The organism is Pseudonocardia phyllosphaerae (genome assembly GCF_046546475.1).
Lineage (GTDB): Bacteria > Actinomycetota > Actinomycetes > Mycobacteriales > Pseudonocardiaceae > Pseudonocardia > Pseudonocardia phyllosphaerae.
The window spans coordinates 226,517-338,968 of the sequence record NZ_JBKGXS010000001.1; the positions used below are offsets into that span (position 1 = coordinate 226,517).

Sequence of the window (112,452 nt, forward strand, 5' to 3'; positions counted from 1 at the left end):
GAACAGCTTCGGGTAGCGGACCAGCATGTTCCCGGTGAGCAGGCCGCCGTTGCTGCCGCCCTGCACCCCCAGGTGCGGCGGCGAGGTGATCCCCCGGTCGATCAGGTCGCGGGCGACGGCGGCCATGTCCTCGTAGGCGCGCGGCCGGTTCTCCCGCAGCGCGGCCCGGTGCCAGCGCGGCCCGTACTCACCGCCGCCGCGGATGTTGGCCACCACGTGGACCCCGCCGCGGGCCAGCCAGGAACGCCCGATCGACCCGGAGTAGCCGGGGGTCAGCGCGATCTCGAAGCCGCCGTAGCCGTAGAGCAGGGTCGGGGCGGTGCCGTCGAAGGGCAGGTCCTTCGGCCGGACCAGGAAGTACGGGACGCGGGTGCCGTCGTCGCTGGTGGCGAAGTGCTGCTCGATGACGTCGGCGGAGGAGTCGAAGAAGCCGGGCGAGCGCTTGAGCACCTCCGGCTGGGAGCCGATCGTGGCGATCGCCAGGGTCGACGGCGTCAGGTAGTCGGTGACGGTGAGCCACACGTCGTCGCAGGTGTCGGTGTCGACGGCGCCGACCCCGATGCTGCCGAACTCCGGCGCCCCGGTGAACGGCGACCGGTCCCAGCCCTGCTCACCGGGGGTGAGCACGGTCAGCTCGCCGACGACGTCGCGCAGCACGTTGAGCACGAGGTGGTGCTGTGTCCACGTCCAGCCCTGCAGCGACGCGGACTCGTCCGGCGCGAACAGCACCTCCCAGTCCGGGGAGCCGGCCATCACGTCGTCGAACCGGGCCACGAGCAGCGACCCGGCGGTGAACCCGTCCCAGTCCTCGCGCAGCTCCAGCAGCAGCCAGTCCCGCTCGACGTCGGTGATCGCGGACTCGGGGACCGGCACCCGGTGCAGCCCGGTGCCGTCGAGCAGGTACAGCTCGTCGGAGTAGAAGCCGATCGCGCGGCGGACGAAGTCGCGCTCGTAGCCGGGCGTCGGGTCGTGGAACGCCGAGATCGACAGGTCCTCGTCACGGCCCTCGTAGACGACCTCCGCGGACTCCAGCGGGGTGCCGCGCCGCCAGCGGCGCGCGATCCGCGGGTAGCCCGACGTCGTCATCGAGCCCTCGCCGAGGTCGGTCGCGACGAACACGGTGTCCCGGTCGATCCAGCTCATGCCGCCCTTGGCCTCGGGCCGGAAGAAGCCGCCCTCGACGAAGCTGCGGCTGGGGACGTCGAACTCGCGGGTGACGTCGGCGTCGGCTCCGCCGCGGGACAGGTCGACCAGCGCACGGTCCAGGTCGGGGCGCAGGAAGCGGGCGCCGTGCCAGACCCAGTTCTCGCCCTCGGCCTCGTTGAGCGCGTCGAGGTCGAGCAGGATCTCCCACTCGGGGTTCTCGGTGCGGTAGGACTCCGGGGTGGTGCGCCGCCACAGCCCGCGCGGGTTCCGCTCGTCGGTCCAGTAGTTGTAGTACCAGCCGCCGCGCTCGGTGACCCACGGGATGCGGGCGTCGGAGTCGAGCACCTCGCGGATCCCGGACTCCAGCTCGCCGAACAGCGCGGGCCCGGTGAGGCGGGCCATGGTGCGGGCGTTGCGCTGCTCCACCCACTCCAGGGCCTCGGTGCCGGTGACGTCCTCGAGCCAGGCGTGGGGATCGGTGCTCATGCCCCGATCATCTATCAGATCGGCCCGACGGTGGGGTGGACACGGGGTCAGGCGAACGGCGCGATCCGGACCCCGGCGCGGGTCAGCTCCTCGTGCACCCTGCGGCCCATCGCGACGGCGCCCGGCGAGTCCCCGTGCAGGCAGGCGGACTCGGCGCGCACCGCCACCTCGGTGCCGTCGACGGCGCGCACGGTGCCGGTCTCCAGCATCCGGACCAGCCGCTGCGCGGCCTCCCCGGCGTCGTCGAGCAGGGCACCGGGCTCGCGGCGCGGCACCAGCGCGCCCTCGGCGGTGTAGCCGCGGTCGACGAAGAACTCCGGCACCGCCCGCAGCCCCGCAGCCTCGGCCGCGGCCAGCAGCTCCGAGCCGGGCAGTCCCAGCACCGGCAGCTCCGGGTCGTAGGCGCGGACGGCCTCGGCGACGGCGCGGGCCTGCGCGGTGTGCGTGCGGGTGGCGTTGTAGAGCGCACCGTGCGGCTTCACGTACCGCACCCGGACCCCGGCGACGCGGCACAGCGCCTCCAGCGCCCCGATCTGGTAGAGCACGTCGTCGGTGAGCGCGGACGGCTCGACGTCGAGGAACCGGCGCCCGAACCCGCGCAGGTCCGGGTACGACACCTGCGCCCCGACGACGACCCCGGCCGTCGCCGCCGCGGCGGTCGTCGTCCGCAGCGTGGACGGGTCCCCGGCGTGGAAGCCGCACGCCACGTTGGCCGAGCTGACCAGGCCGAGCATGGCGCCGTCGTCACCGAGGGTCCACTGGCCGTAGGACTCGCCCAGGTCGGCGTTGAGGTCGATGGAGGTCACGCCGCCATGATCCGGGGCAGGTCGCCCGCGCGCACCAGGACCGCGGCGCGGTGCCCGGCGCGGACCCGTTCCAGCGGCCGGACGCCGTCGGGCAGGGGGACCGAACGGCCCGGCCCGACGGCGACGACCACCGCGTCCGGGGCGAGCACCGCGGCGACGCCGGTGAGGAACGCGGCCTCGGGCCCGGTGCCGGGGTCGCTGCCGGATCCGTCCGCGGCCCAGCCGGTCTGCCGCCCGTGCGGCAGGTCGGCCAGCACGACGTCCGGGGTGTGCTCACCGAGCGCGGCCGCTGTCGCGGCGGGGTCGAGCGCGTCGGCAGGGCTCACCGACCAGGCCGGGCGGCTCGCCGGGCGCAGTGCCCGCACCGCGGCCGCGGCCTCGGCGTAGGACGGCTTGGCGTGCTCCCGCGCGCGGGCGTCGAGCTCGTCGGCGCGGGCGTCGAGCCCGCCCGGGCCGAGCAGCCCGAGGTTGCGCCGGGCCAGGTCCAGCGGGCCCGGGTCGGCGTCGGTCCCGGCCAGCGCGGTGACGCCCGGGCACCGCAGCCCGAGCACCGCCAGCGTCGCGCCCGCGCCGCAGCACGGGTCCCAGACCGTCACCGGCCGGGTTCCCAGCCGCTCGCGGGCCCGGCCGAACAGCTCGACGGTCAGCCGGACCGGCAGCGTCGGGCGGCCGGGCGCGGAGACCAGGGCCGCGTCGAGCGCGGCGTGCCCGGTGGCGGTGGCGTGGCGGTACTGCACGCGTGGAGTGTGCCCGGCGACACTGCACGCGAGGAGTGTGCCCGCGGCTATCGCGTCCGGCGGTGCAGCCACAGCAGCGTCGCGCCGATCAGCAGCACCACGACGACCACCACCGTGGTCAGCCGCGGGCCTGCGGTCCCGGCCAGGTAGCTCAGCGGCAGCCCGGCCAGCGCGACGATCAGCACCCACGCCACGACCCGCCGTGACCTGGTGGACCGCGAGGGCCGGTGCGTGTCCGTGTCCTCGTCCATGTCCGAAACGTACCGTTCCCGTCGGGTGCCCGGCCGCCCGGCCGGGCACCCGCGTACCGCTCAGCCGGTGTTCTTCATGCCCGCCGCGATGCCGTTGATCGTCAGCAGCAGGGCGCGCTCCAGGTCCGGCGAGGCGTCCTCCCCGGCCGCGCGGCGCTGCGCCAGCAGCTCCACCTGCAGGTGGTGCAGCGGCTCCAGGTAGCCGTTGCGCACCGCCAACGTGTTGCGCAGCACCGGATGCCGGGCCAGCAGCTGGGACTCCCCGGTCACCGCGAGCAGCTCCGAGCGGGTCAGCTCGTGCTCGGCGCGGATCTTCTCGAACAGGTGCTGCTGCTCGGGCTCGACGAGCGTCGCGACGTAGTTGGACGCTATCCGCAGATCGGTCTTCGCCAGCGTCATCTCGACGTTGCCGATCAGGTTCCGGAAGAACGCCCACTGCCGCATCTCGGCCAGCACGTCGCCGTAGCCGGCCTCGCGGGCCGCCTTCAGACCCGAGCCCAGGCCGTACCAGCCGGGGACGACCATCCGGGTCTGCGTCCAGCCGAACACCCACGGGATCGCCCGCAGGTCGTCCAGCGTCGGGGTGCCCTGCCCGGGCCGCTTGGACGGCCGCGAGCCGACGTTGAGCCTGCCCAGCTCCTCGACCGGGGTGGCCGCGGTGAAGAAGATCGGCAGGTCCGGGTCGTCGACCAGCTCGCGGTAGGTGGCGGTGGCCGCGTCGGCGACGACGTTCATCGCCTCGTCCCAGCGTTCCAGCACGTCGGCAGGCCAGCGCGAGGCCTGGTGCAGCAGCGTCGCGTCCAGCATCGACGCCAGCAGGATCTCGAGGTTGTCGTAGGCCAGGCTGGGCAGCGAGTACTTGTCGGAGATGACCTCGCCCTGCTCGGTGAGCTTCATCGTCGCGTCCACCGACCCGAACGGGGCCGACGCGATCGCCTCACCGGCGGGGCCGCCGCCGCGCCCGACCGAGCCGCCCCGGCCGTGGAACAGCCGCAGCCGCACCCCGTGCTCGGCGGCCACGTCGCGCAGCAGCCGCTGGGCGCGGTGGATCTGCCACTGCGACGCGGTGATCCCCGCTCCCTTGTTGGAGTCGGAGTAGCCCAGCATGATCTCCTGCAGGTCACCGCGGTTGCGGACCTGCTGCCGGTAGCCCGGGTCGGACAGCAGCCCGTCGAGCAGCTCACCGGCCTTGGACAGCTCCTCGACGGTCTCGAACAGCGGCACCAGGTCCACCGACGAGCGCGGGTTCTCCTCGCCGATCTCGACCATGTAGGACTCGCGGGCCAGCACGGCGACGGCGAGGATGTCGTCGACGTCCTGGGCCATCGACACGATGTAGGTCTGCGCGACCTCCGGCCCGAACTCGTGCTGGACGGCGTGCAGGGTGTCGAAGATGTCGAGCACCGGCTGGGCGGCGTCGGGCAGGCCGTAGTGCCGCCGGACCAGCGGGCGGCGGCTGCGCAGCTCCGCGGACAGCAGCTCGCGGCGCTCCTCGCGGGACAGCTCGGCGTAGGGCCGGTCCAGCTCGCCCAGCGCGTCGTAGATCGCGCCCAGGCAGTCGTGGTGCTTCTGCGAGTGCTCCCGGATGTCCAGCTCGACCAGGTGCAGGCCCAGTGCGCGGGCCGAGCGCAGCGTGCGGGCCAGGGTGCCGCCTGCGATCCGGGCGCCGTGGTGCCCGCGCAGCGACCGGTCGACGACCAGCAGGTCGTCGAGGTAGCCCTGCGCGCCCAGGTAGTCGACGCCGGGCTCGTGCGGGGTGCCCGCGGCGATCCGGGCGCGGGTGTTGGCCAGCCGGGCCGCGACGTAGGACAGTTTGAGCCGGTAGGGCTCGTGCGCGTTGAGCCGGATGAACCGGTCGTGCACCGCGGGCAGCAGGCGCCGGTCGCGGGCCAGCGAGCCGCGCAGCTCCTCCGACACCCCCATCACCCGGGTGGACACCGACAGCTCGAACACCAGCTGATCGACGAGCTTCTCCTGGATCCGGATGGCCCGGTCGGCGTTGAGCTCCAGGACCTCGCGGGTGACGGCGGGGGTGACGTTCGGGTTGCCGTCCCGGTCGCCGCCGACCCAGGAGCCGAGCACCAGCGGGCGGGCGTCGGCGGGGACGTCCAGCCCGGCGTCGGCGGCCTCGCGGGCGAACTCGCCGAGCAGGTCGGGGACGGTGCGCTCGCCGAGCCGGGCGGCGAACCAGGCGATGTTGCGGGCCTCGTCGATCACCATCGGCTTGCCGGGGCGGATGTCGTCGGTCTGCCAGAGCAGGTCGACCAGCGCGGCGACCTCCTCGTCGGGGGCGTCGCGGTCCAGGGCGTCGACGACGCGGCGCAGGATGCCCAGCACCGACTGGCGCGTCGACTCGGTCGGGTGCGCGGTGAACACCGGGCGCAGCTCGGCCCGGGACAGCACGTCGGCGACCTCGTCCGGGTCGGCCTCCTCGGCGAGGCGGCGCAGCACGGTGCGCAGCGGCCGCGCGTCCGACGGGCGCAGCGCCCGTAGCTCCCGGGAGCGGTGCAGCTGCTCGGCGACGTTCGCGAGCTGGAAGTACTGGGAGAACGCGCGGGCCAGCAGCACCGCGGTGCCGGTGTCGACGCCGTCGAGCAGGGCCGCGACGGCGTCCGGGCCCGCCTCGCCGCGCGCGGAGTCCCGCGCGGCCTGGCGCACCTGCTCGACGAGCTCCAGGACCTCGGGCCCGGCCTCGTCGGCCAGGGTCCGGCCGAGCATCGTCGACAGGCGCCGGATGTCGGCCCGCAGCGCCTTCTGCTCGGCCTCGCTGACCACCCCGGAGTGCGCGGTGAGGGAGTCGGGGGCGAGCTCGGAGCCGGAGGAGTCCCGGCTGGCGGGCGTGGACGCGTCGGTACCTGTCGCGATGTCGGTCATGGGCGCTCCGATCCGTGGTGCGGGCGTGCGGAACCGCTCGCGTCGTTGCGGAACGGGGCCCCGGCATCGTCTCCCGGCCACGGCCCGGATGCCATTCCTGACCTGCAGTCGTAACCCCGGGGCAACACCCCGGAGTCGATCTCTGCGCGGGTCAGGCCGGGGCGGAGTCGAGATCGGTCCCGAGCAGCTCGGCGAGCGCGTCCAGGGCCGTCTCGCCGTCGGCGTCGTCGGAGGAGGTCAGGACGACCTCCTCGCCGCAGCGCACCCCCAGGCCGAGCACCGACAGGATCGACGCCGCGTCGACCGGCCCGCGGTCGTCGCCGGGCGCGGCGATGGTGACCGGTGCGGGCTGCTTCCTGGCCGCGGTGCAGAACAGGTTGGCGGGCCGGGCGTGCAGCCCGACCGACGATCCGACCTTCACACGGCGCTCGGCCATGTCGGTCTCCTCTCGGACGTGACCTCGGGTGCGGCGGTGCGGGCGGAGGACTTGAGTGCGACGACCAGCGCCGCCGACACGAGCGTCCCGGCGACGACGGCGAGCAGGAACCGCACCGGGTGTCCCACCAGCCAGATGACGAAGATCCCGCCGTGCGGGGCGGGCAGGGTGGCGCCGGCGCCCATCGACAGCGCCCCGGCGACGGCGGAGCCGGCCATCAGCGACGGGATCACCCGCAGCGGGTCGGCGGCGGCGAACGGGATCGCGCCCTCGGTGATGAACGAGGCGCCCATCAGCCAGGCGGCGCGGCCGTGCTCGCGCTCGGCCTCGCTGAACAGCCGCCGCCGCACGACGGTGCACAGCGCCAGCGCCAGCGGCGGCGTCATCCCGGCGGCCATCACCGCGGCCATGACCATCGGGGCGAGCGCGGAGGTGGTGGTGGACAGCCCGGCGACGGCGAAGGCGTAGGCGGCCTTGTTGACCGGCCCGCCGACGTCGAAGGCCATCATCAGGCCGAGCAGCGCCCCGAGCAGGACGGCGTTGGTGTCCGACAGCCCGGACAGCCCCGAGGTGAGCAACGCGGTCGCCGTCGCCAGCGGCGGCCCGACCAGCACGAACATGACCACGCCGGTGACGGCGGTGCCGATCAGCGGCAGCAGGAGCACCGGCATCACCCGGGCCAGCGACGGCGGTGGGCGCGGCAGCGTCAGCAACCGGACGACGGCACCGGCCAGCAGCCCGGCGACCAGGCCGCCGAGGAACCCGGCCTGGGTCTGCACCGCGATCGCCCCGCCGACGACGCCCGGGGCGAGCGCGGGGCGGTCGGCGATCGCGTAGGCGACGAACCCGGCCAGCACCGGCACGAGCAGGGTGAACGAGACCGAGCCGATCTGGAACGCCAGCGCGCCCCAGGAGGCGAGCGCGCCAGGGTCGAACCGGACCTCGGCGAGCCCGGGGGCGACGATCGCGGGGGCGGCCGCGACGTCGCGTCCGCCGATCGCGTAGCCGAGGGCCTTGAGCAGCCCGCCTGCGGCGACGAACGGGATGACGTAGGAGACGCCGGTCATCAGCCAGCCGCGCAGCTTCGTCGCGGGGCCGGGCCCGATGACGGACGGGGCGCTCCGCGTGCGGTCCGCCGGGTCCTGCTCCCCGCCCGCGGACGCGCCGGCGGCCTCCACGGCCTGCTCCACCAGCGCGGGCGCACCGCCGACGGCCTTGCGGACCCCCACCTCGACGACCGGCAGGTGCGCGAAGCGCGCCCGGTTCCGGACCTCGACGTCGGCGGCGAGGATGACCGCGTCGGCCTCGGCGAGCTGGTCGTCGGTGAGCGGCGTCGACCCGGCCGAGCCCTGGGTCTCGACCGCGATCTCGTGACCCGCCTCCGCGGCGGCCACCTCCAGGGCCTCGGCGGCCATGTAGGTGTGCGCGATGCCCGTGGGGCACGCGGTCACGGCCACGAGCTTCACCCCGCGACCTCCCCCTGGATGAACTCGGCGACGGCGGCGGGGTCGGTGGCGTTGCGCAGCTCGTCGGTGAACGAGCGGCGGACCAGGCGGCGGGCCAGCGAGGCCAGCACCGTCATGTGGTCGGAGTCGCCCTCCACCGGAGCGGCGATCATGAAGATCAGGTTGGCCGGGCCGTCCTCGGCGCCGAAGTAGACGCCGGTGCTGCTGCGCCCGAACGCGAGGCTGGGCTCGGTGACGGCCTCGGAACGGCAGTGCGGGATCCCGATGCCGCCCTCCAGCCCGGTCGGCATCTGCGCCTCGCGCGCCTCGATGTCGGCCAGGAACCGGTCGAGGTCGGTGATCCGGCCCGCGTCCACGAGCCGCTTCGCCAGTGCGGCCACGGCCGTCTCGCGGTCGGTGGAGGGCACGTCGAGGTCGACCAGATCGGCGGTGATCAGAGCGGTCATGCGGCATCTCCTGTCAGGGCCAGGGTGACGTCCGGCGTCGGTGCCAGGTCGACGTCGTCCGTTCGGATGTCGGCCGGACCCGGCATGGCGGAGCCGGGCAGGCGGCAGGCGGCGGCGCCGTAGGCGACCGCCTGCCGGAGGGCGTCCGGGCCCTCCCCGCCCGCGGCCAGGAACCCGGCCAGGGCGGAGTCGCCGGCTCCCACCGTGCTGCGAACCGTAACGGGCCGCGTGCGCGCGTGGTACTCGCCGGACCGGTCGACCAGCACCGCACCGCCCGCGCCCAGTGTGATCAGCACCGCACCGGTCCCGCGGGCCCGCAGCTCGCGGGCGGCGACGAGCACGTCGCCGATGCTGCGCAGCGGCCGGCCGGCGAGCTCGGCGAGCTCGGACAGGTTGGGCTTGACCAGGTCGGGTGCGGCGCCGACGGCCCGGTGCAGCGGCATGCCCGCGGTGTCGACGGCGATCAGTAGCCCGGGCCGCCTGCACCGCCGGACCAGGGCCGCGTGGAACCCGTCGCCGACGCCGCCGGGCAGCGACCCGGAGCACACCAGACGGTCCGCGCCGGCCGCGAGCGCCTCGGCCCGCGCGGCCAGCGCCTCGGCCTCGTCCGCGGACAGCACCGGCCCGCTCTCGTTGATCTTCGTGGTGACGCCGTCCGGCTCGACGAGCGACAGGTTCATCCGGATCGACCCGGCGATCGGCACGGTCTCCGGGACGGTGCCGGTGCGGGCGAGCAGCGCGGTCAGCCGGGCGCCCGCGGCGCCGCCTGCGGGCAGCAGCGCGACGGCGTGGTGCCCGGCCGCGGCGAGGGCGCGGGCGACGTTGACACCCTTCCCGCCCGGGTCGCTGCGCACGCCCTCGGCGCGCAGCACCGCGCCGCGGACCAGGCGGGGCAGCTCCGCGGTGCGGTCCAGGCTGGGGTTCGGGGTGACGGTCAGGAACACCGGGCCGGCCGGTGGCGCGGCCCCGGTCATCAGGCCCGCACCACGGTCGTGCCCGCGGCCTCCAGCGCGGTCGCGTCGGCCGGGTCCAGGCCGGTGTCGGTGACCAGGACGTCCACCTCGGACAGCGTGCCGAACCGGACGAACTGGTCGGCGCCGAACTTCCCGGCGTCGGCGACGACGACGGCGCGCCGGGACGCCCGCAGCATCGCCCGCTTGGTGGCACCCTCGTCCGGGTCGGGAGTGGTGAGCCCGCGGGCGGGGGAGAAGCCGTTGGTGCCCAGGAACGCGACGTCGACGCTGAGCCCGGCCAGCGTGCCGGTGGCCCAGTCGTCGACGGTGGCCAGTGTCGTGCCGCGGACCCGCCCGCCGAGCAGTCGCAGGTGGATGTTCGGCCGCCCGGCCAGCGACGACGCGATCGGCAGCGAGTTGGTGACGACGGTGAAGTCGCGTTCGCGGGGCAGTGCAGCGGCCAGCCGGGCGGTGGTGGTGCCTGCGTCGAGCAGGACGGTCGCGGCGGTGCCGATCTCGGCGACGGCGGCCTTCGCGATCCGCTCCTTCTCCGCGCCCGCCTGGGTGTCGCGCTGCCCGACGCCGGGTTCGAAGTTGAGCAGGTCCGACGGGATGGCGCCGCCGTGCACCCGGCGGACCAGGCTCTGCCGCTCGAGGACGCCGAGGTCGCGGCGAATGGTCTCGGGGGTCACGTCGAGCTCGTCGGCGACGGCGGCGACGTCCACCCGGCCGCGGTCGCGGGTGCGGTCGAGCAGCCACTGCTGGCGCTCCGCTGCGTACATACCGTGTTCGCCCCGCTTCCGCCTGTTTCAGCGCTTGCTTGAGTCCGAGTATGTGGGTTCTACTGTGTTTGTCAACGGGTCACGCCGCGGTACCCCTGGAGCCACCCCATGCCCGTAGAGAGCACCGACCGGACGTACCTCGCGAGCCTGCGCGGGATCCCCGCCAGCCCGGGGCGCGCCGGCGGCCGGGTCGTGCGCGTCGCCGAGCCGCCGCCCGAGCCGGCGCCGGGGCCCGCGCCGCTCGACGCGGCCATCGAGGCCGCGCGGATCGCGCCCGCCGTCGAGCTGGTGGTCGCGCGGCTGACCGCGCGTGCGGAGGTCGCGACCGGGGAGGCGAAGGAGGTCCTCGAGGCGACGGTGACCATGGCCGGGGACCCGGCGCTGCAGGACAGGGCCCAGCAGCTCGTCGTCGACCGCGGGGCGCCCGCGGCGCGGGCGGTCTGGCAGGCGGCCAACCAGTTCGCCGAGATCCTGTCCTCGATGGGCGGCTACATGGCCGAGCGCGCCCGCGACGTGCACGACGTGCGGGACCGGATCGTCGCCGAGCTGCTCGGGATGCCGGCGCCGGGCGTCGCGGACCTCGACGAGCCCGCCGTGCTGGTCGCGGCCGACCTGGCGCCCGCCGACACCGCGGGGCTGCGGCCGGGCGTCGCGCTCGCGCTGGTCACCGAACAGGGCGGGCCCACCAGCCACACCGCGATCCTGGCCCGCTCGCTGGGGATACCGGCCGTCGTCGGGTGCTCCGGGGCGCGGGCGCTGGCCGACGGCTCCGCGGTCGTCGTCGACGGAGGCAGCGGCGCGGTCGACCAGGTCGCCTCGCTCGACGAGGCCTCGGCGGTGCGCGCCGCGGCCGCGGACACCGCCGAGTGGGACGGCACGGGCCGGACCGCCGACGGCCACCCGGTCCCGCTGCTGGCCAACATCGGCGACGGTGACGGTGCGGCCGACGCGGCGGCCGCGGGCGCCGAGGGCGTGGGCCTGTTCCGTACCGAGCTGGCGTTCCTGTCCGCGACCGAGGAACCGGCACCGTCGCGTCAGCGCGCGGTCTACGACGCCGTGCTCGGCGCGTTCACCGGGCGTCCGGTCACCGCCCGCACCCTCGACGCGGGCGCGGACAAGCCGCTGCCGTTCCTGTCCTACGACGGCGAGCCCAACCCGGCCCTGGGCGTGCGCGGCCTGCGGATCGCCCGGCTGGCCGGGGGTCAGGCCGTCCTGGACCGCCAGCTCGCGGCGCTGGCCGCGGCGGCCGCGGACACCGGCGTCGACCTCGGGGTGATGGCGCCGATGGTGGCCACCGCCGAGGAGGCCCGCTGGTTCGCCGAGCGCTGCCGTTCCTACGGCATCGCGAAGGCCGGCGTGATGATCGAGATCCCGGCGGCGGTGCTGGCCGCGGACGCCGTGCTGGCCGAGGTCGACTTCGTCTCGGTCGGCACGAACGACCTGGCTCAGTACCTGTTCGCCGCGGACCGCCAGTCCGGGCCGGTCGCGGCGCTCAACGACCCGTGGCAGCCCGCGCTGCTGCGGCTGATCGGGATGCTCGGCGAGGCCTCGGTCCGCACCGGGACCCCGGTCGGGGTGTGCGGCGAGGCCGCGGCGGACCCGGAGCTGGCTCCGGTGCTGGTCGGGCTGGGGGCGGCGAGCCTGTCGATGGGCCCGACGGCGCTGCGCGCGGTCGGGGCCCGGCTGGCCACGCTCACCCTGGAGCAGTGCCGCGAGCGGGCCCGGGCGGCCCTGGCCGCGGGCACCGCCGGCGCGGCCCGCCGCGCCGTCGCCGAACTCTGAGCGAGGTCCCGGCGCGGCGCGGCGGGCCCACAGGCGCGGTCAGGACTTCAGGAAGTCCAGCAGCGCGCGGTTGAACTCCTCGGGGTGCGTGGCGTTGAACCCGTGCGGGCCGCCCTCGACCAGCACGACCTGCGAGCCCTCGATGAGCTCGTGCGAGCGCTTGCCGGACACCTCGAACGGCACGATCGAGTCGGCGTCGCCGTGCAGCACCAGGGTCGGGACGCCCGCCTCGGAGACCTTCGCGACGTCGTCGCGGAAGTCGGTGCGGCCGAAGGCGGTGATGCAGTCCAGCGTGCCCTTCGGCGAGGCGAACTCCGCGATCGTGCGGTGGTAGCGCAGGTTCGCCTCGCTGACCAGCGGCTCCGCGGCGGCGGTGAAGAAGTTCGTCACGAACCCCTCGAGGAACGCCGGCCGGTCGCCGGTCACGCCGCTCCGGAACTGCTCGATGGTGGCGTCGTCGAGGCCGCCGTCGGGGTTGTCGCCGGACTTGTAGAGGTACGGCGGCACCGCGCCGGCCAGCACGGCCTTCGCGACGCGGTCGGTGCCGTGCTTCGCGATGTAGCGCACGACCTCGCCGCCGCCCATCGAGAAGCCGACGAGGGTGGCGTCGCGCAGGTCGAGGTGCACGAGCAGGGCGTGCAGGTCGTCGGCGAACGTGTCGTAGTCGTAGTCGTCCCACGGCTGGGAGGACTGCCCGAAGCCGCGGCGGTCGTAGGTGACGACGCGGTGCCCGGCCTCGACCAGCGCGGGGACCTGCGCCTCCCAGGAACGGCCGGACAGCGGCCAGCCGTGGATCAGGACGACCGGGTCGCCGGATCCCTGGTCGGTGTAGTGCAGCTCGACCGGGGTGCCGTGCTCGGTGCCGATGCTGACCTGGGGCATGGGGGTTTCTCCTTCGCCGGATCGGTTGTGCACGACCCGGCTACCCCCGGCGCGGTATCGCTATGCGCGGGCCACCTGCGGGGTGAGCACGCGCTCGAGCACCTCGCGCACCGTCGGGTCCTCGACCGTGTAGTAGACGAACGTGCCCTCGCGGCGGTTCTCCACCAGCCCGGACAGCCGCAGCTTCGACAGGTGCTGGCTCACGGTCGTGGGGCTCGCGCCGACGAGCTCGCCCAGGCAGGCCACCGACGACTCCCCCTGGAGCAGCGCCCAGAGGATCTTGATCCGGGTGGGGTCGGACAGCATGCGCAGCGCGTCCGCCGCGCGGCGGACGTCCTCGTCGGCCGGCATCGAGAAGCCGGGCAGTGACTCGTGCACCCCGCCAGTCTACGACATCTGCTCGCCTGCGCGGATGTTCCTCCGGCTCAGTGCGTTACCTGTCACATACGTACCTTCGTGAATACGAAGGTACTGTGTAACGCATGCGTTCCGCTCTCTCGTTGCCGGAGGTCCGCTGGGCCGGTGCCGCGCTGCTGGCGTTCCTCGCCGCGCTCGGGGCCGGGCTCGCGGGCGCGCCGGGCGCCGTCGTGATCGGCCTGTACCTGCTCTGCTACGTCCTCGGCGGGTGGGAGCCCGCGCTGGAGGGGCTGCGTGCGCTGCGCGATCGCACCCTCGACGTCGACCTGCTGATGATCGTCGCTGCGGTCGCGGCGGCGGCGATCGGCCAGTGGTTCGACGGCGGACTGCTCATCGTCATCTTCGCGACCTCCGGTGCGCTCGAGGCCGTGATGACCGCCCGCACCCGGGCCAGCATCTCCGCGCTGCTCGATCTCGCCCCGGAGACCGCCACCGTGCTCGACGGGGACGGGATCGAACGCCGCATCCGCGCCGCGGACCTGGTGGCCGGGCAGACCGTGCTGGTCCGCCCCGGTGAGGGGATCCCCGGCGACGGCCGGGTCGTCGACGGCGTGTCCGAGGTCGACACCGCCGGGCTCACCGGCGAGCCGGTGCCGGTCCGGCGCGTCGCCGGGGACCAGGTGCTGGCCGGGACCGTCAACGGCAGCGGGGTGCTCACCGTGGCCGTGGAGCGGGACGCGGCCGACACCGTCGTCGCGGGGGTCGCGGCGCAGGTCGAGCGGGCCGCGGAGACCACCGCGCACCGGCAGCTGTTCATCGAGAAGGTCGAGCAGCGCTACTCGGTGGTGGTCGTCGCCGGAACCCTGCTGCTGCTCGGGATCCCGCTGGCCCTGGGCGCTCCGTTCCAGGAGACGCTGCTGCGCGCGATCGTGTTCATGATCGTCGCGTCGCCGTGTGCGGTCGTGCTGGCGACGATGCCGCCGCTGCTCGCCGCGGTCGCCGCGGCCGGGCGGCGGGGGACGCTGCTCAAGGACGTCACGGTGCTCGAGGCGCTCGCCGAGGTCGACACGGTGGTGCTGGACAAGACCGGCACGCTCACCACCGGGCGGCCCGGGGTGGCCGTGGTCGTCCCGCTCGGGATGCGGTCCCGCGAGGAGGTCCTCGCCCTGGCCGCGGCGGCCGAGGCGGGCAGCGAGCACGTGCTCGGCCGGGCCGTGCGCGACCACGCCCGCGAGCACGGCATCGTCGTGCCCGCGGCGCGGGACTTCGCGGCCGTCCCCGGCGAGGGCGTGCGCGCCCGGGTGGGCGACGAGCAGGTCGCCGTCGGGCGGCCTGCCCTGCTCACCACACCGGACCCGGTCGTCGACGACCACGTCCGGGCCCTGGAGGACGACGGGCGCACCGCTGTCGTCGTGCTGGCCGACGACGTGCCGGTGGCCGTGCTCGGGCTGTCCGACGAGCCGCGTGCCGGGGCCGCCGACGCGGTCGGTGCGCTGACCGGCGTCGTCGGGTCGGCGCCGGAGGTCCTCACCGGTGACGCCGAGCGCCCCGCCCGTGTGCTCGCCGACCGGCTCGGCCTGGCCGTGCCGCGCTCCGGGCTGCTGCCCGCCGACAAGCTGGACGTGGTCCGCGGCCGGCAGGCGGCCGGGCGCCGCGTGCTGGCCGCGGGCGACGGCGTCAACGACGCCCCGCTGCTGGCCGGGGCCGACGTCGGGCTGGCCGTCGCCGACGGTGCGGGCGCGCTGACCCTGGAGGCCGCCGACGGCGTCCTGACCCGGGACCCGCTGGGATCGCTCGCCCCGACCGTGGCGCTGGCGAAGCGGGCCCGGCGGATCGCGCGGGCGAATCTGGCGTTCGCCGCCGCGGTGATCGTCGCGCTGGTGACCTGGGACCTGGTGGCTACGTTGCCGCTGGTCCTGGGCGTGGCCGGGCACGAGCTGTCGACGGTGCTGGTCTGCCTGAACGGGCTGCGGCTGCTGGCCGCCGGGCGCGAGCGGGCCGGTGCTCAGCCGGCGTCGAGCGCGGCCACCGCCATCCGCCGCAGCACCGAGACCCGCGAGTCGGCGCCGGCCCCGGACGGCGCCGGGGCGTACGGGGTGGAGTTGAGCAGCCCGAACACCCCGTGGACGACGGTGCGCGCCACTTCCGGCGCGACGTCGGGGTGCACCCGGCGCAGCGTGTCCACCCACAGCTCGGCGTAGGTGCGCTGCAGCCGGCGGACGGTGTGCCGGGCCTCCGCGGGCAGGTTGGCCAGATCCCGGTCCTGGACGACGATCAGCTCGGGCTCCCGCGTCGCGAACTCCACGTGGAAGTCGACGAGATCGCCCAGGGCGCCGCGGGGGTCGGTGTGCGTGACGCGCTCCCGGCCCCCGGCCAGCAGCCGCTCGCTGATGTCGATGAGCAGCTCGGAGAGCAGCGCCTCCTTGCCGGGGAAGTGCCGGTAGAGCGCGGGCCCGCTGACGCCGACGGCGGCGCCGAGCTCGGCGATGCTCACCCCGTGGAACCCGTGCTGCGCGAACAGCTGCGCGGCCACCGCGAGGATCTGCTCGCGGCGGCTCGGGGCCGGGCTCCCGGCGGTGCTCGCGACGGCGACCATCCACCGATGCTACCAACGAGTAGTTAATGGACGTTCACTCCGGAACGGCCGCGGTGGTGTGGTGCTGCCTGTCGTCTCAGCCCCGGCACAGGTCGTGGCCGATATCCTCGCAGGCGTGAGGCCCCTGGTACACCGCCTGCGCGACCGGCTCGGCGTCCGCGCGACGTCGGCGCTGGCCGCGGCCGTCGCGATCGCGGTGGTCCTCGCGGCCGCGGGTGTGGGACTGGTCTACGGCCTCGAACGCGTGCTGATGAACAGCGTCGAGCAGACCGCCCGGGCCAGCACCGAACAGCTCGGCACCCGGATCGAGGCGAACTTCTCCGGCACCGGCGACCCGAAGAAGAATGCGATCGAGGCGACCGGCAAGCGCACCGACATCACCCAGGTCGTCACCGCCTACAGCGACGAGACCGGGGCCCCGGACGACGTCGTCGGCTCCCGCGGCGCCCAGCAGGACGTCCAGATCATCGGCTCCTCGGACCCGCTCGGCGACCAGCCGCGGATGGTGCCGTGGCTGCTGGCGCCGGACGAGAGCCGCACCGAGCTCGGGGTGCCGGTGAAGCTGACCGACGGCCGCGTCTTCCAGGGCCTGGTCTTCGGTGAGGGCTTCCGCGCCGACGGCCGCCCGATCACCGTCTACGCCGCGATGGAGACCAGCTCGGTCACCGCGGCCGTCGACACGGTGAAGTGGCTGCTCATCGGCGGTATCCCGCTGCTGGTCCTGATCACCGGCTACTTCACGTTCCTGTTCGCAGGCGGCGCGCTGCGCCCGGTCGAGCGGATGCGCGCCCGGGTCGCCGGGATGGGCGAGCGGGACCTGTCGCAGCGGGTGCCCGAGCCGGCGTCGCACGACGAGGTCGGCCGCCTGGCCCGCACCATGAACCAGATGCTGGCCCGGATCGAGGAGTCCCAGCTGACCCAGCGGCGCTTCGTCGCCGACGCCAGCCACGAGCTGCGCAGCCCGCTGGCCACGGTCTCCACCGGCCTGGAGCTGCTCGGCGCGGGCATGACGAAGGACTCCGCGGACGGAGCGACGGTGGCGACCCTGCGCGGCGAGACCGCGCGGCTCACCACGCTGGTCGAGGACCTGCTGTTCCTGGCCCGCGCCGACGAGCGCGGCGTCGCCCCGAGCCGCGAGGAGGTCGACCTCGACGAGATCGTCGACGCCGAGCGCGGCCGTCCGGCGGGCGGCTCGGCGGTGACCGTCACGGTGCGCTCGGAGCCGGTGCGCGTCGTCGGGGACCGCAACCAGCTGGTCCGGGTGGTGCGCAACCTCGTCGACAACGCCCGGCGGCACGCGTCGAGCACGGTGGCGGTGTCGCTGTACGCGTCGCACGGCGGCGCGGTGATCGACGTCGACGACGACGGCGCCGGCGTCCCCGAGTCCGACCGGCAGCGGGTCTTCGAGCGCTTCGTTCGGCTCGACGAGTCCCGCGCCCGCGGCGACGGCGGGTCCGGCCTCGGCCTGTCGATCGTCTCCGAGCTGGTGGCCGCGCACGGCGGGACCGTCGTCGCGCTGGAGTCACCCGAGCTGGGCGGGGCCCGGTTCCGGGTGACGATCCCCGCTGCCGGTACTGCCGGGGCCGACGAGGCGGGCGACGGCGACGCCGGTGCGCCGGAGGGGCCGGGTTCCGCGGACCCCGCCGAGGGGACCGGCACGGACGCCCCCGGTGCCTCGGCCGTCCCGGCGGGCGGTGCTGCGCGGCAGCGTCCCGAGCCCCCGCCGCCGTGGCGCCGTGCCCCGCAGCCGGCCGGCAGCCCCTACGACGACTACGCCACCCGTCCGATGCCGCGCTACGCCGACGAGCAGTCCGGCGGCCGGGGCACCGGGCAGGGCGCGGAGCCGGGCCCAGCTCAGGGCGCCGACCAGGGCGGCAGCTCGGGCGCCCGTCCCGCCGCCCCGGCCCGCGGCCGCCGCCGTGCCGGAGCGCACCGCAGCCGCGGCAACGGTTCCGGCAATAGCACCGGCGGCGGCACCGACAGCAACACCGACAGCAACGGCGAGGTCGGTGGCGCGGCGGGCCGGAGCCCGAGGAGCGGGGAGAACGCCGGTCAGGACGGCGGCGTCGTCGCCGGCTCCGACATCCGGTAGCCGACCCCGCGCAGCGTCTCGATGCTCCGCGTCCCGAACGGGGTGTCGATCTTGCGCCGCAGGTAGCCGACGTAGACCTCGACGACGTTGACCTCGCCGTCGTAGTGGGCGTCCCAGACCGAGCGGAGGATGTCGGTCTTGGTCACGACCTGCCCGGTGTGCAGCATCAGGTGCTCCAGCACCCCGAACTCGCGCGGGGTCAGCGGGATCTCGGTCTCGCCGCGGTGCACCCGGTGCGTCGACGGGTCCAGCGTCAGGTCCCCCACCCGCAGCACCGTCGGCGCGGGCTCCCCGGCGCGGCGCAGCAGCGCGCGCAGCCGGGCCTGCAGCACGACGAACGAGAACGGCTTGGTGAGGTAGTCGTCGGCGCCGAGGTCGAACGCGTCGGCCTCGTCGTACTCGCCGTCCTTCGCGGTCAGCATCAGCACCGGCGTCCAGACGCCCTGGCCGCGCAGGTGCTCGAGGATCCGGTAACCGGACAGGCCGGGCAGCATGATGTCCAGGACGATCACGTCGTGCGAGCCGGTCAGGGCGGCGTCGAGCCCGGAGTTGCCGTCGTGCGCGACCTCGACCTCGTGTCCCTCGGTGGCCAGCCCGCGCCGGACGAGCTCGGCGAGCGGTTTCTCGTCCTCCACCAGTAGCAGCCGCACGGTTCTCCACCGTAGAGGAGCACGGGGGGTTGCCTGCACGCAGCGGTGCGCCCCGGTCGCGAACCACGCCTGGACAGCCCCTGTTAACGACCGCTAACCTGTTAACGACCGTTAACGGGAGGTCGGACATGGTGGTCCCCGAAGCCGCACCGAGACTCGGTACCGCGGTGGATCCGTCGAGCGAGCAGTTCGCCGCGAACGCGGCCGCGCACCGCGACCTGGTCGCGGACCTGAACGCGAACCTGGCTCGGGCGAGGCTCGGCGGTCCCGAGCGCTCCCGGGCGCGGCACGTCGAGCGGGGCAAGCTCCTCCCGCGCGATCGGGTGGACGCACTGGTCGACCCGTCGTCGCCGTTCCTCGAGCTGTCCCCGATGGCCGCGCACGGCATGTACGACGACCAGGCCCCCGGCGCCGGGATGATCACCGGTGTCGGCCGGGTGGGCGGCCGCGAGGTCGTGATCGTCGCCAACGACGCGACGGTCAAGGGCGGCACGTACTTCCCGGTCACGGTGAAGAAGCACCTCCGCGCCCAGGAGGTCGCGAGCGAGAACCGGCTGCCCTGCATCTACCTGGTCGACTCCGGCGGCGCGTACCTGCCCGAGCAGGACAGCGTGTTCCCCGACCGCGAGCACTTCGGCCGGATCTTCTTCAACCAGGCGCAGATGTCCGGCCGCGGCATCCCGCAGATCGCCGCGGTCCTCGGCTCGTGCACCGCAGGCGGCGCCTACGTCCCCGCGATGAGCGACGAGGCCGTCATCGTGAAGAACCAGGGAACGATCTTCCTGGGCGGCCCGCCGCTGGTGAAGGCCGCGACCGGGGAGGTCGTCACCGCCGAGGAGCTGGGCGGCGGGGACCTGCACGCGAAGACCTCCGGGGTCACCGACCACCTCGCCGCCGACGACGCCGACGCCCTGCAGAAGGTGCGGGCGATCGTCGGCACCCTCGGCCCGCGCGATCCCCGCCCGTGGGACGTGGCACCCACCGAGCCGCCCGCCGTCGACCCCGGCGAGCTCTACGGCGCGGTGCCGGTCGACTCGAAGATCCCCTACGACGTCCGCGAGGTCATCGCCCGGATCGTCGACGGCTCCCGGTTCGCCGAGTTCAAGTCCGAGTACGGCACCACGCTGGTCACCGGGTTCGCACACATCCACGGCCACCCGGTCGGGATCGTCGCGAACAACGGGATCCTGTTCTCCGAGTCCGCGGTCAAGGGCGCGCACTTCGTCGAGCTGTGCGACCAGCGCGGCATCCCGCTGGTGTTCCTGCAGAACATCTCCGGGTTCATGGTCGGTCGCGACTACGAGGCCGGCGGCATCGCCAAGAACGGCGCCAAGATGGTCACCGCGGTGGCCTCCACCCGGGTGCCGAAGCTGACCGTCGTCATCGGCGGGTCGTTCGGCGCCGGGAACTACGCCATGTGCGGGCGCGCGTACTCGCCCCGGTTCCTGTTCATGTGGCCGAACGCGCGGATCTCGGTGATGGGCGGCGAGCAGGCCGCCACCGTGCTCGGCACCGTCGGCTCCGGCGCCGACCCGGACGAGATCCGGGCGAAGTACGACGCCGAGGGCCACCCGTACTACTCGACCGCCCGGCTGTGGGACGACGGCGTGATCGACCCCGCCGACACCCGCACCGTGCTCGGCCTGTCCCTGTCCGTCGCCGCCAACGCGCCCGTGGCCGACCCGGCCCTCGGCGTCTTCCGGATGTGAGCCCGATGCCCGCGATCCCGATGTCCGTCCCGGCTCCCGCCGGCACGCGTACCCCCGCCCGGCACGTCCCGGCCCGGCCCACCGCGGGGGACTCGATCCGTACCGCGATGGGCTCCTGGTGCTGGTCGCGCCCCACCGCGCGGGCCCGCACCACCGGCGCGCCGGCAGTGCCCACTCCGGTGCAGGTCCCGGCGGTGAGGCGCTGATGTTCGACACCGTCCTGGTCGCGAACCGCGGCGAGATCGCCGTCCGGGTCATCCGGACGCTGCGCGAGCTGGGGATCCGCTCGGTCGCCGTGTATTCCGACGCCGATGCGGGCGCCCCGCACGTCCGCGCCGCCGACGAGGCCGTCCGGATCGGTCCGGCCGCGGCCGCCGAGTCCTACCTGTCGATCGACGCCGTGCTCGCCGCCGCCCGGGCCACCGGCGCGCAGGCGATCCACCCCGGTTACGGCTTCCTGTCCGAGAACACCGCGTTCGCCGCGGCCTGCGAGGACGCGGGGATCGCGTTCGTCGGGCCGCCCTCATCGGCGATCGACGCGATGGGCGACAAGATCCGTGCCAAGCAGACCGTCGCGAAGGCCGGGGTCCCGGTCGTCCCCGGCTCCGACGGCGCCGGGCTCTCCGACGAGGAGCTCACCGCGGTCGTCACCGAGATCGGCTACCCGGTGCTGCTCAAGCCCTCGGCGGGTGGCGGCGGCAAGGGCATGCGCGAGGTGCACGACGCCTCCGGGCTGGCCGACGCCATCGCCGGTGCCCGCCGCGAGGCCCGCGGCTCGTTCGGCGACGACACCCTGCTCGTCGAGCGGCTGGTCACCACGCCCCGGCACATCGAGATCCAGGTGATGGCCGACCGGCACGGGAACGTGGTGCACCTCGGCGAGCGCGAGTGCTCGCTGCAGCGCCGCCACCAGAAGATCATCGAGGAGGCGCCGTCGGCGCTGCTCACCCCCGAGCAGCGCGAGCGGATGGGCGCCTCGGCCTGCGAGGCCGCCCGCGCCTGCGGCTACACCGGCGCGGGCACCGTCGAGTTCATCGTCTCCGCCGACCGGCCCGACGAGTTCTTCTTCATGGAGATGAACACCCGGCTGCAGGTGGAGCACCCGGTGACCGAGGAGGTCACCGGCCTCGACCTGGTCGCGCTGCAGCTGCGGGCCGCGGCCGGGGAGCCGCTGCCGATCACCCAGGACGACGTCGTCCTGCGCGGGCACGCCGTCGAGGCCCGGGTCTACGCCGAGGCCACCGGGGTCTCCGACGGGGCCCTCACCTTCCTGCCCTCCGGCGGCACGGTGCTGGCCTGGACGCCGGCGCCGGGCGTGCGCACCGACGCCGGGATCGAGACCGGCTCGGTCGTCGGCTCCGACTACGACCCGATGCTGGCCAAGGTGATCGCGCACGGCGCCACCCGGGACGAGGCGATCCGCAGGCTCGACGCCGCGCTGCGGCAGACGACGCTGCTCGGGCTCGACTCCAACATCGGGTTCCTGCGCGCCCTGCTCGCCGACGACGACGTCCGCGCCGGCGACATGGACACCGGCCTGATCGGCCGCCGCGGCGCCGCACTGGCACCGGACGGTGTCCCCGGCGACGTGCTGGGCGCCGTGGCCGGGCAGGCGCTGCTGCGCCTGGAGCCGACCGGCGAGATCGTCGACCCGTTCGACGTCCCCGGCGGCTGGCGGGTCGGCGAGCCCGCCTGGACCGTGCGCAGGCTGGTCGCGAGCGGCGCCGACGCCACCGAGATCCGGGTCCGCGGCCGCGCCGCCGGGTTCGACCTCGCGGTCCCGGACGCCGCGACCGAGCGGGCCGAGGGTGCCGAACCGGCGACCGCGGTGGCCGGTGGCGCGACGGTGCGGTGCCGCACCGCCGCCGTCGCACCGGGGGTCGTCGAGCACACCCACGACGGCCGCACCCGCCGCTACGCGGTCGCCCAGGGCGCCGACGACGTCCTCTGGGTCGGGCGTGACGGGCTGGCCTGGGGCGTGCGCGAGCAGGAGCCCCTCGAGGCCGCGCGTACCGCGGCCGAGGGCGGCGGACCGGTCGTCTCGCCGATGCCCGGCACCGTCACCGTCGTCGAGGTCGCCGAGGGCGACACCGTCGACGCAGGTCAGAAGCTCGTCGTCGTCGAGGCGATGAAGATGGAGCACGTGCTCACCGCCCCCGTCGCGGGGACGGTGCGCGAGCTGAAGGCACGAGCGGGAGGCACCGTCGCCAAGGACGCCGTGCTGCTCGTGGTCGAGGAGGAGACGGCATGACCAGCGTGCAGGCACCCGAGCAGAGCACCTCCGCCGAGGAGTACGAACAGCTCCGCGCCTCGGTCGAGGAGTTCGCGCGCCGGGAGGTCGCCCCGGTCATCGGCGACCTCTACATCCGCGAGGAGTTCCCCTACGACATCGTCGCCAAGATGGGCGGGATGGGCCTGTTCGGCCTGCCCGTCTCCGAGGAGTACGGCGGCATGGGCGGCGACTACTACGCCCTCTGCCTGGCCCTGGAGGAGCTCGCCCGGGTCGACTCGTCGGTCGCGATCACCGTCGAGGCCGGCGTCGGCCTCGGCGCCATGCCGATATACCGCTTCGGCACCGACGAGCAGAAGGCCCGCTGGCTTCCCGACCTCGCCGCGGGCACCAGGCTCGGCGCGTTCGGGCTGACCGAGCCCGGCGGCGGCTCCGACGCAGGCGCCACCCGCACCACCGCCCGACTCGACGGCGACGAGTGGGTGATCAACGGGTCGAAGTGCTTCATCACCAACTCCGGCACCGACATCACCTCGGTCGTTACCGTCACCGCCGTGACCGGAGAGAAGCCCGGCGGCGGCAAGGAGATCTCGGCGATCCTCGTCCCGGCCGGGACGCCCGGGTTCACCGTGGGCGGCAAGTACTCCAAGGTCGGCTGGAACTGCAGCGACACCCGCGAGCTGTTCTTCGACGACGTCCGCGTCCCCGCGGAGAACCTGCTCGGCGAGCGCGGCCGCGGCTACGCCCAGTTCCTGTCCATCCTCGACGAGGGCCGGGTCGCGATCGCGGCGCTGTCGGTGGGGCTGGCACAGGGCTGCGTCGACGAGGCCGTCCGCTACGCGGGCGAGCGCGAGGCGTTCGGCCACACCATCGGCTCCTACCAGGCGATCCAGTTCAAGGTCGCCGAGATGGAGGCCCGCGCGCACACCGCCCGGCTGGCCTGGCAGCACGCCGCCCGGCTGCTCGTCGAGGGGCGCCCGTTCAAGAAGGAGGCGGCGATCGCCAAGCTCGTCGCGTCGGACGCCGCGATGGACAACGCCCGCGACGCCACCCAGGTCTTCGGTGGCTACGGCTTCATGAACGAGTACCCGGTCGGCCGCTTCTACCGCGACGCGAAGATCCTCGAGATCGGCGAGGGAACCTCCGAGGTGCAGAAGATGCTGATCGCGCGGGATCTCGGGCTGAAGTAGCACCGCGAGCCGCAGCAGTACCCGGCCGAGGTGGTTCGGTGGCCGAACGACATTCCCGCCGTTCGCGTGACGACCACGATGCGGCGGGCCGTGGCGGGCGGGCGTAGACCTGTACTCATGGGTAACGAGATCAACCACCAGGTCCGGCTCGCCGCACGTCCGGCCGGGACGCCCGCGCCGGAGGTCTGGCAGCACGTCACCGGGCCGGTGCCCGAGCCCGGCCCGGGCCGGTTCATCGTCCGGGTCAGCCACCTGTCGCTCGACCCGGCGATGCGCGGGTGGATCAACGAGGGCGGCTCCTACGCCCCGCCGGTCGAGCTGGGCTCGGTCATGCGCGCGCTCGGGCTCGGGCGGGTCGTCGCCTCCGAGCACCCGGACTACGCCGTCGGCGACACCGTCACCGGCTTCGTCGGGGTGCAGGACTACGTCGAGACCGACGGCACCGGCCTGCGGAAGGTCACCCCGGCCGAGGGGGTTCCGACCGAGCGCTACCTGGCGCTGCTCGGCATGACCGGTCTGACCGCCTACTTCGGCCTGTTCGACGTCGGCGCCGTCGCCGAGGGCGACACCGTCGTGGTGTCCGGGGCGGCCGGCGCGGTCGGTTCGGTCGTCGGGCAGCTCGCGCGGATCGCCGGGGCCCGGGTGATCGGCATCGCAGGCGGCCCGGAGAAGACCGGCTGGGTCACCGGCGAGCTCGGCTTCGACGCCGCGATCGACTACCGCTCCGAGGACGTCTCCGCCCGGCTCGCCGAGCTCGCGCCCGACGGCGTGAACGTCTACTTCGACAACGTCGGCGGCGAGATCCTCGAGGCCGTGCTCGACCGGCTGGCGATGCACGCGCGGATCGTGCTCTGCGGCGCGATCAGCCAGTACAACGCCGAGGGCGGCATGGCGGGCCCGCGCAACTACATGAACCTGCTGGTGTACCGCTCGCGGATGGAGGGCTTCCTGGTCGGCGACTACGCCGCGCGCTGGGGCGAGGCCGTCGAGAAGCTCGCCGGCTGGCTGGCCGAGGGCAGGCTCCACAGCCGCGAGGACGTCGTCGACGGGACGGTGGACGACTTCCCGGAGACCTTCCTGCGGCTGTTCCGCGGGGAGAACACCGGCAAGCTGGTGCTGCGGCTGCGCTCGGAGTGAACGGCGCGGAGTGACGCGGGGTGAACGGCTCGGAGTGAACGGCGCGGAGTGAACCCCGCCCCGGCGGGTCACGCTAGGGTCGGTCGTGCCGGTGCGTGTGTGATCGAGGGGGAGACGTCGTGGCGACCTGGGACGACCTGAAGTCCTACGTGGTGGTGCGGTACGAGATCGTGCGGCAGAGCGCCGACGAGCTCCGGTTCCGGCTCCCGACCACCGAGGACCGGACCCAGCTCGTCGTCGTGCGGCGCACCGCGGAGACCGAGGGCGCCGCCGTCACCGACGCCGCCGCCGAGGTCGCCGACCCCGACCAGGTGTGGGTGCAGATCGAGTCCCCGGTCGCCCGCCTCGGCGAGGTCGACCTGGGCCGCGCTCTGCAGCTCGTCGCGCCGTCGGTCATCGGCGGGCTCGCCGCCGAGGAGGGCGTCCTGGTGTTCCGGCACGCGATCCCGCTCGGCTCCGTCGCGCTCGACGGCTTCGAGTTCCCTTTCCGCGAGGTCGTGCACCTGGCCGACGAGCTGGAGCGCGAGCTGACCGGGCGCGACGAGAACTGAGCGCCCCGCCGGGATTCCACCCGGTGGTGGCCGGGGGTGCGCCACCGGCCGGCCCGCCCGGACGGGGATGATGTCCGGCGTGACGCATCCGGTCCGTTCGGTGTTCCTGCTCGCTGCCGTGCTCGCCGCGACCGCGACGGGCTGTGCGCCGGTGGCCGAGCCGGCCGCGCCCGACGCGGCGGAGTGTGCCCCCGGCGCCCTGCCGACCCTGGCTCCGGGCACGCTGACGCTCGGTACCGACCAGCCCGTCTACCCGCCCTGGTTCCAGGGCGACGACCCGGCGAACGGCAAGGGCTTCGAGTCCGCCGTCGGCTACGCCGTCGCCCAGGAGCTGGGGTACCCGCGGGAGAAGGTCGCCTGGAAGCGGGTCACCTTCAACGCCGCCATCCAGCCCGGGCCCAAGCCCTACGACCTGGACCTCAACGAGTTCTCGATCACCGACGAGCGTCGTCGTGCCGTCGACTTCTCCAGCCCGTACTACGACGTGCAGCAGGCCGTCGTCACGATGAAGACCTCCCCGCTCGCCGGTACGCGGTCCCTGGCCGAGGTCAAGGACGCGAAGCTCGGTGCCCAGATCGGGACGACCAGCCTCGACCAGCTCAACGCCACGGTCGCCCCGACCACGCCGGCCGCGGTCTTCAACACCAACGACGACGCCAAGCTGGCGCTGGCCAACGGGCAGATCGCCGGGCTCGTCGTCGACCTGCCGACGGCCTTCCAGATCACCGGCGGCGACCTGCCCGGGTCGACGATCGTCGGGCAGCTGCCCGCGTCGGGGAACCCCGAGCAGTTCGGCGCCGTGCTGGACAAGGACAGCCCGCTCACCGCGTGCGTGTCCGGGGCGGTCGACCGGCTCCGCGCGTCGGGACGGCTCACCGAGCTCGAGCGCACCTGGATCCAGTCCGCCGGGGCAGCCCCCGAGCTGCGATGAGTGCCCCCGTCGCCCCGGCCGGGCCGCCACCGAGCCCGCTCGCCCGGGAACGGGCCGCCTACCACCGGTCCCGGTCCCGCCGGTCCACGATCATCGCGCTGGTCTCGACGGTGGTGTTCGCGGCGCTGCTGGTCGGCGCGGTCGTCGGCTCGCCCGGCTGGCCGCGGGTCCGCGAGACGTTCCTCGACCCGGACATCGCCCGCGAGTCGCTGCCCGCGGTGCTGTCCGGGTTGTGGCTCAACGTGCGGGTGCTCGTCGTCGCCGAGATCGGGGTGCTGGTGCTCGGCCTGCTGGTGGCGGTGCTGCGGACCCTGCGCGGCCCGGTGTTCTTCCCGCTCCGCGCGCTGGCGACCGGGTGGGTGGACCTGTTCCGCGGCGTCCCGCTGCTGGTCGCGCTGTACCTGATCGGTTTCGGGCTGCCCGCGCTGCGGCTGCAGGGGATCCCCACCGACGCCGCGGTCCTCGGCACGATCACCCTGATCGTCGTCTACTCCGCCTACGTCGCCGAGGTGTTCCGGGCCGGGATCGAGTCGGTGCACCCCTCGCAGCGGGCCGCCGCCACCTCGCTGGGGCTGTCGTACCGGCAGTCGCTGCGGCTCGTGGTGCTCCCGCAGGCGGTGCGCAACGTGCTCCCGCCGCTGCTCAACGACTTCGTGGCCCTCCAGAAGGACGTCGGCCTGATCTCGGTCCTGGGTGCGGTCGACGCGATCCGGGCCGCCCAGATCGAGCAGGCCAGGGCCTTCAACTTCACCCCGTACGTCGTGGCCGCGCTGCTGTTCGTGCTGCTCGCGATCCCGACCGGCCGGATCGCCGACGCCGTGGCCCGCCGCGCCGGCCGCGCCCGGAGCGCGTCGTGACCCCGGTGCTCGAGGTGTCCGGGCTGGTCAAGCGCTACGGCGACCGCGCCGTGCTCGGCGGGGTGGACCTGACCGTCGACGAGCACGAGGTCGTGACGCTCATCGGGGCGTCCGGGTCGGGCAAGTCGACCCTGCTGCGCTGCGTGGACCTGCTGGAGGAGATCGACGACGGCCGCATCCTGCTCGACGGCACCGACGTCTCCGACCCGCGTGCCGACGCGGCCGCCGCCCGGAAGCGGATGGGCGTGGTCTTCCAGGCCTACAACCTGTTCCCGCACATGACGGCGCGCCGGAACGTCGCGCTCGCCCCGCGGGTGGTGCACGGGGTCGGCGCCGCCGAGGCCGACGCCCGCGCCGAGGAGCTCCTCGGCCGCGTGGGGCTGGACGGGTTTGCCGACGCCTACCCCGACCGCATGTCGGGCGGGCAGCAGCAGCGCGTCGCGATCGCCCGCGCGCTCGCGGTCCGGCCGCGGCTGCTGCTGCTCGACGAGATCACCTCCGCGCTGGACCCGGAGCTGGTCGGCGAGGTGCTGGAGATCGTCCGGGAGCTCGCCCGCGACGGCGTCACGATCCTGATGGCCACCCACGAGATGGGCTTCGCCCGCTCGGTCGCCGACCGCGTCTGCTTCCTCGACGGCGGAGTCGTCCGCGAGGAGGGACCGCCGTCGCAGGTGCTGGGAGACCCGGCCGACGAGCGCACCCGGCGGTTCCTCGCCCGGATCATCGCCGCAGGCCGGCTCGGCTGAGCGGCAGCGACCGGGGTCACATCCACCACGCGCTTGACCTGAACCCGGGTTCAGGTCCGAGGGTGGGCGCATGACCGAGTACACGCTTCCGGACCTGCCCTACGACTACGGCGCACTCGCCCCGCACATCGCGCCGGAGATCATGGAGCTGCACCACGACAAGCACCACGCGACCTACGTCAACGGGCTGAACTCGACGATCGACAAGCTCGCCGAGGCCCGCGAGAAGGACGACTTCGGCGCCGTCGTCGGGCTCGAGAAGACCCTGGCGTTCAACCTGGGCGGGCACGTCAACCACTCCGCGTTCTGGCGGAACCTGTCCCCGGACGGCGGCGACAAGCCCACCGGCGACCTGGCCGCGGCGATCGACGAGGACTTCGGCTCGTTCGACGCGTTCCGCAACCACTTCACCGCCGCGGCGACCACCATCCAGGGATCCGGCTGGGCGATCCTCGGCTACGACTCCCTCGGCCGGCGGCTGCTGGTCCACCAGCTCTACGACCAGCAGGCCCAGCTGCCCGCCGGGCAGACGCCGATCGTGCTGCTGGACATGTGGGAGCACGCCTTCTACCTGCAGTACCGCAACGTGAAGCCGGACTACGTGAAGGCCTGGTGGAACGTCGTCAACTGGGCCGACGCCGCCGAGCGCTTCGCCGCAGCTCGGGGCTGACGTGCCGCTCGCGCACTCCCCGGCACCGGCGCTCGCCGACGCGCTGCGGGCGGCCTTCCGCGTGCACGCGGCCGGGGTCGCCGTGCTCACCGCCCGTGGCCCGGGCGGCCCGGTCGGGATGACGGCGTCGTCGGTGGCCTCGGTGGGGACCGATCCACCCGCGCTGTCGTTCTCCGCCGCCGGGGACTCCCGGTTCGCCGCGGCCCTGCGGGACGGTGCACCCGTCGTCGTGCACCTGCTCGACACCGCCGACACCGCACTGGCGGCGTCGTTCGCCGCACCCGGCGCCGACCGGTTCGCCGACGTCCGGTGGGCCGAGCTGCCCGGCGGCACCCCCTGGCTGCCCGAGGTCGGGACGGCGCTGCGCTGTGCGGTGCTGTCGGTGACCACGGTGGGTGCATCGGTGCTGGTCGCCGCGCAGGTCGCCGAGGTGCTCGGGCTGCGCCGGCGCGGTGCGCCGCTGGTGTGGGCCGACCGCGCGTTCCGGACCGTCGCCGACCTGCCCGGCTGACTACCGCAGTGGCTGCGGGCTCAGGTCCAGCGCCTGGTCGACGACGGTGCGCAGGCGGGCGAGCAGCTCGTCGGCCTCGCTCCAGGTGACCGCGCCGTCGGCCACGCCCCGGCGCAGCTCCTCGGCGATCGAACGGGCGAGCCCACCGGCCCAGACATGACGGGGATCCGTACTCCGCATGAACGGATTCTGCCCCAACCACCGCCCATTGTTCACCCCGGGTGGTTGAACTACTCACCGAGAGTAGGCGATACCGGGGCCGGAACCGGCGAAGGCAGCGGGCGCGCGTTGCTCCACCGGGGTGATGGCCCCGCTCAGGCCGGGTAGCCGGTGGCGCCGGTCACCGACCCGATGGGGCGCAGTTCGGTCACCGTCGGGTGGCCGGCGGCGAGCAGCGCGACGTCGGTGCCGGGCAGCGCCTCGTCGTGCACCTCGGACACCACGGTGCGCAGGCCACCGGGCCGGACACCGTCCGGGCCGCGCTCGGGCGCCCGGTGGCTCATCCGGACCCGGGCCGCGCCCGTCGCGCACAGGACGGCCTCGCGCAGCGGCGGCAGCTCCGCCGGGGCGACGTCGGGGACGTTCACCGTCCACGGCGTCCCGGCGGGGCGGCCACGCAGCCGCTCCAGCAGCTCCGGCAACAGCGCCGTGACGGTCTCCCAGTGCGGGTGCTCGGGCACCGCGACCCCGCAGGCCAGCGAGAACGCGATCCCGGACACCCCGAGCACAGCTCCGGTCAGTACCGCACCGACGGTGCCCGAGTGCAGCACCTGCCCGCCGGTGTTGGCGCCGATGTTGATCCCGGACAGCACGACGTCGGGTTCGCGGGCGAGCCAGCCGCGTGCGGCCGCGTGCACGATGAACGCGGGGTCCCCGGCGACGGAGAAGGCCGGGATGCCGTCGAGGGCGTCGATGTCGTCGTGCTCGACGACCGCGGTGCGGCCCTGCTCGGTGACCGAGCGCACCGAGCCACCCGCACCGCTCGCGTCGTCCGCCGGGGCCGCGACGATCACCTCGTAGCCTGCGTCGCGCGCGCCACGGGCCAGCGGATACAGGCCCGGCGAGCCGATGCCGTCGTCGTTGGTGATCAGGGCGAGGGGCACGCCGCCAGCCTAGGTTCCGCACCGCCCCGATCGACGCGCTCCCCGGACGTGGTGAACGATGCGGAGCGGCAGTGTTGATCGATTCGGGAGGCGCACGCGTGACGGTCTCGGAGTACAGCGGTATCCGTCCGGAGGATCTGCGGATCGAGACCCTCGGGTCGGCCAGGATCACCTCACCGCTGGCCCCGCTGCTCGACGCGCGCCGCACCACCGAGCACTACGTCGACTCCGACGACCGGGTTCTGCTCGACGACACCGCGGCCGGTGTCGCCGCCCGCGGCGGCTCGCTCGACGACCTGCCCGGCTTCGAGCCGTGCGGCCCGCGCCGGGAGATCTACTTCGACCCGTCGAAGACCCGCGCGGGCATCGTGACCTGCGGCGGGCTGTGCCCCGGGCTCAACGACGTCGTCGCCGGGCTGGTCCACACGCTCACCTACCACTACGGCGTCCGGCGGATCGTCGGCTTCCAGAACGGCTACCGCGGCTTCGTCTCCGCCTACGGCCACGACGTCGTCGACCTGACCCCGGAGACCGTGCGCGACATCCCGGTCGACGGCGGCACGTTCCTCGGTACCTCGCGCGGCCACCAGGACCCCGAGGAGATCGTCGACTGCCTGGAGCAGATGCACCTCGGCGTGCTGTTCGTGATCGGCGGCGACGGCACCCTGCGCGGCGCGATGGAGATCGCCCGCGTGGTGCGCGACCGCGGGCTGCGGATCGCGGTCGTCGGGATCCCGAAGACGATCGACAACGACATCCCGTTCATCGACCAGTCCTTCGGCTTCCAGACGGCGTTCTCGCAGGCCAGCGAGGCGATCCGGTCGGTGACGGTGGAGGCCAAGTCCACCCCGGGCGGGGTCGGCCTGGTCAAGCTGATGGGACGGCACTCCGGCTTCATCGCCTGCTACGCCTCGCTGGTGCGCTCCGACGCCGACGCGGTGCTCATCCCGGAGGTGCCGTTCGAGCTCGACGGGGAGACCGGCCTGCTGCACCACCTGCAACGGCGGGTGGAACAACGCGGGCACGCGGTCGTCGTCGTGGCGGAGGGGGCCGGTCAGGAGCGGCTGGAGGCCGCAGGCGGCACCGACGCGTCCGGCAACGCCAAGCTCGCCGACGTCGGCCCGTGGCTCAAGGAACGGATCGGGGAGTCGTTCTCCGGGGCGGGCCTGGAGACCACGGTGCGCTACGTCGACCCGAGCTACCTGATCCGCAGCGTCCCGGCGAACCCCTACGACAGCGTCTACACCGTGCGGCTGGCCCAGGCTGCGGTGCACGCGGCGATGTCCGGGCGGACCGCGATGGTCGTCGGCCGCGTCCGGCGCCGGTTCGTGCACATCCCGATGGACCTGGCCGTCAGCAGGCGCAACCAGGTCGACCCGCACGGGGACCTGTGGATGGCGGTGCTGGAGTCGACCGGGCAGCCGTGGCGGTTCGGGGAGGACTCCGGCGCGCCGACCCGGGCGCCGCACACCTGATCGTCCGGATGCACGACCGGACGGCGTGATCCGGCGTGGTCGTCGGGGGTCACCAATAGGCTGGTCGTCGTTCATCTGTTCGGCGCCCGGGGGACTTGCATGGCACACACTTCCGTTGAGCCCGTGCACGTCCCGAACGGCTACCCGACCGCCTCGATCTTCATCGACGAAAGTGGTTCCCGGGCGTCGGGGAACAACTTCTTCGTCCTCGCTGCGGTCAAAGTGCGCCGGCCCGGAGCTCTTGCCCGCGAACTGCTCGACATCCGCCAGAAGTGCGGGTTCGGGGGCGAGTTCAAGTTCGCGGAGATCACTCGCAGCTCGCTCCCGTTCTACGGCGAGATCGTTCGTGCGCTGCACGAATCCGACGCCACGATCGCCGCATGCGTCGTGTCGGGGACGGTGTGCGATCCGTTCCGGGGACGGGACGACCAGTGGCGGGTACACGCCGAGATCACGAGCCAGCTGCTCGTGGGGTGCATCAACCGGCGGGAGCTGGTCGGCGTCCACCTCGACGGTCTGTCCACACCGGTCGGTGAGTCGCTGGAGGATACCGTTCGGACGCTGACCAACACCAGGCTGCACAGTACGTCGGTCGTCAGTGCGGTGGCACTGGATTCCCGGACCAACGACATTCTCCAGGTCGCCGACATGGTTGCCGGCGCGATCCGGCACGAACGGATGCTGGCGACGGCCCCGCGGCCGACGCGGTCGAACAAGGGCCGGGCGGCGCAGATGCTCGCCGTGGCCTTCGACCGTCCGGGTCTGTCGGACGGCCGCGACTCCCGTCTGAACATCGACACCTATCGAGGACGGACACGAGGACGACCGGGGCAGACGGAGGATGTACACGATCGTGGCCGGGACGGTTGAGAAGAGAGCAACGACAGCCGTACTCTCGATGGCGACGTGGCTTGAGCCTCAGGCTCACTGCTGCGCCTCCCGGTTTGAGCCTCAGGCTCACTGCCGGGATCACCTGCGGGGCGGACGACGCCTCGCGAAACTGACCCTGTCGGCGCTCCCCGGATTCGTCCGTGGAGCGCCGGCTCGTCTCTGCCGTGTCAGTTCAGGTGCGCCCGGTGCTTCCGGGCCTCGACCCGCACCTCGTCGAGCACCTCGGCGCCGGAGCGCGAGCCGCGGCCCGGGCCGTCGGCCCAGGTCTCCATCAGCCGGGCCGCCTCGTCCCAGCGGGCCTGGGCGGCCAGGACGTCGCCCAGCTCCCGGACCAGCTCGGGGCCCCGGTGGCGCAGCCCGAGCCGCATCCGCAGCACCCACTCGAGGTTGGCGTGGTCCTTGGCCCGGCCGTAGGACGCGCGCAGGTTCTCCAGCATCCGGGCCAGGATCTGCCGGGTCGAGACCCGCGGCAGCAGCTCCGGGCCGAACGCGACGTCCGGGCCGGAGCCGGTCGTCGCCCGGAAGAGCTTCTCGCATCCGCGCAGGTCCAGGCGGCGGCCGCCGTCGAACGCGTCGAGATGGCGCTGCGTGCCGGGCACCCGCAGCAGGAAGTGCCCGGGCATCCCGACGCCCTCGAGGTCCACCCCGGCGCGGCGGCCGACCTCGATGGCCAGCACCGACAGCGAGATCGGAATGCCGGTGCGGCGCTCCAGGACGTCGGGCAGGAACGAGTTGCGCGGGTCGCCGTAGTTCTCGGTCGCGCCGTGGAACCCGCCCTCGACGAACAGCCGGTTCACCAGCGAGTCGACGCCGGTGATGCCATCGGCGAGCTCGTCGAGCGCGGCGCGGGCGCGGACGGCGTCGGCCGCGGCGGTCTCCGGGTCCGGGGCGGCACCGGCGGCGACGGCCAGCGCCGCCTCGTCCAGCTCGGGCTCGGGGCCGGTCACCAGCCGCAGGAACCGGTTGACCGGGTCGGGGGAGGGCCGGGTCACGGCGGAGCCATCGTCACCCGCACGACGGTGCCCTGCACCGAGCCGGGGTCGTCGTCGGCGGTCCAGACCTGCAGGACGTCGGTCAGCTCCGAGGCCAGCCACAGGCCGCGCCCGCGCGGCCCGGACAGCGACGGCACGTCGAGGCCGGGGTAGACCAGCCGGCACGGGTCCGCGTCGGCCATCTCGGCGACGAACCCGGCCTCGGCCCGCCACAGCCGCAGCGTCGGAGATCCCGAGCCGTGCTCGATCCCGTTGCTGACCAGCTCGTTCACCGCCAGCACCAGATCCTCGACACGGCCGGGGCCCAGCCCGGACAGCATCGCCTCGTACTCCACGGCACGGCGCATCGTGGCCAGCCCGCCCAGCTCCACCGGCAGGGTCAGCAGCGGCGCACCGAGCCGGTCGGGCGGCGGCTGCGGGTGCTCGCGCAGCAGCTCGTGGTCGGGGCGGCGCCCGGAGCTCGGGACCGGCCTGCCGTCGACGAGCAGCTCGTCGTGCAGCGCGCACGCCTCCTCGCGGGTGGTGGTGCGATCGGGGAAACAGCAGAGCAGGTTCACCGGCAGGTCCTGCAGCACCCGGCCCAGTGCCAGGTCGAGGCGCGTCCAGTACGACGGTCCGGCGTGCGGGAGCTCGATCATCTGCCCGACCGTGCAGACGCCCGTGGCGCCGGCGGCCAGCGCGTCGCGGACGGCACGGCCCCAGCGTCCGGCGACGGTGAACGGCGGCGCGGAGTGCACCTGCTCCGGGGCCCAGTAGCGGACCTCCGCGTCCCGGCCGAGCGCACGCTCCAGCTCCACCCGGCACCGCTGCTCGACGGCGACGATGGCGTGGCGGCCCTCGTCCAGCGCCGTGCCGACCTGCGCGCGCAGGACGTCGGCCTGGTGCTCGGGGTCCCGGTAGGGGACCGCCCGGTGGACCAGGTCCTCGGGGCTCTCGACGGCTGTGCTCATCGACTTCGTGATGGGGGCTCGGGGACGGGGAAGGCGGTGGTCACGGCGATGCGACACGCCGCGCTGACACGACGACCATAACCAAGGCTCCGGAATCGTGCGGTCCGGGGCGGGCCGGTTCCGGTGTGGCCCGGACGACGCCGGTCGTCGGCGTGCGTTCGGCGCCGGGTGTGACAGGGTCGGGTGACCGGCCGATCATGGGCCGGTCACCTGCACCGGCGTCCGAGGCGGGAGCGCACCGGACGCGCTGCACCCACCGACTGGACGGAGTGACCGGATGCGCGTCTTCAACGGGGTCGACGAGCTGCGAGCGGCGAAGGGCACCGAGCTCGGTGTCTCCGACTGGCTGACCGTCGACCAGCAACGGATCGACGGCTTCGCCGACGCCACCGACGACCACCAGTGGATCCACGTCGACCCGGAGAAGGCCGCGGACGGGCCGTTCGGCGGGACCATCGCGCACGGCTTCCTCACGCTGTCGCTGCTGCCGAAGCTGGTCCAGGGCGTCTACCGGGTCGACGGCGTGAAGATGGGCGTGAACTACGGGCTCAACAAGGTCCGGTTCACCAGCCCGCTGCCCGTCGGCAGCCGGGTGCGCGGCAAGGTCGACCTCGTCGACGTCACCGACGTCAGCGGCGGGGTGCAGCTGACGCTGGCCGTCACCGTCGAGGTCGAGGGCTCGGACAAGCCCGCGGTCGTCGCCGAGTGGCTCACCCGGCAGTACGTGTGACCGGGCCGAGCAGCAGCGGAGGGAGCCCCATGCGTGACGCGGTGATCTGCGAGCCGCTGCGGACCCCGGTCGGCGGGTTCGGCGGCGGGCTGCGCGACGTGCCGGCCCACACCCTGGCGTCGACGGTGATCGCGGCGCTGATGGAGCGGACCGGGCTCGACCCGGCCGCCGTCGACGACGTCGTCCTCGGCCACTGCTACCCGACGATGGAGGCCCCCGCGATCGGCCGGGTCGCCGCGCTGGACGCGGGCCTGCCGGTGACCGCGACCGGCGTCCAGGTCGACCGCCGCTGCGGGTCGGGCCTGCAGGCGGTGCTCTACGCGGCCATGCAGGTCACGTCCGGGGCGTCGGAGGTCGTGCTGGCCGGAGGCGCCGAGTCGATGTCCGGCGCGTCGTTCTACTCCACCGGGATGCGGTGGGGGGTGAAGGGTGGCGGCGTCACGCTGAACGACTCGCTCGCCCGCGGCCGGGTGACCGCGGGCGGGAAGAACTTCCCGGTGCCGGGCGGGATGCTGGAGACGGCGGAGAACCTGCGCCGGGAGTACTCGATCCCGCGCGAGGAGCAGGACGCGCTGGCCGTGCGCTCGCACCACCGCGCCGCGGCCGCGCAGGAGGCAGGCCGGTTCGCCGACGAGCTGGTCCCGGTGACCGTCCCGGGCCGCAAGGGCGACACGGTCGTCGACACCGACGAGCACGTCCGGCCCGACTCCTCGGCGGAGAAGCTCGCCGGGCTGCGCCCGATCCTGGGCCGCGACGACCCCGGGGCCACCGTGACCGCGGGCAACGCCTCCGGGCAGAACGACGGCGCCGCGGTCTGCGTGGTGACCAGCCCGGAGCGGGCCGCGGAGCTGGGCCTGCGCCCGCTGGTGCGGCTGGTGTCCTGGGGCCTGGGCGGCGTGCCACCGGCGACGATGGGCATCGGCCCGGTCCCGGCGACGGCGAAGGCCCTGGACACGGCCGGGCTCACCCTGGCCGACATCGGCCTGATCGAGCTGAACGAGGCGTTCGCGGCGCAGGTGCTGGCCTGCACCCGGGAGTGGAAGCTGACCGACGCCGACCTCGAGCGGGTGAACGTCAACGGGTCGGGGATCTCGCTGGGGCACCCGGTCGGTGCGACCGGCGCCCGGATCCTGGCCACGCTGGCGCGGGAGATGCAGCGCCGCGAGGTCCGCTACGGCCTGGAGACGATGTGCATCGGCGGCGGGCAGGGCCTCGCCGCGGTGTTCGAACGCGTGACCTGACCGGCGCGGACGGGTGGGTGCCGGTACGCCGGCACCCACCCCTGCACGGTCGGGGCGAGCTCAGTGCTCGTCGTAGTAGCCCTCGTCCTGGGCGCGCTGGTAGGACGCCTTGATCTCGCGCTCGGCGTCGGCGCGGCCGACCCAGGTGGCGCCCTCGACGCTCTTGCCCGGCTCGAGGGTCTTGTAGATCTCGAAGAAGTGCTGGATCTCCGCCCGGTCGAACTCGGCCAGGTGGTGGATGTCGCGCAGGTGCTCCTGGCGCGGGTCGCTCGACGGCACGCACAGCACCTTGTCGTCGCCGCCTGCCTCGTCCTTCATCCGGAACATGCCGATCGCGCGGGCACGGATCACACACCCGGGGAAGGTCGGCTCCTGGACCAGGACCAGGGCGTCCAGCGGGTCCCCGTCCTCGCCGAGGGTCTCGTCGATGAACCCGTAGTCGGCGGGGTACTGGGTGGCCGTGAAGAGGGTCCGGTCGAGCCGGATCCGGCCCGTCTTGTGGTCGACCTCGTACTTGTTACGGCCGCCCTTGGGAATCTCGATGGTGACGTCGAAGTCCACTGTTCGTTGCTCCTTCGGGAGGGTCGCGGTCCACCGGGCCGGTCCCGGTCCGAGGTCGGACCGCCCGCTCCGGCGGTGTCGGTGCTGCCCCTAGTGTGGAGGACCGGGGGTGTGACGGCGCAGGCCGGTGACCTTCCCGGGGCCGGAGTGTGTGCCGCGTCGCACCTCCACCCGGACAGGTCGGCAGGTGGGAGCCCCCATCGGGCCGTGCCCGGGAGCACCGACGAGCAGGAGGCGCAGTGGGTCGCAGGCATCGCCGGTCGGACCGCAGCACCCGGCGGATCGCCGTCGTGGCGGTCGTCGTCGCCGCGCTGGCGTCGCTGTTCGGGGCGGTCGCGCTGGCCGGGCCGGGCTCGCCGGGCCGGTTCGGGCTGGGGCCCGCCGCGGCCACCTATCCGCCGGTCCCGGTGCCGTCGTTGCAGCCGCTGACGCCGACCGCGCCCGTGCCGACCGCGGCCGGGCTGAGCCGGACGCTGTCGCCGCTGCTGTCCAAGCCGGGGCTCGGGGACGTCACCGGCGTCGTCATGGACTCGGCGTCGCCGCGCACCGCGCCGCCGCTGTGGGAGCGGAACGGCTCCCAGCCGATGCTCCCGGCGTCGACGACGAAGCTGCTCACCGCCGCGTCGGTGCTGCTCACCCTGAACCCGAGCGACCGGATCCTCACCCGGGTCGTGCCCGGCCCGACGCCGGACTCGGTGGTGCTGATCGGCAGCGGCGACCCCTCGCTCACCGCGCAGCACGCCCCGCAGACCGGGCTCTACCCCGAGCCCGCCCGGATCGACGCCCTCGCCGACCAGGTCCGCAAGGCGGTGAAGCAGCCGGTGCGGACGGTCTTCACCGACACCAGCGCCTGGAGCGGTCCGCCGGAGGCCGCAGGCTGGGACAGCACCAACACCACCGACGGCACCGTCCCGACGATGACCCCGCTGATGCTCGACGGCGGCCGGATCGACCCGAACGACCAGGAGGGACAGCGTTCGCCGGACCCGGCGGGCGCCGCGGGCAAGGCGCTGGCCACCGCACTGGGCGCGAGCGACGTGCAGGAGGGGAAGGCGGCGAAGAACGCGCCGACCCTCGGCGAGGTCTCGTCCCCGCCGGTCGCGAGCCTGATCGAGTACATGCTGACGGCGTCGGACAACGTCACCGCCGAGGCGCTGGCCCGCCAGGTCGCCATCAGCCGCGAGGGCACCCCGACCTTCGACGGCGCCGCGAAGGCGGTCACCGAGTCGCTGGTCCAGGCCGGCTACGACGTCCGCGGGCTGTCCCTGCACGACGGCTCCGGCCTGTCCCGGGACAACCGCATCCCCGCCCGGCTGCTGGGCTCCGTGCTGGCCTCGGCGGCGGCGCAGTCGGCCAGCCCGACCGACGTCCAGTACCTGCGCCCGATCCTCACCGGGCTGCCCGTCGCCGGCGGCAGCGGCACGCTGCTCGACCGGTTCACCGGCGGCAGCTCCGTCGCCGGGCGCGGGGTCGTGCGGGCGAAGACGGGCACGCTGTCCGGGGCATCCGGGCTGGCCGGGGTCACCACCGACGTCGACGGCAGGCTGCTGGTGTTCGCGCTGATGTCCAACGGCACCTCGCCCACCGAGGCCCGTCCGGAGCTGGACGCCGTCGCCGCGTCGCTGAGCCGCTGCGGCTGCCGCGGCTGAGCCCGTTCCCGGCGTCCTCGCCGCGCCGCGCGCGACCCCCGGCCGCGGGTAGCGTGGCCGCATGCAGCCCGACGCGACCGGCCCTGTCAGCCCGAGCGCGCGCGGCAGCGTGTCCGCGCCGCCACGGTCCGGCGGGCGGACCGACCGCGGCCTGCCGGTGAACTGGACCCTCGCCGCCGCCACCGCCGCCCGGCTGGTGCCCGCCGGACCGCGGACCAGCCCGGCCGAGGCGAACGAGCTGGTGGAGCGGCTGCGGGTCGACTCCGCGGCCGCCGAGGGCCACGTCCGGGACGTCACCGGGATGGGGCACGGGCTGCCGCTGCTGCCCGCCGACGTCGTCGACCGGCCGGCCTGGGCCCGTGCCGCCGTCATGGGCATGGACGCGCTGACCTCCGACGCCGAGCTGCCCGCCACCCCGCGTGTGATGCGGGCGGTCACCGAGACCGGGGCCGGGGTGCAGCTGGGTGCGCTGCTGGCCTACATGGGTGGTCGCGTGCTCGGCCAGTACGACCCGTTCGGCGGGGCCGACGGCGCCGGGCGGCTCATGCTCGTGGCGCCGAACGTGCACGCCGCCCGCGCCGCCCTCGACGTCGACGGGCCGCAGTTCGGTCTGTGGGTGTGCCTGCACGAGGCCACCCACCGGCTGCAGTTCACCGCGGTGCCGTGGCTGCGGGACTTCTTCGCCGACCAGGTCACCCGGCTGCTGTCGCTGCAGGAGCCCGACACCGCCAAGCTCGGCAGGCTGCCCGAGGCGATCCGCGCGCTGCGTGCCGAGTCCGGGGACAAGCGCGACGTGCTGGCCCTGGTGGAGCTGCTGCAGGGCCCCGAGCAGCGGCAGGTGCTGGACCGGCTGCTCGCGCTGTCGACGCTGCTGGAGGGACACGCCGACCACGTCATGGACGCGGCCGGGCCCGCGGTGGTGCCGGACGTCGCGACGATCCGGGCGCGCTTCACCGAGCGCCGGCGCGGTGGCGGGTTCCTCGACCGGCTGCTGCGCACCCTGCTCGGGGTCGAGGCGAAGATGCGCCAGTACGCCGTCGGCGCCGCGTTCTGCCGGGAGGTCGACGCCGCCGTCGGGATGGCGGGGCTGAATCGCGTCTGGGAGTCCCCGGAGACCCTGCCGACCCGCGCCGAGCTCGCGACGCCCGCGGACTGGCTGCGCCGGGTCGGCTGAGCCGCGCATGGGTTCGTCCGCGGACGCGCGCCGGCGGGTCGAGCGGGCGGTGCGGGACGCGCTGGCCGCGGCCGGCGGCGGCGTCCCGGTCGTCGGCTGCTCCGGCGGCGCCGACTCCACCGCGCTGGTGCTCGCCGTGCGCGCGGTGACCGAGGGCCCGGTGCACGCCGCGATCGTCGACCACGGGCTGCAGGACGGTTCCGCGGAACGCTCCGCGGAGCTGGCCGACCGGCTCGGGAGCCGGGGGATCACCGCGGCGGTGCACCCGGTCGTCGTCGACGGCGGGGGTGGGGTCGAGGCGGCCGCCCGCCGCGCCCGCTACGCCGCGCTGGCCGCCGCGCGTCCCGGCCCCGCGTCGCCGGTGCTGCTCGGCCACACCCTCGACGACCAGGCCGAGACGGTGCTGCTCGGCCTCGGCCGCGGCTCCGGGGCCCGCTCGCTGGCGGGGATGCGCACCTGGTCGGCGCCGTGGCTGCGCCCGCTGCTGGGGCTGCGCCGGGCCGACACCGTCGCGGCCTGCGCCGAGGCCGGTGTCGCGACCTGGGACGACCCGCACAACCACGACCCGCGTTTCGTCCGGGCCCGGCTGCGCGCCGAGGCCCTCCCGCTGCTCGACGACGTCCTCGGCGGCGGCGTCCCGGCCGCCCTGGCCCGCACCGCCGCCCAGCTCCGCGACGACGACGACGCGTTGTCGGCCTGGGCCGCGCAGGTGCTCGCAGCAGCGCAGTGCGCCGGCCCCGGCACCGACGGTCACGACGACTACCCGGACCAGGTGACGGGCGGGGGTGATTCCGGTTACTGCGAGGTATCCCCGGGGTGCTCCGGGACCGCGCCGGACGGCCTCGGCCGGGCCCCCGGGCAGCAGACCGGGACCGCGCTGGAGGTGGCCCCGCTGGCGGACGTCCCGGCCGCCGTACGACGCCGGGTCCTGCGGGAATGGCTCACCGGGCTCGGTGCGCGGGGGCTCACCGACGAGCGGCTGCGGGCCTGCGACGACCTCGTCGGCGCCTGGCGCGGGCAGGGCGGGCCCGCCCTGGGCGGCGGGTTGGAGCTGACCCGGGCCCGTGGCAGGCTCACGGTGCGCCGTCGCACGTGGGGGCGCGACCAGCAGTGACGGCCGGACCATGGGGGCGGAGAGCGCGTGTACGACGGGGACATCTCGTCGGTGCTGATCACCGAGGAGCAGGTGCGGGAGAAGACCGCGGAGCTGGCGCGTGAGGTCGCGAAGGACTACGCGGACGTCGTCTCGCCCGGCGGGGGCTCGGACCTGCTGCTGATCGGCGTGCTGAAGGGCGCGGTCATGTTCATGACCGACTTCGCCCGCGCGCTGCCGGTGCCGGCCCAGCTCGAGTTCATGGCCGTCAGCTCGTACGGGTCGTCGACGTCGTCGTCGGGTGTGGTGCGGATCCTCAAGGACCTCGACCGCGACATCGCGGGCCGCCACGTCCTGATCGTCGAGGACATCATCGACTCCGGCCTGACGCTGAACTGGCTGCGCGGCAACCTGCAGAGCCGCGACCCGGCGTCGCTGGAGGTCGCGACGCTGCTGCGCAAGCCGGATGCGATCAAGGTCGACGTCCCGGTGCGCTACGTCGGGTTCGACATCCCGAACGAGTTCGTCGTCGGCTACGGCCTGGACTACGCCGAGCGCTACCGCGACCTGCCCTACATCGGCACCCTGGACCCGAAGGTCTACGCCTGACAGGTCTACGCCTGATAGGGCCCCGCCGGACCCGGTCGCTGTGTGCTCAGCGCAGGGCCGGGCCCGCCGACGGGGTGGCCAGGGTGCGCGGGTCGACCCCCCGCGGCGTCGTCGTGAACCCGGAGCCCCGGGCCAGGGTCAGCCCGGCCGGGCCGTCGGTGCGCTGCGCGTAGGCGACGGCCTTTGCCAGGTCGGAGTACTCGATGCTGGTCCGGCCGTCGGTCGTGGTCAGGCTGGACAGGATCCCGAGGGCACGCCCGCTCGCGTCGAGCAGCGGGCCGCCGGACTCCCCGGCGACGCCCTTGCGCAGCGTGGACACCTCGTGGCCCCAGCCGCCGCCGACCTCGTCGGAGACGGTGCCCGCGCGCGGGGCCACCGTGCGGACGCCGCGGGCGCCGGGCGGGTTCGCCAGGCCGTAGACCTGGGCGCCGGTGGCGAGCGCGCCCGGGTGCACCCCGGTCGGCCCGCCGAAGAACGGCACGGCCGCCCCGGCCGACGACGCGGCCCCCTTCGGCAGCTCGACCAGCGCGAAGTCGTTGTAGGCGCAGGTGTCGGCGTTGCGCTCGTGCCGGTGCTGCATGGTGTTCCAGGAGCTCCAGGCGAGCTTGCCGGTGACGGCGCGGCCGCGGCCGTGCACGAGCACCGGCGTGCCGAGCGGGGCGGTGGCGGAGGTGCAGCCGTCGATCTCGTCCTCGTCGCCGGTGCCCGCGCAGTGCGCGGCCTGGCCGAGGTAGGTCTTCCCGCCCGCGGTGAACACGAAGCCCGCGGTGCACAGCCCCGCACCGGAGGTCTCGGTGACCGTGCCGGGACCGATCGCACCCGGTCCTGCGGCGACGGCGGGCGCCGCGGCCGGCGCGGGCGAGGCCGCAGGTGCGGGAGCCGTCGCAGCGGGCAGTGCAGCGGGCACTGCTGCGGGCGATGCAGCCGGGGCTGCAGGCGCCACGGCGGGCAGTGCTGCCGGAGATGCCACGGCGGGCAGTGCTGCCGGAGACGCAGCGGGGAGTGCTGCGGCAGGCAGGGCCTGGGTGGTCGCGGCGGCGCCGACGGCGACGGTCGGTGCGGGGGTCGCGGCGGGATGCTGCGGTGTGGTGAGCACGGCGACGCCCGCCGACGCGGCCAGCCCGAGGGCCAGCAGTGCCGCCCTCCGGCGGGGACCGGACCCCACGCGACCCACCATGCGATCCGCCTCTCCCCGACTGCCTACGGATCGATCGGGTGCGCACCGTGCGCGATGCGGCACCGACCGTGTGTGCCCGTAGTTCTCCCACACCGCCCGGAAGCAGTGTGCGGCGGGACACCCGCCTGCGGGAACCCGGCAGGTCGATGAGACGTTGTGCGGTCTGGTGGCCCGGCGTGGCCACCGCCAGGTGGTCCGCCCGGCACGGAATTCCCTGCGTGGGGCTATCCTGGCGGGTCAGGGCCGACCGGCGGAGCAAGGCATCCGTGCACAGCACCGGTCGTCGACTCCGCCGTGAACCACTCTCGGGAAGGTGAAGGCCGCGCAGGCCGACGTTGCATGGACCGCAAGCGACTGCTCCGCAACCCGCTGATCTGGATCCTCGTCGCGCTCCTGGTCTATCTCGGGTTCAGCTCGCTGTTCGACGACACCAACGGGTACGTCGAGAAGCCGACGTCGGTCGCGCTCACCCAGATCCGGGAGGGCAACGTCGCCGGAGCCCTGATCGAGGACCGCGAACAGCAGCTGAAGCTGACCCTGGCACGGCCGATCGACGGCAACGTGACCCAGATCATCACCCAGTACCCGGCGCAGATCTCCGGACAGATCTTCGACGAGCTGGGCAAGGTCCAGGGGATCGGCCAGTACGACACGGTCGTCCACCAGGACTCGTTCCTGTCCACGCTGCTGATCACGATGATCCCGCTCGCGCTGGTGCTCATCGTGCTGTTCTGGTTCCTGAACAACGCCCAGGGCGGCGGGAACCGGGTGATGAGCTTCGGCAAGTCCAAGGCGAAACAGCTCACCAAGGACATGCCGAAGACCACGTTCGCCGATGTGGCCGGGGCCGACGAGGCCGTCGAAGAGCTGTACGAGATCAAGGACTTCCTGCAGAACCCGAGCCGCTACCAGGCCCTCGGCGCGAAGATCCCCAAGGGCGTGCTGCTCTACGGCCCGCCCGGTACCGGTAAAACGCTGCTGGCCCGCGCGGTCGCCGGCGAGGCCGGGGTGCCGTTCTACTCGATCTCCGGATCGGACTTCGTCGAGATGTTCGTCGGTGTCGGCGCCTCCCGGGTCCGCGACCTGTTCGAGCAGGCCAAGCAGAACGCGCCCTGCATCATCTTCGTCGACGAGATCGACGCGGTCGGCCGCCAGCGCGGCGCAGGCCTCGGCGGCGGGCACGACGAGCGCGAGCAGACCCTGAACCAGCTGCTCGTCGAGATGGACGGCTTCGACGCCCGCGGCGGGATCATCCTGATCGCCGCGACGAACCGCCCGGACATCCTCGACCCGGCGCTGCTGCGCCCGGGCCGGTTCGACCGTCAGATCCCGGTCGCCGCCCCGGACCTCGCCGGCCGCCGCGCGATCCTCGCCGTCCACGCCAAGGACAAGCCGTTCGCCGCCGACGTCGACTTCGAGGCCCTGGCCAAGCGCACCGTCGGCATGTCCGGCGCGGACCTGGCGAACGTCGTCAACGAGGCGGCGCTGCTGACCGCCCGCGAGGGCGCCACCCAGATCACCGGTGCGGCGCTGGAGGAGTCGGTCGACCGCGTCGTCGGCGGCCCGCGGCGGAAGTCGAAGATCGTCTCCGACCAGGAGAAGAAGCTCACCGCCTACCACGAGGGCGGGCACGCGCTGGCCGCGTGGGCGATGCCGGACCTCGAGCCGGTCTACAAGCTCACGATCCTGCCGCGCGGGCGCACCGGCGGGCACGCGCTCGTCGTCCCGGAGGACGACAAGGGCCTCATGACCCGCGCCGAGATGATCGCCCGGCTGGTGTTCGCAATGGGCGGGCGCTCGGCCGAGGAGCTGGTGTTCCACGAGCCGACGACCGGTGCGTCGTCCGACATCGACCAGGCCACGAAGATCGCCCGCGCGATGGTCACCGAGTACGGCATGAGCGCCAAGCTGGGCGCCGTCCGCTACGGCCGCGAGCAGGGTGATCCGTTCCTCGGTCGCTCGATGGGCAACCAGGCGGACTACTCGCTCGAGGTCGCCCACGAGATCGACGAGGAGGTGCGCAAGCTGATCGAGGCCGCGCACACCGAGGCGTGGGAGATCCTCAACACCTACCGCGACGTGCTCGACGACCTGGTCCGCGAGCTCCTGGACAAGGAGACGCTGAACCGCCGCGACCTGGAGCGCATCTTCGGGTCGGTGGAGAAGCGGCCGCGGATCACCGCGTTCAACGACTTCGGTGAGCGCACGCCTTCGGACAAGCCGCCGATCAAGACGCGGGCCGAGCTGGCCCGCGAGCGCGGCGAGCTCCCTCCCGCCGAGGAGGACCGCACCCCGGCGCCGGTCGGCTCCGGAGCGACCAACGGCCACGGTGAGTCCGCTGGACTGCCCGGCTCGTCGCCGTTCCCGGCGGGCGGGTCGGCACCGGCGCGCCCGGACGCCCCGAACGACGGCGGCTACGGCAACGACGGAAGCCACGGCACGAACGGCAGCCACGGCACGAACGGCCACTCCGGCAACGGGAACGGCTCCGGGAACGGCTCCGGGAACGGCACGGGCAACGGGGCCGGGACGGGCTACGGCAGCGGTGCCTCGGGTGCCGGTGCACGTCCGGCAGGCCCGCCGCAGGGCGGGCAGCAGGATCCGTCCGGGCCGCAGGCCCCCGCGGGCCGGCAGCCCGGCCCCGGTGGCTACCCGCCGCCCCCGGCCGTTCAGCCGAACTACGGGGCACCGGCGGACTGGCGTCCGGCGACCACCCCGCACGGCCAGACCTGGCCGCCGGCCAACTGGGCAGGCGACCAGCACGGCGGGCGTCCTGACGGCGGGCAGCACCGCCAGGAGGACCGGGGCCGGACGGACCCGGACGCGCGCAACGACGACCCGCGGGGCACGAACCCGGAGGCGGGACACCCGGAGGCAGGACACTGAGCACGACGACCGACGGCACCCCCACCAACGGTCAGGTGACCGACGGCAGGCCCGCCCCGGTGCGCTCGTCCGCGGTGGCGGCCGGGGTGACCCAGGCCGTGCCGGACGGGGTCGACCTCGACCGGGCCGAGCGGGCGGTGCGGGAGCTGCTGCTCGCGGTCGGGGAGAACCCGGACCGTGAGGGCCTCAAGGAGACCCCGGCCCGCGTCGCGCGCGCCTACGGCGAGATCTTCGCCGGGCTGTTCGTGAACCCGGACTCGGTGCTGGAAAAGACGTTCGACGAGGGCCACGGCGAGCTCGTCCTGGTCAAGGACATCCCGATGTTCTCGACCTGCGAGCACCACCTGGTGCCCTTCCACGGCGTCGCGCACGTCGGCTACATCCCGGCGGTCGACGGCCAGGTCACCGGCCTGTCCAAGATCGCCCGCGTGGTCGACCTGTACGCGAAGCGCCCGCAGGTGCAGGAGCGGCTCACCGCCCAGATCGCCGACGCGCTGGTGCGCAAGCTGAACCCGCGCGCGGTGATCGTCGTGCTGGAGGCCGAGCACCTCTGCATGGCGATGCGCGGCGTCCGCAAGCCGGGCTCGCGCACCACCACCTCGGCCGTGCGCGGACTGTTCAAGAGCTCGGCCTCCTCCCGCGCGGAGGCACTGTCCCTGATCAGGGGGGCCTGACCGTGGTCGCCCCCGGTGGCGCGCTGCCCGAGCTGGGCCGGTGCGCCGTGATGGGCATCCTCAACGTCACCCCGGACTCGTTCTCCGACGGCGGCCGCTACGTCGACCGCTCGCACGCCGTCGCGCACGGCGTCGCGATGCGCGACTCCGGCGCCGACCTCGTCGACGTCGGCGGGGAGTCGACCCGGCCCGGCGCGGCCCGGGTCGATGCGGCCACCGAGGCCGGGCGCGTCGTCCCGGTCGTGCGGGAACTGACCGCCGAGGGCGTGCGGGTCAGCGTCGACACCACCCGCTCCGAGGTCGCCGCCGCCTGCGTCGACGCCGGCGCGGTGCTGGTCAACGACGTCTCCGGCGGTCTCGCGGACCCGCGGATGGCCGCGGTCGTCGCCGAGACCCGGGTGCCGTGGGTGCTCATGCACTGGCGCGGGCACAGCGACACCATGCAGCGCCTCGCCGGCTACGAGGACGTCATCGGCGAGGTCCGCTCCGAGCTCGTCGCCCGGGTCGACCACGCGGTGATGGCGGGCGTCGACCCGGAGCGGATCCTGCTGGACCCGGGCCTGGGCTTCGCCAAGACCGCCGCGCACAACTGGGCGCTGCTGCGCCGGCTCGACGTGTTCCTCGGGCTGGGGTTCCCGGTGCTGGTCGGGGCGTCGCGCAAGCGGTTCCTCGGTGACCTGCTCGCCGCCGCCGACGGCACCCCGCGCCCGCCTGCCGGCCGCGACGGTGCCACCGCCGCGATCAGTGCGCTCGCGGCGAACGCGGGTGCCTGGGGCGTGCGGGTGCACGACGTCGACTCGACCTTCGACGCCGTCGCCGTCAGCGCCGCGATCCGGCTCGGCGCGACCCGGGCCCGCTCGACCGGGGAGCGTGACGCGTGAGCGCCCCGGCCGCCGACCGGATCGAGCTGCGCGGGCTCCGCGTGTTCGGCCGGCACGGCGTGTTCGACCACGAGAAGCGCGACGGGCAGGAGTTCGTCGTCGACCTGACGGTGCACGCGGACCTGTCCGCGGCCGCCGCGTCCGACGACCTGGCCGACACCCTGCACTACGGCGAGCTGGCCGAGCTGGCCGCGGGGATCGTCGGCGGCCCGTCCCGGGACCTGATCGAGTCCGTGGCCGGGGCCGTCGCCGACGCCGTCCTGGCCCACGACACCCGCATCGGCGAGGTCGAGGTGACCCTGCACAAGCCGTCCGCGCCCATCCCGCTCACCTTCGACGACGTCGCGGTCGTGCTCCGCCGGAGCCGGTCGTGACCCGCGCCGTGCTGTCGCTGGGCTCCAACCTCGGTGACCGGATCGGGCACCTGCGCTCGGTCGTCGCGGATCTCGGGCCTGCCCTGGTCGCCGCGTCCCCGGTGGTCGAGACCGCGCCGTGGGGCGTCACCGACCAGCCCGACTTCCTCAACGCCGTCGTGGTCGCCGAGGACCCCGCGCTCGACGCGTGGGGCTGGCTGCGCCGCGGGCAGCGCCTCGAGGACGCCTCCGGGCGGGTCCGGGAGCAGCGCTGGGGGCCGCGCACGCTCGACGTCGACGTCGTCCAGGTGACCGGCGACGACGGCGGCCCCGTCGTGTCCACCGACCCGGAGCTGCTGCTCCCGCACCCCGGGACCCCCGAGCGCGGCACCGTGCTGCTGCCGTGGCTGCTCGCCGAGCCGGACGCGGTGCTGGCCGGGCACGGCCCGGTCGCGGACCTGCTCGAGGCCCTCGGGCCCGGTGGCGTCGCCGGCGTCACCCGGCGTGACGACCTGACCCTTCGGCCGGAGGAGGCCGCATGAGCGCCCCCGGACCACACGGACCACACGGCCCCGGATCGCGCGGCCCCGGTGGCGACGGGCCGGAGGGCCCGCAGGACCCGCGCCCGACGGTGAAGCCGACCGGCTACCGCGACCTCGTCGGGATCTTCGTCGTCGTCGCGCTGCTCGGGAACATCGTCGTCCGGCTGATCCACACCTACGGGACGATGCCCGGCATCCCCACCGCGGCCGGGATCATCGTCGGGCTGCTGGGCCTGGCCGAGCTGGCGGGCGGGTTCGTGCTGCGCCGCAGGCTCGACGGCTCCGGTCCACGGGTCCCGGCGCTGGTCGCGGCCCGCGCGGTGCTGCTGGCGAAGGCGTCGTCGGTGGGCGGGGCGGTCATCGGCGGGCTGTGGACGGCCGTGCTCGCCTACACCCTGCCCCGGGCCGGGGAGGTGCTCGCCGCGGCGGCCGACAGCATCGCGGCCGGGATCGGGCTGGTCTGCGCGCTGCTGCTCGTCGGCGGCGGGCTGTGGCTGGAGTACTGCTGCCGCGCCCCGGACGACCGCGACGACGATCCGCCGCCGGTGGCCTGAGCACGTCCGGTGACCGACCCCGCCCGCCCGATGCGGGCCGGGGACGGGCGCTCTAGGCTCGACGGCCATGTCGATGCCCACGCTCGGCCGCCCCTACGTGCCGGGACCGGCTCCGGCGTCGGCGCCCTCGGCCAAACGGCGCGGCGTGCTGCTGCCGGTCGTCGGCCTGGTGCTGCTGGCACTGCTCGCGGTGATCACGATCGGTGTGGTGCAGCGGGCCGTCGGTACCGCCGGGGTCGTGACGGGCACGCTCGGCGCGCTGCTCCCGGTTGTGCCGGTGGTGGCCGCGTTCCTGTGGGTGGACCAGTGGGAGCCCGAGCCGCCTGCGCTGCTGATGGGCGCGTTCCTGTGGGGTGCCGGGTTCGCGGCGCTGGTCGCGTTGTGGCTCAACACCAGCGCGTCCGGGGTGCTGGACGCCGCGGCAGGCGCGGGTGCGGGTGAGCTGTTCGCCCCGGTCGTCGTCGCGCCGTTCGTGGAGGAGTTCGCGAAGGGCCTGTTCGTCGTCGGGCTGCTGGTGTTCCGCCGCCGCGAGTTCGACGGGGTGATCGACGGCATCGTCTACGCCGGCATCACCGCGGCCGGGTTCGCCTTCACCGAGAACATCCTCTACCTGGGCCGGGCGGTCTCCGACCCGCAGACCTCCGGGGTGCTCGCGACGTTGTTCGTGCGCGGGGTCGCCTCGCCGTTCGCGCACCCGCTGTTCACCTGCATGATCGGCCTCGCGGCGGGGCTCGGCGTGGGGTCGCGCGGCGTCGCACGACGGGTGCTGCTGCTGGTCGGCGGCTACCTCGCCGCCGTCGTGCTGCACGGGCTGTGGAACGGCGCCTCGGTGCTGGCCGCGGAGCCCGGCTCGTTCTTCCAGGTGTACTTCTTCGTGATGCTTCCGGTGTTCGTCGGGCTGGTGATGCTGGTGGTGTTCGCCCGGCGGCGCGAGGCGCGGATCGTCGCGGCGCAGCTGCCCGGATTCGCCTCGGCCGGCTGGATCGCGCCGAGCGAGGTGGCGCTGCTGGCCCGGCTGTCGCGGCGCAAGGGCTGGCGGACGCTGGTCCGCCGCCGTTCCGGACGCACCGCAGCCCGGGCCGTCGCCGACTACCAGGCTGCGGTCACCGAGATGGCGTTCATGCGGAACCGGATCGCCCGCGGGGCGGTACGCGACAGCGCCCGTGCCGCGCACGACGAGAAGCTCCGCGCCCTGCTCGACGCCCGTGCCCGCGCCATCGGCCGTCCGGACTCGGCGGCGTCGCTGACGGCGGCGTGGCGTGTCCAGCCGCCGCCGGGCTGGCAGCCCCCGCCGCCGCCCGCCGCGGACGGCAGCTTCTCGGGCACGTTCCGGCGTCCGGCCGACCTGGGTGGTCCGGCCGCGGGCGACTCCCCGGGTGCGGTCTCCGGGGCGATGCCGCCCGGGCCCGCGATGCCGGGCTCCGCGACCCCCGGCGGGCGCCGGTCGGGCGAGGTCCGGATGGACGGTGGCCCGATGCCCGGCGGCGCGTGGGACACGGCGAAGCCCGCCGGCCCGGTCCCCGGTGGCGGGCCGGCGCCGGCCCACCCGCGTCCCGGTGCGACGGGAGCGTCCGGGCCCGGCCCGGTGGGCGGCCGCGGCCAGGCGGGCGGGACGTCCGGCCCCGCCGGTCGTGCGCCGTGGCCGGGGGCCGCGGAGGGGCGGCCCGGCGTTCCGCCGCAGCAGCCCGGTCCCGGTGCTGCGCAGCAGCCGGGCGCCGGCGGTCAGCAGCAGCCCGGACCCGGTGTCCCGCCGCAGGCCGGCAGCGGTGTGCCGCCGCAGCCGACGCCCGGCCGCGGCACCCCGGCGACCCCGCCCCCGGGAACACCGCCCCCGGGGACGCCGGTCCCCGGAACACCGATGCCCGGGACCGGTATCCCGCAGCAGGGCCGCCGTACCCCTGCGCCCGTGGACCCGGAGACGACCCAGCAGGTCCGCCGCCCGCAGGACCCAGCCGCGCAGGACCCGGACGACGAGCCCCCGGGCCGCCACCGCCGCCCGCCCCGGACCTGACCGCGACGACCTACCGCGACCTGACCGCGACCTGACCGCGCAGCCCGCCACGTCGAGGACGGGGCGGTGAAGACGGTCACCGGTGTGCCGGGGCCCGGTCTTCGCCCCCTATCCTCGCCGTCGGCACCCGGCCACCGACGGCCGTGTGCGCCCGTCGAATGACCCGACCGGTACCCCTGACGGACCGGAGCGGGAGGAAACGGACCGACCTGTGAACGATTCCGGCCGCCCCGCGCGGCTCGCCGTCGGCGTCGTCTCGGCCGGACGCGTCGGTGCGGTGCTCGGCGCCGCGCTCGCCCGCGCCGGCCACCACGTCGTCGCCGCGTCCGGGGTCTCCCGGGCCTCCGTGCGCCGCGCCGCGGAGCTGCTGCCCGGCGTCCCGCTGCTCCCTCCCGACGAGGTGTGCCGCCGCGCGGACCTCGTCGTCCTCTCCGTCCCCGACGACGTCCTGCCCGGCCTGGTCCGCGGCCTCGCCGCCGCGGGCGCCTTCCGGCCCGGCCAGATGGTCGCCCACACCGCGGGCGCGCTCGGCGTCGCGGTGCTCGACCCCGCCGCCGAGCAGGGGGTCCTGCCGCTCGCGCTGCACCCGGCGATGACCTTCACCGGCCGCTCCGAGGACGTCGAGCGGCTCGCGTCCTGCTGCATCGCGGTCACCGCGCCGGGCACGCCCGACGAGGAGGACCCGACGGCGGACCCGCGCGACGCGGTCGGCTGGAGCGTCGCCGAGGCGCTCGTCCTGGAGACCGGAGCGGAGCCGGTGCGCGTCCGCGAGGAGGTCCGCCCGCTCTACCACGCGGCGCTGGCACACGGCGCCAACCACCTGATGACGCTGGTCGGCGACTGTCTCCAGCTGCTGGAGTCGGCAGGCATCGCCCACGCCGACCGGCTCGCCGCCCCGCTGCTGTCCGCGGCGCTGGACAACGCGCTGCGCCACGGCGACCGTGCCCTGACCGGTCCGGTCGCCCGCGGCGACGCCGGCACCGTCGGCACCCACCTGCGCCGCATCACCGAGGCCGACCCCGGCGTGGCCGCGGCCTACCGGGCGCTCGCGTCCCGCACCGCACGCCGTGCCGCCGACGCCGGCCTGCTCGACGACGACGCCCGCCGCGACATCGACACGACCTTGGAGGACGAGTGAACCCCGGCTCGACCCGCAACGGCTACCGGCCCGGTGCCCTCACCGTGCACGCCGACCCGGCGACGCTGACCCCGGTCACCCGCGCACTGCGCGGCGCCGGCCGCAAGATCGTGCTGATCCCGACGATGGGCGCCCTGCACGAGGGCCACCGCGAGCTGATCCGGCACGCGAAGCGGCTGCCCGGCACCGTCGTCCCCGTCGTGTCGATCTTCGTGAACCCGCTGCAGTTCGGTGCGGGCGAGGATCTCGAGCGCTACCCGCGGCGGCTGGAGGCCGACCTGCAGGTGTGCCGTGAGGAGGGCGTCGAGCTGGTCTTCACCCCGCAGGTCGAGCACATGTACCCGGCCGGCTCGGAGACCCGCGTCGCCGCCGGCGCGCTCGGCGACGACCTGGAGGGCGCGGTCCGCAAGGGCCACTTCGACGGCGTGCTGACCGTCGTCGCGAAGCTGTTCCACATCGTCGGCCCGGACGTCGCGATGTTCGGCCAGAAGGACTACCAGCAGCTGGTCCTGGTCAAGCGCATGGTGCGCGACCTGAACTTCGGGCTCGACGTCGTCGGCGTCCCGACCGTGCGCGAGGACGGTGGCCTGGCGCTGTCCTCGCGCAACGCCTACCTCGACGACGCCCAGCGCGAGAAGGCCCTCGCGATCGCCCGCGCCCTGCTGGCCGGCGCCGCGGTGTCCGCCCGCGGCGAGGAGGCCGTGCTCGCCGCGGCCCGCGCCGAGCTGGACGCCGAGCCGGGCGTCGACGTCGACTACCTGGAGCTGCGCGACGCCGAGCTGGGCCCGGCCCCGGACTCCGGCGACGCCCGGCTGCTCGTCGCGGCGCGGGTCGGCTCCACCCGGCTGATCGACAACATCGCGGTCGCGCTGTAGCCGATGCTGCTCTGCATCGACGTGGGCAACACCCACGTCTCGCTCGGGCTGTACCCGGAGCCCGACCCGGGAACCGACCCGTCGTCGCTGGACCCGGTGCCGCAGCGCCGCTGGCGGCTGCGCACCGACACCAGCGCCACCGCCGACGAGCTGGACCTGACCGTGTCCGGGATGCTCGGCGCGCACTTCCCCGAGGTCACCGCGGTCGCCGCGCTGTCGACCGTGCCCGGGCCGTCGCGGGAGCTGCGCACGCTGCTGGCCCGTTGGTCGGACCGGATGCGCACGCTCGTCGTCGGGCCGGGGGTGCGGACCGGGGTGCCGCTGCTGGTGGACCAGCCGCGCGAGGTCGGCGCCGACCGCGTCGTCAACTCCCTGGCCGCCCACCACCTGTTCGGCACGGCCGCGATCTGCGTGGACCTCGGGACCTGCACCAACGTCGACGTCGTCACCGCGAAGGGCGAGTTCCTCGGCGGGGCGCTGGCGCCGGGGATCGACGTCGCGATGCAGGCGCTGGCCGAGCGGGCGTCGTCGCTGCGGCCGGTGGACCTGCTCGAACCCCGCTCGGTGATCGGCCGGACGACCGTCGAGGCCGTCCAGGCCGGCGTGCTCTACGGCGCCGCGGGCCAGGTCGACGGCCTGGTCCGCCGGATCCTCGCCGAGCTCGGGCCCGACGCCGGGCCGGTCGCCGTCGTCGTCACCGGCGGGCTCGCCGAGCTCGTGCACGGCCGCGCCGACACCGTCACCGACCACGTGCCGGACCTGACCCTGCACGGCCTGCGGCTGACCCATCTGCGCCACCACCGGCGGTGAGCGCTCAGGCCCGCACGGCCCGCCACACGATGGTGCGCATCGGCAGGTCGAAGGTCCCCGAGGCCGTCTGTGGGCAGCTGTCCAGGAACTCCCGGACCCGGTCGAGCACGGCCTCGCGGTCGGCGGGGGCGCTGGTCAGCGCCCAGGAATGGGTGCGCTGGTCGTCGAGGAACGCGTCGGTCGTCGTCGGGCGGGACCAGGTGACCCGCTCGGTGGCCGCTCCGATGAACCATGGCTCGTCGGGCAGGTCCGGGTCCTCGCCACCACCCGCAGGGTTGTCCGCCGGGGCCTGCAGCCCGGTGCGGATCTCGTCGACCCGGGCGACCCAGCCGACGTCGCCGTCGCGCCCGTTCCACAGGCAGGCGAGCACCCCGCCGGGACGCAGCACCCGCGCGATCTCCGGCGTCGCCCGGTCCAGGTCGAACCAGTGCAGCGCCTGCCCGACGACGACCGCGTCCACGCTCGCGTCGGCCAGCGGGATCGCCTCGGCGGGCGCCTGCCGGGCGTCGGCGCCCGGGATCCGCTCGCGCAGCACGGCCAGCATGTCCGGGTCCGGCTCGACGGCGACGACGTCGAGCCCCCGCGCCACCAGTGACGCCGTCAGCTTCCCGGTACCCGCGCCCAGGTCGAGGACCCGCGAGCCGGTGAGCCCGGCGAGCGCGAGGTCGACCGCGGCGTCCGGATAGCCGGGCCGGTGGGCGTCGTAGGCCCGTGCCGCCGGGCCGAACGACCGGGCCCGCCCGGTGTCGACGGGGCGTCGGCCGGATTCGGAGGTCACGTGACCGAGACTAGGAGCAGCGGCGACCGGGAATCCACGGGTGACGACAAGGGGGTGCGGCACGAGCCCCCCGACGTGCGTCGATAGCCTGACCAGCCGTGAGTACTCCCGGCAACCCCACCGACTCCGGAGCCGACGACCTGCCCGAGCAGATGCGGGTGCGCCGGGCCAAGCGCGCGGACCTCATCGCCGCCGGCACCGATCCCTACCCCGTCGAGGTGGAGCGCACGCACTCGCTGCGCGAGATCCGCGACGCCCATCCCGACCTTCCCGCCGACACGGCCACCGGTGAGCAGGTCGCCGTCGTCGGGCGGGTGATGTTCCTGCGCAACACCGGCAAGCTCTGCTTCGCGACGCTGCGTGAGGGTGACGGCACCGAGCTGCAGGCCATGCTGTCCCTCGACCGCGTCGGGGCCGACGAGCTGGCCCGCTGGAAGGCCGTCGTCGACCTGGGCGACTTCGTCGGCATCCGGGGCGAGGTCATCACCTCGCGGCGCGGTGAGCTGTCGGTGCAGGCCGACGCCTGGTCGGTCGCGTCGAAGTCGGTGCGCCCGCTGCCGACCGCGCACAAGGAGCTGTCGGAGGAGAACCGGGTCCGGCAGCGCTACGTCGACCTGATCATGCGTCCGCAGGCCCGCGAGACCGTCCGCGCGCGGTCCAAGGTGCTGCGCACCGTGCGCGAGCAGCTCGACGACCGTGACTTCGTCGAGGTCGAGACCCCGATGCTGCAGCTGCTGCACGGCGGGGCGACCGCGCGCCCGTTCGTCACGCACGCGAATGCGCTGGACTCCGAGCTGTACCTGCGCATCGCCCCGGAGCTGTTCCTCAAGCGTGCCGTGGTCGGAGGCGTGGAGCGGGTCTTCGAGCTGAATCGGGTGTTCCGCAACGAAGGCATCGACTCGACGCATTCTCCCGAGTTCGCGATGCTGGAGGCCTACCAGGCCTACGCGACCTACGACGACATGGCCGTACTCACCCGCGAGCTGATCCAGTCCTCGGCGCGGGCCCTGTTCGGATCCACGACCGTCACCCACGCCGACGGAACCGAACACGATCTCGGCGGCGAGTGGCGTTCGATCACGATCTACGGCGCGGTGTCCGACGCGGTCGGCCGCGATGTGAGCCCGGACACCGAACTGGCGGAACTCACCGAGATCGCGGCGAAGCACGACGTCGACATCACCGATTACCCGACGCCGGCCCAGATCGTGCTCGAGCTGTTCGAGAAGCTCGTCGAGCACACGTTGGTCGAGCCGACCTTCGTCCGGGATTTCCCGGTCGACGTCCGCCCGCTCACCCGGGCGCACCGTGACGACCCGCGACTGTCGGAGTCCTGGGACCTGATCGTCTTCGGCGTGGAGCTGGCCACGGCGTACTCCGAGCTGGTGGACCCGGTCGAGCAGCGCGAGCGGCTGCAGGCGCAGTCGCTGAAGGCGGCCGCCGGTGACCCCGAGGCGATGCAGCTGGACGAGGACTTCCTGCGCGCCATGGAGTACGGCATGCCGCCCACCGGCGGTATGGGTATGGGTATCGACCGGCTGCTGATGACGCTGACCGGACTCGGTATCCGCGAGACGATCCTCTTCCCGCTGGTGCGCGGCGAATCCTGACGCGTCTCCCGAACGAGTGGCAATCGACCCACGGGGCCGGGAAATCAGCCCCGTGGTCGACGCGATCTCCTTTTCTCGGCTAACCTGAAATCACGTCGGTTCCCGGCCGCGGCCAATCGCGTATTGCGTCCGGGTATTGCAGGCCGTGCACCGGTTCTGCGGGGCCGACCCGTACACCCCGTGACGTACACGTTCGATTCAGGAGGCCTGGGATGGCGCAGATCAAGGAGGTCCGTCTCGTCGACGACCTCAGTGGCGACGCCGCTGACGAGACGATCGAGTTCGGTCTGGACGGAAAGAGCTACGAGATCGACCTGACGACGGACAACGCGTCGAAGCTGCGGGACGTGCTGGCCGACTACGTCGCCGCCGCCCGCCGCGCCGCGGCCCCGGCCCGTCGTCGTGGCACGGCGACCGCCTCGGCCGCCCGCCGTCCGTCCGCGGACCGCGAGCAGAACCAGGCGATCCGCGAGTGGGCCCGCAAGCGCGGGATGAAGGTTTCCGATCGCGGCCGGATCCCGGCCGAGGTCCTCGAGGCCTACCACCAGGAGAACTAAGGCTGACCTCACCTCGCGGCCGCGGGGACGGGTAGCGTGGCGGCCGCCCCTGCCCATCCCCGCGCCCGGAGGTCGCCAGCCATGGCACGCCGCGTCACCGAGCTCGAGGTGCTCCGCACCGAGCGGCTCACCCCGAGCATGGTCCGGGTCGTCGCCGGGGGCGACGGCCTGGCCGCGTTCCCGGAGACCCCCTACACCGACCGCTACGTGAAGATCCTGTTCCCGCAGCCGGGGGTCGAGTACCCCGAGCCGCTGGACATGGACCGCGTGCACGCCGAGTACCCGCGTGAGCAGTGGCCGGTCCAGCGGACCTACACCGTCCGCTCGCTCGACCACGCCGCGGGCGAGCTGGTCATCGACTTCGTGCACCACGGCGACGCCGGCATCGCCGGTCCGTGGGCCGCCGCGGCCGGCCCGGGCGAGCCGCTGCGGCTGATGGGCCCCGGCGGCGCCTACGCCCCGGACCCGGACGCCGACGCCCACCTGCTGGTCGGCGACGAGTCGGCCCTGCCCGCGGTGTGTGCGGCGCTCGAGCGGATCCCCGACGGCGCCCCGGTGATCGCCGTTCTGCAGGTCGGGGCGCCCGGCGAGGAGCTCGAGCTGCCCGGTGGCACCGAGGTCCCCGGCCGCACCGTGCACTGGCTGTACCGCTCCGAGGCCGCCGGCGACACCGGCAGCACCCAGGTCCCGGAGTTCGTCCGCGGCCTGGCGCTGCCCACCGGGCGGGTGCACGCGTTCGTGCACGGCGAGGCGATCGCGGTCAAGGAGCTCCGCCGGTACCTCACCCGTGAGGCCGGCGTCGCCCGCGACGACCTGTCGGTCTCCGGCTACTGGCGCCGGGGCCGCGACGAGGAGGGCTTCCGCGAGTACAAGCAGGCCGAACGGGCCCAGGAGGAAGCCGCCGCGCAGGCGGGCTGAGAGCGGGGCGAGCCGGCCCGGCACCCGGTCCGGGACGGGGCCGACACACCGGCGGTCACCGATCGGGTGGCCGGATTTCGCCGAGCGCGAACACATCCGCAGGAACACGGCCGGTGTAGCCCGCGTTACGCGGGGCACGCCGTCCGATGCCCGTCAGGTGGAGGCGTCGGACCCCCTCGGACCGATACAGTGGTATGAGGCCGTACCCGGCGGGCCGGATCCGTCGGGGGAGCCTGGCGCGGTGTCACGCGAGGACGCAGTGTTGGCGAGGCGCAGAGTCGGCCCCGGCGGGACCGGGACCGGACCACAGATGCTGGTCGCGTCGTACGTGAGGCGCAGCAGGCAAGGAGTGCAGATTGTTCGAGAGGTTCACCGACCGAGCACGGCGTGTTGTCGTCCTGGCCCAGGAAGAGGCCCGGATGCTCAACCACAACTACATCGGGACCGAGCACATCCTCCTTGGCCTCATCCACGAGGGCGAGGGAGTCGCCGCGAAGGCGCTCGAGTCGCTCGGCATCGCCCTGGAGGGCGTGCGGCAGCAGGTCGAGGAGATCATCGGTCAGGGCCAGCAGGCGCCGTCCGGCCACATCCCCTTCACGCCCCGGGCGAAGAAGGTGCTCGAGCTGTCGCTGCGTGAGGCGCTGCAGCTCGGCCACAACTACATCGGGACCGAGCACATCCTGCTCGGCCTGATCCGTGAGGGCGAGGGCGTCGCGGCCCAGGTGCTGGTCAAGCTGGGCGCCGACCTCAACCGCGTGCGCCAGCAGGTCCTCCAGCTGCTGTCCGGCTACCAGGGCAAGGAGCCCCAGGAGTCCGGCACGGGCGGCCGTGGCGAGGGCACGCCGTCGTCGTCGCTGGTGCTCGACCAGTTCGGTCGCAACCTCACCCAGCAGGCCCGCGAGGGCAAGCTGGACCCGGTCGTCGGCCGGGAGAAGGAGATCGAGCGGATCATGCAGGTCCTCTCCCGGAGGACCAAGAACAACCCGGTCCTGATCGGCGAGGCCGGCGTCGGCAAGACCGCCGCCGTCGAGGGCCTGGGCCAGGCGATCGTCAAGGGCGAGGTGCCCGAGACGCTCAAGGACAAGCAGCTCTACACGCTCGACCTGGGCTCGCTGGTCGCCGGCTCCCGCTACCGCGGTGACTTCGAGGAGCGCCTCAAGAAGGTGCTCAAGGAGATCCGCACTCGCGGCGACATCATCCTGTTCATCGACGAGATCCACACCCTGGTGGGTGCGGGTGCCGCCGAGGGCGCGATCGACGCCGCCTCGATCCTGAAGCCGATGCTCGCCCGCGGTGAGCTGCAGACCATCGGCGCGACCACGCTCGACGAGTACCGCAAGTACGTCGAGAAGGACCCGGCCCTGGAGCGCCGCTTCCAGCCGATCCAGGTCTCCGAGCCGTCGGTCACGCACACGATCGAGATCCTCAAGGGCCTGCGCGACCGGTACGAGGCGCACCACCGGGTCACGATCACCGACGACGCGCTGGCATCGGCCGCGACGCTGGCCGACCGCTACATCAACGACCGCTACCTGCCGGACAAGGCGATCGACCTGGTCGACGAGGCCGGCGCCCGGATGCGCATCCGCCGGATGACCGCTCCGCCGGACCTGCGCGAGTTCGACGAGAAGATCGCCGACGTGCGCCGGGACAAGGAGTCGGCGATCGACGCGCAGGACTTCGAGCGGGCTGCGCACCTGCGCGACCAGGAGAAGACCCTGCTGGGCGAGAAGGCCGAGCGCGAGAAGCAGTGGAAGTCCGGCGACCTCGACGTCGTCGCCGAGGTCGACTCCGAGCAGATCGCCGAGGTGCTGGGCAACTGGACCGGCATCCCGGTCTTCAAGCTCACCGAGGAGGAGACCACCCGGCTGCTGCGCATGGAGGACGAGCTCCACAAGCGCATCATCGGCCAGGAGGACGCGGTCAAGTCCGTCTCGCAGGCGATCCGCCGTACGCGGGCCGGTCTGAAGGACCCGAAGCGCCCGTCCGGCTCGTTCATCTTCGCCGGTCCGTCCGGTGTCGGTAAGACCGAGCTGTCCAAGGCGCTGGCGAACTTCCTGTTCGGCGAGGACGACGCGCTCATCCAGATCGACATGGGTGAGTTCCACGACCGGTACACCGCCTCGCGGCTGTTCGGTGCCCCTCCCGGCTACGTCGGCTACGAGGAGGGCGGCCAGCTCACCGAGAAGGTGCGGCGCAAGCCGTTCTCGGTGGTGCTGTTCGACGAGATCGAGAAGGCGCACCAGGAGATCTACAACACGCTCCTGCAGGTGCTGGAGGACGGCCGTCTCACCGACGGTCAGGGCCGGATCGTCGACTTCAAGAACACCGTCCTGATCTTCACCTCGAACCTGGGTACCCAGGACATCTCGAAGGCCGTGGGCCTGGGCTTCTCGTCGGGCAACGACGAGGCGTCCAACTACGAGCGGATGAAGACGAAGGTCAACGACGAGCTGAAGAAGCACTTCCGCCCGGAGTTCCTCAACCGCATCGACGACATCATCGTCTTCCACCAGCTCAACCAGGAGCAGATCATCGAGATGGTCGACCTGATGATCGGGCGGGTGGAGAAGCAGCTGGCCAACAAGGACATGGCCATCGAGCTCACGGAGACCGCCAAGCGACTGCTGGCGCGCCGCGGGTTCGACCCGGTCCTCGGTGCCCGGCCGCTGCGCCGGACGATCCAGCGCGAGATCGAGGACCAGCTGTCGGAGAAGATCCTCTTCGGCGAGCTGGAGGGCGGTCAGATCGTGCTGGTCGACGTCGAGGGTCTCGACGAGGACGCTCCCGAGGACTCGAAGGCGTGGGACGACAAGGCCCACTTCACCTTCCGCGGTGAGCAGAAGCCGGCCGAGCCGGTTCCGGACACCCCGCCGACCGCGCTCGCGGGCGGCGACGAGTGACTCCGCGTTCGTAGCTCGACGGTTCTCGTAGCTCCGCAGCCAGGGCCCGTCCCGGATCCGTTCCGGGACGGGCCCTGCTGCATGTCCGGGGCCGCTGCGTGCCCCGGGGCAGCTAGGCCGGGAACTCCGAGCAGGACACGACCAGGTCCGCGGCGCCGCGGGAGGCGGTGACCAGGCGGGCGTTGGGCTCGTCGGTGTGTTCCACCCAGGCCCGCGCCGCGTCCGGGGTCTTGCCGAACCGGACGTGCCGGGCCACGAGGCGGTCGCGGCGCAGGTCGTCGTCGGTCTCGTGGAACCAGATCTCGTCGAACGCCGCGCGAACCGGGCGCCAGGCCGGGTCGTCGAGCAGCAGGTAGTTGCCCTCGCTGACCACCAGCGTCGCCTCCGGCGGCACCGGGATCGACCCGGCGACCGGCTGCTCGATCTCCCGGTCGAACGCCGGCGCGTAGACCGGGCCGGGCTCGGTGCCCGGTGCGGCGCGCAGCCGGTACAGCAGCGCCGCGTACCCGGCGGGGTCGAACGTGTCCGGCGCGCCCTTGCGGCCGCGGCGGCCCAGCCGCTCCAGCTCGACGTCGGCGAGGTGGAAGCCGTCCATCGGGACGTGCACGGCATCGGTCCCGGCGGCGCGCAACGCCCGCACCACGGCCAGCGCCAGCGTCGTCTTGCCCGCGCCGGGCGCCCCGACGATCCCCAGGAGGGCCCGCGGGCCGGAGCCGGCGGCGAGCGCGCGGGCCCGCGCCACGAGGTCGTCGAAACGGTCGGCGTACGGCGGGGCGCTCATGCCCGGAACGATCTCAGGCGAGCTCGTCGCGGCGAGGGTCGGACGAGGGCAGCAGCACCCGCAGCCGGAACCGCAGCTCGTCGTCGGCCTCGCCGGACCGCACCATCGACCACAGCGCGTCGGGGTCGTTCGCGCGCAGCACCGCCGAGCGGGCCGCGACCTCCAGATGCTCGCGCTCGGCGCGGATCGCCGGTGACTCCGACACCGGCAGCAGCGGGCCACGGGCGGCCTCGGCGGCGACGTCGCGGACCCGGCCGTCGCGCAGCGCCTCCCGCAGCCGCAGGAAGTCGGCGTCGACCCGGGCGGCGAGCCGGTAGGGCTGGGTGCGTACGGAGTCCTCGCCGACGTGGCGGCGCAGCCGGTGCATCTCCGCGCGGACGGTGACGGCGCGGCCGTCGTCGCCGTAGAGGGCGGCCGCGAGCTGGTCGGAGGTGAGGCCCTCCGGGTGCAGCGCCAGCAGCGTCAGGACCTCCGCGTGCCGCAGCCCGAGCCGCAGCGCGCGGCCGTCGCGCCGCGCCGACGGTGACCGGGCCCCCAGGAACGGCAGCGTCAGGGTGGGCGGCACGGGCCCGGCCGGGGCGGGCACGCGCAGCAGCCAGCCTTCGCCGAGCGGCTCGACCCGGCACTCGACCGGGTCACCGCCGGAGCCGCCGATGGACAGCAGCACCCGGTCGCCCCGTTCGGGCAGCTCGACCCGGGCCGGGAAGCGGCCCGGCGGGTTCGACACCAGCACCCGACCGCGTGGGGAGAGCAGCGCCCCGGGGGTCGTCCCGAGCCCGGCGAGGTGTGGCAGGTTCGTCTCGCACAGCCGCTCGTCCCGGGCCGCGGTCAGCTCGCCCAGCCGGTGCTCGGCGAGCCGCGCGGCTGCGGTGACCAGCGACAACGTCGTCGGGTGGAAGGTCTGCTCCGGCCCGGTCACGTCGACGGTGCCGATCAGCCGCCCGGTCTCCGGGTCGTGCACGGGCGCCGCAGCGCACGTCCACGGGTGGTAGGCGGCGACCAGGTGCTCGGCGGAGTGGATGCTGACCGGGCGGTCGTCGGACAGGGCGGTGCCCATGGCGTTGGTCCCGATGCAGTCCTCGCTCCACGAGGTGCCCTCGACGAGGTCGACGCGGTCGGCGCGGCGCAGCACGTCGTGCGCGCCCTCGCGCCACAGGATGGTGCCGCGCTCGTCGGTCACGATCATCATGTGCCGGGCCTGGTCGGCGACCGACAGCAGCACGTCGCGCAGCACCGGCAGCGCCTCGGCGAGCGGATGCCCGGACCGCAGCGCGACGACCTCGGAGTGCTCGTAGGCGTGCCGCGGGCGGGACCGCTGCGGGTCGACGGCGGCGGCCAGCGAGCGGGCCCAGGACTCCCGGACCTGCGGGCGCAGCCCCGGCGCGAGCCCGTCCGGGCCGGTGACCCCACCGGCGAGCACGGCGTCACGCATCCGCTCCAGCTCGCGTCGCTGCGTTGCCACGGCCCTCACCCTACGGTCAGCACAGGCTCACCTGAATCGAATCGGCGTGATCGGCACTGACCTCTAGTTCAGGTGCCGCATCTGCGTGCAACTCTTGTGCAACCCCCAGCTTCCTAGTGTCCGGCATCACGCGCAATGTGCGATCCGGATCACGTTCCGGGGTCGCATCCGCGTCGGTTCGACGAAGCACCCACACGGGAAGGACCATCCATGGCCGTCTACGCCAACCCGGGTCAGCCGGACAGCGTCGTTGAGTTCAAGCCTCGCTACGACCACTTCATCGGTGGCGAGTACGTCGCTCCGGCGAAGGGCCAGTACTTCGAGAACCCGACCCCGATCACGGGTCAGAACTTCACCGAGGTCGCCCGCGGCACCGCCGAGGACGTGGAGAAGGCGCTCGACGCCGCCCACGCGGCCGCCCCCGCCTGGGGCAAGACCTCCGCAGGCGAGCGGGCCAACATCCTGAACAAGATGGCGGACCGCATCGAGGAGAACCTCGAGAAGATCGCGATCGCCGAGTCCTGGGAGAACGGCAAGGCCTGCCGCGAGACCCTCGCCGCGGACATCCCGCTCGCGATCGACCACCTGCGCTACTTCGCCGGCGCGATCCGCGCCCAGGAGGGCGGCCTCTCCCAGATCGACGAGGAGACCGTCGCCTACCACTTCCACGAGCCGCTGGGCGTCGTCGGACAGATCATTCCGTGGAACTTCCCGATCCTCATGGCGATCTGGAAGCTCGCACCCGCTCTCGCGGCGGGCAACGCGGTCGTCCTGAAGCCGGCCGAGCAGACCCCGGCGTCGATCCACGTCCTGCTGGACACGATCTCCGACCTCATCCCGCCGGGCGTCGTGAACATCGTCAACGGCTTCGGCGTCGAGGCCGGCAAGCCGCTGGCGTCGAACAAGCGCATCTCGAAGATCGCCTTCACCGGTGAGACCACCACCGGCCGGCTGATCATGCAGTACGCGTCGGAGAACCTGATCCCGGTCACCCTGGAGCTGGGCGGCAAGAGCCCGAACATCTTCTTCGACGACGTCGCGGCCAAGCAGGACGCCTTCTACGACAAGGCGCTCGAGGGCTTCGCGATGTTCGCGCTGAACCAGGGCGAGGTCTGCACCTGCCCGTCGCGTGCGCTGATCCAGGACGGCATCTACCAGGAGTTCCTGGAGCAGGCCGTCAAGCGGACCGAGCAGATCAAGCAGGGCAACCCGCTCGACACCGACACGATGATCGGTGCGCAGGCCTCGAACGACCAGTTCGAGAAGATCCTGTCCTACATCGACATCGGCCGGCAGGAGGGCGCCAAGGTCCTCACCGGTGGGGAGAAGGCGGAGATGTCCGGCGACCTCGCCGGCGGCTACTACATCAAGCCGACCATCTTCGAGGGCAACAACCAGATGCGGATCTTCCAGGAGGAGATCTTCGGCCCGGTCGTGTCGGTCGCGCGCTTCAGCGACTACGCCGACGCCATGAAGATCGCCAACGACACGCTCTACGGCCTCGGTGCCGGTGTGTGGAGCCGCGACGCCAACACCGCCTACAACGCGGGCCGCGAGATCCAGGCCGGTCGTGTGTGGGTGAACAACTACCACAACTACCCGGCGCACGCGGCGTTCGGCGGGTACAAGCAGTCCGGCATCGGCCGCGAGAACCACAAGATGATGCTGGACCACTACCAGCAGACGAAGAACATCCTGCAGAGCTACGGCGACAACGCTCTGGGCTTCTTCTGATGGGGCAGCCGGACGCCGGCGCCCCCGCCTCCGACGCCGTGCCCGAGGTTCCGGGCTCGGGGACGGAGCGGGTGGCGCTGACGCCGGCCGCCGCCGATCTGCTGGTCAAGCTCACCGACCTGCACGGCCCGCTGATGTTCCACCAGTCCGGCGGGTGCTGCGACGGCAGCGCCCCGATGTGCTACCCGGACGGTGACTTCAAGACCGGCAACTCGGACGTCCACCTGGGCGACCTGCAGGTCGACGGCCTCGAGAAGCCGATCGGCTTCTGGATGTCGGCGTCGCAGTACGAGTACTGGAAGCACACCCACCTCACCGTCGACGTCGTGAAGGGACGCGGCAGCGGGTTCTCGGTCGAGGCGCCGGAGGGCGTCCGGTTCCTGATCCGCTCGCGGCTGTTCACCGACGACGAGTGGCGGGCGCTCGAGAACAAGGACTGACCGAGAACCGGTCCGGTCTCGCCACGGGCCCGGGAGAGCCGTCTCCCGGGCCCGTGGCATGCCCGGGAACGACTGTCCCGCAAGAGAAGGGAAGGACGACGGTGTCCGAACTGCACACCCTGCGCGGTTTGATGGGGCTGCCGGCCGAGCCGGCGCCGCTCTCCCGTTCCGCGCTGCTGATGATCGACCTGCAGAACACCTACACCGAGGGCGTCATGCGCCTGGAGAACGTCGAGCCCGCGATGGAGGAGGCCGCGGCACTGCTCGACCGGGCCCGCTCCGCCGGCGCGAAGGTCATCCACATCCGGCACGACGCCGGCGAGGGCAGCCCCTACGACGTCAACGCCCCGATCGGCGCGATCCACTCCTCGGTCGCCCCGCGTGACGGCGAGCCCGTCGTCACCAAGAACTTCCCGAGCGCGTTCGTGCACACCGACCTGGCCGAGGAGCTCGAGGGCTACGAGAACCTGGTGCTCGCCGGGTTCATGACGCACATGTGCGTGAACTCCACCGCGCGCAGCGGATTCTCCGCCGGCTACGTGCCCACGGTCGTCGCCGCGGCCACCGCGACCCGCAACCTGCCCGGTGTCGACGGCGTCGTCCCGGCCGCCGAGGTGCACGACGCGGCCCTGGCCGGGCTCGCGGACCTCCCGGCGATCGTGGTGCCGGACAACAAGGCCGTACCCGACTGAGCCGACCCGGCTGTACCGACTGAGCCGGCCCGGCTGTACCCGACCGAGCCGGCCCGGCTGTACCCGACCGAGCCGGGCTACCGGTCCCACGCCGCGTCGAGCGCGGCGAGTGCTGCGGCGGCGGGGGCGGCGATGCCGACCCCGCGGCCGTGGCGCACCTGTGGTTCCCGGACGTTGATCCGCACCAGCGCCCCGGTCGCGGCCGAGGCCAGCTCGGAGTGCCGGCGCACCGTGGGCAGCGCGGTCCCCGCACCGAGCTCGACGACCGCGATCCCCGCCCGGTGCCCGGCCAGCCAGGACGAGTGCCTGCGCAGCTCGGGCTCGGAGTGCGACGGGTCCCAGCCGAAGTCGCCGAACATCAGGATCGCCGGGCGGGCGATGCCGCCGCAGCCCGGGCAGGACGGCAGCGCGCCGGTCGCGCGCATGGTCGTCTCGTCGACGGTGACGTCGACGCGGTCGGCGGGCCACACGCCGTAGCCGCAGAGCGCCAGGCACTGGAGGTGGTGGATGGAGCCGTGCACCTCGGCGACGTCGGCGGCGGGGAAGCCTGCGCGCTGGAACTGGCCGTCGACGTTCGAGGTGAACACCGCCGTCGGCAGCCGCTGCGCCCAGCGCTGCAGCACGGCGAAGCCGCTGTGCGGGACGGTGCGCCGGTAGAGGTTGAGCCGGTGGCCGTAGAAACCCCAGGCCAGGGCCGGGTCGTCGGCGAAGTGCTCCGGGTCGGCCAGCTCCTCGAACCGCAGGCCGAGGCGCTCGTAGGGCGGGTAGGCGCGCCAGAAGCCCTCGGCGCCGCGGAAGTCGGGCAGGCCGGAGTCGACGCCCATGCCGGCACCGGCGGTGACCAGCAGTGCGGACGCCGGGCGCAGGAGCTCCACCGCCGCGGTCACCTGCTCGGCAGGGACCGCGGCGGACGGGGAGTCGGTGATCAGGAGTCCGCGGAGAGCTTCTCGAGGTCGACGACCTCGAACTCCAGCAGCGACGCGCCCTTGGCCACCGGTTTCGGGTCACGCTCGCCGGCGTGCGCCTCGGCGGCCGGGCCCTTGCGCCAGGCCTCGAACGCGTCGTCGTCCTCCCAGCGGGTCACCACGAAGTACCGGTCGTCGCCGGACTTGGGGCGCAGCAGCTCGAAGCCCAGGAACCCGGGCTGCCCGTCGACGGCGTGCAGGCGGTTCGCGAACCGCTTCTCCAGCTCGGGCCCGGCGTTCTCGGGCACCTCGATCGCATTGATCTTCACAACGGCCATGCCCCCACGCTAGCGCTGATCGCACGAGCGGCGCGCGGACCCGTCGGCGGCTACGGTCGCGCGGATGCGGACCTCCGACGGCGTCGAGATCGCGGTCATCGAGTTCGGCGGCACCGGGCGCCCGATCGTCCTGCTGCACGGGCTCATGAGCTGCGCGGAGAGCTGGCGCCCGCGGGCGGCACAGCTGACGCCGTACGGCCGGGTACTGGCCCCCGACGCCCGCGCGCACGGCGGCTCGCAGCGCGGCGCGGACCTGTCCCCGCACCGGCTCGCCGCCGACGTCGTCGAGCTGCTGGAGCGGACCGGGCCCGCCGCGCTGGTCGGGCACTCGATGGGCGGCATCACCGCTCTGCTGGCGGCGGCCGCACGCCCGGACCTGGTGACCGCACTCGTCGTCGAGGACTCGCCGCTGGACCTGACCGGCACCCCGGCCGATCACGCGGCGGACATGCGGGCCTGGTTCACCGCGCTCGCCGGGCCGCACGAGTCGACCGAGCGGGTCGCGGAGGTCTTCGCCGGGGACCGGCCGGAGGTGGGCGACCACATGGCGCGCTGCGTCGTGCAGCGCGACGACGGCTGGTGGCTGGCCACCGACATCGACGACGCCATGGCGGTCTCCGAGCACTGGCGGCACACCTCGCTGCTCGGCGAGGCGTGCACGGTGCGGGCGCCGCTGCTGGTGATCGAGGCCGGGGACTCGGTCGTGCCGCCCGGTCAGCTGGAGCTGCTCGCCTCCCGGGTCCCGGACGCCCGGCACATCCGGCTGCCCGGTACCGGCCACCTGGTGCACGACGCCGTCCCGAAGACGTGGGCCCAGGAGGTCATCGCCCTGCTGGAGCGGACGGGCTGAGCACCTCGACCTCGCCGGTACGCGAGTCGTGCAGCTCGACGGCGGTGATCCGCGCCCGCACCGGTGCCACCGGATGCAGCAGCGCGAACGCCTCCGCGGGACGGCCGGTCGCCAGGACCACGTGCGGCAGCCAGGAGCCCGGCAGGTGCGTGGCGTGCGGGCCGCGGACCCGCCCGGCCAGGGCGTCGTGCACCGCGGTGTGCACGGCCAGCACCTCCGGATCGGTGACCGCGGCCAGCACCAGCGCGTTCTCGTCACCGGTGACCGAACCCAGCGTGGCCAGCAACGACACCGGCAGCGACACCAGCCGCAGCTCCGCGGCCAGCTCGCGGACGGCGGCCGCCGGGATCGTGCCCGCGGCCGCGACCGTGATGTGCGGGGTGCCGGTCGCGGCCGGGAGGCCGGCTGCGGCGACCCGGGCCCGCAACGCCGCCAGCGCGTCGGCCGCAGCCGGATCCAGGCGCAGCCGGACGGTCGCCGGCATCAGGCCGGGAGGGCGAACAGGCCGTCGTCGGTCTGCTCGGCGAGCCCGTCGACGAGCAGCGAGTGCAGGCAGCGGTCGCGCTGCCCGGCGTCGGACCAGACGGCGTCGAGCCGGGCCCGCTCGACCGGGCCGGGCGCGGTGCGGAGCACGTCCATCAGCTTGCCGCGGACCTGCCGGTCGGTGCCGGCGAATCCCTGCACGGGCTTGCGCGGGCCGTCGTAGGCGGGCTTCCCGGCGGCGACCCAGGCACAGGAGGACTCGACCGGGCAGAGCGGGCAGCGCGGCGACCGTGCGGTGCACACGACCGCGCCCAGCTCCATCAGCCCGGCCGAGATCACGGCGGCCTCGGCGTCGTCGTCGGGGAGCAGGGCGTCGACGTCGGCGAGGTCGGCCTTCGTCCGGGCCGGGCCCGCGTCACCGTGCCCGTGCACGGCGCGGGCGACGACCCGCCGCACGTTGGTGTCGACGACCGGCGCCCGGAGCCCGTAGCCGAACGCGGCCACCGCCCGTGCGGTGTAGGAGCCCACGCCGGGCAGTGCCTCGAGCGCGTCGACGTCGGACGGGACGGTGTCGGAGTGCTGCTCGGCGATGGCGGCGGCCGCGTCGTGCAACCGGATCGCGCGGCGCGGGTAGCCGAGCTTGCCCCAGGCGCGCAGCACCTCCGAGCGTGGCGCGGCGGCCAGCGCCGACGGCACCGGCCAGCGCGCCATCCAGTCCAGCCAGATCGGCTCGACCCGGTTGACCGGGGTCTGCTGCAGCATGAACTCGCTGACCAGGACACCCCACGGGGTGGTCTCCGGCCGCCGCCAGGGCAGGTCGCGGGCCTGCTCCCGGAACCACGCGGCGATCACGTCGGGACGCACCGTCCCAGTGTCTCCCGGACCCGATCGGTGATCACGAATCGGGTGGGGCTTCCGGCCGTTCGGGGCCGTGTCACCGCTTGCCCGCCGAGCGCCGTGCACGCGGGGTGTGCGGGGTAGCCCGGTCGTGCGCGACGACCGCACCCGCGATCGTGGAGCACGCCCACGCTGCGCCGAGGAAGCCGGGCGTGTCGCCGACGACTACTTTCCGCGACTCCCTCACAGGGGTGGAACTCGACGAATCCGCAGGTAGTCGGTGTGGCGACCGCGAAGCGGCACCCCGAACTTCTACGCTCGGTCACGTGATGGAGCCGGTCGGTCCGCTGTCGGCGTCGACGTACTGGCGTCGGCGCGTCGCCGCGATCGGCGCCGCGGTGCTGGTGCTGGTCGTGCTCGTCGCGCTCGGCTCGGCCCTGCTGCCCGGCTCCTCCGACGAGCCCACCGACCCCGTCGCCCGGGCCGGGCAGGCCCCGAACGCCCCGGCTCCGGACGCACCCGCCCCGAAAGCACCCGCCCCGAACGCACCCGGCCGCCCCGGTGCGGCTCCCGCGGCGCCGAACGCCCCGGCGCCGGCCCCGAACCCGCTCCCCGGCACCGCCCCCGGCGCGCCCCCCGGCGTCGCGGTGGCACCGCCCGCCGGGCCCGCGACCCCGAACGCGGGCCCGGCGGACGGGAACCGATCCGCCGACGAGCGTGTCCGTCCCGACGACACCCCGCGCCCGTCGGTGGCGGTCCCTGCAGGCGAGCCCTCCCCGCCGACCGGTCCCGTCCCGTGCACCGACCGGATGCTCGACGTCCGCGCCGAGACCGGACGCCCGAGCTACCCGGCGGGCGGACACCCCGAGCTGCGCCTGGTCGTCACCAACGTCTCCGGGCAGGCGTGCGTGCGCGACCTCGACGGCGCCGAGCAGGAGATCGTCGTCCGCAGCGGCGGCGGTGACCGGAGGCTGTGGTCGTCGAACGACTGCGTGAACCCGGCGTCGGAGGACCTGCGCACCCTGGTCCCCGGCCAGCCGGCGGCGTTCACCGTCACCTGGTCGGGACGCACCTCCCAGCCCGGCTGCGCCGCGGCGCGGCAGCGCGTTCCCGCGGGCGCCTACCGGGTGACGGCCCGGCTCGGGCAGCTGAGCTCGGACCCGGTGCCGCTGCTGCTCGGCTGACCCGGGCTCAGGTGAGCCCGTCGATCACCTGGGTCAGCTGCGACGCCCGCATGATCTTCATGCCGGACGAGCCGACCTCGGAGTCCTGCGGCACGACGGCGCGGGTGAAGCCCAGCCGCGCGGCCTCGGCCAGCCGGCGCCCGACCGCGTGCACCCGGCGCAGCTCGCCCCCCAGCCCGAGCTCGCCGAGGACGATCGTGTCGGCCGGGATGGTGACGTCGTTCTTGGCCGTGACCACGGCCAGCGCGATCGCCAGGTCCGCGGCGGGCTCGGTCACCTTCATGCCGCCGACGGTCGCGGTGTAGACCTCGGCGTCGTGCAGCCGGACCTTCGCCCGGCGCTCCAGGACGGCCAGCAGCATCGGCACCCGCGAGGTGTCGAGCCCGGTGACCGCGCGGCGCGGGCTGGGGATGTTGGCGCCCGCGACGAGCGCCTGGACCTCGGCGAGCAGCGGCCGCCGTCCGTCCATGACCACGGTGACCGCGGTACCGGGGACGACGTTCTCGCCGTTGGTGCCGAAGCGGTCCAGGAACAGCCCGGACGGGTCCGGCAGCCCGACGATGCCCTCGTCGCGCAGCTCGAAGCAGCCCACCTCGTCGGCGGGCCCGAAGCGGTTCTTCACCCCGCGCACCATCCGCAGCGCGGAGTGCTTGTCGCCCTCGAAGTGCAGGACGACGTCGACCAGGTGCTCGAGCACCCGCGGGCCGGCGATGTTGCCGTCCTTGGTGACGTGCCCGACGAGCAGCACCGCGAGCCCGCGTTCCTTGGCCAGCGCGGTCAGCGCGACCGTCACGGCGCGGGTCTGGGTCACCCCGCCCGGGCTGCCCTCGACGACCGCCGTCGACATCGTCTGGATCGAGTCGACGATCAGCAGCGACGGCCGCAGCTCGTCGACGTGGCCGAGCACCGACTCCAGATCGGACTCGGCGGCGAGGTAGAGCTCGTCGGCCAGGCCGCCGGTGCGCTCGGCCCGCAGCCGGACCTGGCCCGCGGACTCCTCTCCGGAGACGTAGAGGACCCGGGTGCGCGACGCGGCACGTGCCGCGACCTCCAGCAGCAGCGTCGACTTCCCGACGCCCGGCTCACCGGCCAGCAGTACGACGGCGCCGGGCACCAGCCCGCCGCCGAGGACCCGGTCGAGCTCGTCGACCCCGGTCCTCCGGGAGCGGGCGGAGTCCAGCTCGACGTCGGCGATCCGGCGCGCCGGTGTGCTCGGCGCCCCCGCGACGACCGTGCGGCCGCCGCCGAGCGAGCCCGTGCCGCGCGGCGCCTCGACCTGCTCGAGAGTGCCCCAGGCCTGGCAGCCGGGGCAGCGCCCGACCCACTGCGCGGAGCGGTGGTCGCACTCGGTGCAGCGGTAGCCGCCGGAGCGCGCCCGGGTGCGGGTGGTCAGTTGGTGCCCTGGGCCGGCTGCTCGCCGCGCTCGGACGGCGCCGGGGCAGCGGGCTTGTCCGGCGACGGCGGCTTCGCCTGGCCACCGTTCTCGGCGTTCACGCCGGTCTCGGCCCCGTTGACGCCGTGCTCCTTGCCCTCCGGCGCGGCCCGTTCCGGCTTCGCATCCGGGTGGGACTCCATCGGCACACCGGTCGGCGCGACCAGGTTCACCGACCCCGCGCGCTCGAACACGAACGTCATCGGGACCTGCGCACCGGCCGGGATCGGCTGCTTGAGCCCGTCGAGCCTGATCTGCACCGGCTTGCTCGACGTCGGCGCCAGCGGTGTGTCGCCCGCGGAGACCAGCGCGACCCCCTTGGCCAGCCTGGTGTCGCCGGAGACCGTCACGTTCGACGCGTACGGGCTCGTGACGCGCACCAGCTTGTCCGCGGTGTCGCCGACGTTGACCAGGTTGGCGCGCAGCGGGGCGCTGCCACCGGCCTTGTAGAGCGCGTCCGGCCCGGCAGGCTGCGGCGGGTAGCTGATCTGGACGTCGCGCAGGTCGACCGTGCCGGCGGAGGTGTTGAGCCCGTTGACCGCGGCGGTCTGCAGCGAGGTCTGGGACAGCTGACCGGCACCGCAACCGGAGACCAGCAGGCCGGTCAGGGCGACGGCTCCGGCGGCCCCGGCCAGGGCCCGGGTGGGACGGCGGCGGTTGCGGCTCACGGTCGGCGTGTCCTTCCTGCCGGCCGGGAGCGTTCCCGGCGGGTCGAGACTGTGGTGGTGCGCGGCCCGCGCGCGTGTCCGCGCGATCGGCTGCGACCAGAGCCTAGCCGCGCGACACCGGGGAACGCTCGGCCACCCGCCGCAGAGCACGCGCGACGTGCACTCGACGTGACCGCGCCCCTACGCCGGGCTCGTGGGCGGTTCCACCGGTGCACCCTGGTGAAGCCCCGGTGACGGGCCGGTGGCGACCCCGTCCCCCTTTCCCGGTCGGCCCGGATTCCCGCGTCGCGGCCGCCTGCGCGAGACACGTTTTTTCGACGTTGTCAACCCCCTGACCTGCGACGACGGGAGAAGGTGGCCGTCGGCCGCGTCGGACGGCGTGCTAGCCTGGTCGCAGCGAAAGGGGCCAGAGGACACATGGTTTTCAAGGTCGGAGAGACCGTCGTCTACCCGCACCACGGTGCCGCCCTCATCGAGGCGATCGAGACTCGGACGATCAAGGGCGAGGAAGTGCAGTACCTCGTCCTGAAGGTCCAGCAGGGTGATCTGACGGTCCGTATTCCCGCTGACAACGTAGAGGTCGTCGGCGTCCGTGACGTCGTGGGCCAGGAGGGCCTGGATCGGGTCTTCGAGGTGTTGCGCGCGCCGCACACCGAGGAGCCGACCAACTGGTCCCGCCGGTACAAGGCCAACTGGGAGAAGTTGACCTCCGGTGACGTGAACAAGGTGGCCGAGGTCGTCCGCGACCTGTGGCGCCGGGAGAAGGATCGCGGGCTCTCCGCGGGCGAGAAGCGCATGCTCGCCAAGGCGCGGCAGATCCTGGTCAGCGAGCTCGCGCTCGCCGAGGGCACCGACGAGGAGCGGGCCGAGGTCCTGCTCGACGAGGTGCTCGCGACCGCAGACGCCTGAGCGGCCGGGCTGTGAACGACCGGGCTCCGGTCGTGGCTCCTCCGGGCTCCGTGCAGTCTCACGCTGTGTCGTCTCGCGCGGTGCCGGCCCACGCGGTGCCGTCCGGCGCCGGGCAGCCGATCGCGGCCTGCGCCGAGCGCGTCGCCGCGGTGCTGCCCGCAGCCGGTTCCGGTGCCCGCCTGGGTGCCGGAGTGCCGAAGGCGTTCGTCGAGCTGGCGGGCGTCCCGGTGCTGGTGCGTGCCGTCGACGGACTGCTGGACTCGGGCGTCGTCGGGCACGTGGTCGTCGTGGTCCCGGCCGAGCAGGCCGGTGCGGCGTCGGCGATGCTGCCCGGGCGGCCGGTGAGCGTGGTGCCCGGTGGCGCCGACCGGACCGCCTCGGTGGCGGCCGGGCTGGCCGCGCTGCCGCCGTCGGTCGAGGTCGTGCTGGTGCACGACGCCGCGCGCCCGCTGACGCCGCCCGCGGTAGTCGAGCGGGTGGTCACGGCCGTGCGGGCCGGTGCGCCCGCGGTGATCCCGGTGCTCCCGGTGACCGACACGATCAAGCAGGTCGACGGCGACGGCACCGTGGTGTCCACTGTCGACCGTTCCGCGCTGCGTGCGGTGCAGACCCCGCAGGGTTTCCGGGCCGGCGACCTGCGCCGCGCCCACGCGGGCGCCCCCGACCCGCGCACCGACGACGCGGGCCTCGTCGAGGCCCTCGGCGACCCGGTGACGACGGTCGAGGGCGACCCCCTCGCGTTCAAGGTCACCACCCCGTGGGACCTGCGCATCGCCGAGCTGCTCCTGGCCGGCGCCGTGGAGAGGATCGGATGAGGGTCGGGATCGGGACCGATGTGCACCCGGTGGAGCCTGGGCGCGACTGCTGGGTCGCCGGACTCCTGTGGGACGACGCCGACGGCTGCGCCGGGCACTCCGACGGCGACGTCGCCGCGCACGCCCTCTGCGACGCGCTGCTGTCCGCCGCCGGGCTCGGTGACCTGGGAGCGGTGTTCGGCACCGGCCGTCCGGAGTGGTCCGGAGCATCCGGGGCGACGCTGCTCGCCGAGGTCCGCAGGCTGCTCGTGCGCGACGGCTGGGCCGTCGCCAACGCGGTCGTGCAGGTGATCGGCAACGACCCGAAGATCGGCAAGCGGCGCGACGAGGCGGAGAAGGTCCTCTCCGAGCTGGTCGGCGCCCCCGTGTCGGTCTCCGGCACCACCACCGACGGACTCGGGCTGACCGGCCGCGGCGAGGGCCGCGCCGCCGTCGCGACCGCCCTGCTCCAGCCCGCTCAGGGGTAGGCGCGCTCGGTCCGTTCCTGGATCTGCCCGGCGGAGAGATCCGCGGTACGCCGCGCGACCATCCACACGTGCCCGAACGGGTCGGCCAGCCGGCCGCCGCGCTCGCCGTAGGGATGGTCGTCGACGGCGAAGATCACCCGGCCGCCGCCGTCGAGCATCGCCGCGGCGACGGCGTCCGGGTCGTCGACGTAGAGGGCGAGTATCACCGCGCCGGGCCCGTCCGGGGCCGGGTCGACGGCGTCGGCGTCCTTCACCGCCCAGACCGCGTCACCGGCGCGCAGCAGGGCGTGCACGACCGCCCCGGAGCCGTCGGTGTAGCGCTCGACGAGCCCGGCGCCGAACGCGGCGGTGTAGAAGGAGATCGCCGCGTCGGCGTCGGCGACGACCAGGCGTGGATACAGCTGCTGAACGCTCATGGCCGTCACCTTGCCCGTGGCGCCCCGCCCGTGTAGTGGACGAATCGGAGCCCCGTACCCTGGTGATGTGACCCTCAGGCTTCTCGACTCAGCGACCAGGGAGCAGCGCGTCTTCACGCCGCTGCGTGCCGGAGCCGTGTCGATGTACGTCTGTGGGGCCACGGTGCAGGGGCTGCCGCACATCGGGCACGTCCGCTCCGGGCTGAACTACGACGTGCTGCGTCGCTGGCTGACCCACGCCGGTTACGACGTCACGCTCGTCCGGAACGTCACCGACATCGACGACAAGATCCTGCGCAAGTCCGAGGCCGCCGGGCGTCCCTGGTGGGAGTGGGCGGCCACGCACGAGCGGGCCTTCACCGCCGCCTACGACGCGCTGGGCTGCCTGCCGCCGTCGGTCGAGCCGCACGCGACCGGGCACATCACGCAGATGGTCGAGCTGATCGACCGGCTGATCCAGGGCGGCCACGCGTACGCGACGCCGAAGGGCGACGTCTACTTCGCCGTCCGGACCCAGCCCGACTACGGCACGCTGTCCGGCCAGAAGGTCGACGACGTCCACCAGGGCGAGGGCGACGCCGGCGACAAGCGCGACCCGCTGGACTTCACGCTGTGGAAGGCGGCCAAGCCGGGCGAGCCCAGCTGGCCGACGCCGTGGGGACACGGCCGCCCCGGCTGGCACCTGGAGTGCTCCGCCATGGCGACCGCCTACCTGGGCCCGGAGTTCGACATCCACGGCGGCGGGCTCGACCTGGTGTTCCCGCACCACGAGAACGAGCGCGCCCAGTCGCACGCCGCCGGTGACCCGTTCGCCCGGTTCTGGCTGCACAACGCCTGGGTGACCATGGGCGGCGAGAAGATGTCGAAGTCGCTCGGCAACGTGCTCTCGATCGAGAACCTGCTGACCCGGGTCCGCCCGGCGGAGCTGCGCTACTACCTGGTCGGCCCGCACTACCGGTCGGCGATCGAGTACTCCGACGCCGCGCTCGACGAGGCCGTCGCCGCGTACCGGCGGATCGAGTCGTTCGTGCACCGGGTGCGGGAGCGCCACGGGCTGCCGGACCCGGATCTCGCGGTGCCCGCCGCGTTCGCCGCGGCGATGGACGACGACCTGGGCACCCCGCTCGCCCTGGGTGAGGTGCACAAGCTGGTGCGCGAGGGCAACACCGCCCTCGACACGGGGGACGCGCCCGCCGCGTCGGCGGCCGCCTCGGCGATCCGTGCGACGACCGGCGTGCTGGGACTGGACCCCCTGGCCACGGGCGGCGTGGCCGAACAGTCGGGCGACTCCGCCCGGCAGGCACTCGGGACGCTGGTGGAGACCATGCTCGAGCGGCGCCAGGCGGCGCGCGCCGAGAAGGACTTCGCCACCGCGGACCGGCTGCGCGACGAACTTCTGGCTGCCGGGATCGCCGTCGAGGACGGCGCCGGTGGCTCCACCTGGACACTGAAGGACGCGTAAGAGGCATGGCCGGCAACTCCAAGCGCCGCGGAGCGGTGCGCAAGGACGGCACGAAGAAGGGGATGGTCGTCGGTTCCGGCGGCCAGGCCCGCCGCGCGCTGCGCGGCAAGGGCCCGACCCCGCCGGGCGAGATGCGCCCGGGCCACCCGAAGCAGAAGGCCGCACGGCGGGCCGACGACAAGCAGCAGCAGCCGAACCGGCGGCCCGTCGCCGGCCGGCGCGGCGGCGGTGACGCCGAGGGGCCGGAGACGGTGCTCGGCCGCAACCCGGTCGTCGAGTGCCTGCGGGCCGGGGTCCCGGCGACGGCGCTGCACGTCGCGACCGGTACCAACGCCGACGAGCGGATCGCCGAGGCCGTCGCGCTGGCTGCGGAGCAGGGCATCTCGATCCTCGAGGTTCCCCGCAACGACCTGGACCGGATCAGCGGCGGCGCGCTGCACCAGGGCCTGGCCCTGCAGGTGCCCCCGTACGACTACGCCCACCCCGACGAGCTGCTCGAGCGGGCCTCGGACTCCGGCCGCCCGGCGCTGATCACGGCACTGGACGGGGTGACCGACCCGCGCAACCTCGGTGCGGTCGTCCGGTCGGTGAGCGCGTTCGGCGGGCACGGCGTCGTCGTCCCGCAGCGCCGGTCGGCGATGATGACCGCGGTGGCGTGGCGGACGTCGGCGGGCACCGCGGCACGGCTGCCGGTCGCACGGGCGACGAACCTGACCCGCACCCTGCGCGAGTACGCCTCGGCCGGGCTGATGGTCGCCGGTCTGGCCGCGGACGGGGACGTCTCCCTCGACGACTTCGACCTCGCCACCGGCCCGCTGGTGCTGGTCACCGGCTCGGAGGGCAAGGGACTGTCCCGGCTGGTCCGCGAGACCTGTGATGTGACGGTCTCGATCCCGCTGGCCGGGGAGGTCGAGTCGCTCAACGCCTCGGTCGCGACCGGTGTGGTGCTCTCCGAGGTGGCGCGGCGCCGCCGGCTCGAGCTCTGAAGGTAGCGGCAGCTCAACACTCCTCCGCGCCTCCTCTACACGACGCGGCTTCTCCTCTACATTGTCGAGGTGGATGTAGAGGACTTGACGCATCTCGTTGCAGACATGCGTGCGGAGGGGAGCGACTTCGCGCAGGTCGAGGTCAAGCGAGCTGCGGGAGGCTTCCCCGAGAACCTCGCACCGACGTTCTCGGCGTTCGGCAACACGCCGGGTGGCGGGCTGTTGATCTTCGGACTCGACGAGGTTGCTTCGTTCGCGGCAACGGGCGTCTACGACGTCGCGGCGTGCAAGAAGGCAATCGCATCCACCGCACGCCAGGTGGTGCAGCCGCCGGTCGTGGTCGCGATCGAAAGTGTGGTGTTCGAGGGCGCCGACCTCGTGATCGCCACGGTCGCCGAACTCCCGGGCTCCGCGAAACCGTGCCGCGTCAGGTCCACGGGGCGCGCGTATCTCCGGTCGTACGACGGTGATTACCCCCTGTCCGACCTGGAAGAACAGGCGTTCGTGGCCAACCGGTCGACGCCCCGATTCGACCAGCAACCGGTCGACGAAGCGACCGCCGACGATCTCGACACCGAGCTCGTCGATGCGTATGTGGAGACAGCATCCGACCTGTCACCGGTCCTGCGCCGATTCGGACGCGACGAGTTGTTGTTCCGGACCGGCGTGCTGGTCGGGAAGGCCCGGGTGCCGAGTCTCGCGGGCCTGCTGGCGTTGGGCGTCTATCCCCAGCAGTTCTTTCCCAACCTCGTCATCCAGGCGAGTTCGGCACCGAGGCCGGACGCGGCCCCGGGGACCAGGGTCGACGACGCCCGTCGTTTCGACGGTCCGCTTCCCCTCATGCTCGAGGAAGCAGTGCGGTGGGTCGCACGGAACTCGAGGACCCGCATCAAGTTCGACGAGGACGGTCACGGCCGCGACGCTCCCGAGTATCCGCTGGTCGCAGTACGTGAGTTGCTCTCCAACGCACTCATACACCGAGATCTTGGTCCTTATGCGTTGGGCGAGGCCATCACCCTGCGCATCACCGACGATCAGCTGATCGTCTCGAATCCGGGAGGGCTTTTCGGCATCAGCGTCGCCCGTCTCGGAAGTGTGGGCGTCACCTCGGCGCGTAACGGGTACCTGGTTCGAATCTGCCAGAACGTCCGTACCGGACAGGGTGGGCGGGTCGTGGAGGCCTTGGCGACCGGCATTCCCACCGTCCTGGAGGTGATGTCCGGTGCCGGGATGGTCCCTCCGCGGTTCCAGGATCAGGGCATCAAGTTCGCGGTTCGTGTGCCGAACCACGCGCTGCTCTCCCGCGATGACGTCGACTGGTTGGCGCGCGTCACGAAGGGTGTCGCGTTGTCCGACACCCAACGCCACGTGCTCGCGCGAATGCGGCACTCGGAGGTCTTCACGAACAAGTCCCTGAGGGACGCCTTTCCGATGGACTCACGCGATGCGGGACGGCTCCTCAGCGAGTTGGTCGCAGCCGGTCTGGCAGAGGCCCGAGGCGAACGAGGAGGCCGTCTGTACGCCTTGGACGGCAAGCTGACCGGGCAGCGCTCCGAGCTCGATGACAGCGGCACGACCATCGAGCCGGAAGCATTGATCCTCGGAGTTCTTCGGGAAGGCCCGACGAAGCGCGCCGAGATCGAGCGGCGTACCGGCCTCACGTATCGGCAGGTGCAGTACGCCTTGCACGCGCTCCGTGAATCGGGATCCGTAGAGCTGAAGGGCACACCTGGTAGCCGAACGAGCGTGTACACCCTGACGAGCTGAGAACGCTTCGTGCAACGGCCGGCCCGCCCCGGTAGTCGTGACGGACCGACCGTCGTACGAGATCAGGCGCGGGCCGGGGTCCGCCCGCGCAGCCGGGCGGTCAGCCGGCACAGCAGGTAGGCGGCGAACCCGATCGAGGCGACGAAGCCGGAGATCGGCAGGTTCGTCAGCAGCGACAGCACCGTGCCTGCCAGCAGGCCGACCTCGGCGATCACGACGGCCAGCAGGGTGGCCAGCGCCGGGTTCGCGGTGACCCGGTTCGCCGCGGCGCCCGGCACGATCATCACGGCCATCACGAGGATGGCGCCGACGATCGGCACAGCGAGTGCTGCGACCAGCCCGATCAGCACCGCGAAGACCAGCGACAGCGCCCGCACCGGCACGCCGCGGGCCAGCGCGACCTCCGGGTCGGTGCTCGCGAACAGCAACGGCCGGTAGACCACCAGCAGCGTCGCCAGCACCAGCACGGTGACGCCGGTGAGCACCCACAGGTTGGTGCCGTCCACGGCGACGATCGAGCCGGTCAGCAGGCCGAACCGGTTGGCCGAGCGGCCCTGGTAGAGCGACAGGAACAGCACACCCAGGCCGAGGCCGAACGCCATGACGACGCCGATCACCGAGTCCCGCTCGCGCTGGCGCAGCCCGAGGATGCCGAACAGCGCCGCCGCGGCGACGGCGCCGACGACCGCGCCCTGCCCGACGTAGTCCGCGCCGACGAACAGCAGCGCGGCCGCGCCGCCGGTGAACGACAGCTCCGCGGTGCCGTGCACGGCGAACGACATGCCCCGGCTGACCACCAGCGGCGTCAGCAGCCCGGCGACGAGGCCGAGCACCGCGCAGGCGATCAGCGCGTTCTGCACGAACGGCTGGCCGAGCAGGTAGGTGAAGTCGTCGTAGGAGATGAGCCCCATCAGACGTGCACCCCGCCGTGGTCGGGGTGCAGCGAGGCGCCTGCGTCGTCGGTCGAGGTCTTCGACCCGACGGGCGAGTCCTCCGCCCCCACCACGACCAGCCGGTCCCGCACCCGCAGCACGTCGACGTCGGTCCGGTAGAGCTCGGTCAGCACCTTCGAGGTCATGACCTCCTCGGTGGGCCCGATCCGGAACTGCCCGTCCACCAGGTAGATCACCCGGTCGACCATCGGCAGCACCGGGTTGATCTCGTGCGTGACGAACAGGACGGCCGTCCCCGCGGACTTCCGCCGGGAGTCGATCAGCCGGGTCACGGTCTGCTGGTGGGAGATGTCCAGCGAGAGCAGGGGCTCGTCGCACAGCAGCACGGCCGGGTCCCCGACGAGCGCCTGGGCGACCCGCAGCCGCTGCTGCTCACCGCCGGAGAGCCGGCCGACCGGCCAGTTCGCGTACGCGCTGCCGCCGACCTGCTCCAGGGCGCGGGCGACCTTCTCCTTGCGCTCGCGGCGTCCGCCCAGGCCGATCCCGAACCTGTGGCCGTCGAGGCCGAGGCCGACGAGGTCGCGGCCGCGCAGCGGGAGGTCGGGGTCCAGGGGCCGCTGCTGCGGGATGTAGCCGATCTCCGGGCTGCCTCGGCGCGGGGTGTGCCCGCCGACCTCGACCTCGCCCTCGGACAGCGGCAACAGCCCGAGCAGGACCCGCATCAGGGTGGTCTTGCCCGACCCGTTCGGGCCGAGCACGGCGACGAACTCGCCGGGCTGGACGTCGAGGTTCAGCCCGGACCACAGGGTCCGGTCGCCGAACCGCAGGCCCGCCCCGCGCAGCGAGAGCGCGGGGCGGGCGGTTCCGGTGGTGCTCATGGCGAGCAGCCTCCTCCTACGGGTGGATCAACGTCCGAGCGCGCCGTTGAGCGCGTCCAGGTTCTGGTTCATCCACTGCCCGTAGTCGGTCACGCCGGCGGGCAGCGTCTCCGACATCTCGACGACCGGGACGTTGCCCTGCTGGGCGGCATTGCGGACCTGGTCGGTGGTCGCCGACTGGGTCTGGCTGTTGAGGATCAGGGCCTTGGCCTGGGCCGGGGCCTTGAACAGCGCCAGGGTCTTCGCGACGACCGCGGCGGGCGGGTCGTTGCCCTCCTCGACGGCCTCGGAGAACTCCTCCGGGGTCACGTTCTGGATCTTCGCGGCCTGCAACAGGTAGCCCGGGACGGGCTCGGTGTAGGCGACCTTGGTCTTCGGGTGGGCCTGGCCGATGCCGGCGGCCTTCTTCGTCAGCTCGTCGGTCTTGGCGTCGAAGGCCTTGGCGTTCGACGCGTAGGTCTGCGCGTTGGCCGGGTCGGCGGTGGAGAGCTGCTTCGCGACGTCGTCGGCGACCTTGTGGGCGGTGGCGAAGCTGTACCAGACGTGCTCGTTGAACTCCGGGCCCTCCTCCTCGCCACCCTCGGCGGGCTTCTCGGCGCCGTGGTCGTGGTCGTGCTCGGAGGCCTCGGCGGAGCCGGGGAGCCCGGAGACCTGCACGGCGTCGATCACCGGGGCCTTGTTGCCGGAGGACTCGACCAGCTTCTCCATGAACGAGTCGTAGCCGCCGCCGTTCTGGATCAGGACCTTGGCCTGGCCGACCTTCGCCGCGTCCTGCGGGGTGGTCTCGTACTCGTGCGGGTCCTTGTCGGGGCTGTCGATGATCGACTGGACGTCGACCTTGTCGCCGCCGACGGCCTGGGCGACCGAACCCCAGACGTTGGTCGAGGCGACGACGGCGATCTTGCCGGAGTCGCCGGCGCCGGGTGCCGGGGGAGCGGCCTGGTCACCGCCGGAGTTGCCACAGGCGGACAGCCCGAGGACGACGACGGCCGCCCCGGCCGCGAGTGCGGCGGGGCGGAACGGGGGGCGAGTCACGAGGACTTCTCCTATCAGGGTATGGCCATGCGTTTATCGGAAACCGTTCTCGGTTCACTTTACGCCGCCGGCGGTGCCGGACGCCCATGCGGAAACCCTGATGGGACCCGCTGCGGCGGGCCGACTTTCACGGTGCAGAGCACGCCGCTACCGTTCCGGGAATGACCGGGTCACCGCACGCGCGACGACCGGCGACGCTGGCGTCGCTGGCCGCCGAACTGGGCGTCTCGCGGACGACCGTGTCCAATGCCTACAACCGTCCGGACCAGCTCTCCGCGCCACTGCGCGAGCGCGTCCTGGAGGCGGCGCGACGGCTAGGGTACCCGGGCCCCGATCCGGTGGCTCGATCGCTGCGCACCCGTAGGGCCGGCGCGGTCGGCCTGCTGCTCACCGAGGCGCTGAGCTACGCCTTCCGCGACCCCGTCGCCACGGGGTTCCTGGAGGGACTCGCGCTGGCCTGCGAGAACGCCGGGACCGGGCTGCTGCTCGTGCCGGTCAGCCCCGAGCACTCCGATGTCGACGCCGTGCACCAGGCCGGGGTCGACGGGTTCGTCGTCTACTCCGTCAGCGAGGACGACCCGCACTTCCGCGCCGTGCTGTCCCGCCCGCTGCCGACCGTCGTCTGCGACCAGCCCGCCGACGTCGAGGGCGTCGACCGGGTCGGTGTCGACGACCGCGCGGGCACCCTCGCGCTCGGGAAGCACCTGGCCGAGCTGGGGCACCGGCGGATCGGCGTGGTCTGCATGCGGCTCGGGTCCCGGCGCCACGACGGCCCGGTCGACCTCGAACGCCAGCAGGCCAGCTCCTACAGCGTGCAGCGCGAGCGCCTCGCCGGGCTGCGCGAGTCGTTCACCGACGCCGGCGTCGACTGGTCAGCCGTACCGGTGATCGAGCGGTTCGAGCACACCGAGGACGCCGGTGCCGACGCCGCGGCCGCGCTGCTCGACGACCACCCGGGGATCACCGCGCTGATCTGCACCTCCGACATCCTCGCGCTGGGCGCGCTCGCAGAGGCCCGCCGCCGCGGCCTGCGGGTGCCCGAGGACATCTCGGTCGCCGGGTTCGACGGCGTCCCCGAGGCCGAGCGGGCCGGGCTCACCACGGTCCGCCAGCCGTTCCGGGAGAAGGGCCTGGTCGCCGGGCGCCTGCTGCTGGAGCGCGGCGACCGCAGCCGCCCCGAGCACGTCACGCTGCCGACCGAGCTGCTCGTCGGCGACACGACCCGGGCGCTGCGCCAGTCGGGGGAGTTCTTCTCCGGATGGTGACCCTGGCCGGGCTGCGCCGGTACCCGGTGAAGTCCTGCCGGGGCACCGACCTGGACCGGGCGGTCGTCGAGCGCGCCGGGCTCGCCGGGGACCGCCGCTGGATGCTCGTCGACGACGACGGCGGCATGGTCACCGCCCGCGCCCACCCGCGGCTGCTGCTCGCCGTCCCCGCCCTGCGGGCCGACGGCCTGGACGTCACCGGGCCGGGCCTGCCCCCGCTCTCGGTGCGGATCCCCGACGGCGACCCGGTCCCGGTTCGCGTGCACCGCTCGGACACCGCCGGTGTGCCCGCCTCCGACGAGGCGCACGCCTGGTTCTCCGAGCTGCTGGGCGAGAAGGTCCGGCTGGTGCACCTCGACGACCCGGGGCACCGCCGCCCGGACCCGGGGTTCTCCGCACCGGACGACCGGGTCGGCTTCGCCGACGGCTACCCGTTGCTGCTCACCTCGGCCGCGTCGCTGGACGCGGTGAACGAACTGGTCGCGGCCGGCTCCCACGCGCACGAGGGGCCGCTGCCGATGACCCGGTTCCGGCCGAACGTCGTCGTCGACGGCGCCCCGGCCTGGGCCGAGGACGGCTGGCGCCGGATCCGGATCGGTGACGCCGCGTTCCGGGTGGCGAAGGGCTGCGCGCGCTGCGTGCTCACCACCGCCGACCCGGAGACCGCCGTGAAGGGCCGCGAACCGATGGCGACCCTGGCCCGGCACCGCCGGTTCGGCTCCGGCGTCTGGTTCGGGGTGAACCTGATCCCCGACGACCCCGGCGCCGGGATCGCGCTCGGCGACCGCGTCGAGATCCTGGAGGCGGCGGACCCGGCCGCGGGCCCGCCGCGCCGAGCTCTCTAGCGCCGCAGCTCGGCCAGCCGGGTCAGCACCGCGGACAGCGCCTCGGGGCCGGCGACGCGGTACCCGGCGGCGGTGTCGCCGTCGCCGACCTTGACCCCGACGTCGGTGTCCCCTCCTTCGAGCACGCGGAACGCGGTCTCGTCGGTGACGTCGTCACCGGCGAAGAACACCGCGTCCGCGCCGAGGCTCTCCCGCAGCGTCCGCACCGCGGAGCCCTTGGAGGTCCGCAGCACCGCGAGGTCGAGGACGTCCTTGCCCGCGGTGCCGTCGACGTCGCCGTGCTCCCACTCGCGGGAGACCCGCTCCAGCAGGGCGCGCCCGGCGTCGGGGTCCATGCCGCGCACGTGCACGGCCCCACCCGCGGGCTTGGTCTCCAGCCGCGCGCCCGGAGCGGCGTCGACGAGCTCCTGCAGCCCGGCGAGCAGCTCGGTGCGCCGCCGGGCCTGTTCGTCGGTGAGCAGGCCGCCGCGGCCGAGCCGGGCGGCCAGCTCGTCGTCGAACTCGGCGCCGTGGCTGCCGACCAGCCCGACCGGCGGGGCGAAACCGGAGACGGCGGCGAGGTCGTCGCGGCCCCGGCCGGACACCATGACCACGGTCGTCGCCGGGGCCCCGGCCAGTGCGCGGACCGCGTCGGCCGAGGCCGGCAGCGGCCGCGACGAGGACGGGTCGTCCACCAGCGGGGCCAGCACGCCGTCGAAGTCCAGGGCGACCAGCAGCGTCCCGGCGGCGGCGAGCTTCTGCAACGCGGAGTCCAGCCCGGCCGGGACGTTCACTCGGGCACCTTCACACCGAGCGTCTCCAGGAACGAGCGCGCCCAGCGGTCGACGTCGTGGTCGAGGACCTGGCGGCGCAACATCCGCATCCGCTTGTGGCCCTCCTCGGGGTTCATCGTCAGCGCCGCGTACAGCGTCTCCTTGACCCCGTCGGTGTCGTGCGGGTTGACCAGCAGTGCGCTGGTCAGCTCGATCGCGGCACCGGTGAACTCCGACAGCACGAGGACGCCGCCGTCGTCGTGCCTGCTGGCGACGTACTCCTTGGCGACCAGGTTCATGCCGTCGCGCAGCGGGGTCACGAGCATGACGTCGGCGGCCAGGAAGAACGCGACGAGCTCCTCGCGGGGCAGCGAACGGTGCAGGTAGTGCACGGCGGGGCGCCCGACCCGGGCGTACTCGCCGTTGATCCGGCCGACCGAGAGCTCGATGTCGTCGCGCATCTGCTGGTAGTGCTCGACCCGTTCCCGCGACGGCGTCGCGAGCTGGATCATCGCCGCGTCGATCGCGGTCTCCGAGCCGCTCCACGACGTCTCACCGACGGTGACCCGGTCCTCCTCCAGCAGCTCGTGGAACGCGCGCAGCCGGACGTCGATGCCCTTGGTGTAGTCGAGCCGGTCGACGCCGAGCACGATCTTGTCCGGGTCGCCCAGCTCGGCGCGGATCTGCGCGGCCCGCTCGATGACCTCGTCGGTGCGGGAGAGCTCGTCGAGGCGTGTGGAGTCGATCGAGATCGGGAAGGCGCCGAGCCGGACCTGACGGCCGCCGTAGCGCAGGACTTCGGGGTCGCGCTCGGGGGTCGCGCCGGCGAGCTCCTGGGAGAGCCAGTGGAAGTTGCGGACGCCGCCGTCGGTGTGGAACCCGACCAGGTCGGCGCCGAGCAGCCCCTCCATGATCCGCGTCCGCCACGGCAGCTGGCGGAACAGCTCGACCGGCGGGAACGGGATGTGCAGGAAGAAGCCGATCTTCAGGTCGGGGCGCAGCTCCCGCAGGTGCCCGGGGACGAGCTGGAGCTGGTAGTCCTGCACCCACACGGTCGCGCCGTGCGCGGCGACCTTCGCGACCTCCTCGGCGAAGCGCTGGTTGACCGCGGTGTAGGCGCGCCACCAGTGCCGGTGGAACTGCGGCTGGGCGACCACATCGTGGTAGAGGGGCCAGAGGGTCGCGTTGGAGAAGCCCTCGTAGTAGTCCTCGACCTCCTGCGCGGTCAGCTTCACCGGGAACAGCGACAGGCCGTCCTCGGCGAGCGGCTCGACGTCGACGTCGGGGACCCCTGGCCAGCCGACCCAGGCACCCTCGCGCGCCCGCAGCGTCGGCTCCAGTGCGGTGACCAGGCCTCCGGGGCTGCGCTTCCAGCCGGAACTGCCGTCCGGGTTCTGTACGTAGTCCACGGGTAGCCGGTTGGCCACCACCACGAGGTCAGCCTCGGACACGGGCTCGCCGCTGGTCACATCTCCTCCTCGACGCGTCGGGCCGGGTTCACCCCCGACCCGGTGCCAGAGCCTACTTCGAGTCGAGCATCGTGGCTCCGGTGTCGGCCGCGTCGTCGACCTCGGGCTCCTGCATGAAACCGCCGCCGGACGCCCCGGGCTCGGCGCCCTGGTGCTTCTCCTCCGGGCGGCGCCGCGGCCGGGTGATGAACTGGCCGAGCGCCACGCCCGCGGCCAGCGCGAGACCGACGGCCAGGGCGAGCGTGATCGTCACCAGGCCCTGCGACCCCGCGCCGTCCACGGCCAGCTGGTAGAAGCCGCGGTAGGCCTGCAGACCGGGCAGCAGCGGGGTGACACCGGCGAGGGTGACCACCATCGGCGGGGTACGCGTGCCGCGGCGCAGCAGACCGGCGGCGAGACCGACGACCAGCGCCGCGAGCCCGGTGGCCGGGATCTGGCCGACCCCGACGGTCTGGGTGAGCAGGCCGTAGACCAGCCAGCTCGCCGAGCCGACCAACCCGGCGAGCGGCAGCGACCGCAGCGGGGCGTAGCCGGCGAGCGCGTAGAACACCGACGACGTCGCACCCGCCAGCACCGACAACCCGAACTGGCCGACGCTCGACGGCAGGTCGCCGGAGACCTCCAGTGGCTGGTGCAGCGTGAAGGAGATCTGCAGGCCGATGACGACGCCGGTCAGCAGCCCCGCCGACAGCAGGGAGATCTCCACGATCCGGGCCGACGCCGTCAGGTAGTAGCCGGACAGGGCGTCCTGCACCGTGGAGACCACGCTCAGCCCGGACAGGAGCACCGTGATGCCCGCGGCGACGATGAACGACGGCCGGGCGCCCGGCCCGAACACGTTGGCCGCCATCAGCATCAGCGCCGACATCGTCGCGAGGAACCCGCCGAGGGTCTGCTGGAAGAACGTCGGGACGCCCCACCGCGACAGCTGCCTGCCGATCCGGTCGATCACCGCGGTCGTCACCGACGCCGCCGTGGCAGTCAGGACACCGCCACCGAGCAGCAGGGCGATCGACGCGGCCAGGCCGGCCCAGCCGACCGTCGCGACCCAGCGCGGGTACGGGTGCGGGGTGCGGGCGACCTCGGAAACCCGGGCGGATGCCGCGCGGACGTCGAGCAGGCCGGCCTCGACGTCGTTGACGACCTGCTCGGTCTCGGCCAGCCGGGACAGGTCGAGCGTGCGGTAGCGGACCAGCCGCATCGACGTCACCGGCTGGGCGGCGTTGCCGCGGTGGCAGCAGATCGTGATCGAGGTGAACGTGATGTCGACGTCGACGGCGGGCAGACCCGCCGCGTTGGCGAGTCGCAGCATCGTCGCGGTGACCTCGTCGACGGACTCGCCCGAGGACAGCTCGATCTCGCCGATCCGCATGCAGAGGTCGATCACCTGCTGGACCTGCGCGTCGTCGGGGACCTGCGGGCCGAGCATGAGCATCGGCACGGTCGACGGGCCCGGTGTGAGCAGCCGCTTCGCGTCCCGGCGCAGCGCTCCGCGCAGCCGCCGCGCGAACCGGTCCACCGCCGGGCTCTCGTCCGTCACGCTTCCCGCCACCCCCGCTGATCCCGATCGTCCGCCCGAGTCGGGTCACTCTCTCAGAACCCGGGGAGGTGCCGCGGAACGGCTCCGGGTGCGGCGCCCCCCGTCCGACGACGGATCAGCAGGTGGGGCGGTTGCGTTGCGGGCGAGGGGTTAGGCTGGAATCACACGCCGGTGTAGCTCAGTGGTAGAGCAACTCTCTTGTAAAGAGTAGGTCGTCGGTTCGATCCCGACCTCCGGCTCCGTGCGGGAATCCTTCCGGGGATCCGCAACCACCTCCCGTTACCGCGGAGCCTGGGTAACGTCACCCTGATGACCGACGCCGCCCGGCTGCACGCCTTCGTCGACGAAGCAGGGGTCCGGGCGCGGACACCGAAGTCCAGCGCGCACTTCGTCATGTCGGCCGTCATCGTCCCGGACGAGGCACTGCCCCACGCCGCGGCTGTGCTCGCGGGTCTGCGTGCCGATCTGGGGCGGAAGCCCGGTGACACCCTGCACTGGCGGAACGTGAAGACGCACTCGCAGCGCCTGCGGATCGCTCAGGTGATCGGGCGTACCGACTGTATGACCCTGTCGTCGGTGGTCGTGTGCAAACCGCTGCTACCCGGGCCCGCGCTCGACGAGGACACCGCGTACCTGTACACGCTCCGCTATCTGCTCGAGCGGTTGTCGTGGTTCGCGCGCGACTTCCGCCGCCGCCTCGACTACACGCTGGCGCACATCGTGCGGTTCAAGCTGGCCACACTGCGGGCGTACGAGGCGGAACTCCGAGCCGATCCCGACTGCCGTGTGGCGTGGGACTGGCTGGACCCGCACGGCGGCCGGCTCGACCAGCCGGGGAATCTCGAATACCTGCAGCTGGCCGACGCGGTCGCATCGGCCACGTTCGCCGCGTTCGAGGAGGATGCGTTCGGCAACACCGAGCGGCGCTACCTGCAGGAGATGGCCGGCCGCCTCTACCGGCGCGGGCACGGCAACCTGACGTCGTACGGCCTGAAGATGCACCCGTGGTCGGAGACCGACTATCCGTGGGTGACCGAGCTGTAGGTCCGGCTGGCTGTGGGCCCGGTTGTAGGTGTGGCGCCCGCCTGTGCCGTTTCCGGGTGCTGCTGTTTCCACCAGCAGACGGGCGTCCACACCTGAAACAACGGTACGCGCTCCTCGCCGATGCGCAACGACACATTTCCACAGGTCATCGGCCCGCCGCCGCGCGGCGAGATCGCCAGGATCGGGACAGGACGATCGCCGGGCGAACGGCCGGTCACGGACGTGCCGATCATGCCGGTCGCGGCCCGCGCCCCACGTCGTCCATCGAACTTGACGGCGGTAAGTCCCTGTGCCCGAAGGTAGGGTTCCCGACCATGACGACCGACGAGCCGGGCCCCACGGTGCTCTGGCTGCGCGAGGCGAAGCCCCGGGCGGCGCGCCGCGCCGAGCCCCTCACCCCGGAGCGGATCGTCGCCGCGGCCGTCGCCGAGCTCGACGAGCACGGGGCGGACAGGCTGACGATGCGCCGGCTCGCGCAGCGGCTCGACGTGACCTCGACGGCGCTCTACTGGCACGTGGCCACGAAGGAGGACCTGCACGACCTGGTTCTCGACCACGTCCTCGGCGAGGTGCCGATCCCGCCCGGCGACGCCGACCCGCGGGCCGCGCTGCGCGTCCTGGTGCTCGGGTGGCGGTCGGCGATGCTCGCGCACCCGTGGTCGGCACGGATGGTCGGCCGGCCGATGCTCGGCCCGAACGTGCTGGCGCGCACCGAGTTCCTGCAGGCCACGTTGTCCCGCGCGGGGCTGTCCGGGATCGACCTGGCCTCGGCGGGGAGCCTGCTCGCCGAGTTCGTCATCGGCGCGGTGGTCACCGAGACCACCTGGCGGCAGCTCGACGACCCGGCCGTGCGCGCCGCGGCGCGGGACCACGTCGCCGGGCACGCGGACCGCTACCCGACGCTGAGCGCCACCGGTTTCGTGGCGCGGGACCAATGGTCGGACACCGAGCTGTTCGAGCACGGCCTGGACCGGCTGCTGGACGCCGTGCTGCCCTGACCGCGGGGCTCAGGCCGGCGGGTCCAGGCCTGCGCCACGGTGCGTTCCCGGTCGGCGAGCAGGTCCAGGCGCCGACGCGCTGCGCGGCCGCAGCGACCACCCGGTCGCGACACCGGTCGCCACGGTGACGCCGGCCAGGGTGAGCAGTGCCGCGGGCAGCGCCCACGCGGCCGCGACCGCCCCGACGAGCAGCGGCCCGCCTGCGTCGCCCAGCTCGCGGCCGATCTCGGCGTTGCCCATCGTGCGGCCGGTCCGCTCCACCGGTGTCGACGCGGCCAGGTGCGCGAACGCCAGCGGCGTCACCACCGCGACCATGACCCCGAACAGCGCCGCGGCGGCGAACAGGGTCACCGCGTGCGGCGCCGTCGCGAGCAGCACCAGACCCGCGGCCGCCGCCCCGAGCCCGGCGACGCTGCCGCCGCGGGTGCGGATCCGGCCGCGGTCGCGCAGCCGCCCGGCGACGGGCTGGGCGAGCGTCGACACCAGCGCCATCAGTGCGACGGCCGCGGCGCCGGAGAGCGGGTGCAGGTCCAGCCGCGCCGCGAGCAGCGGCAGGAACCCGACGGCGACGCCGAGTACGGCGGTGCTCGTCGCGAGCAGCAGGGTGGGGACGAGGAAGCCGCGTTCGGTGCTCCGGCGGACCAGGTCGAGCACGGTGTAGCGGGTCCGCGGCACCGGCTCCGGGGCGGGCACGACCGCCGCCACCCACACCGCGGCCACGGCACCGAGCAGCCCGAGCACCGTGTAGACCGCGCGGATCCCGAGCACGTGGTCCAGGCCCACCCCGATCAGCGGGCCGAGCAGGTACCCGAGACTCTTCCACGCGCCGTAGCGGCCGAAGAACCCGCCGAGCCGGTCCGGTCCGGCCAGCCGCGCGACCGCCGCCGACGACGACGGCGAGAACGCCGCGGCCGCCGCGCCCTGCCCGAGCCGGGCGAGCACCAGCACCACCGGCACCGGTGCGGCCACCGCGACCGCGGAGGCCACGGCGAACGCGACGAGGCCGCCGACGATCACCGGTTTCGGCCCGATCCGGTCCGACAGCGCGCCGAACAGCGGTTTGAGGACGACCTCGGCGACGTCGTAGAGCGCCAGCGCGACGCCGAGGCCGAGCAGCGACAGGCCGAGGTCGTCGGTCCCGGCGCCGAGCACGGTCGCCACCCCGTGTGCGCCGAACGCGGTGGTGAACCCGGCCAGGTAGAGCGGGACGAGCGCCCGCTGGGTGGTCACCCCGGGACTGTCCCAGAACCGGACCGGGGTGGACCCGGGTGGACGCCGGTGACCCGGGCGACCTCAGGGGCGCAGCCGCGAGCGCAGCGCGAGCAGCACCACCAGCGCGGCCACGGTGCCGCCCATCGGGACCCCGAACCCGCTGCCGGTGCCGAGCCGGTCCTCCAGCTGCCCGGCGACGGTGACCGCCACGGCCTGGCCCAGCGCCGTCGCCCCGGTCAGCCAGGCGAACGCCTCGGTGCGCGCCCCGGCCGGGACGAGCCGCCCGGCCAGGGTGAATCCGCTGACCACGGCCGGGGCGACGCACAGCCCGGCCGGCAGTCCGGCGGCGCCGACGAGCGGCGGCCAGGCCGCGAACCCGGGCAGGGACACGAACCAGGTCAGGGACGCGGTCGCGGCCAGTGCGGTGTAGCCGGCCAGCAGGCGTCGCCGGGGCGGGGACCGCCAGGTGACCGCGCCCATGATCAGGGCGGCGGTCATGTTGCCTGCGGCGAAGACGCCGTAGAACACGCCGTTGAGGCCGGGTGCCCCGATCGACTCCGAGTACGCGGCCAGCGCGACCTGCATCCCGCCGAACACCGAGCCGACCCCGAGGAACGCCACGACCAGCACCCGCACCCCGGGCACCGCCCACGCGGACCCGGCCGGGGTGGCCGCGGTGCGCTCGGCGCGCGGCGGCTCGGTGCCCCGCTGCGCGGCGAACAGCAGGCCGCCCACCAGCACCAGCAGCGCCTCGGCGACCAGCCCGGCCGCCGGGTCGAGCGAGGTGCACAGCAGCGTCGCCAGCAGCGGGCCGAGGACGAAGGACAGCTCGTCGGTGACCGACTCGAACGCGACCGCGGTCTGGCCCAGCGGGCCGTCGCCGAGCAACGCGCTCCACCGGGCCCGCACCATCGGCCCGATCTGGGGTGCCGTCGCCCCGGCCGGGACGGCGGCCGCCAGCAGGGCCCACAGTGGCGCGCCCGCCGTGGCCAGCGCGGTGAGACCGAGAGCGGCGACGACGTGCACCGCGACGTCGGGCAGCAGCACCGCCCGCTGACCGTGCCGGTCGGCCAGGCGGCCGATCCACGGCGAGAACAGTGCCACCGAGGTACCGGCGACGGCCGCGGTGGCACCTGCGGCGCCGTAGGACCCGGTGGTGTGCCGGACCAGCAGCACGATCGAGATGGTCAGCATCGCGAACGGCTGCCGGGCGAGGAAGCCGGGCAGGACGAAGCCGCGGGCGCCGGGCGTCCGGAGCAGCCGTCCGTAGCCGGCCGGGGCAGTGGGGGAGGTCGGGAGGGTCGGGGAACCTGTCGGGGTCACCGCGACGGGCCTTTCCGCCGCCCGGGGAGGGCACGGCGGCCCCCGAGAGCCGTCCACCTGCGCTCCGCGGTAGATACCGGAGCACCCGGCACGGGCTGCTCGGCCGCCATACTGATGCGCCGGCTCCGCACCGGGCAGAAGTGGTCGTTCTGAGTCGGATCCAGGCTACGTCCCGGTCAGGCCGGGACGTGCAGGGTGGGCCGGTAGACCAGCTCCTGGACGCCCCCGTCGAGCGTTCGGCAGGAGAGCAGCTCCAGGTCGAAGTCGTCGGCACCGCCGAACACCGGAGCCTCCCCGGTCCGCCCGGTGAGTACCGGGAAGATCGTCAGCTGCACCCGGTCGACCAGGCCCGCGGCCATCAGCGACCGGTTCAGCGCCAGGCTGCCGTGCGAGCGGATCGGGACGTCGGACCCGGCCTTCATCCGGGCGACGATCTCGGTGGCGTCCCCGTGCGCGACGGTCGCGTGCGGCCAGTCGAGGGGCCCCGACAGTGTCGAGGAGATCACCGTCGTGGGCATCGACCGCATCCGCGCGATCCACGGGTCGAAGCGCTCCGGGGGCTCCTCGGCCGGGCCGAGCAGCTCGACGAATTCCCGGTACGTCGCGGCGCCGAAGACCATTCGCTGCTCGGGCCCGAACGAGGCGAGCCTGCGGTCCAGGAACTCGGGGCCCTGCTTGCCCCAGTAGCCACCCCAGTCGCCGTCCCCGCCGTAGGAGCCGTAGCCGTCGAGGCTCGAGAAGACGTCGAAGGTGTACGTGGCGGTCATGGCTGCCTCCGGTGTGGACCGACCGGCCCGGCGCCGGTCTCCTGATCCTGCTGACCGGAGGCGCCGGCGGATCTCATCGCCGGAGCGCGGACCGCCCACCGGAGTGGCAGCTCCGGTGGGCGGTCCGAGGAGGTGCGGTCGCTCAGCTCTTCGCGCTGTAGGACTTCGCACCGGTGCCGGCGAGCTTGCCGCCGTCGACGATCAGGTACTCGTCCCGGATCGGGCGCCCGGCGAAGAAATCCTCCAGGATCTCCCGGGTGCCGGCTGCGTAGCGGGACTGCGCCGAGAGCGTGGTGCCGGAGATGTGCGGGGTCATGCCGTTGTGCGGCATGGTCCGCCACGGGTGGTCCTCCGGTGCGGGCTGCGGGTACCAGACGTCACCGGCGTAGCCGGCGAGCTGCCCGCTCTCCACCGCCCGCACGATCGCGTCCCGGTCGACGATCAGGCCGCGGGCCGTGTTGATCAGGTACGAGCCGCGCCGCATGGTGGCGAGCAGCTCGTCGTCGAACAGGTTGCGGGTCTCCGGGTGCAGCGGAGCGTTGATCGTCACGATGTCGCAGTGCGGCACCATGTCCTGCGCGCTCTCGTGGAACGTCAGGTTCAGCTCCTTCTCCACCTCCTCCGGCAGGCGGTGCCGGTCGGTGTAGTGCAGCCGGCAGTCGAACGGCGCCATCCGGCGCAGCACGGCCAGACCGATCCGGCCCGCGGCGACGGTGCCGACGTCCATGCCCTCGACGTCGTAGGAGTGCGCCGCGCAGTCGGCGATGTTCCAGCCGCCCTCACGCGCCCAGTCGTGGGACGGCAGGTAGTTGCGCACCAGCGACAGGATCATCATCACCACGTGCTCGGCGACGCTGACCGAGTTGCTGAACGTCTCCTCGGCGACGGTGATGCCGCGCTCGATCGCCGCGTCGATGTCGACGTGGTCGGAGCCGATGCCCGCGGTCAGCGCCAGCTTCAGGTTCGGCGCCTTCTCGATCCGCTCCCGGGTCAGGTAGGCGGGCCAGAACGGCTGGGAGATGACGACGTCGGCCTCGGGCAGGTAGCGGTCGAACTCGGAGTTCTCCCCCTCCTTGTCCGAGGTGACGATCAGCTTGTGCCCCTGGCTCTCCAGGAAGGTGCGCAGACCGAGTTCGCCGGAGACGCTGCCGAGCAGCTCACCCGGCTTGAAGTCGATCGCCTCCGGGGTCGGCAGCTTCTGCCCGTCGGGGTAGGCGTTGAGAGTCGGCAGGCTGTCACGGGCGTACGCCGGCGGGTACCCGTCGACGGGGTCCGGGTACAGGACGCACAGGACGGTGGCCATTTGCTCCTCCTCGAGCGATGGGGCTTCGGTCCGCATCTACGGTTCTATTGATCCGATCGATCCGCAATTGAGGGCACGCACAGGTTTGCGATGGCGCGATCGGAGTGGGCGATGGGCGCGACCACCTCGACTGCGGGCGACGTACACAGGTATGCCTCACCTCACTTTCTCGCGCAAGGGTGTGGGCTGCAACACTCGACGATCGCGCGATCGCCCCCGGCGATCCCGGCTGCTCCGCGACGCGTGCCGGTAGGGCTCCCGGCGGCGCGCCTCTACCGTCCGCGCGCCCGGGTTCGCTCGATCGGAGGACACGCATGACGCAGCCGGACGCCGACGAGCAGGTGGTCGCGAAGTACGTGGCCTACGCCTGCTGGACGTGGGTGGTCACGATGGTTCTCACCGTCGCGGCCTCCCTGCTGCTGGTGATCGTGAGTGCCGGAGAGCTCGGCGTGGGTGCGCTGCTGGTCAACGGCGCCCAGTCCGCGCTCGTGCTCGCAGCGGCAACGGCGCTGCGCCGCCGCAGGGAGAGCTGGGGGCGGGTCCTGCTCGTTCTGATGGCCTGGCTGGCGGTCCCGACGGCCGTTTTCGCGTTCGCGACCGGGAACTGGGTCGGCGTGCTGCTCAACCTGGCCGCCGCCTCCACGGTCGGCGTGCTGATGGACCGCCGCGTCAAGGAGGCATGCAAGCGGGCGTCGGCGCCGTCGTCCGCCCCGCCGTGGGGGCAGTCCTGAGCCGGCCCTCCCGCCCGCCGATACCCCGGAACGCGGTCAGCCCTGACGACGGTTTCGATCACTCCGAACCCCGGATCGTGGTGGCGGTGAGCGACCCTCCGTGCCGCCGATCGACCCCTTACCAGCGCGTACGGGTGTCGTGCGGTGACCGGTCTTGCCTCCGTGGTGACGCGCGTCGCACCATTAACGGTCATTGTTGACTGGAAAAGTGGGTAGGGATGCGCCGCTGGACCGCATCCGGGACGGGGTTCGTTCGTTGTTCCCGTCACATCCGGCGGACAGAGTCGTCCGCGCCGGACCCCCTCGAGGAGGAGGCGGAATGGGCGAGATCACGAGTCGCGTGGCCTACATGAAGCGCTGCGACACCGGTGACCGGTGGCCGGGCCGGGGGCGCAGGATGTCCCGCCAGCAGGTCGGCCGGGTCGTCGACGTGCTGCTGGCCGGCCGGCGTCTGCTGGACGACGCCCGCCTCCCGCATCCCGAGCACGTCACCGACCAGGCCTCGGCGCGTGCCGTCCTCAAGGTCGTCTGGGACGAGGCGGTGCGCGTCCTCGGCTCCGGCGAGGCCCCGACCGGCGAGCTCGTCGAGCTGATCCGCCAGGTCAAGGACCTCGATGAGGAGCTCCTGTCCGACTGCCTCGCGCAGTCCGACCGCAGCCTGCAGCGCGTCCGTGCGGCGCTCTCGGCGCTCGGCGAGGCAGGCTCCAGCACCGCCCTGCTCGACACCGCGGCCCAGACCGCGTGCAGCCTCGGCTTCGACCGCTCGATCGTCTCCCGCGTCGCCGACTCGCTGTGGATCCCCGAGCGGGTGCACGTGGAGAACGACGCAGCGTGGGCGGGGGAGATCCTCGACCTCGGCCGGACCCACCCCCAGACCCTCGACGGGCGCCTCGTCGAGACCGAGATGGTGCGGCGCCGGACCTCGCTGCTCATCGACCAGGTCCAGGAGCGCCCCGGCGTCAACAAGCCCATCGCCGACGCGTCGATGTCACGCAGCTACTGCGCCGCCCCGATCGTCGCGCACGGCGTCGTCATCGGGTTCGTGCACGCGGACTGCTACTACCAGCAGCGCAACGTCGACGCACTGGACCGTCAGGTCCTCACGATGTTCGCCCAGGGGCTCGGTCAGGCGCTGACCCGCACCATGGTGCTCGACGAGATGGAGCTGATCCGGGCCGACGTCGACCGGCTCTCCCGCCGTCTCGCCGACGCCCGCCAGGGCGACCTCGGCGACGGCTTCTGGGGCCGCGAGCTCGGCGCCGCCGGCGCCGGCGAGGCCACCGCGCCCTCGCTGCCCGCGCGGACCGGGACCGTCGACCACTTCCTGCGCAGCGCGCCGGTCGACCCGTCGCTCACCCGTCGCGAGGTCGACGTCCTGCGGCTCATGGCCGCCGGCGAGACCAACGCCCGCATCGCCACCCGCCTGGTGATCTCCGAGGGCACGGTGAAGTCGCACGTCAAGCACATCCTGCGCAAGCTCGGCGCCGCCAACCGCGCCGAGGCCGTCTCGCACTGGCTGCGCGGCCAGGAGCGTGCGGCGACCGGCCCGGTCGCCCACCACTGAGACCCGGGCCCGCGGCGGACCGGCACTTCCTCCGGCCGGACCCCGCGGGCCCGCACTCCTCGGTAACCGGGTCCGGCGCACCGCGCCCGCGGCCTGACCCGGAGGGGAGAGGGAACCACCTCGTACGAGCGATGCCCGGCAGGGTGGGTGCGGACACGATCGTCGGTGTCCGACGACTCTCGAAGGGGAGAGCAGCCGTGTTCCCTGGCACCCATGCGCGCACCCGGCCCGACCACCCGGCCGTGATCCAGCCCGAGACCGGGCGCACGACCACCTACGCCGAGCTCGACGACCGGTCGCGCCGGATCGCGCACGTGCTGCGCGACGCGGGCCTGCGCCGTGGTGACCACATCGCGTTCGTCTCGGACAACACCCCCGAGGTCTTCGAGGTCTACTGGGCCGCGCTGCGGTCCGGGCTCTACGTCACCGGTGTCAACCACCACCTGAGCCCGGACGAGGCCGCCTACGTCGTCGACGACTGCGGCGCGCGCGTCCTGTTCGCCTCGGCCGCGAAGGCCGAGCTCGCCGAGGCGCTGGTGGAGCGCACCCCGAAGGTCGAGCGGCGGCTGGCGTTCGGCGGGGCGATCCCCGGCTACGACGACCTCGCCGAGGCCACCGCGGCCGTCTCCGACGAACCGCTGCTCGAGCAGCCCCGCGGCGCGGACATGCTCTACTCCTCCGGCACCACCGGCCGCCCCAAGGGGATCAAGCCCGCACTGCCGGAGATCGCCGTCGACGAGCCGGGCGACCTCTACACCGCGGTGTTCGGGAAGATGTACGGCTTCGACACCGACACCGTCTACTACTCGCCTGCGCCGGTGTACCACGCGGCGCCGCTGCGCTTCGGCGGCATCGTGCACGCCCTCGGCGGCACCGTGGTCATGGCCGCGCGCTTCGACGCCGAGGCCTCGCTCTCCCACGTCCAGCAGTACCGGGTCACCCACTCCCAGTGGGTGCCGACGATGTTCGTCCGGATGCTCAAGCTGCCCGACGAGGTGCGGCTGGCCTACGACGTGTCCACCATCCGCGTCGCGGTGCACGCGGCCGCCCCGTGCCCGGTCGACGTCAAGCAGAAGATGATCGACTGGTGGGGCCCGGTGCTCTACGAGTACTACTCCTCGACCGAGGGCAACGGCGTCACCTTCATCGATCCGCAGTCCTGGGCGGAGAAGCCCGGCTCGGTCGGCAGGGCCGGTCTCGGCGTCATCCGGATCTGCGACGACGAGGGCCACGAGCTGCCCACCGGCGAGATCGGCACCGTCTACTTCGAGCGCGAGACCCCGCCGTTCGAGTACCACAACGACCCGGAGAAGACCCGGGAGTCGCGCCATCCGGAGCACGAGAACTGGTCGACCACCGGCGACGTCGGCTACGTCGACGCCGACGGCTTCCTGTACCTCACCGACCGCAAGGCATTCATGATCATCTCCGGCGGGGTGAACATCTATCCGCAGGAGGTCGAGGACGTCCTCACCCTGCACCCGAAGGTCTACGACGTGGCCGTTATCGGCGTCCCGGACCCGGAGATGGGAGAGCAGGTCAAGGCCGTCGTCCAGACCCCGGACGGCGTCGAGGGCACACCCGCGCTCGAGACCGAGCTGCTGGAGTTCGTGCGCGAGCGGATCGCGCACTACAAGGCCCCGCGCAGCGTCGACTTCCTCGGCGTCCTGCCGCGCAGCGCCACCGGCAAGCTCGTCAAGGGCGAGCTGCGCAGGCGCTACACCGCCCCCGCCGGGGTCTGACCCGGCCGCTTCCCGGCGATGCCCCGGACGGGGCATCCGTAGGGGAGACGAACCCACCCCCCGGGAGCGATGCCCGCCACGTCCCCCGGCGGACAGCATCACCCCGAGCACCCACCCCGAGCACCCACTCCGGCACCTGCAATCACCCCAGCAGCTGCACCACCGGCACCTTTCAACGAGGAGAGATCCAGATGGCCTTCTTCGCCGACAGCACCGAGGTCGACAAGTACATCGGCGGCGTGTTCCGCGCGGCCAACGACCACCCGGAGTCCGGCCCGAAGATGCGCGCCGCGGGCCTGAACCTGCGGGTGCTCTACACCGACCCCGACACCGAGATGTGGGTCAAGATGCACGAGCCGGCCATGGACGTGCACACCGGCGCCGACGACGACAAGGCCGACATCACGCTGATGATGCGCGCCGACACCGGCGACAAGTTCTGGCGCGGTGAGTACAACCTCGCCGTCGGTCTCGCCAAGGGCGAGGTCAAGGCCAAGGGCCCGGTCAACAAGATCCTCAAGCTCGTCCCGCTGACCAAGCCGCTGTTCCCGATGTACCGCGAGCTGGTGTCCGAGAAGGACGCCTCCGCGTCGGCCTGAGCCCGAGCCGGATCCCAGCGAGAGAGAGGCGCCGACGATGGCGACGATGAAGGCGGTCGTGCTCCGCAAGCCCTACGAGGTCGAGGTCATGGAGGTCCCCAAGCCGGAGATCACCGACCCGGGCTCGGTCCTCATGCGGGTCGACCTCACCGCGATCTGCGGAACCGACCTGCACCCCTTCGAGGGGCGCGTGGCGATCGAGGACGACGTGATCCTCGGCCACGAGTTCATCGGCACGATCGAGGCCGTCGGGTCCGCGGTCAGTCTCGTGTCCGAGGGCGACCGCGCGGTCGCGTCCTGCGTGGTGAGCTGCGGGCACTGCTACAACTGCCGCCGCAACCGGCCGGGCCAGTGCATGGGCACGATGATCTTCGGTCTGGGCGTGACCTTCGGCGGCCTCTCCGGCGGCCAGGCCGAGTACGTCATCGTCCCGAACGCGGACCGGACGCTGCGCAGGCTGCCGGAGGAGGGCCAGGGCAACGACGAGGACAAGCTCTTCGTCGGCGACATCATGGCCACCGGCTACGAGGCCGTCCGCAAGTTCATCCAGCCCGGTGACACCGTCGCCGTCGTGGGTGCCGGCCCGGTCGGCCTCTGCGCCGCGATGGCCGCAGGCGTCCTCGGCGCCTCGCAGACCATCGTCGTCGACAAGGTGGCGGCCCGGCTCAAGGAGGCGGAGTCGATCGGGGCGATCCCGGTCGACGCCGACGAGACCGACCCGGCCGACGCCGTGCAGGACCTCACCGACTGGCGCGGGGCCGACGTCGTGATCGACGCCGTCGGGCACCCGTCGGCGCTGCTCTCGGCCTGCTCGCTGGTCCGCTCCGGCGGCGCGATCTCCATCCCCGGCGTCTACACCGAGGACTCGATCGACCTGCCCTTCGGCGACCTGTACCTCAAGGGCGTCACGATCGGCCAGGGCGTCGCCAACATCACCAACTTCATGGACGAGACCCTCGCCCTGATCGCCGCGGGCAAGCTCGATCCGAGCCGGTTCGTCTCGCACCGCATGCCGATGAGCGAGGCGACGGAGGCCTACCGGATGTTCCACGACCACGAGGCCACCAAGATCGTTCTGGACCCGGCCCGATGACCGCCGGGACGACCGTCCGCCACTTCCCGATGCGGATCGGTGGCCGCGACGTCGACAGCGACACCCACCTCGAGATCACCGACCCGCAGAACGGCGAGCTCGTCGCCACCGCGGCCTCCGGCGGCGCATCGGCGATCGACGCCGCCGTGGACGCCGGACGGGCCGCCTTCGACGACGGCGGCTGGTCGCGCGCCACGCCCGCGCACCGCGCGTCGGTGCTGCGCGCCATCGCCGACCGCCTCGGCGAGCGGCTCGACGAGTTCGTCGAGCTGGAGATCATGGCCAACGGCGCCACCGTGCGCCAGGCCACCGGCTTCCACGTCGGCTACTGCGCCCCGCACCTGGAGTACTTCGCCGGCCTGGCGGAGCGCTACGAGTTCGAGACGCCGATGCCGCGGGCCACGTTCCCGGTGCTCGGCCAGTCGACGCTCCGCAAGGAGCCGATCGGCGTGGTCGGCGCGATCGCACCGTGGAACTTCCCGCTGCTGCTCAGCCTGTGGAAGTTCGCCCCGGCCCTGGCCGTCGGCAACTCGGTGGTGCTCAAGCCGGACGAGAAGACGCCGCTCACCGCGCTGGAGTTCGCCCGGGTCGCCGAGGAGTGCGGGCTGCCGCCGGGCGTGTTCAACGTCGTCCCGGGCCCCGGCCCGGACGCAGGCGCCCGCCTCGCCTCGCACCCCGGTGTCGGCAAGGTCGGGTTCACCGGGTCCACCGACGTCGGCCGCGAGATCATGCGGCTCGCGTCGGGCTCGGTGAAGCCGGTGACCCTGGAGCTGGGCGGCAAGTCCCCGGCCCTGGTCCTCGACGACGCCGACGTCGAGCTCGCCGTCGACGGCGTGCTCTACGGCTGCATGCTCTACTCCGGCCAGGTCTGCGAGTCCATGACCCGGCTGCTGCTGCCCGACTCGCTGCACGACGAGTTCGTCGACCGCCTGGTCGAGCGGGCCTTGACGATCCAGCTCGGGGACACCCGGGACTGGGAGACCGACATGGGCCCGGTCGTGTCGGCGCAGCAGAAGGAACGCATCCTCGGCTACATCGCCGCAGGCAAGGACGAGGGCGCGACCGTCGCCCTGGGCGGCGGCGAGGCCCACGTCGAGGGGCACGAGAACGGCCACTGGATCCAGCCCACGATCTTCACCGGCGTCGGCAACGACATGCGGATCGCCCGCGAGGAGATCTTCGGCCCGGTCCTGTCGGTGATCCGGTACGGCTCCGAGGCGGAGGGCGTCGCCCTGGCCAACGACACCGAGTACGGCCTCGCGTCGTCGGTGTGGAGCCGGGACAACTCCCGCGCCCTGGACGTCGCCGAGAAGATCCAGGCCGGCTCGGTGTGGATCAACGACGCACACCAGATCAACTGCGAGGTGCCGTTCGGCGGCTACAAGCAGTCCGGCCTCGGCCGGGAGCTGGGACCGCGGGCGCTGGACCCCTACGTCGAGGAGAAGAACGTCCACCTCGACCTGTCCGGCAGCCGGGACGCCCGGCCCTACGACGTGCTGCTCAGCCACGCCGACGACTGACTCGGCCGCGCCCCACTGGAGGGACCGATGACCACCACCTTCGACGCCACCGACTTCGAGTCGGAGATGTACGACCCGGACGCCGTGCACATGATCCCCGCGACCGGGGACCGGAAGCCGGAGCACTACCCGGTCGACATCTCGACCAAGGCGTTCTGGAACCAGACCTCCGAGCAGCGCGAGGAGACGTTCCGGGTGCTCCGGGAGGAGCAGCCCGTCTCCTGGCAGCGCCCGGTCGACGACGCCGTCACCCCGGACCCGGACGACCCGGGCTACTGGGCCGTCGTCAAGCACGCCGACATCGTGAAGGTCTCCCGCGACAACGAGACCTTCGTGTCCGGGCAGGGTGTGCTGTTCGACCTGCTCCCGCCGATCTTCCTCGAGCTCACCCAGTCCTTCCTGGCGATGGACAACCCGAAGCACGACCGGCTGCGCAAGCTGGTGGCCTCGGCGTTCACGCCGAAGCAGGTCAAGAGCATCGAGGACAAGGTCGAGCTGGCGGCGAAGGAGATCGTCGACGGGTTCGCCTCCGACCCGTCCGGCGAGATCGACTTCGTGGCCCGCTGCGCCAAGGTCCTCCCCACCCGGATCTTCTGCGACATCATGGGGATCCCGGAGCACCTGCGCGAGGACACCGAGCGCAACGCCGGTGACGTCGTCGCCTGGGCCGACGACGAGGTCCTCGCCGGCCGGGCGGCCGACGAGGTGCAGGTCCAGGCCGCCACCAACCTGCACGACATCGCCGCCGAGCTCATCGAGCTGAAGAAGAACGAGCCGGGCGACGACCTGGTCACCGCGCTGATCAACGCCGAGGTCGACGGCCGGCACCTCGACGAGTTCGAGATCGGCTCGTTCTTCGTGCTCATGGCCGTGGCCGGCACCGACACCACCCGGCACACCTCGGCGTTCACCGTCCGTGCCTTCACCCACTTCCCGGAGCAGAAGAAGTGGCTGATGGAGGACTACGACGGGCGGATCAACAACGCCATCGAGGAGTTCATCCGCTATGCCTGCCCGGTCATGACGTTCCGCCGCACGGCGGTCGCCGAGACCGAGCTCGGCGGGCACACGGTGATCCCCGGCGACAAGGTCGTGCTGTTCTACCCGTCCGGCTGCATGGACGCCGACGTGTTCGAGAACCCGGAGCAGTTCGACCTGTCCCGGCCCAACGCCAAGGAGCACGTCGGGTTCGGCGGCGGCGGCGTCCACTTCTGCCTGGGCAACCAGCTGGCGAAGTCGATGCTGCGGGCGCTGTTCCGCGAGCTGCTGTTCCGCATCCCCGAGTTCGAGGTCGGGGAGCCGGAGCTGCTGGGCACGAACTTCATGCGCGGCGTGAAGCGCATGCCGTTCCGATTCACCCCGGAGAAGTGATCACCATGGGTCTGCGCATCGAGCTCGACGAGAGCAAGTGCAGCGGGCTCGGCCTGTGCGAGGCCGAGGCGCCGGAGCTGTTCGAGGTCAACGACGACGGCTCGCTGAGCGTGCTCGACGCGACCCCGTCGGGGGACCGGCGCGCCGAGTGCGAGGCGGCCGTCGCGGCCTGCCCCACCGAGGCACTCCGCCTGGTCGAGTCCTGAGCTCCGGCCACCCCTCGGCCGCGGCTCGCCCGCCGGGTGTCCCGCTCCGCTCTCCTCAGCGGACCGGGAGATCCAGCATCCGGCGGGCGAGCCGCTTCCAGGAGGCCAGGTGCGGATCACCGGCCGGGTCGCGCGGGTTCAGCGCGTAGGTCATCGCGACCCCGCGCATGCTGGTGAACAGCAGCTCGCGGCACTCGTCGAAGTCGGGGTGGCTGGAGTGGACCGGGCCGAACATCGTCGCGACGACGTGCGCGAGCGCGGTCCCCAGCCTCCGCTCCTCGGGCAGCAGCCGCGCCCGGACGTCGTCGTGGGTGCGGGCCGCGGTCCACAGCTCCATCGACGCCCAGAAGTAGGGCTGCTGGAAGGTGTCCCACAACAGCTCGACGGCCAGGTCCACCCGTTCCGGGCCGGTGGTGCGGCCGTAGCCGGACTCGGCGACCCACTGCTCCATCTCGGCCACCTGCTCGACGGCCAGGTGCTGCGCCGCGGCGACGAGCAGGTGCTCCCGGGAGGGGAAGTGGTGCAGCAGACGGCCGCGCGAGACACCGGCGCGGCGCTGCACCGTCACCGTCGTGGCCTGGGCGTACCCGTTCTCGTGCAGCTCGTGCAGGGCCGCGTCGAGGATCAGCGCCCGGCTGCTCGCCGTCCGCTCCGTCTGGGTGCGCCGGGCGCGGGGATCGCCGGAAGCCGCCGTCATGCCGACACCCTAGACGCGGTGGCCGTCACACCTTTCCGGTCAGCCCGCTGACAGTCAGCGCTGACTGTTAAAGTCCGAAGCACTCGACGAGGAGGCACGAATGACCGATCTGCAGGGCCGCACCATCGTGATGTCGGGAGGCAGCCGCGGTATCGGGCTGGCCATCCTGCTGGCCGCCGCGAAGCGCGGGGCCAACGCGGTGATCCTGGCCAAGACCGACCAGCCGGACCCGCGCCTGCCCGGCACCGTGCACACCGCGGTGGCCGAGGTCGAGGAGGCCGGTGGCAAGGCCGTGGCCGTCGTCGGCGACGTCCGGGTCGAGGAGGACGTCGAGCGCGCCGTGCAGGCCGGTGTGGACACCTTCGGCGGCGTCGACGTCGTCGTCAACAACGCGTCCGCGCTGAACACCGGCGGCACCGAGGAGGTGTCGGCGAAGCGGTTCGACCTCATGCAGTCGATCAACTCCCGCGGCACCTACCTGCTCACCCGGGCCGCGCTGCCGTACCTGAAGAAGTCGCCGGACGCGCAGATCCTGACGCTGTCGCCCCCGATCAACCTCGACCCGCGCTGGCTGGGCGAGTTCCCGCCGTACATGATCTCCAAGTACGGCATGTCGCTGCTGACGCTGGGCTGGGCGCACGAGTTCGCCGACGCCGGCGTCCGGGCGAACTGCCTGTGGCCGCGCACCACGATCGCCACCGCCGCCGTGGTCAACCTGCTCGGCGGCGACGAGGCCGGGAACCGGGCGCGCAGCCCGGAGATCATGGCCGACGCCGCCGTCGCGATCCTCACCGACGACGCCCGGCCCAGCGGGCAGACCTACATCGACGACGAGGTTCTCGCCGCGCACGGCGTCACCGACCTCTCGCCCTACGGCGGCGCCGAGAACCCCGACCTGGACTTCTTCGTCGAGCGGGTCTGAGCCGGGCGGGGCGGGTCTGGGCCGACGGCCCGGAGGGCGTCGGCCAGACTGTGCGCATGAGCGCGCCCGAACACACCGCAGACACCGCTGCCGCCACCTGGTCCGGCCGGGCCTGGCTCCCGGAGCGGTGGCGGCTGGCGGTGTCGGCCGGTGCGGGCGTGGTCGCGTTCGTGTTCTGGCACCTGTTCGCCGAGCGCCCGGACGGCAGCACGGCCCGGGTCGCCGACGTCGTGATCGTCGTGCTGGTCGTGTACCTGCTGACCTACCTGGTCGTCACCTCGGTGACCTTCGCCAAGGCCCCGGCCGCGGCCATCCGGGACTGGGCGGACCGGCCGCGCCGCGGCACGTTCCTGCAGCGCTACCTGCTCGGCACCGCACCCGGCCCGGGTGTGTCGATCTTCGTGAGCACGGTGTCGCTGATCGTCGCGATCGGCTGGCTGCCGCAGGCGGGCAACCACGGCACGGTGCTGCCGCCGTGGGCGCGGATCACCCTGGGCGTGCTGATGGTGATCGCGGCCTGGTGGGTCGTGGTCGTGTCGTTCACCGTCGCCTACCAGGCCGACGACGTCGTCGACGACCGGAAGGGCCTGCAGTTCGCCGGTCCGCAGGAGCCCACCTGGAGCGACTACATCTACTTCGGCGTCGGCGTGCAGGCCACGTTCGGCGCCACCGACGTCACCGCCGCGACGCCGGAGATCCGGCGCACCGTGACCCTGCACGGGGTGCTGGCGTTCGTGTTCAACACCGTCACGCTCGGTGCAGTCGTCGGCGTGCTCGTTCCCTGAGCAGGGGCATTCCGGGGTTCAGGCGTCCTGGATGCGCGGCCACGGCCGGTCGGCCTCGATCGCGTAGCCGAGCTCCAGCAGCGTCCGCTCGTCGCCCGCGGCCGCGGACAGGTGCACCCCGACCGGCAGCCCGCCCGCGGTGAGCCCGGCGGGCAGCGAGATCGCCGGGGTCCCCGCGACGTTGTTCAGCGGGGTGAAGGCGACGTAGTCGAGCAGCCGGTCACGCAGCTCGGGGAACGGCACCGCCGGGCTCAGGTGCCCCAGCTCCGGGGTGACGTGCGAGAGCACCGGCGAGAGCAGCACGTCGTGCGTGGTGAACTGCGCGGCGTAGGTCAGCCGCGCGCGGCGCAGCCTGCGCAGCACCGCAGGGGTCCGCGGCGCGGCCCGGCGGTAGTGCTCGGCGAGGCCGTGGGTGAGCGGGTCGAGACGGCCGGCGTCGAACGACGGGCCGTGCAGCAGCGTGCCCCCGGTCACCACCGAGAACGCGAGCAGCCCCCAGTAGTCGAGGAAGTCGTCGACGAACCGCGCCCCGATCACCGACGTGGCCGGGGTGACCTCGTGACCCTGCTTCTCCAGCAGCGACGCGACCTCGGTGACCACGGCCCGGGTCTCGGCGTCGATCTGGGCGCCGGTCGGGGACTCGGTGAGCAGGCCGATCCGCAGCCGTCGCGGGGCGGGTCCCTCGACCAGCCCGACCGGCGGCAGCGTCGCGGTGCGCCGCGCCCGGTCGGCGGCGGCCAGGAACGTCGCGCTGTCGCGCACCGACCGGCTCACGACGCCGTCGACGACCAGGTCGACCGGCATCCGGCGGCCCAGCGCGTTCGGCGCCGTCCGGCCGCGGGTCGGCTTGAGCCCGACCAGCCCGCAGGCCGCGGACGGGATGCGGATCGAGCCGCCGCCGTCGTTGGCGTGCGCGATCGGCAGCGCACCCGCCGCGACCAGCGCGGCCGCCCCGCCCGACGACGCCCCGGCCGACCGGCCGGTGTCCCACGGGTTGCGGGTCGGCTCGGCCGTCGCGAACTCGGTGCTGGCGTTGAGCCCGTACTCGGGCATCCGGGACGACCCGACGAGGTCCAGCCCGGTCGCGAGCAGCTGCCCGGTGACCGCGGAGTGCGCCTTCGCCGGGCGCGGGAAGTGCGCGGCGCTGCCGTGCGTGGCAGGCCAGCCGCGGACCTCGACGTTGTCCTTGACCAGCGCGGGAACCCCGGCGAGCGGTCCGTCACCGGAGCCGTGGACGGGGTCGTCGAACCGGTCGAGGACCAGCCCGCGCAGCACCGGGTCGACGGCCGCGGAACGGGCCGCGGCCGCCGCACGCAGCTCGGCGGGGGAGACCTCACCGCGGCGCAGCCGCTCGGCCAGGGCGACGGCGTCGTCGTCGCCGAGTGCGTCGTCGGTGAAGGCGTGCACCCGGCGGGTCATCTGCTCCCGTCCCCCTGTCATGCGGTTGCCCCTGTCATGCGGCGAGATCCTCGGCGACCGGGCCGATCCGGCCGGCACCGCCCCGGACGTGCAGGGCGTCGACGGCGGCCAGCTCGTCGTCGTCCAGGTGCACCGACGCGGCGGCGCGATTCTCCGCGATCCGCACCGGGTCGTCGGACTTGGGGATCACGACGCGGCCCTGCTGCAGGTGCCAGGCCAGCACCACCTGCGCCGGGGTGGCGTCGTGTGCGGCGGCGATCGCGGCGAGCACCGGCTCGTCGAGCACCGCGCCCCGGCCCAGCGGGCTCCAGGCCTCGGTGACGATGCCGTGCCGCTCGTGCAGCGCCCGCAGCTCGTGCTGCTGCAGGTGCGGGTGCAGCTCGACCTGGTTCACCGCGGGCGCAGGCCCGCCCAGGGACAGCAGCCGGTGCAGGTGCGAGGGGCGGAAGTTGGAGACGCCGACGGCGCGGGCCCGGCCGTCGCCGAGCAGCTCGCCCATCGCCTCCCAGGTGCCCAGGCAGTGCTCGAACGCGTCGTTGGGCCAGTGCACGAGCAGCAGGTCGACGTGGTCGAGACCGAGCCGGTCGAGACCGCGGGCGGCGGCGTCGAGGGCCCGGGTGCGGCCGTGCCCGACGTTCCACACCTTGGTGGTCACGAACAGCTCGTCACGCGGGATGCCGGACCCGGCCAGCGCGGCGCCGACGGCGGCCTCGTTCTCGTAGACCGCGGCCGTGTCGATGCTGCGGTAGCCCAGCTCCAGCGCATGCCCGACGGCGGCGTGGGCGTCGCGGGACTCCGAGACGCCGAACCCGAGCCGGGGCATGGCGGCGCCGGTGGGCAGCGTGACGGTCGCGTCGGGGGCCATGCGGTCCTTCCGGGTGCGCAGCGCGCGGCTGCGGTGGGTCGTCGCCGGGGCGGCCTGCGCGGCCGCTCTCACCCGGTTCAGCGCACATGGACCGCCGGACTCATCCCGGAAGAGGCCGGATTCACATCACCGTCAGTGATCATTCATGCCCGAAGGGCTTGTGCCGCAATCGACTATGGGATTCGCTACCGCGGCGTGGCCCGATCGGGTCGCGTACCTCCGAGACCAGGAGAGACCGCTGCGATGACCCTCGCCCAGACCCTGACCGACGCCGAGAAGCTCGCAGGCCTCGACGCCGACCAGCTCCGGCGCCTGACGGGCCTCGTCGACCACGACCCTTCCCGTGACCCGTTCCCGGTGACCGGGTGGGACGCCGTCGTGTGGGTGGTCGGCAACGCCACCCAGGCCGCCCAGCTGTTCCGCGCCGTCTACGGCATGGAGCTCGTGGCCTACTCCGGGCCGGAGACCGGCAACCGGGACCACAAGGCGTACGTGCTGCGCTCCGGTGCGGTCTGCTTCGAGTTCCGCGGCGCCGTCGACCCGGCCAGCGAGCTCACCGAGCGGCACCGCCTGCACGGCGACGGCATCGCCGACATCGCCCTCGAGGTGCCCGACGTCGACCGCTGCGTGGCGCACGCCCGCGAGCAGGGCGCGACCGTGCTGACCGAGCCGCACGACGTCTCCGACGAGCACGGCACCGTGCGCACCGCCGCGATCGGCACCTACGGCAGCACGCGGCACACCCTGGTCGACCGGTCCCGCTACACCGGCGCCTACCTGCCCGGCTACGCCGCCCGCTCTGCACCCGGACGCCCCGGCCCGCGGCTGTTCGAGGCGCTCGACCACGTCGTCGGCAACGTCGAGCTCGGCCGGATGAACGACTGGGTCGAGTTCTACGGCCGCGTCATGGGCTTCACGAACATGGCCGAGTTCGTCGGCGACGACATCGCCACCGAGTACTCGGCGCTGATGAGCAAGGTCGTCGCGTCCGGCAACCACCGGGTGAAGTTCCCGCTCAACGAGCCGAGCCCCGGCCGGCGCAAGTCCCAGATCGACGAGTTCCTCGAGTTCCACGGCGGCCCCGGCCCGCAGCACCTCGCCCTGGCCACGAGCGACATCCTCGCCACCGTCGACGTGCTGCGCGAGCGCGGCGTCGAGTTCCTCGACACCCCGGCCAGCTACTACGAGGACCCGGACCTGCGGGCCCGGATCGGGGAGGTCCGGGTGCCGATCGACGACCTGCAGTCGCGCGGGGTCCTCGTCGACCGCGACGAGGACGGGTACCTGCTGCAGATCTTTACCAAGCCGGTCGGGGACCGGCCTACGGTGTTCTTCGAGCTCATCGAGCGGCACGGCTCGCTCGGCTTCGGCAAGGGCAACTTCAAGGCCCTGTTCGAGGCGATCGAGCGCGAGCAGGAGCGGCGCGGCAACATCTGAGGCCGTACCGGCCGGGGCGCCCCGGGGTGCCCCGGCCGCCGTGTCCGTTCAGTCGCGGGCCCGCTCAGCGGGCGTGCGCGCGCCACGCGGTCGCGGCGCGGGTGACGGCCATCCGGCCGAGGACCAGCGCGGCGCCGACGACGATGCCGCCGACCAGGAGCAGCCACGGCCGCCCGGCCAGGTCGGCGGCGATCCGGTCACCGGCCAGGTAGCCGATGCCGACGAGCACGGCGGCGCGCACCGCGGTCGCCGGGACGATCCAGAACAGGAACCGCCGCAGCCCGACGTTGGCCAGGCCTGCGGCGAGGTAGGCGGGCACCGCGCCGATGTCGACGAGCTTCGCGCCGATCACGATGCGGGGCAGCCGGGCGCGGATCTCGTGGACCATCGAGTTGCGGCGGCTGTCGCTCAGCCCGAGCCGGGCGAGCAGACGGGCGACGCGCGGCCGGTCGCCGTATCGCCCCAGCGCGTAGAGGATCGTGTCGCCGACGACGTCGGCGATCACCGCGGCGAGCCACACGCCCCACCACGGCAGCTGGCCGGCGCCGGCCAGCGCGGCCGCGGCGACGGTGACGATCGGACCCTCCAGGAACGCCCCGACGCAGACGAGCAGCAGCGAGCGCAGCGGAGCGGCGGGCACGGCGGCGAGCAGCGCCGCCAGCGTGTCCATCCCCGATCCCGTCATCCCGATCCCCCCGTCACGTCCCTCCATGGTGCCCGCATCGGTGCGGGAGGCGGCGGGCGCCCCCGGGCGTGCAGTACCCGGAACGGAGTAGCCGTACCCGATCTGCGTCGCATGTCACGCGGCGCAGAAAGTTGGCGGCTCCGGCGTGTCGCGGACACGGAAGGTCACGAAACGGCAACGAGAAGGCCCTGACCAGTGACTCAGGGTCGCGATCGGGTGCCGGACCGACCGGGAGGGATCGGTCCGGCACCGGGGTCAGGAGTCGAAGTCGACGGTCACCGCGTCGGAGACGGGGCGGGTCTGGCAGGTGAGCACGAAGCCGGCGTCGACCTCGTCGTCCTCGAGGGCGAAGTTGCGGCGCATGTCCACCTCGCCGTCGACGACGCGGGCCCGGCAGGTCCCGCACACCCCGCCCTTGCACGCGAACGGCACGTCGCCGCGGACCTCCTGCGCGGAGTCCAGCAGCGGCCGGTCGCGGGGCAGCGACAGCGTCGTCGTCCGCCCGTTGAGGACCAGCGTGACCTCGCTGCCGGTGCCGTCCCCGGCCGGCACGTCGTCCTCGCGGTGCAGCTCGGGTGGCGGCTCGTCGACGTAGAACAGCTCGCGGTGCACGCGGCGCTTCTCCACGCCGAGCCCGGCCAGCACCGACGACGCCGCGTCGGTCATGCCGAGCGGCCCGCACAGCCACCAGTCGTCGACGCCACCGACGTCGACCAGGCCGCCCAGCAGCGCCTGCAGCTTCCCCTCGTCGAGCCGGCCGTTGAAGATCTCCGCCTCGGTGGGCTCGCGGGACAGCACGTGCAGCAGGTGCAGCCGCGGCCCGTAGCGGTCCTTCAGGTCGGCGATCTCCTCGGTGAACATCACCGTGTCGGTGCGCCGGTTGCCGTAGACCAGGGTGACGCGGGTGTCGTCGTGTCCGGCGAGCAGCGACGACGCGATCGACAGCACCGGCGTGATCCCCGACCCGGCTGCGATCAGGCCGTGGTGGGTGCCCGCGGCCAGGTCCGGGGTGAACGACCCCGACGGCGGGCCGACCTCGACGACGTCGCCCGTGGTCACCTCGTCGACCAGCCAGGACGAGAACAGGCCGCCGTCGACCCGGCGCACCCCCACCCGCGGGGCGGCACCCGCCGGCGCGCAGATCGAGTACGAGCGGCGCTCCTCGGGCTGCGCGCCGCCGGGAGTGGTGCGGCGCAGCGTGAGGTACTGGCCGGGCCGGAACGCGTAGTGCTCGCGCAGGTCGTCCGGCACGTCGAAGGTGACGGCGACGGCGTCGTCGCACAGCCGATCGACGCCGGTCACGACGAGCCGGTGGAACCCCTCGGGCAGATCGGTCTCCGCCGTGGTGCCGGTCGCTGTGCCGGCCGCGGTGCCGGGATCGGTGGGCACCGGCTCCGTGGTGACGTCGGCGGCCAGCAGGGCGTCGATCTCGTCGTCAAGGGACAGGGTGGTGCGGCCGCCGGCCCGGTTGGCGCGGGCCTGCCAGGCGGCGTCGCGGCGCGTGCTCACGACTCAGATCTCCTTACCGGTCGGGTCGATCGCCGGGAGCGTTGCGCTCCTCGCTCGCCGGGGCTCGCTGCGATGCTCACGCACCCTCAGATCGCTGACGTGTCGGTCGATCGCCGGGAGCGTTGCGCTCCTCGCTCGCCGGGGCTCGCTGCGATGCTCACGCACCCTCAGATCTCCTTCATGTGCTCGAAGGGCTCGCGGCACTCGGTGCAGCGGCGCAGCGCCGTGCACGCGGTCGGCCCGAACCGGGAGAACTCCTCGGTGGCCGGGGACCCGCACTGCGGGCACCGCACGACCGACGACGGCGCCTCCAGCGTCAGCGGCACCGGCCCCGGCGTGTGCCGCTCGGCCCGCCCGGGGGGTGCGACACCGGCCTCGGCGAGGCGGGCCCGGCCGCGCTCGCTGATCCAGTCGGTGCTCCAGGCCGGGGAGAACACGGTGCGGACCCGGACCGGGCCGTAGCCGGCGGTGGTCAGCGACCGGCGGATGTCGGCCTTCATCTCCTCGATGGCCGGGCAGCCCGAGTAGGTCGGGGTGATCGTGACGGTGACGCCGTCGCCGTCCTCGTCGACCGACCGGATCACGCCCAGGTCGTCCAGGGTCAGCATCGGCATCTCCGGGTCCACGACCTCGGCGACCACGTCGCGGGCGCCGAGCCCGGTCGCGGTCACCACGTCGCCCCCGGGTGCGCGCGGGCGAGGCTCTGGAACTCGGCGAGCGCGTGGCCCAGCTTCTCGGTGTGCAGGCCCTGCCGGCCGCCGCGGCCGCCGACGGTGCCCGCCTCCGGCACGTCCGGGCGGGTCAGCGTGGCCCGCTCGATCACCATGTCCAGCACGCCCTCGACCTCCTCGCGCACCTCCGCCGGGTCGACGGCGACACCGGCGTCGGCCAGCCTGCGCTCGACCGGGTCGGTGCGGAACAGCTCCCCGAGGAAGGGCCACACCCA

Annotated in this window: 107 protein-coding genes, 1 tRNA gene and 1 pseudogene (2 of these 109 only partly in view); 62 read left to right on the plus strand and 47 right to left on the minus strand. The window is 73.6% G+C overall.

Annotation, left to right across the window (positions count from 1 at the left end):
• From ACLE50_RS01100 to ACLE50_RS01145, 10 genes are all read right to left on the minus strand, one after another.
• Positions 1–1,632, minus strand: partial view of a prolyl oligopeptidase family serine peptidase gene (locus tag ACLE50_RS01100; protein ID WP_410941435.1) — the 5' portion only. The gene continues 369 nt to the left of window position 1, outside the view; 1,632 of the gene's 2,001 nt are visible here — the first part of the coding sequence; it begins with the start codon at positions 1,630–1,632; its stop codon lies off the left edge, out of view.
• 47 nt (positions 1,633–1,679) lie between these two features.
• Entirely contained in the window at positions 1,680–2,438 is a 759-nt protein-coding gene (locus ACLE50_RS01105; protein ID WP_410941436.1) for a LamB/YcsF family protein, read from the minus strand.
• A complete protein-coding gene (locus ACLE50_RS01110) occupies positions 2,435–3,175 on the minus strand; it encodes an rRNA methyltransferase (protein ID WP_410941437.1) in 741 nt (246 codons plus the stop codon). Before ACLE50_RS01110 ends, ACLE50_RS01105 begins: the two co-directional genes overlap by 4 nt.
• Positions 3,176–3,222: 47 nt before the next feature.
• Positions 3,223–3,426, minus strand: a complete 204-nt coding sequence (locus tag ACLE50_RS01115; RefSeq protein ID WP_410941438.1) for a hypothetical protein — start codon at positions 3,424–3,426, stop codon at positions 3,223–3,225.
• A 60-nt stretch (positions 3,427–3,486) separates the two neighbouring features.
• Entirely contained in the window at positions 3,487–6,300 is a 2,814-nt protein-coding gene (ppc, locus tag ACLE50_RS01120; RefSeq protein WP_410941439.1) for a phosphoenolpyruvate carboxylase, read from the minus strand.
• A gap of 151 nt (positions 6,301–6,451) precedes the next feature.
• Complete coding sequence (locus ACLE50_RS01125) at positions 6,452–6,736, minus strand: HPr family phosphocarrier protein (RefSeq protein ID WP_410941440.1); 285 nt, start codon at positions 6,734–6,736, stop codon at positions 6,452–6,454.
• Positions 6,718–8,202 carry a PTS fructose transporter subunit IIC gene (locus ACLE50_RS01130; protein WP_410941441.1) on the minus strand — a complete coding sequence of 495 codons (1,485 nt, stop codon included), beginning with the start codon at positions 8,200–8,202 and terminating at the stop codon, positions 6,718–6,720. The genes ACLE50_RS01125 and ACLE50_RS01130 overlap by 19 nt, the downstream gene beginning before the upstream one ends.
• The gene (locus ACLE50_RS01135) at positions 8,199–8,648 is read right to left on the minus strand and encodes a PTS sugar transporter subunit IIA (protein ID WP_410941442.1); all 450 of its coding nucleotides are present in this window, start codon (positions 8,646–8,648) and stop codon (positions 8,199–8,201) included. The genes ACLE50_RS01130 and ACLE50_RS01135 overlap by 4 nt, the downstream gene beginning before the upstream one ends.
• Positions 8,645–9,592 carry a 1-phosphofructokinase gene (gene pfkB / locus ACLE50_RS01140; RefSeq protein ID WP_410942228.1) on the minus strand — a complete coding sequence of 316 codons (948 nt, stop codon included), beginning with the start codon at positions 9,590–9,592 and terminating at the stop codon, positions 8,645–8,647. Before pfkB ends, ACLE50_RS01135 begins: the two co-directional genes overlap by 4 nt.
• 29 nt (positions 9,593–9,621) lie before the next feature.
• Complete coding sequence (locus ACLE50_RS01145; protein ID WP_410941443.1) at positions 9,622–10,383, minus strand: DeoR/GlpR family DNA-binding transcription regulator; 762 nt, start codon at positions 10,381–10,383, stop codon at positions 9,622–9,624.
• A gap of 108 nt (positions 10,384–10,491) precedes the next feature.
• Between ACLE50_RS01145 and ptsP the strand changes: the two genes are divergently transcribed.
• Complete coding sequence (gene ptsP, locus ACLE50_RS01150) at positions 10,492–12,165, plus strand: phosphoenolpyruvate--protein phosphotransferase (protein ID WP_410941444.1); 1,674 nt, start codon at positions 10,492–10,494, stop codon at positions 12,163–12,165.
• Between the two features lie 39 nt (positions 12,166–12,204).
• Here the strand turns inward: ptsP and ACLE50_RS01155 are convergent, their stop codons facing one another.
• The gene (locus ACLE50_RS01155) at positions 12,205–13,047 is read right to left on the minus strand and encodes an alpha/beta fold hydrolase (RefSeq protein WP_410941445.1); all 843 of its coding nucleotides are present in this window, start codon (positions 13,045–13,047) and stop codon (positions 12,205–12,207) included.
• A gap of 60 nt (positions 13,048–13,107) precedes the next feature.
• Positions 13,108–13,425 carry an ArsR/SmtB family transcription factor gene (locus tag ACLE50_RS01160; RefSeq protein ID WP_410941446.1) on the minus strand — a complete coding sequence of 106 codons (318 nt, stop codon included), beginning with the start codon at positions 13,423–13,425 and terminating at the stop codon, positions 13,108–13,110.
• A gap of 311 nt (positions 13,426–13,736) precedes the next feature.
• Between ACLE50_RS01160 and ACLE50_RS01165 the strand changes: the two are divergent.
• Positions 13,737–15,368, plus strand: a pseudogene (locus ACLE50_RS01165) (heavy metal translocating P-type ATPase); the annotation flags it as partial.
• A 41-nt stretch (positions 15,369–15,409) separates the two neighbouring features.
• Here the strand turns inward: ACLE50_RS01165 and ACLE50_RS01170 are convergent.
• A complete protein-coding gene (locus tag ACLE50_RS01170) occupies positions 15,410–16,000 on the minus strand; it encodes an SACE_7040 family transcriptional regulator (RefSeq protein ID WP_410941447.1) in 591 nt (196 codons plus the stop codon).
• A gap of 115 nt (positions 16,001–16,115) precedes the next feature.
• On the opposite strand from ACLE50_RS01170, the gene ACLE50_RS01175 reads away from it, so the two are divergent.
• Entirely contained in the window at positions 16,116–18,092 is a 1,977-nt protein-coding gene (locus tag ACLE50_RS01175) for a sensor histidine kinase (RefSeq protein ID WP_410941448.1), read from the plus strand.
• Here ACLE50_RS01175 and ACLE50_RS01180 read toward each other — a convergent pair.
• A complete protein-coding gene (locus tag ACLE50_RS01180) occupies positions 18,053–18,742 on the minus strand; it encodes a response regulator transcription factor (RefSeq protein WP_410941449.1) in 690 nt (229 codons plus the stop codon). The genes ACLE50_RS01175 and ACLE50_RS01180 overlap by 40 nt on opposite strands.
• Before the next feature lie 128 nt (positions 18,743–18,870).
• Between ACLE50_RS01180 and ACLE50_RS01185 the strand changes: the two genes are divergently transcribed.
• The 10 genes from ACLE50_RS01185 (at position 18,871) to ACLE50_RS01230 (ending at position 29,274) form a co-directional block, all read left to right on the plus strand.
• Positions 18,871–20,451, plus strand: a complete 1,581-nt coding sequence (locus ACLE50_RS01185) for a carboxyl transferase domain-containing protein (RefSeq protein WP_410941450.1) — start codon at positions 18,871–18,873, stop codon at positions 20,449–20,451.
• A gap of 205 nt (positions 20,452–20,656) precedes the next feature.
• Positions 20,657–22,702: an ATP-binding protein gene (locus ACLE50_RS01190; RefSeq protein WP_410941451.1), complete on the plus strand. Its 2,046-nt coding sequence runs from the start codon at positions 20,657–20,659 to the stop codon at positions 22,700–22,702.
• On the plus strand, positions 22,699–23,871 hold the full coding sequence (locus tag ACLE50_RS01195) for an acyl-CoA dehydrogenase family protein (protein WP_410941452.1): 1,173 nt from the start codon (positions 22,699–22,701) through the stop codon (positions 23,869–23,871). Before ACLE50_RS01190 ends, ACLE50_RS01195 begins: the two co-directional genes overlap by 4 nt.
• Positions 23,872–23,988: 117 nt before the next feature.
• On the plus strand, positions 23,989–25,008 hold the full coding sequence (locus ACLE50_RS01200; RefSeq protein ID WP_410941453.1) for an NADP-dependent oxidoreductase: 1,020 nt from the start codon (positions 23,989–23,991) through the stop codon (positions 25,006–25,008).
• A gap of 119 nt (positions 25,009–25,127) precedes the next feature.
• A complete protein-coding gene (locus tag ACLE50_RS01205) occupies positions 25,128–25,559 on the plus strand; it encodes a hypothetical protein (RefSeq protein ID WP_410941454.1) in 432 nt (143 codons plus the stop codon).
• Positions 25,560–25,638: 79 nt separating this feature from the next.
• The gene (locus tag ACLE50_RS01210) at positions 25,639–26,490 is read left to right on the plus strand and encodes an ABC transporter substrate-binding protein (protein ID WP_410941455.1); all 852 of its coding nucleotides are present in this window, start codon (positions 25,639–25,641) and stop codon (positions 26,488–26,490) included.
• Positions 26,487–27,347, plus strand: coding sequence for an amino acid ABC transporter permease (locus ACLE50_RS01215; protein WP_410941456.1), 861 nt, complete (start codon positions 26,487–26,489; stop codon positions 27,345–27,347). Before ACLE50_RS01210 ends, ACLE50_RS01215 begins: the two co-directional genes overlap by 4 nt.
• Positions 27,344–28,093: an amino acid ABC transporter ATP-binding protein gene (locus ACLE50_RS01220; protein ID WP_410941457.1), complete on the plus strand. Its 750-nt coding sequence runs from the start codon at positions 27,344–27,346 to the stop codon at positions 28,091–28,093. The genes ACLE50_RS01215 and ACLE50_RS01220 overlap by 4 nt, the downstream gene beginning before the upstream one ends.
• A 70-nt stretch (positions 28,094–28,163) precedes the next feature.
• Complete coding sequence (locus tag ACLE50_RS01225; protein WP_410941458.1) at positions 28,164–28,763, plus strand: superoxide dismutase; 600 nt, start codon at positions 28,164–28,166, stop codon at positions 28,761–28,763.
• Between the two features lies 1 nt (position 28,764).
• Entirely contained in the window at positions 28,765–29,274 is a 510-nt protein-coding gene (locus tag ACLE50_RS01230) for a flavin reductase family protein (protein ID WP_410941459.1), read from the plus strand.
• On the opposite strand, the gene ACLE50_RS01235 is transcribed toward ACLE50_RS01230, so the two are convergent.
• A complete protein-coding gene (locus tag ACLE50_RS01235) occupies positions 29,275–29,454 on the minus strand; it encodes a hypothetical protein (RefSeq protein ID WP_410941460.1) in 180 nt (59 codons plus the stop codon). It abuts the gene before it with no gap.
• Positions 29,455–29,588: 134 nt separating this feature from the next.
• A complete protein-coding gene (gene surE, locus ACLE50_RS01240) occupies positions 29,589–30,377 on the minus strand; it encodes a 5'/3'-nucleotidase SurE (protein WP_410941461.1) in 789 nt (262 codons plus the stop codon).
• 98 nt (positions 30,378–30,475) lie between these two features.
• Here surE and ACLE50_RS01245 point away from each other — a divergent pair, with 98 nt between their 5' ends.
• Both ACLE50_RS01245 and ACLE50_RS01250 read left to right on the plus strand, forming a co-directional pair.
• On the plus strand, positions 30,476–31,852 hold the full coding sequence (locus ACLE50_RS01245; protein ID WP_410941462.1) for an ATP-dependent 6-phosphofructokinase: 1,377 nt from the start codon (positions 30,476–30,478) through the stop codon (positions 31,850–31,852).
• Positions 31,853–31,975: 123 nt separating this feature from the next.
• Positions 31,976–32,722: a DUF3800 domain-containing protein gene (locus tag ACLE50_RS01250; protein ID WP_410941463.1), complete on the plus strand. Its 747-nt coding sequence runs from the start codon at positions 31,976–31,978 to the stop codon at positions 32,720–32,722.
• A 188-nt stretch (positions 32,723–32,910) separates the two neighbouring features.
• Here the strand turns inward: ACLE50_RS01250 and ACLE50_RS01255 are convergent, their stop codons facing one another.
• Positions 32,911–33,735, minus strand: a complete 825-nt coding sequence (locus ACLE50_RS01255) for a transglutaminase family protein (protein ID WP_410941464.1) — start codon at positions 33,733–33,735, stop codon at positions 32,911–32,913.
• Positions 33,732–34,685 (minus strand): ATP-binding protein, encoded by a 954-nt coding sequence (locus tag ACLE50_RS01260; RefSeq protein ID WP_410941465.1) that lies wholly within the window; start codon positions 34,683–34,685, stop codon positions 33,732–33,734. The genes ACLE50_RS01255 and ACLE50_RS01260 overlap by 4 nt, the downstream gene beginning before the upstream one ends.
• 277 nt (positions 34,686–34,962) lie before the next feature.
• Here ACLE50_RS01260 and ACLE50_RS01265 point away from each other — a divergent pair, with 277 nt between their 5' ends.
• Positions 34,963–35,415, plus strand: coding sequence for a MaoC family dehydratase (locus tag ACLE50_RS01265; RefSeq protein ID WP_410941466.1), 453 nt, complete (start codon positions 34,963–34,965; stop codon positions 35,413–35,415).
• Between the two features lie 29 nt (positions 35,416–35,444).
• A complete protein-coding gene (locus tag ACLE50_RS01270) occupies positions 35,445–36,656 on the plus strand; it encodes an acetyl-CoA C-acetyltransferase (RefSeq protein ID WP_410941467.1) in 1,212 nt (403 codons plus the stop codon).
• Between the two features lie 60 nt (positions 36,657–36,716).
• Here ACLE50_RS01270 and ACLE50_RS01275 read toward each other — a convergent pair whose 3' ends face one another.
• A complete protein-coding gene (locus ACLE50_RS01275; protein ID WP_410941468.1) occupies positions 36,717–37,217 on the minus strand; it encodes an inorganic diphosphatase in 501 nt (166 codons plus the stop codon).
• 239 nt (positions 37,218–37,456) lie between these two features.
• On the opposite strand from ACLE50_RS01275, the gene dacB reads away from it, so the two are divergent.
• From dacB to hpt, 4 genes are all read left to right on the plus strand, one after another.
• On the plus strand, positions 37,457–38,866 hold the full coding sequence (gene dacB / locus ACLE50_RS01280) for a D-alanyl-D-alanine carboxypeptidase/D-alanyl-D-alanine endopeptidase (protein ID WP_410941469.1): 1,410 nt from the start codon (positions 37,457–37,459) through the stop codon (positions 38,864–38,866).
• A gap of 61 nt (positions 38,867–38,927) precedes the next feature.
• Positions 38,928–40,040 (plus strand): zinc-dependent metalloprotease, encoded by a 1,113-nt coding sequence (locus ACLE50_RS01285; RefSeq protein WP_410941470.1) that lies wholly within the window; start codon positions 38,928–38,930, stop codon positions 40,038–40,040.
• A gap of 7 nt (positions 40,041–40,047) precedes the next feature.
• Positions 40,048–41,154: a tRNA lysidine(34) synthetase TilS gene (gene tilS / locus ACLE50_RS01290; RefSeq protein ID WP_410941471.1), complete on the plus strand. Its 1,107-nt coding sequence runs from the start codon at positions 40,048–40,050 to the stop codon at positions 41,152–41,154.
• A gap of 27 nt (positions 41,155–41,181) precedes the next feature.
• Complete coding sequence (hpt, locus tag ACLE50_RS01295; RefSeq protein ID WP_410941472.1) at positions 41,182–41,742, plus strand: hypoxanthine phosphoribosyltransferase; 561 nt, start codon at positions 41,182–41,184, stop codon at positions 41,740–41,742.
• Between the two features lie 46 nt (positions 41,743–41,788).
• Here hpt and ACLE50_RS01300 read toward each other — a convergent pair whose 3' ends face one another.
• Entirely contained in the window at positions 41,789–42,907 is a 1,119-nt protein-coding gene (locus ACLE50_RS01300) for a serine protease (protein WP_410941473.1), read from the minus strand.
• A 351-nt stretch (positions 42,908–43,258) separates the two neighbouring features.
• Between ACLE50_RS01300 and ftsH the strand changes: the two genes are divergently transcribed.
• The 10 genes from ftsH to ACLE50_RS01350 all read left to right on the plus strand — a co-directional run bounded on the left by ftsH (position 43,259) and on the right by ACLE50_RS01350 (position 53,643).
• On the plus strand, positions 43,259–45,805 hold the full coding sequence (gene ftsH / locus ACLE50_RS01305) for an ATP-dependent zinc metalloprotease FtsH (RefSeq protein WP_410941474.1): 2,547 nt from the start codon (positions 43,259–43,261) through the stop codon (positions 45,803–45,805).
• A 74-nt stretch (positions 45,806–45,879) separates the two neighbouring features.
• Complete coding sequence (folE, locus tag ACLE50_RS01310; RefSeq protein ID WP_410942229.1) at positions 45,880–46,479, plus strand: GTP cyclohydrolase I FolE; 600 nt, start codon at positions 45,880–45,882, stop codon at positions 46,477–46,479.
• A gap of 50 nt (positions 46,480–46,529) precedes the next feature.
• A complete protein-coding gene (folP, locus tag ACLE50_RS01315) occupies positions 46,530–47,360 on the plus strand; it encodes a dihydropteroate synthase (RefSeq protein WP_410942230.1) in 831 nt (276 codons plus the stop codon).
• A complete protein-coding gene (folB, locus tag ACLE50_RS01320) occupies positions 47,357–47,734 on the plus strand; it encodes a dihydroneopterin aldolase (RefSeq protein WP_410941475.1) in 378 nt (125 codons plus the stop codon). Before folP ends, folB begins: the two co-directional genes overlap by 4 nt.
• Positions 47,731–48,255, plus strand: coding sequence for a 2-amino-4-hydroxy-6-hydroxymethyldihydropteridine diphosphokinase (folK, locus tag ACLE50_RS01325; protein ID WP_410941476.1), 525 nt, complete (start codon positions 47,731–47,733; stop codon positions 48,253–48,255). Before folB ends, folK begins: the two co-directional genes overlap by 4 nt.
• The gene (locus ACLE50_RS01330) at positions 48,252–48,809 is read left to right on the plus strand and encodes a DUF3180 domain-containing protein (protein WP_410941477.1); all 558 of its coding nucleotides are present in this window, start codon (positions 48,252–48,254) and stop codon (positions 48,807–48,809) included. Before folK ends, ACLE50_RS01330 begins: the two co-directional genes overlap by 4 nt.
• Before the next feature lie 67 nt (positions 48,810–48,876).
• The gene (locus tag ACLE50_RS01335; protein WP_410941478.1) at positions 48,877–50,820 is read left to right on the plus strand and encodes a PrsW family glutamic-type intramembrane protease; all 1,944 of its coding nucleotides are present in this window, start codon (positions 48,877–48,879) and stop codon (positions 50,818–50,820) included.
• A gap of 211 nt (positions 50,821–51,031) precedes the next feature.
• Positions 51,032–51,958 (plus strand): Rossmann-like and DUF2520 domain-containing protein, encoded by a 927-nt coding sequence (locus tag ACLE50_RS01340; protein WP_410941479.1) that lies wholly within the window; start codon positions 51,032–51,034, stop codon positions 51,956–51,958.
• A complete protein-coding gene (gene panC / locus ACLE50_RS01345; RefSeq protein WP_410941480.1) occupies positions 51,955–52,833 on the plus strand; it encodes a pantoate--beta-alanine ligase in 879 nt (292 codons plus the stop codon). The genes ACLE50_RS01340 and panC overlap by 4 nt, the downstream gene beginning before the upstream one ends.
• 3 nt (positions 52,834–52,836) lie before the next feature.
• Positions 52,837–53,643, plus strand: a complete 807-nt coding sequence (locus tag ACLE50_RS01350; protein WP_410941481.1) for a type III pantothenate kinase — start codon at positions 52,837–52,839, stop codon at positions 53,641–53,643.
• Positions 53,644–53,647: 4 nt separating this feature from the next.
• Here ACLE50_RS01350 and ACLE50_RS01355 read toward each other — a convergent pair whose 3' ends face one another.
• Positions 53,648–54,421, minus strand: a complete 774-nt coding sequence (locus ACLE50_RS01355; protein WP_410941482.1) for a class I SAM-dependent methyltransferase — start codon at positions 54,419–54,421, stop codon at positions 53,648–53,650.
• A gap of 152 nt (positions 54,422–54,573) precedes the next feature.
• Between ACLE50_RS01355 and lysS the strand changes: the two genes are divergently transcribed.
• From lysS to ACLE50_RS01375, 4 genes are all read left to right on the plus strand, one after another.
• A complete protein-coding gene (gene lysS, locus ACLE50_RS01360) occupies positions 54,574–56,031 on the plus strand; it encodes a lysine--tRNA ligase (RefSeq protein WP_410942231.1) in 1,458 nt (485 codons plus the stop codon).
• Positions 56,032–56,243: 212 nt separating this feature from the next.
• Positions 56,244–56,588: a histone-like nucleoid-structuring protein Lsr2 gene (locus tag ACLE50_RS01365; protein ID WP_410941483.1), complete on the plus strand. Its 345-nt coding sequence runs from the start codon at positions 56,244–56,246 to the stop codon at positions 56,586–56,588.
• Between the two features lie 81 nt (positions 56,589–56,669).
• Complete coding sequence (locus tag ACLE50_RS01370) at positions 56,670–57,506, plus strand: siderophore-interacting protein (protein WP_410941484.1); 837 nt, start codon at positions 56,670–56,672, stop codon at positions 57,504–57,506.
• A gap of 356 nt (positions 57,507–57,862) precedes the next feature.
• Positions 57,863–60,409 (plus strand): ATP-dependent Clp protease ATP-binding subunit, encoded by a 2,547-nt coding sequence (locus ACLE50_RS01375; protein WP_410941485.1) that lies wholly within the window; start codon positions 57,863–57,865, stop codon positions 60,407–60,409.
• A gap of 112 nt (positions 60,410–60,521) precedes the next feature.
• Here ACLE50_RS01375 and ACLE50_RS01380 read toward each other — a convergent pair whose 3' ends face one another.
• Together ACLE50_RS01380 and ACLE50_RS01385 are read right to left on the minus strand one after the other, a co-directional pair.
• The gene (locus ACLE50_RS01380) at positions 60,522–61,190 is read right to left on the minus strand and encodes a nucleoside/nucleotide kinase family protein (protein WP_410941486.1); all 669 of its coding nucleotides are present in this window, start codon (positions 61,188–61,190) and stop codon (positions 60,522–60,524) included.
• Between the two features lie 13 nt (positions 61,191–61,203).
• Positions 61,204–62,652 (minus strand): GAF domain-containing protein, encoded by a 1,449-nt coding sequence (locus ACLE50_RS01385; RefSeq protein ID WP_410941487.1) that lies wholly within the window; start codon positions 62,650–62,652, stop codon positions 61,204–61,206.
• 210 nt (positions 62,653–62,862) lie between these two features.
• On the opposite strand from ACLE50_RS01385, the gene exaC reads away from it, so the two are divergent.
• The 3 genes from exaC to ACLE50_RS01400 all read left to right on the plus strand — a co-directional run bounded on the left by exaC (position 62,863) and on the right by ACLE50_RS01400 (position 65,518).
• Positions 62,863–64,386, plus strand: a complete 1,524-nt coding sequence (gene exaC, locus ACLE50_RS01390) for an acetaldehyde dehydrogenase ExaC (RefSeq protein ID WP_410941488.1) — start codon at positions 62,863–62,865, stop codon at positions 64,384–64,386.
• Complete coding sequence (locus ACLE50_RS01395) at positions 64,386–64,826, plus strand: DUF779 domain-containing protein (RefSeq protein WP_410941489.1); 441 nt, start codon at positions 64,386–64,388, stop codon at positions 64,824–64,826. The genes exaC and ACLE50_RS01395 overlap by 1 nt, the downstream gene beginning before the upstream one ends.
• A 101-nt stretch (positions 64,827–64,927) precedes the next feature.
• Positions 64,928–65,518: a cysteine hydrolase family protein gene (locus tag ACLE50_RS01400; protein WP_410941490.1), complete on the plus strand. Its 591-nt coding sequence runs from the start codon at positions 64,928–64,930 to the stop codon at positions 65,516–65,518.
• A gap of 77 nt (positions 65,519–65,595) precedes the next feature.
• Here ACLE50_RS01400 and ACLE50_RS01405 read toward each other — a convergent pair whose 3' ends face one another.
• Both ACLE50_RS01405 and ACLE50_RS01410 read right to left on the minus strand, forming a co-directional pair.
• Entirely contained in the window at positions 65,596–66,342 is a 747-nt protein-coding gene (locus ACLE50_RS01405) for an SIR2 family NAD-dependent protein deacylase (protein WP_410942232.1), read from the minus strand.
• 101 nt (positions 66,343–66,443) lie between these two features.
• On the minus strand, positions 66,444–66,761 hold the full coding sequence (locus ACLE50_RS01410) for an antibiotic biosynthesis monooxygenase family protein (RefSeq protein WP_410941491.1): 318 nt from the start codon (positions 66,759–66,761) through the stop codon (positions 66,444–66,446).
• Positions 66,762–66,825: 64 nt separating this feature from the next.
• Between ACLE50_RS01410 and ACLE50_RS01415 the strand changes: the two genes are divergently transcribed.
• Positions 66,826–67,611: an alpha/beta fold hydrolase gene (locus ACLE50_RS01415; protein WP_410941492.1), complete on the plus strand. Its 786-nt coding sequence runs from the start codon at positions 66,826–66,828 to the stop codon at positions 67,609–67,611.
• Here ACLE50_RS01415 and ACLE50_RS01420 read toward each other — a convergent pair.
• Together ACLE50_RS01420 and ACLE50_RS01425 are read right to left on the minus strand one after the other, a co-directional pair.
• Positions 67,583–68,095, minus strand: a complete 513-nt coding sequence (locus ACLE50_RS01420; protein WP_410941493.1) for a 2'-5' RNA ligase family protein — start codon at positions 68,093–68,095, stop codon at positions 67,583–67,585. The genes ACLE50_RS01415 and ACLE50_RS01420 overlap by 29 nt on opposite strands.
• A complete protein-coding gene (locus ACLE50_RS01425; protein ID WP_410941494.1) occupies positions 68,095–68,958 on the minus strand; it encodes an HhH-GPD family protein in 864 nt (287 codons plus the stop codon). The genes ACLE50_RS01420 and ACLE50_RS01425 overlap by 1 nt, the downstream gene beginning before the upstream one ends.
• A gap of 299 nt (positions 68,959–69,257) precedes the next feature.
• On the opposite strand from ACLE50_RS01425, the gene ACLE50_RS01430 reads away from it, so the two are divergent.
• Entirely contained in the window at positions 69,258–70,115 is an 858-nt protein-coding gene (locus tag ACLE50_RS01430) for a hypothetical protein (RefSeq protein WP_410941495.1), read from the plus strand.
• 7 nt (positions 70,116–70,122) lie between these two features.
• Here ACLE50_RS01430 and radA read toward each other — a convergent pair whose 3' ends face one another.
• Entirely contained in the window at positions 70,123–71,508 is a 1,386-nt protein-coding gene (gene radA / locus ACLE50_RS01435) for a DNA repair protein RadA (protein ID WP_410942233.1), read from the minus strand.
• The gene (locus ACLE50_RS01440; RefSeq protein WP_410941496.1) at positions 71,505–72,215 is read right to left on the minus strand and encodes a copper chaperone PCu(A)C; all 711 of its coding nucleotides are present in this window, start codon (positions 72,213–72,215) and stop codon (positions 71,505–71,507) included. The genes radA and ACLE50_RS01440 overlap by 4 nt, the downstream gene beginning before the upstream one ends.
• A gap of 417 nt (positions 72,216–72,632) precedes the next feature.
• Here ACLE50_RS01440 and ACLE50_RS01445 point away from each other — a divergent pair, with 417 nt between their 5' ends.
• The 3 genes from ACLE50_RS01445 to ispF all read left to right on the plus strand — a co-directional run bounded on the left by ACLE50_RS01445 (position 72,633) and on the right by ispF (position 74,406).
• Complete coding sequence (locus ACLE50_RS01445; protein WP_410941497.1) at positions 72,633–73,124, plus strand: CarD family transcriptional regulator; 492 nt, start codon at positions 72,633–72,635, stop codon at positions 73,122–73,124.
• 119 nt (positions 73,125–73,243) lie between these two features.
• Positions 73,244–73,939, plus strand: coding sequence for a 2-C-methyl-D-erythritol 4-phosphate cytidylyltransferase (gene ispD, locus ACLE50_RS01450; RefSeq protein ID WP_410942234.1), 696 nt, complete (start codon positions 73,244–73,246; stop codon positions 73,937–73,939).
• Positions 73,936–74,406 carry a 2-C-methyl-D-erythritol 2,4-cyclodiphosphate synthase gene (gene ispF, locus ACLE50_RS01455; protein ID WP_410941498.1) on the plus strand — a complete coding sequence of 157 codons (471 nt, stop codon included), beginning with the start codon at positions 73,936–73,938 and terminating at the stop codon, positions 74,404–74,406. Before ispD ends, ispF begins: the two co-directional genes overlap by 4 nt.
• Here the strand turns inward: ispF and ACLE50_RS01460 are convergent.
• Positions 74,397–74,822, minus strand: a complete 426-nt coding sequence (locus ACLE50_RS01460) for a VOC family protein (protein WP_410941499.1) — start codon at positions 74,820–74,822, stop codon at positions 74,397–74,399. The genes ispF and ACLE50_RS01460 overlap by 10 nt on opposite strands.
• Positions 74,823–74,889: 67 nt before the next feature.
• On the opposite strand from ACLE50_RS01460, the gene cysS reads away from it, so the two are divergent.
• From cysS to ACLE50_RS01475, 3 genes are all read left to right on the plus strand, one after another.
• A complete protein-coding gene (gene cysS, locus ACLE50_RS01465; RefSeq protein WP_410941500.1) occupies positions 74,890–76,284 on the plus strand; it encodes a cysteine--tRNA ligase in 1,395 nt (464 codons plus the stop codon).
• A 5-nt stretch (positions 76,285–76,289) separates the two neighbouring features.
• Entirely contained in the window at positions 76,290–77,270 is a 981-nt protein-coding gene (gene rlmB, locus ACLE50_RS01470) for a 23S rRNA (guanosine(2251)-2'-O)-methyltransferase RlmB (RefSeq protein WP_410941501.1), read from the plus strand.
• A gap of 69 nt (positions 77,271–77,339) precedes the next feature.
• Complete coding sequence (locus tag ACLE50_RS01475; RefSeq protein ID WP_410941502.1) at positions 77,340–79,037, plus strand: ATP-binding protein; 1,698 nt, start codon at positions 77,340–77,342, stop codon at positions 79,035–79,037.
• A gap of 62 nt (positions 79,038–79,099) precedes the next feature.
• Here the strand turns inward: ACLE50_RS01475 and ACLE50_RS01480 are convergent, their stop codons facing one another.
• The 3 genes from ACLE50_RS01480 to ACLE50_RS01490 are packed head-to-tail and all read right to left on the minus strand — an operon-like array spanning position 79,100 to position 81,843.
• A complete protein-coding gene (locus tag ACLE50_RS01480; RefSeq protein WP_410941503.1) occupies positions 79,100–79,948 on the minus strand; it encodes a metal ABC transporter permease in 849 nt (282 codons plus the stop codon).
• Complete coding sequence (locus ACLE50_RS01485; RefSeq protein ID WP_410941504.1) at positions 79,948–80,808, minus strand: metal ABC transporter ATP-binding protein; 861 nt, start codon at positions 80,806–80,808, stop codon at positions 79,948–79,950. Before ACLE50_RS01485 ends, ACLE50_RS01480 begins: the two co-directional genes overlap by 1 nt.
• A 27-nt stretch (positions 80,809–80,835) precedes the next feature.
• Positions 80,836–81,843 carry a metal ABC transporter solute-binding protein, Zn/Mn family gene (locus ACLE50_RS01490; protein ID WP_410941505.1) on the minus strand — a complete coding sequence of 336 codons (1,008 nt, stop codon included), beginning with the start codon at positions 81,841–81,843 and terminating at the stop codon, positions 80,836–80,838.
• A 161-nt stretch (positions 81,844–82,004) separates the two neighbouring features.
• On the opposite strand from ACLE50_RS01490, the gene ACLE50_RS01495 reads away from it, so the two are divergent.
• Positions 82,005–83,108, plus strand: coding sequence for a LacI family DNA-binding transcriptional regulator (locus ACLE50_RS01495; protein ID WP_410941506.1), 1,104 nt, complete (start codon positions 82,005–82,007; stop codon positions 83,106–83,108).
• Positions 83,102–83,953, plus strand: coding sequence for an MOSC domain-containing protein (locus ACLE50_RS01500; RefSeq protein WP_410941507.1), 852 nt, complete (start codon positions 83,102–83,104; stop codon positions 83,951–83,953). The genes ACLE50_RS01495 and ACLE50_RS01500 overlap by 7 nt, the downstream gene beginning before the upstream one ends.
• On the opposite strand, the gene otsB is transcribed toward ACLE50_RS01500, so the two are convergent.
• From otsB to ACLE50_RS01515, 3 genes are read right to left on the minus strand one after another with little or no spacing between them, the layout of a single operon-like run.
• Positions 83,950–84,726, minus strand: coding sequence for a trehalose-phosphatase (otsB, locus tag ACLE50_RS01505; protein WP_410941508.1), 777 nt, complete (start codon positions 84,724–84,726; stop codon positions 83,950–83,952). The two genes, ACLE50_RS01500 and otsB, sit on opposite strands and share 4 nt — an antisense overlap.
• Entirely contained in the window at positions 84,723–86,174 is a 1,452-nt protein-coding gene (locus ACLE50_RS01510) for an alpha,alpha-trehalose-phosphate synthase (UDP-forming) (RefSeq protein WP_410941509.1), read from the minus strand. Before ACLE50_RS01510 ends, otsB begins: the two co-directional genes overlap by 4 nt.
• Before the next feature lie 52 nt (positions 86,175–86,226).
• Complete coding sequence (locus tag ACLE50_RS01515; protein WP_410941510.1) at positions 86,227–87,714, minus strand: threonine/serine exporter family protein; 1,488 nt, start codon at positions 87,712–87,714, stop codon at positions 86,227–86,229.
• A gap of 167 nt (positions 87,715–87,881) precedes the next feature.
• On the opposite strand from ACLE50_RS01515, the gene ACLE50_RS01520 reads away from it, so the two are divergent.
• The 3 genes from ACLE50_RS01520 (at position 87,882) to ACLE50_RS01530 (ending at position 89,756) form a co-directional block, all read left to right on the plus strand.
• Positions 87,882–87,953 (plus strand) — tRNA-Thr (locus tag ACLE50_RS01520).
• 70 nt (positions 87,954–88,023) lie between these two features.
• The gene (locus ACLE50_RS01525) at positions 88,024–88,758 is read left to right on the plus strand and encodes a DUF3800 domain-containing protein (RefSeq protein ID WP_410941511.1); all 735 of its coding nucleotides are present in this window, start codon (positions 88,024–88,026) and stop codon (positions 88,756–88,758) included.
• Between the two features lie 314 nt (positions 88,759–89,072).
• Positions 89,073–89,756: a TetR/AcrR family transcriptional regulator gene (locus tag ACLE50_RS01530; protein WP_410941512.1), complete on the plus strand. Its 684-nt coding sequence runs from the start codon at positions 89,073–89,075 to the stop codon at positions 89,754–89,756.
• 9 nt (positions 89,757–89,765) lie between these two features.
• Here ACLE50_RS01530 and ACLE50_RS01535 read toward each other — a convergent pair whose 3' ends face one another.
• From ACLE50_RS01535 to ACLE50_RS01550, 4 genes are all read right to left on the minus strand, one after another.
• On the minus strand, positions 89,766–90,986 hold the full coding sequence (locus tag ACLE50_RS01535) for an MFS transporter (protein ID WP_410941513.1): 1,221 nt from the start codon (positions 90,984–90,986) through the stop codon (positions 89,766–89,768).
• Between the two features lie 63 nt (positions 90,987–91,049).
• Positions 91,050–92,291 (minus strand): MFS transporter, encoded by a 1,242-nt coding sequence (locus tag ACLE50_RS01540; protein WP_410941514.1) that lies wholly within the window; start codon positions 92,289–92,291, stop codon positions 91,050–91,052.
• Between the two features lie 176 nt (positions 92,292–92,467).
• Positions 92,468–93,058: a dihydrofolate reductase family protein gene (locus ACLE50_RS01545; protein WP_410941515.1), complete on the minus strand. Its 591-nt coding sequence runs from the start codon at positions 93,056–93,058 to the stop codon at positions 92,468–92,470.
• Positions 93,059–93,200: 142 nt separating this feature from the next.
• Positions 93,201–94,361, minus strand: coding sequence for an NAD-dependent formate dehydrogenase (locus tag ACLE50_RS01550; RefSeq protein WP_410941516.1), 1,161 nt, complete (start codon positions 94,359–94,361; stop codon positions 93,201–93,203).
• Between the two features lie 314 nt (positions 94,362–94,675).
• On the opposite strand from ACLE50_RS01550, the gene ACLE50_RS01555 reads away from it, so the two are divergent.
• The 8 genes from ACLE50_RS01555 to ACLE50_RS01590 all read left to right on the plus strand — a co-directional run bounded on the left by ACLE50_RS01555 (position 94,676) and on the right by ACLE50_RS01590 (position 103,187).
• Positions 94,676–95,092: a hypothetical protein gene (locus tag ACLE50_RS01555; RefSeq protein WP_410941517.1), complete on the plus strand. Its 417-nt coding sequence runs from the start codon at positions 94,676–94,678 to the stop codon at positions 95,090–95,092.
• A 319-nt stretch (positions 95,093–95,411) separates the two neighbouring features.
• The gene (locus ACLE50_RS01560) at positions 95,412–96,656 is read left to right on the plus strand and encodes a LuxR C-terminal-related transcriptional regulator (protein WP_410941518.1); all 1,245 of its coding nucleotides are present in this window, start codon (positions 95,412–95,414) and stop codon (positions 96,654–96,656) included.
• Positions 96,657–96,853: 197 nt separating this feature from the next.
• Positions 96,854–98,398 (plus strand): acyl-CoA synthetase, encoded by a 1,545-nt coding sequence (locus tag ACLE50_RS01565; protein ID WP_410941519.1) that lies wholly within the window; start codon positions 96,854–96,856, stop codon positions 98,396–98,398.
• Positions 98,399–98,589: 191 nt separating this feature from the next.
• Positions 98,590–98,997 (plus strand): SCP2 sterol-binding domain-containing protein, encoded by a 408-nt coding sequence (locus ACLE50_RS01570; RefSeq protein WP_410941520.1) that lies wholly within the window; start codon positions 98,590–98,592, stop codon positions 98,995–98,997.
• Positions 98,998–99,034: 37 nt separating this feature from the next.
• Positions 99,035–100,090, plus strand: coding sequence for an alcohol dehydrogenase catalytic domain-containing protein (locus ACLE50_RS01575; RefSeq protein WP_410941521.1), 1,056 nt, complete (start codon positions 99,035–99,037; stop codon positions 100,088–100,090).
• Positions 100,087–101,610: an aldehyde dehydrogenase family protein gene (locus ACLE50_RS01580; protein WP_410941522.1), complete on the plus strand. Its 1,524-nt coding sequence runs from the start codon at positions 100,087–100,089 to the stop codon at positions 101,608–101,610. The genes ACLE50_RS01575 and ACLE50_RS01580 overlap by 4 nt, the downstream gene beginning before the upstream one ends.
• A gap of 27 nt (positions 101,611–101,637) precedes the next feature.
• A complete protein-coding gene (locus ACLE50_RS01585) occupies positions 101,638–102,981 on the plus strand; it encodes a cytochrome P450 (RefSeq protein WP_410941523.1) in 1,344 nt (447 codons plus the stop codon).
• Between the two features lie 5 nt (positions 102,982–102,986).
• On the plus strand, positions 102,987–103,187 hold the full coding sequence (locus tag ACLE50_RS01590; RefSeq protein WP_410941524.1) for a ferredoxin: 201 nt from the start codon (positions 102,987–102,989) through the stop codon (positions 103,185–103,187).
• A gap of 55 nt (positions 103,188–103,242) precedes the next feature.
• Here ACLE50_RS01590 and ACLE50_RS01595 read toward each other — a convergent pair whose 3' ends face one another.
• The gene (locus tag ACLE50_RS01595) at positions 103,243–103,884 is read right to left on the minus strand and encodes a TetR/AcrR family transcriptional regulator (RefSeq protein WP_410941525.1); all 642 of its coding nucleotides are present in this window, start codon (positions 103,882–103,884) and stop codon (positions 103,243–103,245) included.
• Between the two features lie 100 nt (positions 103,885–103,984).
• Between ACLE50_RS01595 and ACLE50_RS01600 the strand changes: the two genes are divergently transcribed.
• Together ACLE50_RS01600 and ACLE50_RS01605 are read left to right on the plus strand one after the other, a co-directional pair.
• Positions 103,985–104,806: an SDR family oxidoreductase gene (locus ACLE50_RS01600; protein WP_410941526.1), complete on the plus strand. Its 822-nt coding sequence runs from the start codon at positions 103,985–103,987 to the stop codon at positions 104,804–104,806.
• Between the two features lie 56 nt (positions 104,807–104,862).
• On the plus strand, positions 104,863–105,591 hold the full coding sequence (locus ACLE50_RS01605) for a DUF1345 domain-containing protein (protein WP_410941527.1): 729 nt from the start codon (positions 104,863–104,865) through the stop codon (positions 105,589–105,591).
• A gap of 18 nt (positions 105,592–105,609) precedes the next feature.
• Here the strand turns inward: ACLE50_RS01605 and ACLE50_RS01610 are convergent, their stop codons facing one another.
• The gene (locus ACLE50_RS01610; RefSeq protein WP_410941528.1) at positions 105,610–107,031 is read right to left on the minus strand and encodes an amidase; all 1,422 of its coding nucleotides are present in this window, start codon (positions 107,029–107,031) and stop codon (positions 105,610–105,612) included.
• 13 nt (positions 107,032–107,044) lie between these two features.
• Entirely contained in the window at positions 107,045–107,875 is an 831-nt protein-coding gene (locus tag ACLE50_RS01615) for an aldo/keto reductase (protein WP_410942235.1), read from the minus strand.
• Positions 107,876–108,118: 243 nt separating this feature from the next.
• Between ACLE50_RS01615 and hppD the strand changes: the two genes are divergently transcribed.
• Entirely contained in the window at positions 108,119–109,312 is a 1,194-nt protein-coding gene (hppD, locus tag ACLE50_RS01620) for a 4-hydroxyphenylpyruvate dioxygenase (RefSeq protein WP_410941529.1), read from the plus strand.
• 64 nt (positions 109,313–109,376) lie between these two features.
• Here hppD and ACLE50_RS01625 read toward each other — a convergent pair whose 3' ends face one another.
• From ACLE50_RS01625 to paaC, 4 genes are all read right to left on the minus strand, one after another.
• The gene (locus tag ACLE50_RS01625; protein ID WP_410941530.1) at positions 109,377–109,982 is read right to left on the minus strand and encodes a DedA family protein; all 606 of its coding nucleotides are present in this window, start codon (positions 109,980–109,982) and stop codon (positions 109,377–109,379) included.
• A gap of 270 nt (positions 109,983–110,252) precedes the next feature.
• Positions 110,253–111,506 carry a 1,2-phenylacetyl-CoA epoxidase subunit PaaE gene (paaE, locus tag ACLE50_RS01630; protein WP_410941531.1) on the minus strand — a complete coding sequence of 418 codons (1,254 nt, stop codon included), beginning with the start codon at positions 111,504–111,506 and terminating at the stop codon, positions 110,253–110,255.
• Between the two features lie 167 nt (positions 111,507–111,673).
• Complete coding sequence (gene paaD, locus ACLE50_RS01635) at positions 111,674–112,180, minus strand: 1,2-phenylacetyl-CoA epoxidase subunit PaaD (protein ID WP_410941532.1); 507 nt, start codon at positions 112,178–112,180, stop codon at positions 111,674–111,676.
• Positions 112,174–112,452, minus strand: partial view of a 1,2-phenylacetyl-CoA epoxidase subunit PaaC gene (gene paaC / locus ACLE50_RS01640; protein WP_410941533.1) — the 3' end only. The gene runs 642 nt beyond the window's last position; only the last 279 of its 921 coding nucleotides appear in the window; its start codon lies off the right edge, out of view; it ends in the stop codon at positions 112,174–112,176. The genes paaD and paaC overlap by 7 nt, the downstream gene beginning before the upstream one ends.

Coding starts and splice junctions, on each gene's coding strand:
- ACLE50_RS01115 (WP_410941438.1), bottom strand. CDS start 3,426: ATGGACGAGGACACGGACACGCACCGGCCCTCGCGGTCCACCAGGTCA.
- ppc (WP_410941439.1), bottom strand. CDS start 6,300: ATGACCGACATCGCGACAGGTACCGACGCGTCCACGCCCGCCAGCCGG.
- ACLE50_RS01125 (WP_410941440.1), bottom strand. CDS start 6,736: ATGGCCGAGCGCCGTGTGAAGGTCGGATCGTCGGTCGGGCTGCACGCC.
- ACLE50_RS01135 (WP_410941442.1), bottom strand. CDS start 8,648: ATGACCGCTCTGATCACCGCCGATCTGGTCGACCTCGACGTGCCCTCC.
- ACLE50_RS01145 (WP_410941443.1), bottom strand. CDS start 10,383: ATGTACGCAGCGGAGCGCCAGCAGTGGCTGCTCGACCGCACCCGCGAC.
- ptsP (WP_410941444.1), top strand. CDS start 10,492: ATGCCCGTAGAGAGCACCGACCGGACGTACCTCGCGAGCCTGCGCGGG.
- ACLE50_RS01155 (WP_410941445.1), bottom strand. CDS start 13,047: ATGCCCCAGGTCAGCATCGGCACCGAGCACGGCACCCCGGTCGAGCTG.
- ACLE50_RS01170 (WP_410941447.1), bottom strand. CDS start 16,000: ATGGTCGCCGTCGCGAGCACCGCCGGGAGCCCGGCCCCGAGCCGCCGC.
- ACLE50_RS01185 (WP_410941450.1), top strand. CDS start 18,871: ATGGTGGTCCCCGAAGCCGCACCGAGACTCGGTACCGCGGTGGATCCG.
- ACLE50_RS01190 (WP_410941451.1), top strand. CDS start 20,657: ATGTTCGACACCGTCCTGGTCGCGAACCGCGGCGAGATCGCCGTCCGG.
- ACLE50_RS01195 (WP_410941452.1), top strand. CDS start 22,699: ATGACCAGCGTGCAGGCACCCGAGCAGAGCACCTCCGCCGAGGAGTAC.
- ACLE50_RS01200 (WP_410941453.1), top strand. CDS start 23,989: ATGGGTAACGAGATCAACCACCAGGTCCGGCTCGCCGCACGTCCGGCC.
- ACLE50_RS01215 (WP_410941456.1), top strand. CDS start 26,487: ATGAGTGCCCCCGTCGCCCCGGCCGGGCCGCCACCGAGCCCGCTCGCC.
- ACLE50_RS01225 (WP_410941458.1), top strand. CDS start 28,164: ATGACCGAGTACACGCTTCCGGACCTGCCCTACGACTACGGCGCACTC.
- ACLE50_RS01235 (WP_410941460.1), bottom strand. CDS start 29,454: ATGCGGAGTACGGATCCCCGTCATGTCTGGGCCGGTGGGCTCGCCCGT.
- ACLE50_RS01260 (WP_410941465.1), bottom strand. CDS start 34,685: ATGAGCACAGCCGTCGAGAGCCCCGAGGACCTGGTCCACCGGGCGGTC.
- ACLE50_RS01265 (WP_410941466.1), top strand. CDS start 34,963: ATGCGCGTCTTCAACGGGGTCGACGAGCTGCGAGCGGCGAAGGGCACC.
- ACLE50_RS01270 (WP_410941467.1), top strand. CDS start 35,445: ATGCGTGACGCGGTGATCTGCGAGCCGCTGCGGACCCCGGTCGGCGGG.
- ACLE50_RS01285 (WP_410941470.1), top strand. CDS start 38,928: ATGCAGCCCGACGCGACCGGCCCTGTCAGCCCGAGCGCGCGCGGCAGC.
- tilS (WP_410941471.1), top strand. CDS start 40,048: ATGGGTTCGTCCGCGGACGCGCGCCGGCGGGTCGAGCGGGCGGTGCGG.
- ftsH (WP_410941474.1), top strand. CDS start 43,259: ATGGACCGCAAGCGACTGCTCCGCAACCCGCTGATCTGGATCCTCGTC.
- folP (WP_410942230.1), top strand. CDS start 46,530: ATGGGCATCCTCAACGTCACCCCGGACTCGTTCTCCGACGGCGGCCGC.
- ACLE50_RS01330 (WP_410941477.1), top strand. CDS start 48,252: ATGAGCGCCCCCGGACCACACGGACCACACGGCCCCGGATCGCGCGGC.
- ACLE50_RS01335 (WP_410941478.1), top strand. CDS start 48,877: ATGTCGATGCCCACGCTCGGCCGCCCCTACGTGCCGGGACCGGCTCCG.
- ACLE50_RS01350 (WP_410941481.1), top strand. CDS start 52,837: ATGCTGCTCTGCATCGACGTGGGCAACACCCACGTCTCGCTCGGGCTG.
- lysS (WP_410942231.1), top strand. CDS start 54,574: ATGCGGGTGCGCCGGGCCAAGCGCGCGGACCTCATCGCCGCCGGCACC.
- ACLE50_RS01365 (WP_410941483.1), top strand. CDS start 56,244: ATGGCGCAGATCAAGGAGGTCCGTCTCGTCGACGACCTCAGTGGCGAC.
- ACLE50_RS01370 (WP_410941484.1), top strand. CDS start 56,670: ATGGCACGCCGCGTCACCGAGCTCGAGGTGCTCCGCACCGAGCGGCTC.
- ACLE50_RS01380 (WP_410941486.1), bottom strand. CDS start 61,190: ATGAGCGCCCCGCCGTACGCCGACCGTTTCGACGACCTCGTGGCGCGG.
- exaC (WP_410941488.1), top strand. CDS start 62,863: ATGGCCGTCTACGCCAACCCGGGTCAGCCGGACAGCGTCGTTGAGTTC.
- ACLE50_RS01395 (WP_410941489.1), top strand. CDS start 64,386: ATGGGGCAGCCGGACGCCGGCGCCCCCGCCTCCGACGCCGTGCCCGAG.
- ACLE50_RS01405 (WP_410942232.1), bottom strand. CDS start 66,342: ATGGGCGTCGACTCCGGCCTGCCCGACTTCCGCGGCGCCGAGGGCTTC.
- ACLE50_RS01410 (WP_410941491.1), bottom strand. CDS start 66,761: ATGGCCGTTGTGAAGATCAATGCGATCGAGGTGCCCGAGAACGCCGGG.
- ACLE50_RS01415 (WP_410941492.1), top strand. CDS start 66,826: ATGCGGACCTCCGACGGCGTCGAGATCGCGGTCATCGAGTTCGGCGGC.
- ACLE50_RS01420 (WP_410941493.1), bottom strand. CDS start 68,095: ATGCCGGCGACCGTCCGGCTGCGCCTGGATCCGGCTGCGGCCGACGCG.
- ACLE50_RS01445 (WP_410941497.1), top strand. CDS start 72,633: ATGGTTTTCAAGGTCGGAGAGACCGTCGTCTACCCGCACCACGGTGCC.
- ispF (WP_410941498.1), top strand. CDS start 73,936: ATGAGGGTCGGGATCGGGACCGATGTGCACCCGGTGGAGCCTGGGCGC.
- ACLE50_RS01460 (WP_410941499.1), bottom strand. CDS start 74,822: ATGAGCGTTCAGCAGCTGTATCCACGCCTGGTCGTCGCCGACGCCGAC.
- rlmB (WP_410941501.1), top strand. CDS start 76,290: ATGGCCGGCAACTCCAAGCGCCGCGGAGCGGTGCGCAAGGACGGCACG.
- ACLE50_RS01480 (WP_410941503.1), bottom strand. CDS start 79,948: ATGGGGCTCATCTCCTACGACGACTTCACCTACCTGCTCGGCCAGCCG.
- ACLE50_RS01485 (WP_410941504.1), bottom strand. CDS start 80,808: ATGAGCACCACCGGAACCGCCCGCCCCGCGCTCTCGCTGCGCGGGGCG.
- ACLE50_RS01495 (WP_410941506.1), top strand. CDS start 82,005: ATGACCGGGTCACCGCACGCGCGACGACCGGCGACGCTGGCGTCGCTG.
- ACLE50_RS01500 (WP_410941507.1), top strand. CDS start 83,102: ATGGTGACCCTGGCCGGGCTGCGCCGGTACCCGGTGAAGTCCTGCCGG.
- ACLE50_RS01525 (WP_410941511.1), top strand. CDS start 88,024: ATGACCGACGCCGCCCGGCTGCACGCCTTCGTCGACGAAGCAGGGGTC.
- ACLE50_RS01530 (WP_410941512.1), top strand. CDS start 89,073: ATGACGACCGACGAGCCGGGCCCCACGGTGCTCTGGCTGCGCGAGGCG.
- ACLE50_RS01545 (WP_410941515.1), bottom strand. CDS start 93,058: ATGACCGCCACGTACACCTTCGACGTCTTCTCGAGCCTCGACGGCTAC.
- ACLE50_RS01550 (WP_410941516.1), bottom strand. CDS start 94,361: ATGGCCACCGTCCTGTGCGTCCTGTACCCGGACCCCGTCGACGGGTAC.
- ACLE50_RS01555 (WP_410941517.1), top strand. CDS start 94,676: ATGACGCAGCCGGACGCCGACGAGCAGGTGGTCGCGAAGTACGTGGCC.
- ACLE50_RS01560 (WP_410941518.1), top strand. CDS start 95,412: ATGGGCGAGATCACGAGTCGCGTGGCCTACATGAAGCGCTGCGACACC.
- ACLE50_RS01570 (WP_410941520.1), top strand. CDS start 98,590: ATGGCCTTCTTCGCCGACAGCACCGAGGTCGACAAGTACATCGGCGGC.
- ACLE50_RS01575 (WP_410941521.1), top strand. CDS start 99,035: ATGGCGACGATGAAGGCGGTCGTGCTCCGCAAGCCCTACGAGGTCGAG.
- ACLE50_RS01580 (WP_410941522.1), top strand. CDS start 100,087: ATGACCGCCGGGACGACCGTCCGCCACTTCCCGATGCGGATCGGTGGC.
- ACLE50_RS01585 (WP_410941523.1), top strand. CDS start 101,638: ATGACCACCACCTTCGACGCCACCGACTTCGAGTCGGAGATGTACGAC.
- ACLE50_RS01590 (WP_410941524.1), top strand. CDS start 102,987: ATGGGTCTGCGCATCGAGCTCGACGAGAGCAAGTGCAGCGGGCTCGGC.
- ACLE50_RS01595 (WP_410941525.1), bottom strand. CDS start 103,884: ATGACGGCGGCTTCCGGCGATCCCCGCGCCCGGCGCACCCAGACGGAG.
- ACLE50_RS01600 (WP_410941526.1), top strand. CDS start 103,985: ATGACCGATCTGCAGGGCCGCACCATCGTGATGTCGGGAGGCAGCCGC.
- ACLE50_RS01605 (WP_410941527.1), top strand. CDS start 104,863: ATGAGCGCGCCCGAACACACCGCAGACACCGCTGCCGCCACCTGGTCC.
- ACLE50_RS01610 (WP_410941528.1), bottom strand. CDS start 107,031: ATGACAGGGGGACGGGAGCAGATGACCCGCCGGGTGCACGCCTTCACC.
- ACLE50_RS01615 (WP_410942235.1), bottom strand. CDS start 107,875: ATGGCCCCCGACGCGACCGTCACGCTGCCCACCGGCGCCGCCATGCCC.
- hppD (WP_410941529.1), top strand. CDS start 108,119: ATGACCCTCGCCCAGACCCTGACCGACGCCGAGAAGCTCGCAGGCCTC.
- ACLE50_RS01625 (WP_410941530.1), bottom strand. CDS start 109,982: ATGGACACGCTGGCGGCGCTGCTCGCCGCCGTGCCCGCCGCTCCGCTG.